The organism is Ruegeria sp. C11, assembly GCF_056537725.1.
In genome coordinates, this window is the sequence record NZ_JBQFSB010000004.1 from 171476 (window position 1) to 279939 (window position 108464).

Annotated in this window: 132 protein-coding genes and 1 pseudogene (1 of these 133 cut by a window edge); 80 read left to right on the top strand and 53 right to left on the bottom strand. The window is 57.7% G+C overall.

The annotated features are described in order from the left end of the window. A protein-coding gene (locus ACR0NA_RS09470; RefSeq protein WP_480728327.1) for a LysR family transcriptional regulator crosses the window boundary here: on the bottom strand, window positions 1–588 show its 5' portion. Its footprint begins 306 nt before the window's first position; the window shows 588 of its 894 coding nt (coding positions 1–588); it begins with the start codon at window positions 586–588; its stop codon lies beyond the left edge, outside the window. A gap of 88 nt (window positions 589–676) precedes the next feature. Here ACR0NA_RS09470 and ACR0NA_RS09475 point away from each other — a divergent pair, with 88 nt between their 5' ends. Continuing rightward, window positions 677–1585, top strand: a complete 909-nt coding sequence (locus ACR0NA_RS09475) for a Rossmann-fold NAD(P)-binding domain-containing protein (RefSeq protein WP_480728328.1) — start codon at window positions 677–679, stop codon at window positions 1583–1585. Here the strand turns inward: ACR0NA_RS09475 and ACR0NA_RS09480 are convergent. The 6 genes from ACR0NA_RS09480 to ACR0NA_RS09505 all read right to left on the bottom strand — a co-directional run bounded on the left by ACR0NA_RS09480 (window position 1538) and on the right by ACR0NA_RS09505 (window position 6491). Continuing rightward, on the bottom strand, window positions 1538–2551 hold the full coding sequence (locus ACR0NA_RS09480; RefSeq protein ID WP_480728330.1) for an endonuclease/exonuclease/phosphatase family protein: 1014 nt from the start codon (window positions 2549–2551) through the stop codon (window positions 1538–1540). The genes ACR0NA_RS09475 and ACR0NA_RS09480 overlap by 48 nt on opposite strands. Continuing rightward, window positions 2548–3378, bottom strand: coding sequence for a hypothetical protein (locus tag ACR0NA_RS09485; protein ID WP_170653703.1), 831 nt, complete (start codon window positions 3376–3378; stop codon window positions 2548–2550). The genes ACR0NA_RS09480 and ACR0NA_RS09485 overlap by 4 nt, the downstream gene beginning before the upstream one ends. A 318-nt stretch (window positions 3379–3696) precedes the next feature. Further along, entirely contained in the window at window positions 3697–4302 is a 606-nt protein-coding gene (leuD, locus tag ACR0NA_RS09490) for a 3-isopropylmalate dehydratase small subunit (protein WP_170653705.1), read from the bottom strand. A gap of 42 nt (window positions 4303–4344) precedes the next feature. Beyond that, window positions 4345–4896: a DUF308 domain-containing protein gene (locus ACR0NA_RS09495; RefSeq protein WP_170653707.1), complete on the bottom strand. Its 552-nt coding sequence runs from the start codon at window positions 4894–4896 to the stop codon at window positions 4345–4347. A gap of 38 nt (window positions 4897–4934) precedes the next feature. Next, the gene (leuC, locus tag ACR0NA_RS09500) at window positions 4935–6338 is read right to left on the bottom strand and encodes a 3-isopropylmalate dehydratase large subunit (protein WP_170653709.1); all 1404 of its coding nucleotides are present in this window, start codon (window positions 6336–6338) and stop codon (window positions 4935–4937) included. A 54-nt stretch (window positions 6339–6392) separates the two neighbouring features. Next, complete coding sequence (locus tag ACR0NA_RS09505) at window positions 6393–6491, bottom strand: isopropylmalate isomerase (protein ID WP_170653711.1); 99 nt, start codon at window positions 6489–6491, stop codon at window positions 6393–6395. Between the two features lie 231 nt (window positions 6492–6722). Between ACR0NA_RS09505 and rsfS the strand changes: the two genes are divergently transcribed. Genes rsfS through ACR0NA_RS09520 form a run of 3 tightly spaced genes read left to right on the top strand, consistent with a single transcriptional unit; the run spans window position 6723 to window position 8084 of the window. Then, entirely contained in the window at window positions 6723–7082 is a 360-nt protein-coding gene (rsfS, locus tag ACR0NA_RS09510; protein ID WP_058276550.1) for a ribosome silencing factor, read from the top strand. 44 nt (window positions 7083–7126) lie between these two features. Continuing rightward, a complete protein-coding gene (gene rlmH / locus ACR0NA_RS09515; protein ID WP_480728333.1) occupies window positions 7127–7597 on the top strand; it encodes a 23S rRNA (pseudouridine(1915)-N(3))-methyltransferase RlmH in 471 nt (156 codons plus the stop codon). Between the two features lies 1 nt (window position 7598). Then, on the top strand, window positions 7599–8084 hold the full coding sequence (locus ACR0NA_RS09520) for a flavodoxin family protein (RefSeq protein ID WP_480728336.1): 486 nt from the start codon (window positions 7599–7601) through the stop codon (window positions 8082–8084). A 6-nt stretch (window positions 8085–8090) separates the two neighbouring features. Here ACR0NA_RS09520 and ACR0NA_RS09525 read toward each other — a convergent pair whose 3' ends face one another. Continuing rightward, on the bottom strand, window positions 8091–8438 hold the full coding sequence (locus ACR0NA_RS09525; protein WP_480728338.1) for a hypothetical protein: 348 nt from the start codon (window positions 8436–8438) through the stop codon (window positions 8091–8093). A gap of 35 nt (window positions 8439–8473) precedes the next feature. Further along, window positions 8474–9184, bottom strand: a complete 711-nt coding sequence (locus ACR0NA_RS09530; RefSeq protein ID WP_480450777.1) for a DUF599 domain-containing protein — start codon at window positions 9182–9184, stop codon at window positions 8474–8476. Between the two features lie 80 nt (window positions 9185–9264). On the opposite strand from ACR0NA_RS09530, the gene ACR0NA_RS09535 reads away from it, so the two are divergent. The 6 genes from ACR0NA_RS09535 to ACR0NA_RS09560 all read left to right on the top strand — a co-directional run bounded on the left by ACR0NA_RS09535 (window position 9265) and on the right by ACR0NA_RS09560 (window position 15520). Further along, window positions 9265–10713, top strand: a complete 1449-nt coding sequence (locus ACR0NA_RS09535) for an FAD-linked oxidase C-terminal domain-containing protein (protein WP_480728340.1) — start codon at window positions 9265–9267, stop codon at window positions 10711–10713. A 42-nt stretch (window positions 10714–10755) separates the two neighbouring features. Continuing rightward, complete coding sequence (locus ACR0NA_RS09540; protein ID WP_480728343.1) at window positions 10756–11856, top strand: FAD-binding protein; 1101 nt, start codon at window positions 10756–10758, stop codon at window positions 11854–11856. 4 nt (window positions 11857–11860) lie between these two features. After that, entirely contained in the window at window positions 11861–13192 is a 1332-nt protein-coding gene (glcF, locus tag ACR0NA_RS09545; RefSeq protein ID WP_480728347.1) for a glycolate oxidase subunit GlcF, read from the top strand. A 108-nt stretch (window positions 13193–13300) separates the two neighbouring features. Beyond that, a complete protein-coding gene (locus tag ACR0NA_RS09550) occupies window positions 13301–14110 on the top strand; it encodes a trypsin-like serine peptidase (RefSeq protein WP_480728349.1) in 810 nt (269 codons plus the stop codon). Continuing rightward, a complete protein-coding gene (locus ACR0NA_RS09555; protein WP_480728353.1) occupies window positions 14107–14925 on the top strand; it encodes a trypsin-like serine peptidase in 819 nt (272 codons plus the stop codon). The genes ACR0NA_RS09550 and ACR0NA_RS09555 overlap by 4 nt, the downstream gene beginning before the upstream one ends. Window positions 14926–15052: 127 nt before the next feature. After that, the gene (locus tag ACR0NA_RS09560) at window positions 15053–15520 is read left to right on the top strand and encodes an Hsp20 family protein (RefSeq protein WP_170653729.1); all 468 of its coding nucleotides are present in this window, start codon (window positions 15053–15055) and stop codon (window positions 15518–15520) included. Between the two features lie 111 nt (window positions 15521–15631). Here ACR0NA_RS09560 and ACR0NA_RS09565 read toward each other — a convergent pair whose 3' ends face one another. After that, window positions 15632–16771, bottom strand: coding sequence for an aromatic ring-hydroxylating oxygenase subunit alpha (locus ACR0NA_RS09565; RefSeq protein WP_480728356.1), 1140 nt, complete (start codon window positions 16769–16771; stop codon window positions 15632–15634). Window positions 16772–16877: 106 nt separating this feature from the next. Between ACR0NA_RS09565 and ACR0NA_RS09570 the strand changes: the two genes are divergently transcribed. After that, complete coding sequence (locus ACR0NA_RS09570; protein WP_480728358.1) at window positions 16878–17483, top strand: TetR/AcrR family transcriptional regulator; 606 nt, start codon at window positions 16878–16880, stop codon at window positions 17481–17483. Window positions 17484–17523: 40 nt separating this feature from the next. Here ACR0NA_RS09570 and ACR0NA_RS09575 read toward each other — a convergent pair whose 3' ends face one another. Then, the gene (locus ACR0NA_RS09575; RefSeq protein WP_480728359.1) at window positions 17524–18999 is read right to left on the bottom strand and encodes an NAD-dependent succinate-semialdehyde dehydrogenase; all 1476 of its coding nucleotides are present in this window, start codon (window positions 18997–18999) and stop codon (window positions 17524–17526) included. 283 nt (window positions 19000–19282) lie between these two features. On the opposite strand from ACR0NA_RS09575, the gene ACR0NA_RS09580 reads away from it, so the two are divergent. From ACR0NA_RS09580 to ACR0NA_RS09615, 8 genes are all read left to right on the top strand, one after another. Continuing rightward, on the top strand, window positions 19283–20362 hold the full coding sequence (locus ACR0NA_RS09580; RefSeq protein ID WP_480728361.1) for a hypothetical protein: 1080 nt from the start codon (window positions 19283–19285) through the stop codon (window positions 20360–20362). After that, entirely contained in the window at window positions 20359–20784 is a 426-nt protein-coding gene (locus ACR0NA_RS09585; protein WP_480728364.1) for a hypothetical protein, read from the top strand. Before ACR0NA_RS09580 ends, ACR0NA_RS09585 begins: the two co-directional genes overlap by 4 nt. Continuing rightward, window positions 20777–21895, top strand: coding sequence for a hypothetical protein (locus ACR0NA_RS09590; RefSeq protein ID WP_480728366.1), 1119 nt, complete (start codon window positions 20777–20779; stop codon window positions 21893–21895). The genes ACR0NA_RS09585 and ACR0NA_RS09590 overlap by 8 nt, the downstream gene beginning before the upstream one ends. An 87-nt stretch (window positions 21896–21982) precedes the next feature. Further along, on the top strand, window positions 21983–23917 hold the full coding sequence (locus ACR0NA_RS09595; RefSeq protein ID WP_480728370.1) for an AAA family ATPase: 1935 nt from the start codon (window positions 21983–21985) through the stop codon (window positions 23915–23917). 3 nt (window positions 23918–23920) lie between these two features. Next, the gene (locus ACR0NA_RS09600; RefSeq protein WP_480728373.1) at window positions 23921–24157 is read left to right on the top strand and encodes a hypothetical protein; all 237 of its coding nucleotides are present in this window, start codon (window positions 23921–23923) and stop codon (window positions 24155–24157) included. 175 nt (window positions 24158–24332) lie between these two features. After that, window positions 24333–25670, top strand: a complete 1338-nt coding sequence (locus ACR0NA_RS09605; protein ID WP_480728378.1) for a DUF6638 family protein — start codon at window positions 24333–24335, stop codon at window positions 25668–25670. Then, window positions 25671–25937 carry a hypothetical protein gene (locus ACR0NA_RS09610; protein ID WP_170653747.1) on the top strand — a complete coding sequence of 89 codons (267 nt, stop codon included), beginning with the start codon at window positions 25671–25673 and terminating at the stop codon, window positions 25935–25937. Between the two features lie 11 nt (window positions 25938–25948). After that, window positions 25949–26593, top strand: coding sequence for a DUF1523 family protein (locus ACR0NA_RS09615; protein ID WP_170653749.1), 645 nt, complete (start codon window positions 25949–25951; stop codon window positions 26591–26593). A 27-nt stretch (window positions 26594–26620) separates the two neighbouring features. On the opposite strand, the gene ACR0NA_RS09620 is transcribed toward ACR0NA_RS09615, so the two are convergent. The 6 genes from ACR0NA_RS09620 to ACR0NA_RS09645 form a co-directional block, all read right to left on the bottom strand. Next, a complete protein-coding gene (locus ACR0NA_RS09620; protein ID WP_480728381.1) occupies window positions 26621–27718 on the bottom strand; it encodes a flagellar basal body P-ring protein FlgI in 1098 nt (365 codons plus the stop codon). Beyond that, the gene (locus ACR0NA_RS09625) at window positions 27715–28722 is read right to left on the bottom strand and encodes a flagellin (protein WP_480728383.1); all 1008 of its coding nucleotides are present in this window, start codon (window positions 28720–28722) and stop codon (window positions 27715–27717) included. The genes ACR0NA_RS09620 and ACR0NA_RS09625 overlap by 4 nt, the downstream gene beginning before the upstream one ends. Before the next feature lie 2 nt (window positions 28723–28724). After that, on the bottom strand, window positions 28725–30176 hold the full coding sequence (flgK, locus tag ACR0NA_RS09630; protein WP_480728385.1) for a flagellar hook-associated protein FlgK: 1452 nt from the start codon (window positions 30174–30176) through the stop codon (window positions 28725–28727). 33 nt (window positions 30177–30209) lie between these two features. After that, window positions 30210–31505, bottom strand: a complete 1296-nt coding sequence (locus tag ACR0NA_RS09635) for a flagellar hook protein FlgE (RefSeq protein ID WP_480728388.1) — start codon at window positions 31503–31505, stop codon at window positions 30210–30212. Between the two features lie 97 nt (window positions 31506–31602). Beyond that, window positions 31603–32442, bottom strand: a complete 840-nt coding sequence (locus ACR0NA_RS09640) for a flagellar motor protein MotB (protein WP_480728390.1) — start codon at window positions 32440–32442, stop codon at window positions 31603–31605. A gap of 106 nt (window positions 32443–32548) precedes the next feature. Continuing rightward, complete coding sequence (locus ACR0NA_RS09645) at window positions 32549–33886, bottom strand: FliI/YscN family ATPase (RefSeq protein ID WP_480728392.1); 1338 nt, start codon at window positions 33884–33886, stop codon at window positions 32549–32551. A gap of 87 nt (window positions 33887–33973) precedes the next feature. Between ACR0NA_RS09645 and ACR0NA_RS09650 the strand changes: the two genes are divergently transcribed. Genes ACR0NA_RS09650 through ACR0NA_RS09690 form a run of 9 tightly spaced genes read left to right on the top strand, consistent with a single transcriptional unit; the run spans window position 33974 to window position 38547 of the window. After that, window positions 33974–34363 (top strand): FlgB family protein, encoded by a 390-nt coding sequence (locus ACR0NA_RS09650; RefSeq protein WP_480728397.1) that lies wholly within the window; start codon window positions 33974–33976, stop codon window positions 34361–34363. 12 nt (window positions 34364–34375) lie between these two features. After that, window positions 34376–34762 (top strand): flagellar basal body rod protein FlgC, encoded by a 387-nt coding sequence (flgC, locus tag ACR0NA_RS09655; RefSeq protein ID WP_480728400.1) that lies wholly within the window; start codon window positions 34376–34378, stop codon window positions 34760–34762. Between the two features lie 14 nt (window positions 34763–34776). Next, window positions 34777–35058 (top strand): flagellar hook-basal body complex protein FliE, encoded by a 282-nt coding sequence (fliE, locus tag ACR0NA_RS09660; protein ID WP_480728403.1) that lies wholly within the window; start codon window positions 34777–34779, stop codon window positions 35056–35058. Window positions 35059–35061: 3 nt separating this feature from the next. Beyond that, window positions 35062–35334, top strand: coding sequence for a flagellar biosynthetic protein FliQ (locus tag ACR0NA_RS09665; protein WP_480728406.1), 273 nt, complete (start codon window positions 35062–35064; stop codon window positions 35332–35334). Then, complete coding sequence (locus tag ACR0NA_RS09670; RefSeq protein WP_480728408.1) at window positions 35334–36044, top strand: flagellar hook-basal body complex protein; 711 nt, start codon at window positions 35334–35336, stop codon at window positions 36042–36044. Before ACR0NA_RS09665 ends, ACR0NA_RS09670 begins: the two co-directional genes overlap by 1 nt. A gap of 24 nt (window positions 36045–36068) precedes the next feature. Continuing rightward, on the top strand, window positions 36069–36854 hold the full coding sequence (gene flgG / locus ACR0NA_RS09675) for a flagellar basal-body rod protein FlgG (protein WP_480728411.1): 786 nt from the start codon (window positions 36069–36071) through the stop codon (window positions 36852–36854). Continuing rightward, window positions 36854–37270 carry a flagellar basal body P-ring formation chaperone FlgA gene (flgA, locus tag ACR0NA_RS09680; protein ID WP_480728413.1) on the top strand — a complete coding sequence of 139 codons (417 nt, stop codon included), beginning with the start codon at window positions 36854–36856 and terminating at the stop codon, window positions 37268–37270. Before flgG ends, flgA begins: the two co-directional genes overlap by 1 nt. Next, window positions 37270–38007, top strand: a complete 738-nt coding sequence (gene flgH / locus ACR0NA_RS09685; protein WP_480450737.1) for a flagellar basal body L-ring protein FlgH — start codon at window positions 37270–37272, stop codon at window positions 38005–38007. Before flgA ends, flgH begins: the two co-directional genes overlap by 1 nt. Before the next feature lie 9 nt (window positions 38008–38016). Then, window positions 38017–38547, top strand: a complete 531-nt coding sequence (locus ACR0NA_RS09690; RefSeq protein ID WP_480728417.1) for a flagellar basal body-associated FliL family protein — start codon at window positions 38017–38019, stop codon at window positions 38545–38547. A 39-nt stretch (window positions 38548–38586) separates the two neighbouring features. Here ACR0NA_RS09690 and ACR0NA_RS09695 read toward each other — a convergent pair whose 3' ends face one another. The 10 genes from ACR0NA_RS09695 to ACR0NA_RS09740 all read right to left on the bottom strand — a co-directional run bounded on the left by ACR0NA_RS09695 (window position 38587) and on the right by ACR0NA_RS09740 (window position 48514). Next, window positions 38587–38940 carry a hypothetical protein gene (locus ACR0NA_RS09695; protein ID WP_480728420.1) on the bottom strand — a complete coding sequence of 118 codons (354 nt, stop codon included), beginning with the start codon at window positions 38938–38940 and terminating at the stop codon, window positions 38587–38589. Further along, window positions 38937–40025, bottom strand: coding sequence for a flagellar type III secretion system protein FlhB (gene flhB / locus ACR0NA_RS09700; RefSeq protein ID WP_480728422.1), 1089 nt, complete (start codon window positions 40023–40025; stop codon window positions 38937–38939). Before flhB ends, ACR0NA_RS09695 begins: the two co-directional genes overlap by 4 nt. Then, window positions 40022–40795, bottom strand: coding sequence for a flagellar biosynthetic protein FliR (locus ACR0NA_RS09705; RefSeq protein WP_480728425.1), 774 nt, complete (start codon window positions 40793–40795; stop codon window positions 40022–40024). Before ACR0NA_RS09705 ends, flhB begins: the two co-directional genes overlap by 4 nt. After that, window positions 40792–42813 carry a flagellar biosynthesis protein FlhA gene (gene flhA, locus ACR0NA_RS09710; RefSeq protein ID WP_480728695.1) on the bottom strand — a complete coding sequence of 674 codons (2022 nt, stop codon included), beginning with the start codon at window positions 42811–42813 and terminating at the stop codon, window positions 40792–40794. Before flhA ends, ACR0NA_RS09705 begins: the two co-directional genes overlap by 4 nt. 69 nt (window positions 42814–42882) lie before the next feature. Then, complete coding sequence (locus tag ACR0NA_RS09715; protein WP_480728426.1) at window positions 42883–43587, bottom strand: transglycosylase SLT domain-containing protein; 705 nt, start codon at window positions 43585–43587, stop codon at window positions 42883–42885. A 122-nt stretch (window positions 43588–43709) separates the two neighbouring features. Next, window positions 43710–45224: an L-piperidine-6-carboxylate dehydrogenase gene (gene amaB / locus ACR0NA_RS09720; protein ID WP_480728428.1), complete on the bottom strand. Its 1515-nt coding sequence runs from the start codon at window positions 45222–45224 to the stop codon at window positions 43710–43712. 3 nt (window positions 45225–45227) lie between these two features. Next, a complete protein-coding gene (locus tag ACR0NA_RS09725; protein ID WP_480728429.1) occupies window positions 45228–46334 on the bottom strand; it encodes a saccharopine dehydrogenase family protein in 1107 nt (368 codons plus the stop codon). Between the two features lie 115 nt (window positions 46335–46449). Continuing rightward, on the bottom strand, window positions 46450–46878 hold the full coding sequence (locus ACR0NA_RS09730) for an Lrp/AsnC family transcriptional regulator (RefSeq protein WP_480450724.1): 429 nt from the start codon (window positions 46876–46878) through the stop codon (window positions 46450–46452). A gap of 55 nt (window positions 46879–46933) precedes the next feature. Further along, a complete protein-coding gene (locus tag ACR0NA_RS09735; protein ID WP_480728432.1) occupies window positions 46934–48253 on the bottom strand; it encodes an MFS transporter in 1320 nt (439 codons plus the stop codon). A gap of 3 nt (window positions 48254–48256) precedes the next feature. Further along, entirely contained in the window at window positions 48257–48514 is a 258-nt protein-coding gene (locus tag ACR0NA_RS09740) for a metal-sensing transcriptional repressor (protein WP_480728435.1), read from the bottom strand. A gap of 134 nt (window positions 48515–48648) precedes the next feature. On the opposite strand from ACR0NA_RS09740, the gene ACR0NA_RS09745 reads away from it, so the two are divergent. The 7 genes from ACR0NA_RS09745 to ACR0NA_RS09775 all read left to right on the top strand — a co-directional run bounded on the left by ACR0NA_RS09745 (window position 48649) and on the right by ACR0NA_RS09775 (window position 53435). Beyond that, the gene (locus tag ACR0NA_RS09745) at window positions 48649–49263 is read left to right on the top strand and encodes a ribonuclease D (RefSeq protein ID WP_480728439.1); all 615 of its coding nucleotides are present in this window, start codon (window positions 48649–48651) and stop codon (window positions 49261–49263) included. Continuing rightward, window positions 49260–50228 (top strand): KpsF/GutQ family sugar-phosphate isomerase, encoded by a 969-nt coding sequence (locus tag ACR0NA_RS09750; RefSeq protein WP_170653819.1) that lies wholly within the window; start codon window positions 49260–49262, stop codon window positions 50226–50228. The genes ACR0NA_RS09745 and ACR0NA_RS09750 overlap by 4 nt, the downstream gene beginning before the upstream one ends. A 12-nt stretch (window positions 50229–50240) precedes the next feature. After that, the gene (gene lptC / locus ACR0NA_RS09755) at window positions 50241–50840 is read left to right on the top strand and encodes an LPS export ABC transporter periplasmic protein LptC (protein ID WP_480728442.1); all 600 of its coding nucleotides are present in this window, start codon (window positions 50241–50243) and stop codon (window positions 50838–50840) included. A 3-nt stretch (window positions 50841–50843) separates the two neighbouring features. Continuing rightward, window positions 50844–51335 carry an LptA/OstA family protein gene (locus ACR0NA_RS09760; protein ID WP_480728444.1) on the top strand — a complete coding sequence of 164 codons (492 nt, stop codon included), beginning with the start codon at window positions 50844–50846 and terminating at the stop codon, window positions 51333–51335. After that, window positions 51335–52093: an LPS export ABC transporter ATP-binding protein gene (gene lptB, locus ACR0NA_RS09765; protein WP_480728446.1), complete on the top strand. Its 759-nt coding sequence runs from the start codon at window positions 51335–51337 to the stop codon at window positions 52091–52093. Before ACR0NA_RS09760 ends, lptB begins: the two co-directional genes overlap by 1 nt. Before the next feature lie 253 nt (window positions 52094–52346). Then, entirely contained in the window at window positions 52347–52910 is a 564-nt protein-coding gene (gene hpf / locus ACR0NA_RS09770; RefSeq protein ID WP_170653827.1) for a ribosome hibernation-promoting factor, HPF/YfiA family, read from the top strand. 60 nt (window positions 52911–52970) lie between these two features. Next, window positions 52971–53435 (top strand): PTS sugar transporter subunit IIA, encoded by a 465-nt coding sequence (locus ACR0NA_RS09775; RefSeq protein ID WP_170653829.1) that lies wholly within the window; start codon window positions 52971–52973, stop codon window positions 53433–53435. A gap of 63 nt (window positions 53436–53498) precedes the next feature. Here the strand turns inward: ACR0NA_RS09775 and dalA are convergent, their stop codons facing one another. After that, window positions 53499–53996 (bottom strand): divisome-associated lipoprotein DalA, encoded by a 498-nt coding sequence (dalA, locus tag ACR0NA_RS09780; protein WP_480728697.1) that lies wholly within the window; start codon window positions 53994–53996, stop codon window positions 53499–53501. Here dalA and ACR0NA_RS09785 point away from each other — a divergent pair. From ACR0NA_RS09785 to ACR0NA_RS09795, 3 genes are all read left to right on the top strand, one after another. Next, a complete protein-coding gene (locus ACR0NA_RS09785) occupies window positions 53911–54114 on the top strand; it encodes a hypothetical protein (RefSeq protein ID WP_480728710.1) in 204 nt (67 codons plus the stop codon). The genes dalA and ACR0NA_RS09785 overlap by 86 nt on opposite strands. 72 nt (window positions 54115–54186) lie before the next feature. Next, entirely contained in the window at window positions 54187–54786 is a 600-nt protein-coding gene (locus tag ACR0NA_RS09790; protein ID WP_480728449.1) for a L,D-transpeptidase, read from the top strand. A 139-nt stretch (window positions 54787–54925) separates the two neighbouring features. Beyond that, window positions 54926–55108, top strand: a complete 183-nt coding sequence (locus ACR0NA_RS09795) for a hypothetical protein (protein WP_170653835.1) — start codon at window positions 54926–54928, stop codon at window positions 55106–55108. A 74-nt stretch (window positions 55109–55182) separates the two neighbouring features. On the opposite strand, the gene hemH is transcribed toward ACR0NA_RS09795, so the two are convergent. Together hemH and ACR0NA_RS09805 are read right to left on the bottom strand one after the other, a co-directional pair. Next, window positions 55183–56232: a ferrochelatase gene (gene hemH / locus ACR0NA_RS09800; protein WP_480728451.1), complete on the bottom strand. Its 1050-nt coding sequence runs from the start codon at window positions 56230–56232 to the stop codon at window positions 55183–55185. Between the two features lie 55 nt (window positions 56233–56287). Further along, window positions 56288–57118 carry a class I SAM-dependent methyltransferase gene (locus ACR0NA_RS09805; protein ID WP_480728454.1) on the bottom strand — a complete coding sequence of 277 codons (831 nt, stop codon included), beginning with the start codon at window positions 57116–57118 and terminating at the stop codon, window positions 56288–56290. Between ACR0NA_RS09805 and ACR0NA_RS09810 the strand changes: the two genes are divergently transcribed. The 4 genes from ACR0NA_RS09810 to ACR0NA_RS09825 are packed head-to-tail and all read left to right on the top strand — an operon-like array spanning window position 57117 to window position 59444. Beyond that, on the top strand, window positions 57117–57863 hold the full coding sequence (locus ACR0NA_RS09810) for a double zinc ribbon domain-containing protein (RefSeq protein ID WP_480728457.1): 747 nt from the start codon (window positions 57117–57119) through the stop codon (window positions 57861–57863). The genes ACR0NA_RS09805 and ACR0NA_RS09810 overlap by 2 nt on opposite strands. Window positions 57864–57901: 38 nt before the next feature. Continuing rightward, the gene (grxC, locus tag ACR0NA_RS09815) at window positions 57902–58159 is read left to right on the top strand and encodes a glutaredoxin 3 (protein WP_480728461.1); all 258 of its coding nucleotides are present in this window, start codon (window positions 57902–57904) and stop codon (window positions 58157–58159) included. Then, a complete protein-coding gene (locus ACR0NA_RS09820; RefSeq protein ID WP_480728462.1) occupies window positions 58159–58989 on the top strand; it encodes a carbon-nitrogen hydrolase family protein in 831 nt (276 codons plus the stop codon). Before grxC ends, ACR0NA_RS09820 begins: the two co-directional genes overlap by 1 nt. 14 nt (window positions 58990–59003) lie before the next feature. Further along, entirely contained in the window at window positions 59004–59444 is a 441-nt protein-coding gene (locus tag ACR0NA_RS09825; RefSeq protein WP_170653845.1) for a MarR family transcriptional regulator, read from the top strand. Window positions 59445–59458: 14 nt separating this feature from the next. On the opposite strand, the gene ubiG is transcribed toward ACR0NA_RS09825, so the two are convergent. Then, the gene (gene ubiG / locus ACR0NA_RS09830) at window positions 59459–60205 is read right to left on the bottom strand and encodes a bifunctional 2-polyprenyl-6-hydroxyphenol methylase/3-demethylubiquinol 3-O-methyltransferase UbiG (protein WP_480728465.1); all 747 of its coding nucleotides are present in this window, start codon (window positions 60203–60205) and stop codon (window positions 59459–59461) included. Window positions 60206–60253: 48 nt separating this feature from the next. Between ubiG and pip the strand changes: the two genes are divergently transcribed. From pip to infB, 7 genes are all read left to right on the top strand, one after another. Further along, on the top strand, window positions 60254–61231 hold the full coding sequence (pip, locus tag ACR0NA_RS09835; RefSeq protein ID WP_480728469.1) for a prolyl aminopeptidase: 978 nt from the start codon (window positions 60254–60256) through the stop codon (window positions 61229–61231). Further along, entirely contained in the window at window positions 61228–62049 is an 822-nt protein-coding gene (locus ACR0NA_RS09840) for an ABC transporter substrate-binding protein (RefSeq protein ID WP_480728471.1), read from the top strand. Before pip ends, ACR0NA_RS09840 begins: the two co-directional genes overlap by 4 nt. A 63-nt stretch (window positions 62050–62112) precedes the next feature. Continuing rightward, the gene (locus ACR0NA_RS09845; RefSeq protein ID WP_480728474.1) at window positions 62113–62739 is read left to right on the top strand and encodes a CDGSH iron-sulfur domain-containing protein; all 627 of its coding nucleotides are present in this window, start codon (window positions 62113–62115) and stop codon (window positions 62737–62739) included. A gap of 170 nt (window positions 62740–62909) precedes the next feature. After that, complete coding sequence (rimP, locus tag ACR0NA_RS09850; protein ID WP_480728476.1) at window positions 62910–63500, top strand: ribosome maturation factor RimP; 591 nt, start codon at window positions 62910–62912, stop codon at window positions 63498–63500. After that, a complete protein-coding gene (gene nusA / locus ACR0NA_RS09855; protein WP_170653857.1) occupies window positions 63500–65119 on the top strand; it encodes a transcription termination factor NusA in 1620 nt (539 codons plus the stop codon). The genes rimP and nusA overlap by 1 nt, the downstream gene beginning before the upstream one ends. A gap of 22 nt (window positions 65120–65141) precedes the next feature. Beyond that, complete coding sequence (locus tag ACR0NA_RS09860) at window positions 65142–65765, top strand: RNA-binding protein (RefSeq protein ID WP_480450697.1); 624 nt, start codon at window positions 65142–65144, stop codon at window positions 65763–65765. 8 nt (window positions 65766–65773) lie between these two features. Next, entirely contained in the window at window positions 65774–68251 is a 2478-nt protein-coding gene (gene infB / locus ACR0NA_RS09865) for a translation initiation factor IF-2 (protein WP_480728480.1), read from the top strand. A 412-nt stretch (window positions 68252–68663) separates the two neighbouring features. On the opposite strand, the gene ACR0NA_RS09870 is transcribed toward infB, so the two are convergent. From ACR0NA_RS09870 to ACR0NA_RS09940, 15 genes are all read right to left on the bottom strand, one after another. After that, on the bottom strand, window positions 68664–71015 hold the full coding sequence (locus ACR0NA_RS09870) for an oxidoreductase (protein ID WP_480728483.1): 2352 nt from the start codon (window positions 71013–71015) through the stop codon (window positions 68664–68666). Window positions 71016–71114: 99 nt separating this feature from the next. Further along, entirely contained in the window at window positions 71115–71939 is an 825-nt protein-coding gene (locus tag ACR0NA_RS09875; RefSeq protein WP_480728485.1) for an alpha/beta hydrolase, read from the bottom strand. Between the two features lie 3 nt (window positions 71940–71942). Further along, window positions 71943–72830 (bottom strand): tryptophan 2,3-dioxygenase, encoded by an 888-nt coding sequence (locus ACR0NA_RS09880; protein ID WP_480728488.1) that lies wholly within the window; start codon window positions 72828–72830, stop codon window positions 71943–71945. A gap of 50 nt (window positions 72831–72880) precedes the next feature. Then, a complete protein-coding gene (locus ACR0NA_RS09885) occupies window positions 72881–73273 on the bottom strand; it encodes a RidA family protein (protein ID WP_480728490.1) in 393 nt (130 codons plus the stop codon). Next, window positions 73270–73677: an acyl-CoA thioesterase gene (locus ACR0NA_RS09890; protein ID WP_480728493.1), complete on the bottom strand. Its 408-nt coding sequence runs from the start codon at window positions 73675–73677 to the stop codon at window positions 73270–73272. Before ACR0NA_RS09890 ends, ACR0NA_RS09885 begins: the two co-directional genes overlap by 4 nt. Window position 73678: 1 nt before the next feature. Beyond that, window positions 73679–74368 carry an ABC transporter ATP-binding protein gene (locus ACR0NA_RS09895; RefSeq protein ID WP_480728497.1) on the bottom strand — a complete coding sequence of 230 codons (690 nt, stop codon included), beginning with the start codon at window positions 74366–74368 and terminating at the stop codon, window positions 73679–73681. Beyond that, window positions 74365–75114 (bottom strand): ABC transporter ATP-binding protein, encoded by a 750-nt coding sequence (locus tag ACR0NA_RS09900; RefSeq protein ID WP_480728499.1) that lies wholly within the window; start codon window positions 75112–75114, stop codon window positions 74365–74367. Before ACR0NA_RS09900 ends, ACR0NA_RS09895 begins: the two co-directional genes overlap by 4 nt. Continuing rightward, on the bottom strand, window positions 75107–76090 hold the full coding sequence (locus ACR0NA_RS09905; RefSeq protein WP_480728501.1) for a branched-chain amino acid ABC transporter permease: 984 nt from the start codon (window positions 76088–76090) through the stop codon (window positions 75107–75109). Before ACR0NA_RS09905 ends, ACR0NA_RS09900 begins: the two co-directional genes overlap by 8 nt. Next, entirely contained in the window at window positions 76087–77007 is a 921-nt protein-coding gene (locus tag ACR0NA_RS09910; RefSeq protein ID WP_480728502.1) for a branched-chain amino acid ABC transporter permease, read from the bottom strand. The genes ACR0NA_RS09905 and ACR0NA_RS09910 overlap by 4 nt, the downstream gene beginning before the upstream one ends. 50 nt (window positions 77008–77057) lie before the next feature. Further along, window positions 77058–78197: an ABC transporter substrate-binding protein gene (locus ACR0NA_RS09915; protein ID WP_480450683.1), complete on the bottom strand. Its 1140-nt coding sequence runs from the start codon at window positions 78195–78197 to the stop codon at window positions 77058–77060. 172 nt (window positions 78198–78369) lie between these two features. Next, window positions 78370–79992 (bottom strand): AMP-binding protein, encoded by a 1623-nt coding sequence (locus tag ACR0NA_RS09920; RefSeq protein ID WP_480728503.1) that lies wholly within the window; start codon window positions 79990–79992, stop codon window positions 78370–78372. Window position 79993: 1 nt separating this feature from the next. Then, complete coding sequence (locus tag ACR0NA_RS09925; RefSeq protein ID WP_480728506.1) at window positions 79994–81154, bottom strand: acyl-CoA dehydrogenase family protein; 1161 nt, start codon at window positions 81152–81154, stop codon at window positions 79994–79996. Window positions 81155–81157: 3 nt separating this feature from the next. Further along, complete coding sequence (locus ACR0NA_RS09930) at window positions 81158–81958, bottom strand: enoyl-CoA hydratase family protein (protein ID WP_480728699.1); 801 nt, start codon at window positions 81956–81958, stop codon at window positions 81158–81160. A 5-nt stretch (window positions 81959–81963) separates the two neighbouring features. Next, window positions 81964–82434, bottom strand: coding sequence for a MarR family winged helix-turn-helix transcriptional regulator (locus ACR0NA_RS09935; protein WP_480728508.1), 471 nt, complete (start codon window positions 82432–82434; stop codon window positions 81964–81966). Next, window positions 82431–83174: an SDR family NAD(P)-dependent oxidoreductase gene (locus ACR0NA_RS09940; RefSeq protein ID WP_480728511.1), complete on the bottom strand. Its 744-nt coding sequence runs from the start codon at window positions 83172–83174 to the stop codon at window positions 82431–82433. Before ACR0NA_RS09940 ends, ACR0NA_RS09935 begins: the two co-directional genes overlap by 4 nt. Window positions 83175–83351: 177 nt before the next feature. On the opposite strand from ACR0NA_RS09940, the gene ACR0NA_RS09945 reads away from it, so the two are divergent. Next, complete coding sequence (locus ACR0NA_RS09945) at window positions 83352–84017, top strand: cyclic nucleotide-binding domain-containing protein (protein WP_480728514.1); 666 nt, start codon at window positions 83352–83354, stop codon at window positions 84015–84017. Window positions 84018–84119: 102 nt separating this feature from the next. Here the strand turns inward: ACR0NA_RS09945 and ACR0NA_RS09950 are convergent, their stop codons facing one another. Then, entirely contained in the window at window positions 84120–84485 is a 366-nt protein-coding gene (locus tag ACR0NA_RS09950; RefSeq protein ID WP_480728516.1) for a hypothetical protein, read from the bottom strand. 316 nt (window positions 84486–84801) lie between these two features. On the opposite strand from ACR0NA_RS09950, the gene rpsJ reads away from it, so the two are divergent. From rpsJ to ACR0NA_RS09970, 4 genes are read left to right on the top strand one after another with little or no spacing between them, the layout of a single operon-like run. Further along, on the top strand, window positions 84802–85116 hold the full coding sequence (gene rpsJ, locus ACR0NA_RS09955; RefSeq protein WP_008756422.1) for a 30S ribosomal protein S10: 315 nt from the start codon (window positions 84802–84804) through the stop codon (window positions 85114–85116). 18 nt (window positions 85117–85134) lie between these two features. After that, window positions 85135–85860, top strand: a complete 726-nt coding sequence (gene rplC / locus ACR0NA_RS09960; RefSeq protein ID WP_155148662.1) for a 50S ribosomal protein L3 — start codon at window positions 85135–85137, stop codon at window positions 85858–85860. Next, window positions 85857–86474, top strand: a complete 618-nt coding sequence (gene rplD / locus ACR0NA_RS09965; protein ID WP_155148664.1) for a 50S ribosomal protein L4 — start codon at window positions 85857–85859, stop codon at window positions 86472–86474. The genes rplC and rplD overlap by 4 nt, the downstream gene beginning before the upstream one ends. Further along, window positions 86471–86767: a 50S ribosomal protein L23 gene (locus tag ACR0NA_RS09970; RefSeq protein ID WP_008757532.1), complete on the top strand. Its 297-nt coding sequence runs from the start codon at window positions 86471–86473 to the stop codon at window positions 86765–86767. The genes rplD and ACR0NA_RS09970 overlap by 4 nt, the downstream gene beginning before the upstream one ends. Before the next feature lie 60 nt (window positions 86768–86827). Here the strand turns inward: ACR0NA_RS09970 and ACR0NA_RS09975 are convergent, their stop codons facing one another. Beyond that, window positions 86828–87256 (bottom strand): MarR family winged helix-turn-helix transcriptional regulator, encoded by a 429-nt coding sequence (locus ACR0NA_RS09975; protein ID WP_480728518.1) that lies wholly within the window; start codon window positions 87254–87256, stop codon window positions 86828–86830. Between the two features lie 101 nt (window positions 87257–87357). Here ACR0NA_RS09975 and ACR0NA_RS09980 point away from each other — a divergent pair, with 101 nt between their 5' ends. From ACR0NA_RS09980 to ACR0NA_RS10085, 22 genes and pseudogenes are all read left to right on the top strand, one after another. Then, a complete protein-coding gene (locus ACR0NA_RS09980; RefSeq protein ID WP_480728520.1) occupies window positions 87358–87939 on the top strand; it encodes a YceI family protein in 582 nt (193 codons plus the stop codon). After that, window positions 87926–88021, top strand: a pseudogene (locus tag ACR0NA_RS09985) (50S ribosomal protein L23); the annotation flags it as partial. The gene ACR0NA_RS09980 and the pseudogene ACR0NA_RS09985, both read left to right, overlap by 14 nt. 132 nt (window positions 88022–88153) lie before the next feature. Continuing rightward, a complete protein-coding gene (locus ACR0NA_RS09990) occupies window positions 88154–89392 on the top strand; it encodes a hypothetical protein (RefSeq protein ID WP_480728521.1) in 1239 nt (412 codons plus the stop codon). Between the two features lie 222 nt (window positions 89393–89614). Beyond that, window positions 89615–90457, top strand: coding sequence for a 50S ribosomal protein L2 (rplB, locus tag ACR0NA_RS09995; protein ID WP_008757664.1), 843 nt, complete (start codon window positions 89615–89617; stop codon window positions 90455–90457). A 3-nt stretch (window positions 90458–90460) separates the two neighbouring features. Beyond that, window positions 90461–90739: a 30S ribosomal protein S19 gene (rpsS, locus tag ACR0NA_RS10000; protein ID WP_010437056.1), complete on the top strand. Its 279-nt coding sequence runs from the start codon at window positions 90461–90463 to the stop codon at window positions 90737–90739. A 3-nt stretch (window positions 90740–90742) separates the two neighbouring features. Beyond that, window positions 90743–91123 (top strand): 50S ribosomal protein L22, encoded by a 381-nt coding sequence (gene rplV, locus ACR0NA_RS10005; protein ID WP_039538267.1) that lies wholly within the window; start codon window positions 90743–90745, stop codon window positions 91121–91123. Beyond that, complete coding sequence (rpsC, locus tag ACR0NA_RS10010; RefSeq protein ID WP_170519126.1) at window positions 91123–91833, top strand: 30S ribosomal protein S3; 711 nt, start codon at window positions 91123–91125, stop codon at window positions 91831–91833. Before rplV ends, rpsC begins: the two co-directional genes overlap by 1 nt. A 12-nt stretch (window positions 91834–91845) precedes the next feature. Further along, entirely contained in the window at window positions 91846–92259 is a 414-nt protein-coding gene (gene rplP / locus ACR0NA_RS10015; RefSeq protein ID WP_170498041.1) for a 50S ribosomal protein L16, read from the top strand. 202 nt (window positions 92260–92461) lie between these two features. Further along, on the top strand, window positions 92462–93082 hold the full coding sequence (locus ACR0NA_RS10020) for a 2OG-Fe(II) oxygenase family protein (RefSeq protein ID WP_480728525.1): 621 nt from the start codon (window positions 92462–92464) through the stop codon (window positions 93080–93082). Window positions 93083–93471: 389 nt separating this feature from the next. Continuing rightward, window positions 93472–93678 carry a 50S ribosomal protein L29 gene (rpmC, locus tag ACR0NA_RS10025; RefSeq protein ID WP_037311745.1) on the top strand — a complete coding sequence of 69 codons (207 nt, stop codon included), beginning with the start codon at window positions 93472–93474 and terminating at the stop codon, window positions 93676–93678. Between the two features lie 4 nt (window positions 93679–93682). Beyond that, window positions 93683–93913, top strand: coding sequence for a 30S ribosomal protein S17 (gene rpsQ / locus ACR0NA_RS10030; RefSeq protein ID WP_008757253.1), 231 nt, complete (start codon window positions 93683–93685; stop codon window positions 93911–93913). Between the two features lie 76 nt (window positions 93914–93989). After that, window positions 93990–94358, top strand: a complete 369-nt coding sequence (rplN, locus tag ACR0NA_RS10035; protein ID WP_155148681.1) for a 50S ribosomal protein L14 — start codon at window positions 93990–93992, stop codon at window positions 94356–94358. A gap of 2 nt (window positions 94359–94360) precedes the next feature. Then, window positions 94361–94672: a 50S ribosomal protein L24 gene (gene rplX, locus ACR0NA_RS10040; protein ID WP_170440482.1), complete on the top strand. Its 312-nt coding sequence runs from the start codon at window positions 94361–94363 to the stop codon at window positions 94670–94672. Next, a complete protein-coding gene (gene rplE, locus ACR0NA_RS10045) occupies window positions 94665–95225 on the top strand; it encodes a 50S ribosomal protein L5 (RefSeq protein WP_170653896.1) in 561 nt (186 codons plus the stop codon). The genes rplX and rplE overlap by 8 nt, the downstream gene beginning before the upstream one ends. Window positions 95226–95243: 18 nt before the next feature. Then, window positions 95244–95549: a 30S ribosomal protein S14 gene (gene rpsN, locus ACR0NA_RS10050; RefSeq protein ID WP_068340744.1), complete on the top strand. Its 306-nt coding sequence runs from the start codon at window positions 95244–95246 to the stop codon at window positions 95547–95549. A gap of 13 nt (window positions 95550–95562) precedes the next feature. Beyond that, window positions 95563–95955 (top strand): 30S ribosomal protein S8, encoded by a 393-nt coding sequence (gene rpsH, locus ACR0NA_RS10055; protein WP_068340741.1) that lies wholly within the window; start codon window positions 95563–95565, stop codon window positions 95953–95955. Window positions 95956–95966: 11 nt separating this feature from the next. After that, window positions 95967–96500 (top strand): 50S ribosomal protein L6, encoded by a 534-nt coding sequence (gene rplF, locus ACR0NA_RS10060; RefSeq protein WP_170653898.1) that lies wholly within the window; start codon window positions 95967–95969, stop codon window positions 96498–96500. Between the two features lie 11 nt (window positions 96501–96511). After that, on the top strand, window positions 96512–96871 hold the full coding sequence (rplR, locus tag ACR0NA_RS10065; RefSeq protein ID WP_058283506.1) for a 50S ribosomal protein L18: 360 nt from the start codon (window positions 96512–96514) through the stop codon (window positions 96869–96871). Window positions 96872–96986: 115 nt separating this feature from the next. Continuing rightward, on the top strand, window positions 96987–97556 hold the full coding sequence (rpsE, locus tag ACR0NA_RS10070) for a 30S ribosomal protein S5 (protein WP_170419378.1): 570 nt from the start codon (window positions 96987–96989) through the stop codon (window positions 97554–97556). Window positions 97557–97568: 12 nt separating this feature from the next. After that, window positions 97569–97757 (top strand): 50S ribosomal protein L30, encoded by a 189-nt coding sequence (gene rpmD, locus ACR0NA_RS10075; RefSeq protein ID WP_170402795.1) that lies wholly within the window; start codon window positions 97569–97571, stop codon window positions 97755–97757. Between the two features lie 114 nt (window positions 97758–97871). After that, entirely contained in the window at window positions 97872–98255 is a 384-nt protein-coding gene (locus ACR0NA_RS10080; protein WP_480728528.1) for a hypothetical protein, read from the top strand. A 323-nt stretch (window positions 98256–98578) separates the two neighbouring features. Next, entirely contained in the window at window positions 98579–99592 is a 1014-nt protein-coding gene (locus tag ACR0NA_RS10085; protein WP_480728530.1) for a sterol desaturase family protein, read from the top strand. A 138-nt stretch (window positions 99593–99730) separates the two neighbouring features. On the opposite strand, the gene ACR0NA_RS10090 is transcribed toward ACR0NA_RS10085, so the two are convergent. Further along, window positions 99731–100573, bottom strand: a complete 843-nt coding sequence (locus tag ACR0NA_RS10090) for an isocitrate lyase/PEP mutase family protein (protein WP_480728532.1) — start codon at window positions 100571–100573, stop codon at window positions 99731–99733. 288 nt (window positions 100574–100861) lie between these two features. Between ACR0NA_RS10090 and ACR0NA_RS10095 the strand changes: the two genes are divergently transcribed. After that, window positions 100862–101071 carry a DUF1127 domain-containing protein gene (locus ACR0NA_RS10095; protein ID WP_480728537.1) on the top strand — a complete coding sequence of 70 codons (210 nt, stop codon included), beginning with the start codon at window positions 100862–100864 and terminating at the stop codon, window positions 101069–101071. Window positions 101072–101141: 70 nt separating this feature from the next. Here the strand turns inward: ACR0NA_RS10095 and ACR0NA_RS10100 are convergent, their stop codons facing one another. The 4 genes from ACR0NA_RS10100 to ACR0NA_RS10115 form a co-directional block, all read right to left on the bottom strand. Further along, window positions 101142–102353 carry a DEAD/DEAH box helicase gene (locus tag ACR0NA_RS10100; protein WP_480728540.1) on the bottom strand — a complete coding sequence of 404 codons (1212 nt, stop codon included), beginning with the start codon at window positions 102351–102353 and terminating at the stop codon, window positions 101142–101144. 283 nt (window positions 102354–102636) lie between these two features. Next, the gene (locus ACR0NA_RS10105; protein ID WP_480728542.1) at window positions 102637–103779 is read right to left on the bottom strand and encodes an adenylate/guanylate cyclase domain-containing protein; all 1143 of its coding nucleotides are present in this window, start codon (window positions 103777–103779) and stop codon (window positions 102637–102639) included. A 97-nt stretch (window positions 103780–103876) separates the two neighbouring features. Then, window positions 103877–104380 (bottom strand): hypothetical protein, encoded by a 504-nt coding sequence (locus tag ACR0NA_RS10110; RefSeq protein ID WP_480728544.1) that lies wholly within the window; start codon window positions 104378–104380, stop codon window positions 103877–103879. Between the two features lie 355 nt (window positions 104381–104735). Next, a complete protein-coding gene (locus tag ACR0NA_RS10115) occupies window positions 104736–105485 on the bottom strand; it encodes a hypothetical protein (RefSeq protein WP_480728546.1) in 750 nt (249 codons plus the stop codon). Between the two features lie 345 nt (window positions 105486–105830). On the opposite strand from ACR0NA_RS10115, the gene rplO reads away from it, so the two are divergent. The 3 genes from rplO to ACR0NA_RS10130 all read left to right on the top strand — a co-directional run bounded on the left by rplO (window position 105831) and on the right by ACR0NA_RS10130 (window position 108419). After that, a complete protein-coding gene (rplO, locus tag ACR0NA_RS10120; RefSeq protein ID WP_170653914.1) occupies window positions 105831–106304 on the top strand; it encodes a 50S ribosomal protein L15 in 474 nt (157 codons plus the stop codon). Between the two features lie 109 nt (window positions 106305–106413). Next, window positions 106414–107778, top strand: coding sequence for a preprotein translocase subunit SecY (secY, locus tag ACR0NA_RS10125; RefSeq protein WP_170653916.1), 1365 nt, complete (start codon window positions 106414–106416; stop codon window positions 107776–107778). Beyond that, on the top strand, window positions 107775–108419 hold the full coding sequence (locus tag ACR0NA_RS10130; RefSeq protein WP_170653918.1) for an adenylate kinase: 645 nt from the start codon (window positions 107775–107777) through the stop codon (window positions 108417–108419). The genes secY and ACR0NA_RS10130 overlap by 4 nt, the downstream gene beginning before the upstream one ends. The last annotated feature ends 45 nt before the right edge of the window (window positions 108420–108464 follow it).

Below are 108464 nucleotides of genomic sequence, written 5' to 3' on the forward strand. Positions count from 1 at the left end.
GACCAGATCGTGCTGCAGCAGATCTTCGGGGGATTGCGGCCTGCCAGCCCGGTCCAGATAGGAAACTGCGGCGCAGGTACAAAGCGGCACGTCGCCAATAAATCGGGTGACGATGTCCATCTGACGGGGGCGATACATCCGAACGGCAATGTCCGCTTCGCGGAACAAAAGGTTTTCACTGGTGTCTGACGGAACAAGCTCCAACTGGATCGCCGGTTCTTCCTGACGGATTTGGGCCAGAATGGGTGGCAACATGTGATGCGACGCAAAGACCGATGCCGTGATGCGAACCGACCCCTCAAGCTGCTGCGACTGTCCGGCAGCCGTCATCTCAAAACTGTTCATTGCCGTGCGCATCTGCTCGGCCATCGGCAATAGCTGAATACCAGTATCGCTCAGCGTCAATCCCCGGGCGTGTCTTTCGAACAGGGTTACTCCCAAATCCGTTTCCAGAGATTGAATCTGACGACCCACCGTCGGCTGACTGCAGTGCAGTCGGCGTGCCGCCGATGACAAAGACCCGGTTTCTGCAACAGCTAAAAAGCTTTGAATCAAGGACCAGTCGGAAAGTTTCAGCGCATTATTCATTCAAAAATGAATACACGATCTACATTTGTGGGCAATATTCATATTTTTTTGAATGGATAAGTTGGGGCCAGACAACAGGAGAATCCCAATGAATCAGACAGTTCTTATTCTGGGCGCCAATGGAAGATTTGGCCGGAACGCAGCGACTCAGTTTGGCAAGGCAGGTTGGACGGTTCGGCGGTTTGACCGCAAGACGGACAACATTATGCAGGCCGCTCAGGGTGCGGATGTCATCGTGAACGCCTGGAACCCTGCTTACCCGGATTGGGCCAGACTGGTTCAGAAACTGCACGCACAGGTCATTGAGGCCGCCAGCGCCGCAGGTTCAACGGTTCTAATACCGGGCAATGTCTATGTCTTTGGGGCCGAAGCGTCCGGTCCGTGGTCCGGCGCGACGCCACACTTGGCGACCAATCCGCTGGGTCGGATCAGGGTCGAAATGGAGGAGTCTTATCGCGCCTCCAACGTGCGCACGATCATTCTGCGCGCGGGCGATTTCATCGACACTCGGGCCTCGGGTAACTGGTTTGACCAGATTCTGGTCAAGTCTTTACATCGCGGGCGGTTTGTCTATCCGGGGAACCCGGACATTCCTCATGCGTGGGCCTTTTTGCCGGATATTGCCCGCGCGGCGGTAATGCTCTGCGAACTGAGGGGAGAGTTGCCCCGGTTCGCGGATGTCCCGTTTGAAGGATACACTTTGACAGGCCATCAGATGGCCGACGCCTTGTCGAGGATTGCCCAGCAGGATGTAACGCTCAGGCCTATGAACTGGCTGCCCGTTCGTTTGTCCCGCCCGTTCTGGCGTCTGGCACCGCATTTGCTGGAGATGCGTTACCTCTGGGATACGCCGCATCAGTTGGATGGATCGTATTTTGCCGATCTGGTCAAAGAGTTCAGGCATACCGCTGTCGACGAGGCGCTCCGCCAGGCAATTCCCGCCGAGTTTTCAAGGCGCGAGGTCGACCCAGACCAGCCGGTGGCGGCTGGCGCCTGAGGCGGCCTGTCGCGCGTCACTACCCGCTTCGGGCCAGTGGACACCGGCATCGACAACGTCCCAGTCCTGCGAGGGCAGCACGTAGTCGACCCGCAACTCGCCCACGTTTCGCCAGGCAACGGTCGGGCCGCTGTCCGATAGCGGGTCCTGCAGCCGGGGGTCGGACAGCAAGCCTCGGATCGCCTGTTTCCGGCCTTCACCAAGCACTGGGTCCTGATTTGCGTCTCCGGAGATTACAAAACGGGTCTGGGGCGCTGGTCCGAACGCGCCCCCGAGGTAATGCGCCCACAATCGGATTTCGTCATGATTTCGCAACCCGTTCCTGTCTTCGTTGCCGTCAAAGACGGGCGGGCTGGCGTGAAAGGTCAGCACGTGAACCCGGCCTCCGGGCGCATCTATCGGAACCACCCAATGCGCGGTTGAAGACAACCGCTGTATCGACAGCGCTTCGCGTGACGGAAAGGTCTGCCCATCCTTTTCAGGGATTTGGGCGCCAGGCAGATCCCGCCACAACAGGGTTGAAAAATCCCGCACTTCTTCGGTGGCAATCGGAAAGCGGGACAGAACGGCCAGTCCGCCCTGACCGGTAAAGCGACCCCAGCCCTGAGCGTCGCCGGGACCGTAGAGCTTTCCGTCGCCGTCCAGATCAAGATCGGTTTCCTGTCCCGAATTGGGTTGCCCGGAAAAACTGTGGGGATAGTCGACCCCGGCCTGCTTCAGCCGGTCCAGTAGGGCGGTAAGCGCCAATCCGTCATGATCCCAGTCGATGCTTTGCAGTGTCAGAACGTCTGGTGAAACGGCTGCGATCACGGCAACGACGCTTTGAACCTGATCCTCCCCCCGCCGGATATCCCGCAGCATGAGGCCCGGACCATCCCGGCTGAGTTCCGTGTTGAAGGTTGCAATCCGCAGCGTTTCTGCCTGTGCCGAAAGCGGCAGCAGAAAAATCAGCAGAAAACGGATCATGCAGTCTGGGCAGCCTCGGACGTCGAATAGGCGCGGCGCTTTTCTACGATCAGCCCCGCGATCCGCAGCATGGCCATTCCGCGCATGATCATGCTGGCTGGAAGAAATGCCCAGGCGCTCATCGTCCAGATTATGGTTTGTGGGTTGCTGAGCGAGATCGGATTGACAAAATCGGTGGTCAGTTTGACCAGCGCAGGGATCACAAACGGAAGCAAGATGCCGACAGAGATGTTGAGGCGGCCATCGCGTTGCAGGCGTGTGACTACATCGCCACCTTTGGTCGGATCAAACAGCGGTAGATTGATCCAGACATTGAATGCGCCGTTTCCGGTCGGCCAACCACGCACACGTACCGCATACGCAAAGCTGGCCACTGTTACCAGTGCGGCAACATAAGCTATACCCGCCGCCATACGCACAAGATCAACCAAGGGCTGAGCGGCCTCCGGCGGCAGCATGAGCACCACTAGGCGTACCGGTGAATAGGGGAAATCCACTACGTTGGCGACCGCCATGCCAATGCCGTAGAACATTTCGGTCATCGGGGTAGGTGTATAGGCGTTTTTGCAGATCAGGGTCAGGAAGGTGACCATCGACATCAGGCCGACGAAACGCAGGCGGTTTACCGGCGGCGCGTCGCGAAATTCGATAAAGCTTGGGAAGGCTGAGTTGTATTCGGCAAAAGTCAGGATGAACGCGAGGATTGCCAGAAAGACAACAATCTCGGTCGCGTTTGACGTCGAAACTGGCAGGTATAACGCAGGTGTCAGCACAAGAAGTGCAACAAGCAATCCACGTAATGCCGCCCCTGTTGTGCGTGCTATCACTATCCGAACCCTTTCAAACCGGAGTGGCCGATTCTATGTCGGTCCCTAATCCAACTTGTGCCCGTCGTTTGTTATTTTGACGGGTGCCCCCACGAAGAACATTTGTGACTTCATTGGGCACTCAGCTCAAGCCAAGGGGCAGAAAACACGGTGTTTCGGGCAAAATGATGGCGAAACTGGTGCGGCTTTGCATCATTGTTGACGCAAATCCGGCGTGTATTACAAGGTAAGCTCTACATGTTGTGGTTGCCGGGGTTTCTACCCCTAAAATGAGAACGGGGCCGCCAAGGCGACCCCGTTAGGTTGCACAGGATGGAATCAGACCCAGGGCCGTGCCTGCGTTGCGTGCGATTCGAACGCGTCGATGTGGTGATCCTTTTCCATCGTCAGGCCGATGTCATCCAGACCGTTCAACAAACAGTGTTTGCGGTGTGCATCGACCTCGAACTTGATGACGACGCCATCTGAGGTAGTGATTTCCTGATCTTCCAGATGCACGGTCATGCGGGCGTTTTCGCCCTTGTGTGCATCGTCCATCAGGATCGCGTGATGCTCTTCTTCCACTACAATTGGCAGGATGCCGTTTTTGAAGCAGTTGTTGAAAAAGATGTCGGCAAAGCTGGTCGAGATCACAACCTTGATGCCGAAATCTTTGATCGCCCAGGGCGCGTGTTCACGCGACGAACCGCAGCCGAAATTGTCGCCCGCCACCAGAATTTCGGTGTTGCGATAGGCGGGTTTGTTCAGGACGAACTCTTCGTTTTCGCCACCATGATCATGATAGCGCATTTCATCAAACAGCACGACGCCAAGTCCGGACCGCTTGATTGTTTTCAGGTGGACCTTGGGGATGATCATATCGGTGTCGATATTGATCAAAGGCATTGGGGCGGCCACCCCGTGGATTTTTTCAAACTTTTCCATGTTCACACTCCTGCGGGAGAGGGCCGCGCCCATGCCCCGCGTTTAAGCTTCTTTCGCTTCTGTCGTTTCGTTAGGCGCGCTTTTGACAAAGAGCGCCATGAAGACCAATCCAAACCCGTTGAACAGCATCTCGATGCCCAGCAGGACTCCCAGCAACCGCAGCAGAACCGATGGTTCCGCGCTGGCATAAGACCAGAGGATACCCGCAAGGATGATCGACAAGATGCCCGAGATGAGCGTTGGCCAGTAGAACTGTGTTCCGCGCATCTGAAATGAGAGGAAAATCCGTGCGATGCCGCCTGCCATGAACAGGATCAACACCACAGTGGCCAACGTCAGCGTACCTTCCAGCGGATTGTCGAGGAACGACCATCCGAGAAACAGCATTACGGCACCCATGATGAAGGACAGGATTTTGTTGCCCGCACCTTCCACGGTAAACCCGCCAACGACCTGTAGGGCGCCGGATACCAGCAGCAATGCGCCTGCAACCAATGTCACGGCAATCGATGCCACATATGGGGCGCCCAGCACAACGATGCCGAACACAATCGACAAAAGCCCCAGAAGAAGCCATTTGACCCAGTCACTCATTTCAGTCTCTCCCTCAAAAATTCAACTATGAGGGCAGCTTACATCAATTCACGCACGTCTGTCAGCCGTCCTGTGATTGCCGCTGCGGCAGCCATCGCGGGGCTCAGCAGATGGGTACGTCCGCCTCGGCCCTGACGGCCTTCGAAGTTGCGGTTCGAGGTTGCGGCGCAGCGTTCGCCCGGTTGCAGCTGGTCGGGGTTCATTGCCAGGCACATCGAACATCCCGCCAGACGCCATTCGAACCCAGCCTCTTTGAAGATGTCTGCCAGACCCTCTTCTTCGGCCTGAGCACGAACCAGACCCGAACCGGGCACGACCATGGCGCGCATACCTTCCTTGATCTTCTTACCCTTCAGAATCTCGGCGGCGGCGCGCAGGTCTTCGATGCGGCCATTGGTGCACGAGCCGATAAAGACGGTATCGACCTCAACATCGCTGAGCTTTTGACCGGCCTTCAGCCCCATGTACTCGATTGAACGGCGGGCCGCGTCGACCTTGCCGCCTTCGAAATCTTCGGGGTTCGGTACGGTTGCTGTGATCGGCAGCACGTCCTCGGGGCTGGTACCCCATGTGACGACCGGAGCGATATCTTCGCCACGCAGGGTGACGACCTTGTCGAAATGTGCGCCTTCGTCGGTGAAAAGCGTTTTCCACCAGTCCATCGCAGCTTCCCACTGGGCACCTTTCGGCGCGTGTGGGCGGCCTTTGACATATTCGAACGTGGTCTCGTCCGGTGCGATCAGACCCGCGCGGGCGCCGCCCTCGATGGCCATGTTGCATACGGTCATGCGGCCTTCCATCGACAGATCACGGATCGCTTCGCCGCAATATTCGATGACATAGCCGGTGCCACCCGCGGTTCCGGTCTCGCCAATCACGGCCAGAGTGATGTCCTTGGCGGTCACACCCGGCTGCAGTTTGCCGGTGATTTCCACCTTCATGTTCTTGGACTTCTTCTGGATCAGAGTCTGAGTGGCCAGAACATGCTCAACTTCGGACGTTCCGATACCATGCGCCAGCGCACCAAACGCGCCGTGGGTGGCGGTGTGGCTGTCGCCGCAGACAACAGTCATGCCGGGCAGGGTCCAGCCCTGTTCCGGGCCGACGATGTGCACAATGCCCTGACGGACGTCGTGCACCGGATAGTAATGAATCCCGAAATCCTTGGCGTTCTTGTCCAACGCTTCGACCTGAATGCGCGATTCGGGATTTTCGATCCCGTTCACACGGTCCGGCGTGGTCGGAACGTTATGGTCCGGCACGGCAATGGTTTTTTCCGGCGCGCGTACCTTGCGGCCTGCCATGCGCAGCCCTTCAAAGGCTTGCGGGCTGGTCACCTCGTGCACCAGATGGCGGTCGATATAGAGCAGGCAGGTGCCATCATCGGCTTCGTGCGCGACGTGGGCATCCCAGATCTTGTCATAGAGCGTTTTGGGGGACATCGGTCCTCTCCCATATGTATTGAGAATAGCTGGCGATCGTTGGCTGGACGCCGCTTATAGGCGGGCCAGAACCGTGCGGGCAGCCCCAAAGAACCGCTCGCGCAGGCGCGTACGGTCTTGCAGGTCGATATTCGGGGCCGTATGGGGTCTCATGCTGCTTCACATAAAGGTGTGAAGTGAGTCTATCAAGGTCTTGTACCACCCATCGGTGCCTTTGGGGCACAATCGCGCGAGGCTGCCCTGTGCTTTCATTGAAATGTCACGGGGTGCTTGTTACCTTTGTAATACCCCGGCGCCGGGGATTTGCGGCGCGCAACCAAGGAGGACCATGTCCTGTCTCTACATACCCAGGCGGGTTTGCCCGCCGATGATCGGGCCAATGTGATGGCCCACTCTCAGTCAATCAGCGACAAGCTGCTTGAGCGCATCCTTTCCTCACTTTCCGATGACAAGGCCGAAGACGTCGTGCAGATCAACCTGCAGGGCAAGTCCTCGGTGGCGGATCACATGGTGATCGCATCGGGCCGGTCGACCCGTCAGGTCTCGGCCATGGCGGAAAAGCTGACGGATCGCATCAAGCAGGAATTCGGTTTCACCTCAAAGGTCGAAGGCAAGGATGCCGGCGATTGGGTGCTGATCGATACGGGCGACGTGATCGTCCATATCTTCCGTCCCGAAGTGCGTGAATTCTACCAGCTGGAAAAGATGTGGCTGCCTCAGGGCGGCAGCGCCTCGGCTAACTGAGGCGCCATCCCGGCCTGTATTGAAGGGCTGGAGGCGAGAGTAATATGCGTATCAGCATAGTTGCGGTCGGGCGATTGCGCGCCGGACCGGAGAAGACCCTGCTTGACGATTATCTGACCCGATTTGACCGGACCGGCCGTGGCTTGGGCCTTGGGCCTGCGCGCGTGATCGAGGTCGAGGACAAGAAAAACGCAGGCATGGGGGCCGAGGGTGCGTTGTTGCGCAAGGCGCTGCCCAAAGGCGCTGTGATCTGCACGTTGGACGAACGCGGGCGGGTGATGTCCTCACCCGATTTTGCCCAAAAGCTGGGCGGCTGGCGCGATGCGGGCCGGCAGGATCTGGGGCTGATCATTGGCGGAGCTGACGGAATAGACCCTAATCTGCGGGCAGAGGCCGATTTTTCCATTTCCTTTGGCTCGATGGTCTGGCCGCATATGCTGGTTCGTGTGATGCTGGCCGAACAACTTTATCGGGCAGCAACGATACTGTCGGGCGGCCCCTATCACCGGGTCTGACATGGCGCAGCTTTTGATCGTCTACCATTCGCGCACCGGCGGTGCCCGCCAGATGGCCGAAGCTGCGGCAGAGGCAGGGCGGGAAGAGGCAGAGGTGGTTCTGAAACCCGCCGATCTGGCCTGCCCCGAAGATTTGCTGAAAGCCGATGGTTACATCTTTTGCGCGCCCGAGAATCTGGCTGCAATTTCGGGTCTGATGAAAGAGTTTTTCGACCGCTGCTATTATCCAGTTCTGGGTCGCATCGAAGGGCGCCCCTATGCACAGATGATCTGCGCCGGGTCGGACGGTGAGAATGCCGCCCGTCAAACCGCACGGATTGCCACCGGCTGGCGGCTAAAAGAGGTGCAGCCCCCCCTGATCATCTGTACCCACGCGCAAACGCCCGATCAAATCCTTGCGGAAAAGGTCATCCCGGACGACCAGCTAGAACAATGCCGCGATATCGGGCTGGCTATGGCCGCCGGTCTGAGCATGGGGCTGTTCTGAGGATTTTCAGGGTAGGTCCACGACATAGGTGGCCTCGGCCCAGCCATCGACATTGCATCTGGCCTGAATCTGCACCTGTTTCATATCCGATGGAATAGAAACGCTGCCAAGGGATCGGGTGAACGGCTGTTCTTGTTCATGCGGGTGGTGAAGGACGCGCAGACCCAATTCATTGCCCTGCATATCCAGAACACGCCAGCCATCGGCATAGTGATCCCAACCGGTATCCGGATGGGAAACGGTGACGTCAAAGCGCCATGTGTTGCCAGAGCGTTGGGCGGCGACGTTTTCAATCACTGGCGAATCGGCGAATGCCGGTGAGGCCAGAAGGGCAAGTAAAGCAACGCATCTCATGCGGCGAGAATAGATGTGATTGTGATCCATTGCGTTCACGACTCCGTGTCAGGGGGCAGGGTCAGTAATACAGACCGCGAGTGTGAGGCGAATTCGCGCCGGTAGAGTACGCCAAATGTGACAAGCGTTCCAAGGATCAGGGCGATCGGACCAATGATCCAGGCCACAGACGCCAGCGCGAAATAGGTGGTTCGCAAGGCCCTGTTAAAGCTGCGTGCGGCGGTGACGCAGATTTCAGCGGCCTGCGCGGCGCGTGGATAGGCTTTGGCGTCTTCGGGGTCATTGGGCACCGCTGCCATCAGCACGGCGCAATATCCAAACAACCGGTGGGCCCAGACGTATTTGAGAAAGGCGTTGGACAGAAACAGCAGGACAACCAGTATTTTGATTTCCCAGACCAGCGCGGGCTCACTGCCGATTGCCAGATCGCTGGCCACGCCTGCAAGGCGCTCGGTATTGCCCAACAGTGCGATCCCGCCGCCGATTGCAATCATCGAGGTGGAGGCGAAGAATGTGCTGCCCTGACGCATGTTTCCAACAAGTTGCGCATCAAACATCCTCGGTTGCCGGGTCACCATTTCCTTCATCCACCCACGCCGGAAGTCGTCCATCATAGTGGCAACAGAGAGCTTTTGCGGTGAGGGATTTTCGATTTTCCAACCGATCAGTTGCCATGCAAGGATCAACAGAAGGATGGCCAGATAATCGAGAGGAGAGAACAAGAGTGCGCGGTCGATCCATGTCATGGGTGAGACACTAAGCCGTGCCGGATGAACTTGCCATATCTTGAAATTGGTAATATTATCTTACCAAAAGGGGATCAGCCATGCAAATGCCAAGCCCGGATCAGCGCGTACTGGCGCGCAAGGTCAGAATCCTTGCGCGATTGCTTCAGGTTCTGCCGCGGGATGCGGTGATCGATGACGAATCCGAAACCCGCGCTTACGAGTGCGACGCGCTAACCGCCTATAAATGCCCGCCAATGCTTGCGGTTCTTCCATCCTCGACGCGGGAAGTTTCCGAGGTTTTGCGCATTTGCCACGAAGAAGGTGTTCCGGTTGTTCCACGCGGCGCAGGTACATCGCTTGCCGGTGGCGCGCTTCCGACGGCGGACTGTGTCATTCTTGGCGTAGCACGGATGAACGACGTTCTTGAGGTCGACTATGACAACCGTTTTGTCCGCGTCCAATCAGGACGCACGAATCTGAGCGTTACCGGCGCGGTGGAAGAGGAAGAGTTCTTTTATGCACCTGACCCATCGTCCCAGCTGGCTTGTGCCATCGCCGGGAACATCGCGATGAACTCTGGCGGGGCGCATTGTCTGAAATATGGCGTAACGACCAACAACCTGCTTGGGGTCACGATGGTCATGATGGACGGAACCGTGGTCGAGATCGGCGGCGCACATTCGGATGCAGGTGGGCTGGATCTGCTGGGTGTTATTTGCGGCTCCGAGGGGCAACTGGGCGTGGTGACCGAAGCCACACTGCGCATTCTGCGTAAACCCGAAGGTGCCCGACCCGTTCTGATGGGGTTCGACGACAATCAGGTTGCGGGTCAATGCGTGTCTGACATCATAAAATCCGGTATCCTGCCAGTGGCGATCGAGTTCATGGACCGGCTGTGCATTCAGGCCTGCGAGAATTTCGCCCATGCGGGCTATCCAGATTGCGAGGCGCTGTTGATTGTCGAGGTCGAAGGGTCCGAGGCCGAAATTGACGGACAGCTAACGAAGATCATCGAAATTGCAAAACGGCATAATCCGGTTGAACTGCGCGAAAGCCAGTCGGCCGAGGAAAGCGCTAAAATCTGGCTGGGGCGCAAATCGGCTTTTGGTGCCATGGGCCAGATCAACGATTACATGTGTCTGGATGGAACCATCCCTGTCTCGTCCCTGCCAGCAGTGCTGAGGCGGATCAGCGAACTGAGCGAGGAGTATGGCCTGCCGGTGGGCAATGTATTCCACGCAGGGGATGGCAATATGCACCCCCTGATCCTGTTCGATGCCAACAAGCCGGGAGATCTTGAGAAATGTGAGGCATTCGGCGCGGACATTCTGAAACTTTGTGTCGACGTTGGCGGTTGCCTGACAGGTGAACACGGCGTTGGTGTCGAAAAGCGCGACCTAATGGAACATCAGTATTCACGTTCTGATCTCGAGGCACAGATGGCTGTCAAGGATGTGTTCGATCCGGCATGGCTGCTGAACCCCGCAAAGGTGTTTCCGCTGGACGCCTCGCAGGCGCGCAGGGTCGCGCGGGTGGCGGCAGAGTAATGACGGCCGACCTCCCTCGGCATCAAAAAAAGATGAGTTCACATGAGACCTGAAACAGAGGCTGAGCTGGCCGAATGTGTGGCCGCATTGAATGGGCCAGTGAGAATTGCGGGGGGTGGTACACGTGGTGTCGCCGGCTCCGAACCGGTGCTTTACGCGTCAGGCTTGCAGGGCGTCACGCTTTATGAGCCGGGTGCACTGACACTTGTTGCAAAGGCCGGGACACCAGTTGCTGAAATCAAGCGCGTATTGGATGCCGAAGGGCAACGGCTGGCGTTTGAACCGATGGATCATCGCGGACTGCTGGGAACGGTCGGTGAACCGACAATCGGTGGTGTGGTTGCCGCCAACGTGTCGGGCCCGCGCCGGGTTCAGGCGGGCGCGTGTCGCGACTTTCTGTTGGGGGTGCGATACGTCGATGGACGTGGGCAGGTCATACGGAACGGTGGCCGGGTGATGAAGAATGTCACCGGTTACGATCTGGCCAGACTGATGGCCGGTTCCTGGGGCACTTTGGGTGTCTTGACCGAAGTTTCCCTGAAGGTCCTGCCGAAAGCCCAGACCGAAGCAACGCTAGCAGTGCAGGTCCCCGATGCCGAAGCCGCAATCAAGGCCATGACCGCTGGGCTGACCTCACCTTTTGAGGTCAGCGGTGCTGCGTACGACCCTCAGAAAGGGCAAACCCTGTTGCGCGTCGAAGGTTTTGCTGACTCGGTAGAATATCGCACCGCCAGACTACGGGACATTCTGGGCACCTTCGGTGCAGTCGACGTTGTGGGAGAGTCCGGGCCGGTCTGGGCGGATATTCGCGACGTTCAGCCATTCGGCGACAGGCAAGGCGATGTTTGGCGCCTGTCGGTCAAACCAACCGAGGCTGCGGCGATTGCCAGCCGGGCCGATGCCGACGGTATGCTTTACGACTGGGGCGGTGGCCTGATCTGGGTGCTGGTGCCCGACGGGACGGATTTGCGGGGGCGCCTTGGGGCTTTTGACGGGCATGCCACCCTGATCCGGGCCAATGACGAGACTTTTAAATCCTTGGGAAGGTTTCAGCCCGAGCCTGTCGCGGTTGCGGCCCTGACCAGTGGCTTGCGCAAAGAGTTTGACCCGCGTGGTATCTTTAATCCAGAGCTGATGGGGTAGGCCGATGCAGACGACGTTTACCGAAGAGCAACTGAAAGACCCGGCCATCCAAAGGTCCAACGAGATTTTGCGGAATTGCGTTCATTGTGGGTTTTGTACAGCGACCTGCCCAACCTATCAGGTTCTGGGGGATGAACTGGATAGCCCCCGAGGGCGTATCTACCTGATCAAGGACATGCTGGAGAATGAACGGGTGCCGGATGAAAAGACGGTCAGGCACATCGATCGCTGTCTGTCCTGTTTGGCCTGCATGACCACCTGTCCGTCCGGAGTGCATTACATGCATCTGGTTGACCACGCGCGCGAGTACATTGAAGCCAATTACAAGCGTCCGTTTTCGGACCGCATGTTGCGCTGGGTGCTGGCCAGAATTCTGCCTTATCCGATGCGGTTTCGCTGGGCCTTGTTGGGGGCCAAAATCGGCCAGCCGTTCCGCTTTCTGATGCCGGATGCGCGATTGCGTGCGATGCTCGACATGGCTCCAAAACGTATCCCGCCCGTCAGCCGAAATGATGACCCGCAGACATTTCCAGCCAGTGTCCCACGTATCAGGCGCGTGGCTTTGATGACTGGATGTGCGCAAAAGGCGCTGAATACGGACATCAACGATGCCACGATACGGTTGCTGACCCGGCTGGGATGCGAAGTTGTCATCGCTGAAGGCGCTGGGTGCTGTGGGGCGTTGACCCATCACATGGGACAGACAGACGCCAGCCACGCGGCGGCGGCAAATAACATTCGCGCTTGGGTGAAGGAAATGGACCGGGACGGATTGGATGCCATCGTCATCAATACGTCCGGCTGCGGGACAACCGTAAAAGATTACGGCCATATGTTCCGCGAAGATACCTTGGCTTCAGATGCCAAACGTGTTGCCGATATCGCGATGGATGTCAGTGAATTGCTGAAGCATCTGGATATTCCCGAAGGTCCGGCAAAGGGGCTGAAAGTTGCTTATCACGCCGCCTGTTCACTGCAACACGGGCAAAAGATTACGGCAGCGCCGAAGGACCTTCTGAAACGGGTTGGCTTTTCCGTTGTGGAACCTGCTGACAGTCACCTGTGCTGCGGCAGCGCAGGAACTTACAACCTGATGCAGCCCGAGATATCCGCAAAGCTCAAGACGCGTAAAGTTCGGGCGCTGGAGGCAAAAACACCTGATGTCATCGCGGCGGGGAACATTGGCTGCATGATGCAGATCGGGTCTGGCACAGACGTACCGATTTTACACACCGTCGAATTGCTGGACTGGGCAACCGGTGGGCCTGTTCCTCCGGTCTTGACGGGTGCAGAGGCTGGCATTCCTGTCCTTAAGCCGCGGGAACGGTCCGACTGATGCAGCAGGGCACCAGTGGTGAGTTGAAAGCCTTAATCCGGGTCTGCCCTATTTTCGCCGCAGCGCCTTCGTAAGAAACTCTGTCGGGAGCGGTCGTCGGAGGCATTCTTGCGCGGGACTATCAAGGCCATCTTGCTGTGCCTAACGCCAATGGCGGTCATGGCGCAGGATACAGGGCTGAAAAGCCTTGAAACGACCGAGGCCGGGCGGGACTGGATGGCCGTCGGACGTCTGGACATCAACGGAACCGGATTTTGCACCGGTGCATTGATTTCACCAACTCTTGTGCTGACGGCCGCGCATTGTCTGTTTGACAAGACGACCCGCCAGCGCATCGACCCGACAAGTATCGAATTTCTGGCAGGCTGGCGTCGCGGCAGTGCGTCTGCCTATCGGGCGGCACGCCAGGCCGTTGTTCACCCGAATTATCGCTATGATGAAAAGGCCTCGGCTGATCGGGTGCGCCACGATGTGGCCCTGATCGAACTGTGGCAGCCGATCCGCAACACAACCGTCACCCCTTTTGAAACCGGGTACCGCCCGATCCGGGGTGAAGATGTGGGTGTGGTGTCCTATGCCCACAATCGGGCCGAGGCCCCGTCTTTGCAGGAGGTTTGTTCCGTCATTGCGCGGCAGTCGGGAATTCTGGTGATGTCCTGCGATATCGACTTCGGGTCATCCGGTGCGCCGGTTTTCTCATTCGAGGGTGAACAGCCGCGCATCGTGTCTGTCGTGTCGGCCAAGGCTGAGCTTGAGGGAAAGCATGTGGCGCTGGGCGCCGCGTTGGAGGAATCGCTTGAGCTGCTACAGGCGGAAATTTTCGCCGGGCGCGGTTTTGGATCATCGGAAACGGGCGTCAACCGGATAACTGTCGGCGGCGCACGGAAAAACATAGGGGCGAGGTTCGTCAAACCATGATCCGTCTGCCTCTTTTGGGTACGCTGCTTGCTCTTTTGTTTGCGACCGTGGCCGACGCCCAGAATAGCGGCATACGACGGTTGACTGACCGGGACGATCTGTACGGCTGGGAAGCGGTCGGGCGGCTTGATATTGCCAAAACAGGGTTTTGCACGGGAACGCTGATCGCACCCGATCTGGTTCTGACCGCAGCCCACTGTGCCTTGGATAAGCGGACCGGGCGGCCATACCCTTCGGGCCATGTCACGTTCCGGGCAGGGCTGAGCGACGGAAAATCCCTGGCGGACCGTAAGGTTATTCAGATCGCCGCACATCCGGATTTTGTGGCTAATGCGCCGGTCTCAGCGGACAGGGTCAAGATCGACGTCGCCCTTATGCGGCTGGATCAGCCGATCCCCTATTCGGTGGCCGACCCGTTTGCCCTGCATAGTGGCCGGGTTTTCAACGCCGAGGTCAGCCTCGCATCCTATGGTCGCGGCCGGGAAGAGGCGATATCGCGACAACGTTCCTGCAGCATCCTGTGGCGGGAACGCGGGCTGATGTCGTTTGATTGCAACGTGACCTTTGGGTCTTCGGGGTCGGCGATTCTGGCAAGGTCCGGGCCGCGCTGGCAAATCCTGTCGGTGGTTTCAGCCGGTGGAAATGACGGCAGCAGGGCCGTTGGATATGGTATGGAGCTGTCCGGTATCGTGTCTGACCTCAAAGCCATATTGCGCCGCGACGCCCCGCAGCCAAAGGCCACAATCCGCCGGTTGCAGGCCGGTACGGACAAATCCAGTTCAGGTGCGAAATTCATCAGCTCTGGCGGGTCTTGAACTCACCTTCTTTGCTACCCATGTGAACTGTATCGGATCGCCGCTGACGGGGTCCGGTATCATTCACCGCCCGTCCGTATCGGAGGGCACATATCGTAAATCGCTCTGAACATGAGGATAACGACACATGCGTAGTTTTGACTTTGCACCCCTGCACCGCGCCACGGTTGGTTTCGACCAGATTGCCGACATGATGGACCGCGTTCTGACCAATGACGTATCTCAACCCAGCTATCCGCCGTACAACATCGAAAAAACCGATGTAGACGCCTATCGGATTTCGATCGCCGTTGCCGGTTTCTCCGAAGCGGATCTGACGGTTGAGGTGAAAGAAAACTCTCTTGTCGTCGCGGGCAAGAAAGCCACCGAAGACAAGGACCGCTCCTATCTGCATCGCGGCATAGCCACCCGCGCGTTCGAGCGTCGCTTTGCACTGGCCGATCATGTTCGCGTCACCGGCGCAAGCCATGAAAATGGCATGCTGCACATCGATCTGAAGCGAGAAGTGCCCGAAGCGCTGAAACCGCGCCGGATCGAGATTACTTCGGCTAAGGCCATCGAAAAAGATGTGGTCGACGCCAAGGCTGTGAACTGAGGTTTGCCCGAGGCTGTGACAAGACAGCCCCGAAAGACCCAGCTGCGATAATCTTTCCCTCCCTCGGTTATCGCAACGCCCCGCGTTCCTCCAGACGCGGGGCGAAGTCTGTCAGGACTTTGCCAGTGCTCGTTCGACGGTTTGGGCAAAACTGTCCAATGCACCTTCGTAGCGGCCAAAGGTCAGATGCGTGTTCGCACCCGAGGCAAGTCCCGCCTGAATCCCTTCGCCAATCGCAAAATCCTCGGCAAGCGTGATGCGGGTGATTTTTTGGTTTTGAGCCCAGTGCGTATCAAGATCCGGCCCGGCATCTGCGGGAACAACAGTGCTGATGCGCAGCTTTGATCGACCGGCGGATAGGGGTTCCAGATTGATCCATGCGATATGGTCCTGCTGCACCAACAGCTGATTTGCCGGAAAGACCGTGTAAAGAAGGTTGGTGTGCTTGCGGATATCCCATTGGTCTTTGGGCACATCGCGCAGATCAGGCATTGTTGCACGAGGCAGAACTGATCGCATGTGCTGTCCGAACATCTGATAGCTTGACAGATTGTCCTGAAAATACGGCCCGATGGTATCGGCATGCGCGACCTTGAAGTGATAGGCCTCGATCCCGCCTTCTACCAGAATCTTCCAATTGGTATTCGATGTGATTTCGTCGGACTGAGCGACGCGCATGTTCTCCATGTTCAGCCACGCCAGATCAGGGGCGATTTCTGCTACGAAACCGTCAAAGTCGAATTCTCCGTCGACTTGAGGCAAAACCCAAATCCAGCCGAAACGCTCCCACGCCGGTAGCCGCTTCAGCCCCATCTTCGTCTTGTCGATATCCGGAAAGCCCTGCCGACCATGGGGGATACCGCGCAATTGGCCGGAATTCGTGAATGTCCATGCATGGTAGGGGCAGGAAAACAGGTGTTTGCACCCGCTTTTTTCTTCGACCAGTCGTGCGCCACGGTGTCGGCAGACGTTGAGAAACGCGTGAACTTCGCCGTCTTTGTCGCGGGTCAACAGCGCAGGCAGGCCGGCAATTTCCCTTCGCATAAAAGATCCCGGTTCTGGCAACTCGCTGGAATGAATCACGATCTGGGGATGGGCGCGAAATACAGCCTGCATCTCGCGTTGGAAATGCGCCTCGTCCAGATAGTGAGCGACGTCCGATGTTGTAACAGTTTCATCCAGATAGGCTGTTTGGCTGGCGTCCAGATCCAGCAGCTCGCTGATTAGCGCCAGTTCGGTTTCCCGTTGCATATTGCGTCTCCACCTGCTGCGTGCTTACCGATTGGTAAGTAACTTGCTTACCAATCGGTAAGCTGTCAAGACTTGCCGTGTGCCCGAGCAAATCCCGGAGCGGAAAATGGCCCAGACCCAAGATCAGATCATCACCGTCGCAACTCGGCTTTTCGCAGAGCGGGGGTTTTATGGTGTGAGCCTCGCCAATATCGCAGATGACCTGAACCTGACCAAACAGGCGCTGATTCATCACTTCGGAACCAAAGAGAAACTGTACGGCGCGGTGCTGCAGCGAATATCGGAACGTTTCATGAAGTCAGTGCAACGGGCGGGTGACACTGCAGGAGCCCCCGAAGACCGCCTGAGAACCTTCTTTGACAGATTTTTGGCCCACGCGCTGGCTCATCCCGGCGACACCCGCCTGATATTGCGGGAACTTCTGGATAACAGGCATAGGGCGGATCAGGTCGAAAAATGGTACCTGAAACCGTTCCTTGAGGTGCTGATTTCGAATGTCCGGGAAACGCGGAAATGGGCTGGCGCACCTGATGCACAGGCGTTGGCGGTCGCCTATCAGTTCTTTGGATCAATCAGCTATTTTGCGGTTTCGCAACCGACACTTTCCAGCATGTTCAGTGAAGAATTTTATCTGCAGCTGAAAGAACAATATGTCCGCGAATTCACCAAAGTCCTGTGCCTGACCTTTGAAAATCCGGCTGATACTAACTGAAGTAGTGCCGCCGCTGCAAAAGAACGGCGGCACCAGCTGATCAGACAGACATGCAGACGTATTTCATTTCAAGATAGTCTTCCATGCCGTGATGGCTGCCTTCGCGGCCAAGTCCGGATTGTTTGACGCCACCAAACGGGCCCAGCTCGGTCGAGATGATACCTGTATTCACGCCAACAATGCCGTATTCAAGCGCTTCGGCCACCTTGTAAACGCGGCTCAGGTCCTTGGCATAGAAATACGAGGCCAGACCAAAGATCGTATCATTGGCCATGGCGATCACGTCATCCTCATCCTCGAATTTGAACAGCGGGGCGAGCGGGCCAAAGGTTTCATCCTGTGCGACCATCATGTCCTGGGTTACGCCTGTCACGATCGTCGGCTGGAAGAAGGTGCCGCCCAAGTCATGCGGCAGACCGCCGGTCAGAATGGCGCCACCCTTGGATGTAACGTCCTCGATATGTTCCTGCACCTTGGCAACCGCTTCGTCGTTGATTAGCGGGCCGGTTGTGGTGCCTTCGGCCAGACCGTCGCCGATTTTCAGCGCCTCGACGGCAGCCTTCAGCTTGGCGGCAAATGCGTCATAAACACCGGCCTGTACATAGATCCGGTTGGCGCAGACGCAGGTCTGGCCGTTGTTGCGGAACTTGCACAGCATCGCGCCTTCGACAGCTGCATCCAGATCGGCGTCGTCGAATACGATGAACGGCGCGTTGCCGCCCAGCTCCATCGAGCATTTCATGACCTGATCGGCAGCCTGTTTCAACAGAATGCGTCCCACCTCGGTCGAACCGGTAAAGGTCAGCTTGCGCACGCCCGGGTTTTCGCAGAACTCTTTGCCAATCTCGCTGGCGCGGGACGAGGGCACCACATTGAACACACCCGCCGGAACACCTGCCTCGTGCGCCAGCACGGCCATGACCAACGCCGACAGAGGCGTTTCCTTGGCCGGGCGGGCGACAAAGGCACAACCGGCAGCCAGTGCAGGCGCGGCCTTGCGGGTGATCATCGCATTGGGGAAGTTCCACGGGGTGATCGAGGCCGCAACCCCAATCGGCTGCTTCAGCACCATGATCCGCTTGTCGCGCTGGTGGCCGGGGATGGTTTCGCCATAGATGCGTTTGGCTTCTTCACCGAAGAATTCGATGAACGAGGCGCCATAGCCAATCTCACCCACGGCTTCGGCCAATGGCTTGCCCTGCTCGGCGGTCAGGATCTTGCCCAGATCCTCGGCGTTTTCCATCATCAGGTCGTACCAGCGGCGCAGGATCACCGCGCGTTCCTTGCCGGTCAGTTTGGCCCATTCTTTTTGCGCCGCCTCAGCCTGCGCAATCGCACCCGCGACCTGCGCCCGGCTGACATCGGCCACTTCGGCCACCACGTCGCCACGTGCGGGGTTGGTTACCTCGAATGTGCCATTGTCGCCATCCACCCACTGACCGCCAATATAGGCCTTGGTTGCCAACAGGTCAGGGTTTTTCAGGATCGATTTCAGATCGGTTGTTGCGTCCAGCATGATAAGCCTCCGGCGGAAATTGGATTGCGCGCACCCAAGCAGGTGGAGACGCAATTGTCTATGGCCACTCTGGATGTGGAATCACTCCAGACTTAATCAAAATACAATTAACATGTTAAATTAATCAAGCGCTCAAACTTAAAGACCCACCAACATGCGTTCCCGTCTATCTTTTTGTCGATGAGTTTGCCAATCTTCGCGGGAATTGTAGGCCCGAGGGGATGTAAATGACCGTAACATTCCCTATCTTATTGGGTAAATAAAGAAAATAGGGATAGAAAAGATGGCGAACCAGCAATTTGACGCGTTGATTCAGGAAACTCAGGCCAAAGTGCGTGAGAGTCAGTCGCAGATCGAAGGGCTGACCTCGCGGATTGAAGCGGCGCGTGCCAAGATCGGTACCGCCGAGGCGGATATCGACATCGAAAACGCCACGCTCGAGGATGTGCATGCCCATACCGAGGTGATGAACGCCAATATCGCCGAGCTGATCATGGGCCTGGACGACGTCACCAACGCTTTTTCCAAGGATTTCGACGAGATGCGTTCGAAAACCGGATGGGAATCGTTTGTCGGCATCTTTTCCAAGGGCAAGTCCGAGTCGCTGCGGCAGGAACGGATGCGCACAGCAAATATCGACGACAAGCTGCAGGATCTGATCGCCAAATCGGATGTGATCGTGAAGCTATTGGAAGGTCAGTTGTCCGTTCTGGAAGAGCAGCGCGTGAAGGTTGAGGACAACCTGACCGCCACGCTGGATGACCGCGAAGCAACCGTGGCCGAGCTGGAGGCGTTGCGCACCGAGATTCAGGGCATGGACCCGACAATCATCACGCTGGAAAACAAGATCAGCGTCGAACAGGATGCCGCCGCGCGGACGCAGCTGGAAACCGAACTGGCCGAGCTGAACAAGCAGTACAACGCCAAGGTTCAGGAAGAGCAGGTCAAGCTGGCCAAGTCGCAAACGCTGGAGCGCTATATCGAAAAGGGCAAGACCTGGGTCGATTCACTGCAGAACCAGGCGGCGACGCAGATGGTGCTGATCAACAAGCTGCAGACAGACACCCAGCAGCGTGTGGTCCTGTATGACGCCCTGACCAAATCGCTGAAAACGGCGCAGCAGCAGGACGTTGCGCACCGCATCAACGAGATCGGCGTGCAGACGGACCAAGAGGCGCAAACTGCCATGGCCGCCATCGGTACCGCCACCAACCAGAAGATGGCCGACATGCTTGAGGCGCATGAAGACCACATGGTCTTTGCCCGCGATGTGCTGGAGAAAAAGGCCAAGGCTGATGAACGGTTTAACCGCCGGTTCGCGTCGATTGTCCAGAAGCATGATAAGAACTTGTATGGGGGTTGAGCTATTTGCGCTACTCAACACGTGATGTCCTGAACACTATTCCCTTGTTGTTACTAACCGCATTTTTAATAACGTTTGTCGTGGGTTTAACCTCGGGAATTTCAAATCTGAGTGCTTTTGCGGTTTGGGCCATGGTCGCCCTTTCTTTGTATATGTCGATCTTCTTAAACCTGAAAATGGAAGGCTTTGTAGATCCTGATCGCCGAATGAGCTTTATGGAAGCAATCCAATCAAGGCGTTTTTGGCGTACGTTCCTGAAAAAATATGCATGGTTGTTCATTGTCATGATGTGGGGGATGTCGCACCTTACTGATTGGGGGCTTTCGGTTACTGCCATAATTGGTCTTTACCTGTTCGCATTCCATCGACAGATAGAAGACTGCAGAATGCGACTAGAACGCCTAGACATTCCCAATGACTAACCCCACCCAAGACCATGTCGGCCTGACTGACACCTTTGCCTCGCGCCGCTATTTCCGCAAATTCGAGGTGATCACAGTCCACCTGTTGCGCGTGGCCGCGACGATGGAGGCTGAGGGTGCGATCTCTAAGCAGGAGGTGCGGATCATTTCGCGCTATCTCTCGGGGTTGCTCTACACCTTCCGCGCGCTTTCGATGAAATACTTGCTGGTCGGGCGCGATACGGGGAGGTTCTTTGGTAGCCTCGCCATGGACAAGCGCGACAGCGGCTTTCCGGTGGCGGCTGAGCTGCTGACCATGGCTAATGACGCGCAGCAGGCGCAGGTGCATCTGGCGAACATGCCCTCGGAAGACGACCTGAAAACCGACATGGTTCGCACCATAATTGGTGATCAGGAAATCCCCACCAAACTGCAATTCGCGCTGTCCCAAAGGCTCTACTACGAGGAATTGCTGAAAGGGCAGCTTTTCTGGGCTCGCAACGATCCCGAATGCCATTGGATCGGGAACGATGGCGAGCGGCGTAAATTCCTGATCCATTGGGCGGTGTATGACAGCCAGATCAATCTGCCCGTGATTTATCTGATGCGGCTTGAGGACAGCGGCAAAACTGCGTTGCCCAAGGATCAGCGCCGCTGGCCAGAGGTACAGGCGCATCTGATGGCGCAAGCGCTGGGTGGGTTGAAGCTGGTGACCATCGCCAAAGGTTTCGATCAGGATTTCGACGACCTGCACCCCAAACACCTGCGCCGCATCCATGTGGGGCCGATGTATTCCTCGGCCTATACCGAGCAATCCGGCCCTTTGCGGCGGGTGTTGGAAGATGCGCAGGCACCCGAAGGGCAGGACTGGGCGCTAGCCTGGACCACTGAGGAGTTGGAAAGCGAAGAGGTGATCGAAGAACGCGCCGGGTGGTTTTCCACCGTCGAGCGTGAGGTATTTGCCCTTGACCCCTTCGGCGGGCAGGGGGCCGAAACCGGGGCCACGCGCACGCAGCGGTCGATCATCCTGCCTCAACGTCCGTTTCAGGTGCTGGCCGAACGTAACCCACCGGGTTTTGCCGATGTGAACAAGTTCGTCGTCAGCAAGACGGGGCAGGTGTTGCGATATTGAAATTTTCGCCCCCTTTCGGACCCTGAAAGGGTCCTGCCGGGCAGCGGGACGACCGTAATTTGAACGAGAAGAAGCAGGGTTGAGCAAATGAGTTTGACGTCAGATCAGATGGAACTGCGCGAGGCGGATATCCTCAAACATTATCCGGCGGCGACCGCTTTGCTGAACGGGTTCGAACATGCGCCCCGGATTGCCAAGGCTGTTCAGGCGTCGACTACGCGGTCTCCGGGGGTATCGACCGGGCGGCGGTTTCGGTCCACCACGCCGGGTCTGGTGACCCGACGCACAGTGCGCGCCGACGGGGTGCATCTGGTCGAGCGGATAGAGGCGTCAGATGATGGCGATACGCTGGTCTCTCCTCCGCAGGCGACTGTGCAGCAGGCGATCCGGCGCGCCATTGCAATCGCTTTGGCCGTGGCCGAGGCCTATGCGGAACAGACCCCGTTGGCCGATCTGAAGCGCGCGAACCTCGCCGGGGATTTGCCAACCGCCCGTAAGACGGAATTCTCGGAACTGTTGACGGCTGAGGCTCTGATCACTTCCCATACGTTCGGCAACGCGCTGGCCTATTTGATGTCCTCTCATCTGGGCGAAACCACGGTTGATATTGGCGAGATCGAAGAGGTTCTGACCGATAACGGCCAACTCGCACTGCACGGCGCGCTGTGGGAACTGGACCAGACCCTTGCCAAACACGCCCCCGACGATGCCCACCTTATCGCGGCTGCCAGCGCCTATGCCGAGCAACTGTTGGAAAAGGTCGCTCTGCGCGCCCAGTCCGCTGGCCAATTGGCCCCATTCCAGAACGCCGCTTGGCACATCGAGGCGGATGATCTGACGATCCGGGGGTTCGAACCAGCCTCCAAGGCCAAATCCACCACTCTGACCATGACGTTCAAGAAACCGAACGAGGTGGTGGGCAACCATATCGCCAAGTATCAGGCGATGAAGCTGGCCAAGATGCTGATGGCCTATGACTTTGACCGCCGCCTGAACCCGTTTGCCGAGCTTGGCGGGTTCATCTTTACCTTCATGGGTGACGGCAAACCGGGCACCGGTAAGACCACTCTGATCCAGATGATGGCCGGGCTGATCAACGACTATTGCCAGAACGCGGGCTATCCGTTCCGCTATCAGAACCTGAGCACCGACAATATCGACAGTTATCAGGGTAAATCCGGTCAGAACGCCAAGGCATTTATCAACACGATCATCGATCCCTCGGTCATCGGTTTCGGCACCATCGACGATATTGACCAACTGGCGGGTAAACGCGGCGACCGGCAGTCCTCGGCCGGGCAACTGGAAATCACTGCTGTACTGATGGAGAGCTTTGCAGGCGCCAACACCGTCGTGCGCGGCAATTGCACCTTTGGCATGTTCTCGAACTACCCTGAGAATGTGGACGACGCCCTGCGCCAGCGGGCGGGCGCGCGGTTTCTGGTGGACGGACCGCAGACGCGCGAGGATTACATCGACATCCTGCACCTGCTGATGGGCCGCAACCACGATATCCCGCTGGGCGTGCACGAGGCTTATGCCGCGCAGGAGATCAAAAAGGCCGTCACCGCCAGTTTCGAAAGTCACTCCCGCCCGCATGAGGATGCTTTGTTGCAGGTCTATGACCGCGTTTCAGACGATATCGGCCAGATGGACACGATCGCCAAACTGGGCACCTACCTCAAGGCGATCCAACAGGCGGACGAGCGTTTCACCGGCCGTGCGATCAAGAACATCACCGATGCGGTCAAGGTCCGCGCGATGGATTTCGAACTGCCTGACGAGTGGATGGAAAACCCCGACCTGTTCCTGTTCCGCGATTACGACACCAAGAAGGCCATGATCGAGGACCTGCGCCAACCGATCACGGTGGAAATGGTGGTGCAGGAGATCAACCGCTACGCCGACAGCGAATTCCGCTATGCCGACAAGAGCGACGAGGTCGCCATCGAAAACGCCGTCCGCGAGATGGGCCGGATGGAAGAGGCCAAGCGGCGGTATCTGGAGGGAAAGGGTGCGTAAGCAATGATCACAATGGTCGCAATAATTGCAACTGTTGGTGCCTCAAGTTTTGCGTTGGGTTGGTATTCGTCACCTAGGCTGGTTCCATTCGCGGCTACTGTTATATTTGCACCATTCATCGGAGGGCTAATTGCTCCGATGGCTTTGACCGAGGCGTGGGGCATTCTGTCTTCTGGCCAATTCGGTGCGGGCAGCGGCTACTTTCTGGTCTATTTGGTCAGTCTGATTAAGTTTCCGTGACTCCTTCTTTGCACAATATTGCTCTCATCCGGGATGTGTCTGTTTGCGTTACATGTGCGCCAATCTCTAGATTCCTCTCTGTCAAATGAGGATACGACTCAGTCTCGAACTAAGGAGCAAAAAAAGCTCATGAATGAAGCAACTTTAGAAACGGATCACAAGCGGGAATGACACAATGATCCGCCTCATCGAAAAAGGCCTGATGTTCGGCAACCTCGTCTACATCTCCAGCCCGGCCCTGGTCGAGCGGTATAACCGCGCGCTGCAGCATCTGGCGGGCAAAACCACTGCGCTGACCGATTTCCATGTCGATATTTCAGGCTATTCGCCGGAGGTGGGGATTGAGCTGGAGGATGAACTCTACCTCAACCCCAACGGGGTCAACCGGCAGTTCATTCTGCTGACGACCGAGCAGAAACGCGCGCCATTGCTGAACGTCAAATTCTCGACCTCGCGCGATATCCTGCGCGACTTCATCGAGATGAACGAAGCGCAGCTGTTCGCCCTGACTGCCACCGATGCGGTAGCCGGTGAGTTGGTGAACTCTGTCATCAAACTCAGCACGCCGCGCGATCTGCTGAACCTGCGCAAGATCGAGATCGAGGCCGACACCGCGGGCGGCACCCTGCGCAAGGCTCAGCAACTGGCGGGTATGGTCGAACGCTTCAAGTCCGAAGAGGACGCCTGGTTCGACGATGTGCTGATTGCAAAGATGATCGAAACCGCGAAGGAAACCGGCGACGTGACGCGCAATCCGGTCCGTCTGGGCCATACCGCGTTTGAACAGCGCAACTTCTGGACGGCGCATTTCGGCGGCCTGTACCTGTTCCCGGATATGGATCACCCGGCGGTGATCTGCATGGGTGACAAACCCGACGATCTGCCAATTAAATATGTCTTTGACCTGTCTCAGCGAAACCAGATCGCAAAGTTCATGGGCTACAACGATCTGGTTGAACCCATCGTCAAGGCGCGCGGTGTTGATGCCGCTGCGATCCTGCAGCAAAAGATGGACTTTCTGACAATCGACGCTGCGGCGGATGCAGGAGTTGATCTGACAGGGCTGGATCGCGGCGACATGCGGCGGCTGGCCCGCAATCACGCCGATCGTCTGCCCGAGGCTTATCACGGTCTGGCGCAACTGTTGCGCTGGGCCAAGGATGGCGGACCGTGGCCGCGCATCACTTCGGATCATTCGGCATACTTCTATACGTTGCGCGCCGCCGATACGCCGAACCGCGATCTGGTGAACATGCTGCTGGCAGAACTTGCGCCTCTGGACCCGCGCCAGATGTTCATCTGCCATAAAGAGCTGTTTTACGGCACTTACGCCACATGGCCAAACGCCAAGAAAGCCTATGTTGCCGACTTCCTCGCGCGCGAGTATCAGGTGGACAAGGCAGGCGCCCGTGCCGCACTGTTCGGGCATGAACCCGACATGAGCGGTGAGGACCAGATAAGTGAAACGATGATTTCGCGTGTCGGGCCGTGGGGTGCCGTTAGGAGTAACTGAATGTTCGTCGCACTGCGATTTCTTATCCCTCTGCTGATCGTTCTGACGATCATCTATGTCGCGGTGTCGCTCTATTCCCGTTGGGTTCGTCGCGGAAAGCTGATTGCGCATTGGGAGAAAAAGGGCATGACGGGCGATCGGGATGCCTTTGTTGAACGCGGATTGAAGAAATACGACAATTCCTTTCGCCGCAAGCTGATCCTAGGGGTCTATATCGTGCCATTGGGGCTGATCGCGATCCTGATCTATGTCACTAATTTCATGTAAGGTTTCTACAAATGCGTTACATCAAATGGGCTATCGTCATCCTGTTCTGGGGCACCATTGCATCGGTATTGAACTACACCCTGCCGCAGCACGATATCGTTCGCATTTCGGACACCTATGAGAAGCGGATTGATCCGGGTGAAAACAGCATCTTCTGGTCGGTTCAAGACGTTGGCAGCGATCCGACCACGCCGAACCGCGACGTGTTTTTCATTCAGACGCGAAAGGCCAATGGTAAGGTCATGGTCTATCGGAACGAAGATACTGGCTGGGGTTGGCCACCTTATTTCAAACTGAACTCTTCAAATCTGCAGGCTGAAGCGGCGGATCTGAAGTCAACGACTGAGGCACCGCGTTGGGTCGCGGTGCGCCATTACGGATGGCGCAGCGAGTTTTTGTCGATCTTCCCAAACGCCGTGAAACTCTGGCAGGTCGAGGATCCCGATGTTCGGATCATCCCCTGGTTCAACATTATTTTCCTGACCATATTTGCCGCAATCGCCTGGGCTATTCATGTTCGCTGGCGCCGTTTTCGGGTGTCGCGGATTGATCCCATGATCGAGAATGTCGAAGACGGCCTGTATGCGGCCGGGGATGCCATCGAGGAACGGCGCGGCAGGTTGCGCAGGTGGTTGGACAGTTGGAAATCGAAGTAACCGTTCGGCGTTTCCTATTAAACGGCCCTACCTAACGACGAACTCGGCATGTAAGGCACCAGCAGCTTTGATCGTTTTCAGAATGTCGATCATGTCACGAGGTGAAACGCCCAGAGCATTCAACCCGGCCACGACCTCGGACAAGGTCGTGCTTTCGGCCAGTTCCGCCAATCCGGTGCCTTCGTCCTCTTCAATTTCGGCAACGGTTCTGGGAACGACAACGGTTTGCCCGTCAGCAAAGGGGTTGGGTTGTATAGCGATTGGCGCTTCTTCGACGCGAAGGGTCAGATTGCCCTGAGAGACCGCAACGCGCGAAATCCTTACATCGTCGCCCATAACGATTGTTCCCGACCTCTGGTCGACGACGACGCGGGCTTTGCGCTCGGGCTCGACCAGAATGTTTTCGATCCGGCCAATCGCATGCGCGGTTGAAAATTCTCTGGTCGCTTCGACGTTCAGCTCGACGGTTCCGGAATCCCGCATGACGGCAACCGCGCGATTGAATTCGCGGTTGATAGCGGTTTCAATGCGGCCCGCCGTCGTGAAATCCGGTTCGCGCAACGCCAATCGCAACTGTGTCAGTGAATCCAGATCAAAGTCGATCTCGCGTTCGACCCGCGCCCCAGCCGGGATCACGCCCGAAGTGGGCACCCCGCGCACGACCGAGGCCGCGTCGCCCTCTGCCACTGCACCACCAGCCAGAACTGTGCCCTGCGCCACCGCATAAATCTGTCCGTCCGCCGCATTGAGAGGGGTCATGATCAACGTGCCGCCCAGCAGGCTTTTTGAATCTCCGATGGCCGAGACGGTGATGTCGATCTGGCCACCAACGCGCGCGAAAGGTGGCAAGCTGGCTGTAACAAGGACGGCGGCCACATTTTTGGGCCGAAAATCCTCGCCATTCACATTGACCCCCAAACGTTCGAGGATATTCGACATGATCTCTTCGGTGAAAGGTGCATTACGCAATCCGTCACCAGTGCCGTTCAGACCAACAACGAGGCCATATCCGACAAGGTCGTTGCCGCGCACGCCGTCAAAATCCACCAGGTCCTTCAGGCGGATTGCCCCGGCGAAAACGATTTCCGGTAACAGGAAAGCCAGCAGGAAACACAGAACTCTCATCTCAGGAAATTCACCAGAGAAAGGTTCGCATTGCGAACGGTGACAGAATACAGGCTTTCTAATTGGAACTGAACGGTTTGTAACCGGGCTGCAGTATCATAGGGGTCGGCGCCAATCAGTTCGTTCCTGGAGATTTCAATGCTGGTCTGAGCCGCGGAGTTATGCGATTGCGCGTTCTCGATGCGGGCTTGGGCAGCACCGACTTCGGCGCGTAGGGTTACATTCCTGTCATTTGAATTCGCCAATCGAACGCCGATATCCTTGAACAATGCGGTTCGCTGATCCGTACTCAACGGCAGTGCTGAATCCGTGGCAAGAGCTGCTACTGCCACATCGCGCAGCGCATCGCGAAATTCCGGATCATCAGCCCTGATTGCCAAGGTAATATCCTCGGTGTCGGAAATCCGCATCGGAGCGAGGTCTGTGTTTGATCCCTGATAGATTACGGCCTCAAATCCGGTTGGATCATTAAACCAGTTGTCAGTGGCTTGCCAGACATCCGCCGCCGTTGTCAGTCCCGTCAGTTCACCTCGCAACGTGTTGAGCAGAGCATCGGCGCTAGCCAATGGGGTCTGATCCGTTGCAGTTCCGGAAAACAGGCTGCGCCCACCGACGCGGGTGTTCAGTGCGGATATCATAGTATCCAGTTCATTGTGGGCCTGAACGCTTGCGTGTTCGTGGGATACGGTCTGGGTTGAAGTGCCAAACGCCAGAAGAGATGTGGACAGAGCGGCCACCGAGTCGCCGAATTTTGTCAGGCTGATCTGCATCCCATCGGTCAACAGTCTGGTTTCGGAATTCGCGACGGAATATGCATCCAGACGGGTTAGACCGCGTTCCAGATCCGCAATGTGCGAATAGTCGCCTTTCAGCCGGGCGGAAATATCCTGCACTCTTCCTGAGGACAACTCGTACGAAAGTGTCTCGATTTCCGTTTTGATTTGATGGCCACGCGCCTGAAGAGTGAGGCCTCGTGCCAGATCGCCAATTGAACTCAATGTCACATCTAAATCCTCAGCAGAGTTTGCATAAGTTCATCGACAACCGAGAGGATCCGGGCGTTGGCCGAATAGGCCTGTTCAATCCGCATCATGTGCTGCAGCTCGGTGTCGGTATCCACGCCCTGTTCAGCCTCAATCCGCTGCATCTCCAGTTGCGTCGATGCGGCCTGTGTTTTTTGTTCTGACGCGTAATGGGCGTTCGTTCCAACCTTGGACATCAGCGATTCAGCGATTTCGGCCGCGCTCATATTGCCGGTTCCGAATGTTGCACCCGGCATCGGACGCGCTTCGGTGAGAGCAGCGCCAAATGCCCTGAGTTGTCTGGCATCTCCGGGATCACCCGGTCCGGCCGCTCCAAGACCGGAGCGAAGTTTCCAGCTATCCCCGCCAGCGTCGGGGTTTATGAGTGAATTGATTTCGATTCGTCCGGCCAGACCGACCGTTGCAGTTGGATCGAGTCTGCTGCCGTGATCAGTGAAAACTCCTGCATCGGTAATCGTAACTGTCGGGTCGAGGCCCAGGTTTTCAAACCGCTCAATCAGGTCGCGCGCGACCGCATCGAGGTCCGACTGAGATTCAACCGCAAGATTGTCACGGATTTCAAACTGGGCGGCCAGTTTACCGCCCCGGATACCGGAATTCTCGCCCGTCGTTCTGACTGGCTGCCCATTGATCTCAAGCCCTGACAGCAGCCCGTTCGAGACCGACATATGCGGCATAGTCTCTCCAGTGACGGAAAACGTGAATTCGGCTGCGGAACCTTCCAGCAGGATCAAACCACCATCGGAATAAAGTGATACGCCATCGTTTTCCCGTGCGATCGCATTGACGGGAATCAATTCGTTAATCTGGTCAATCAGACCTTGTCGCTGATCCAGCAATGCGCCAACGTCACCGCCTGAATTGCGGATCGTCGAAATTTTTGCGTTCAGAGCCTCGATATCAGTGAGCGACCGATTCAGCTTTTCGACTTCGGTGCTGATGGCCCGATCCGCCTGTGAGCGTAACTGGCGAACCCCCTCTGACGCCTCACTGATGTTGGACGCCAGACTCTTTGCCTGCCTTACCACGTCGTCCAGTCGCTGTTTCGATCCCGGCAGGCTGGCGGCAGTGATCAGACTGCTTTCAAACTCTGCCAGTTTGTTGATGATCGAACCGGAGTCATCGGCCGTCCCGACAAGTTTTTCGAGGTTGGTGTAATAACCTGATACAGCAGTCGTATTCGCCGCTTGAGCATCTGCGTTTCGTCGGTTCGCCATCAAAACCGGATCCTGATGCCGGGTGACGCCAACGATTTGCGCGCCGTTTCCCGACACCGGGCTGGTCGCCAGTTCCAGTGAACGCCGTGCGTATCCCGGCGTAAGAGCGTTCGCGATGTTTCCTGAGACAACGGCAGCCCCGCGGCTGGCTGCGGTCAGGCCGCCAATTGCGTTGTTCAGGGCCGTAGACATATTCATTGGCTTAGCTCCAATCCGTGATCATCGGCCGGGTCAACGTTTGATATTGGTTGTTTCCTGCAGCATCTCATCCACGGTCTGGATGACTTTGGCGCTGGAGGAATAAGCCCGTTGGGTTTGAATCATCGCGGTCAATTCCGTCGCGACATCCGTTGTCGATTCTTCGCGCGCGAATGAGACCAGATCGCCGGTTGGTCCATCCCCGGCATTCCACAGGAAAAACGTGCCGCTTTCGCGGGAAGGGGCATAAGTCTGGCTGTCCAGCGCTGTCAGCCCGTTGGGATTGGGAACATCCGCCAGCGGTATCTGAAACATACGGCGGCTGATGCCGGTGTCATAAAAGGCGTATACAAACCCGTTTTCGTCTACTTCAACGCTGGTCATCGTGCCAACGGCGGACCCGTCCCGGGTAATGGAAACAGGGGCAAACGTGTCCGACAATTGGGTAATGCCGTTGGCGTCGCCTATTTGGCCGATATTAACCTCCATGGGGCCGCCCGCCACGCTGACCAGGAAGCTTCCGGTGGCGGGATCATACGCACCTCCGGATACGGTGGTGACACTGGCTAGGGTTCCACCGGCTGTGCGGCTGTCGGTGAAAGTCAGAGTGTACTCTCCGATCACGGCACCGCCCGATGCGGTATCCCGCAGTGTCATGGTCCATTCGTTGCTTGTACCAGTTGCGGGAACTGTGGGCACCAGTTCGATATCGACGTTTTCAGATTTTCCGAGGTTGTCGAAGTATTCGACCGACAGGGGCTGCGTATCGCCGGGAGATCCGGCCTCAGTCGCGGTGGCAGGAAGGTTCATCCGCAGGTTCATGCGGGTCGTTGGCGATCCCGACAGTTGATTGACGCTGAGCTGGACAGGCTGCAGTGCCGCAGGTGTGTCGCGCGGCACACTGGGAATCGATCCGTCTGGCTGCGCAGGCCATCCCAGAAGAACAAGCCCGGATTCAGTGACCAGATACCCCTGTTCGTTAGCCCGGAAAGACCCGGTGGTCGTTAACAACATCTGCGATGAGCCGGAACCAATTTGTGAGCTGGGCCTGACCGGTAGCATCCCACGCCCACGTACCGCCAGATCGGTCGAATTGTTAGTTGTGACCAAAGAACCGCTTTGATCGATCAGGCGCTGGCTTGTCGTGCGAACCCCGCCAGCGGAATATGCGCCACCAGAGCTGGAGGTGACCATGGAGTGAAAATCCGTTTCGACCCGCTTGTACCCGAACGTCGAAGAATTCGCGATATTGTCGGAAATGGTGGCCAGCCTGTTGGCATTGGCCTTCAGCGCCGCCACGCCCGCATTCAGCGAAGAGGAAATGGTCATCTGCACGCCTTTCTGTTGCGTCAATTGTTGCAGCAACAGATACCGCACGTCCCCTTAACAGCCCGCTAACAGATAAAATCCACGCGATTCTCCTAGTTCACGGGCTTCTGAGAAAGATGATTTCTATCCGGTTGTTGCGGGCTGCCATCGGATTGTCGACAGCGAGTTTGCGGTCCGCGTGACCGGTAATCCGTTGCAATCTGCTAGGGGCAACGCCCTTGCTTTCCAACATTTCCCGTACCGCCATCGCCCTGGATGCCGACAAGTCCCAAACCGGATCTTGCAACAGAACTACGGGGTTCGCCCGCACATGTCCTTCGACTGAAATGTTGTTTGTCACCAGATCCGACGATCTTGCCACCAACAGCGCAAGCGCCCGCATCATTCGGGTTGGCCTGTCAGAGCCCCGTTCGAACAGGGCCGATTCGCCCGTGTCAAAAAGTTCGACGATCAATCCTTTGTCCGTCACCCGGGTCACGATGTGCCTGAGCATTTTCTCGGAGACGCTGCTTTCACCGGTTCGGCCGAGCAACCGCGCCTCAAGCGTCGAGAAATCCTCGTTCGCGCCGCGCCCGCCACCATCGGCATCGACACCGGTCGAGCCGCGCGCCCGTTTGGCTTCGGTTGGGTTACGGTTGGTCGCACCCGATCCGTCCATCACCATCGTCTTTTCGGAAAACATGTTTTCACCGCCAAAGGCCCCGTCACCGCCACCCGAAACCGGGTTGACTGGGATGGTTGGCGAAAAGTAGTCCGCCAGTCCCTTGCGTTGTTTTTCCGTCGTTGCGTTCAGCAGCCACATCAGCATGAAGAAGGCCATCATGGCCGTCACGAAGTCCGCATAAGCGACCTTCCACGCGCCGCCGTGATGACCATCACCGCCAACGACCCGTTTCTTCTTGATGATGATTGGCGCCGCATTCGATTGCGCACCCATTTCCACCACCTGTCTTATCACCCGACGATCGGGATAGCAGAGCAGGTCTTAAGGGATATCTAACATCTAAAGTTGTTCGGAATTCCCGGGATGATCCCGAATACCGTTATTGCAACTGCATCGCTCGGGCGCGGCGTAGGATCAGTGACAGCCGGTTGAAACTGTCCGCAACACTTTCCGATTCGGTATTGCCAAAAAACGTATCCAGATCCGCGTGCACGCGCACAGCCTGATCCAGAAGCGGATCAGCGCCCTCGGAATACAACCCCGCCTTTATCATGACCTCGGATTGCTCGTAGCTTCCAACCAGTCTGCGGGTTTGGCTGATCAACTCGTTTTCTTCGGCCGTAGCCGCCTCGGGCAGGCTTCGTGAGACCGACCGGCTCAGGTCGATGGCAGGAAACCGTCCGCGCTCAGCAATTTCACGGCTGAGCACGATATGCCCGTCCAGCACCCCGCGCAGGATATCCGCAACCGGCTCATCCATATCGGAACCGGCGACCAGAACGCTGAATATCGCGGTTATATCCCCCTGTTCCTCTGTGCCTGGTCCCGCTCGTTCGCACAGCCCCGAAATGAGAGGTGTCAGAGAGGCGGGAAAGCTCCGCAACGACGGCGCTTCTCCTGTTGCAACCGCAATTTCCCGATGTGCTTCGGCAAATCTGGTCACCGAATCCGCAAGAAACAAAACGTTCAACCCCTGATCGCGAAGGTGTTCTGCGGCAGCCATCGCCGACCAGGCACAGCGCCGCCGCACAAGGGCGGACTGGTCCGAGGTTGCGGCCACAACGATTGCTCGTTTCATGCCTTCGGCGCCCAGTGCTTTCTCGACAAACTCGTTCACCTCCCGGCCACGCTCTCCGATCAGAGCCACTACGACGGCATCGGCCTGCATGGATCGGGCAAGTGTTGCCAAAAGAGTCGATTTACCAACACCGGACCCTGCAAACAGTCCAACGCGCTGTCCGCGCACGATGGGCAGGACCGTGTTGAGCATGGTCAGTCCCGTGGCCATGCGCGGCCCCAGCGGTTTGCGTCGGACAGCGGGAGGTGGGTCCTGTACTATGTCTCTTGTCGCCTCTCCCCCCAACAGGGGTTTTCCGTCCAGAGGTCGCCCGAACGGGTCAATGACACGGCCCAGCCAGTTCATCGCCGGTGCGAAAGCGGGAGTTTGTTCCAGCACCACCCTGTCGCCAAGAGAAACACCGTCAGGTGCACCTGCAGGCAACATGTGGACTGCCTGATGTGCGACATTCAGCACTTCGCCGGCCAGATGGGGGCCATGTTTTCGTTCCAACCGCAGATGGTCCCCGGTTTTGGCCTGATCTGCCAGACCGGCAATCTTGATAAGCCCGTTTGTGACCTCGGCAACGCGACCGACCTGGCCTAGAGGATTCAGTCGGTCAAAAGCGGCTTTCAGAGACCTTGGTTCGGGCGCGGACATTGTGACTCCTCCGATTGAGTTCTGAAAACGGTTTCTAAAGGAATCGGGGTTAAGCCTTGATTGAAATTGATCGAGGGAGAAGCCCCGATGTTCTCAGACCTGAACGTCTTTAAGATATCGTACGCAATGGCAACACACGCTGGTCAGCGACAAGCTGTCATATCCCGGAACATGGCCAATGCAGACACCCCGGGGTACCGCGCACGCGACCTGGTGGCCTTTCAGACGGCCTATGGAAATCAGGGTGCCGACTCCGATATGACAGCTACGCGTAGCGGCCATCTTCACGGCGCGTCATCCGGTGCCTGGGTGTGGGCAGAGGTTGTGCGGGACGGTGCCACAGATCCCAATGGAAACGGCGTTTCGGTCGAGCAGGAAGTACTCAGGGCGGTTGACGTCAAGCGACAGCACGACCGGGCGCTGGCGATCTACCGCTCGTCGCTGAACATACTGCGCACCGGTTTGGGCAAAGTGTAAGGAGGTTGCGGGATGAGTGATTTTGCAAATGCCCTTGCCGCCTCGTCCAGCGCTCTGCGCGCGCAGGCGACCCGGTTGCGGCACGTATCCGAAAACATCTCGAACGCCGACACGCCGGGCTATCGGCGCAAGTCCGTTCCGTTTGAAATGGTCAGCGAAGCAGGCGCTGATTTGGTTCGCACCGGAAAAGTGCGTCTGGACCAAAGTGAGTTGACGCGGGTTTACGATCCCGGCCACCCATTGGCTGATAATGCAGGATTTTACCACAGCTCGAATGTCGATCTGATGATCGAAATCGCCGACGCGCGTGAGGCGCGCCGCAGTTATGAAGCCAACCTGAAAATGTTCGACCAGACCCGACAGATGTCGGCCAGTCTGATGGATCTTCTCCGCAAATAACGAGGACGACCAGAATGGATATCCGCTCTATCAGCGCAGTACAGAACTATACCTCGGCACGCCCTGCAACGCAGGTCGACCCGAATTCCACAGCGGGGGTTCGTGAGGTATTTCAGGACTTTGCAGCAACATTGCAACAAAGCGAACAGGTGGCCCAGTCAGCAATGGTGGGTCAGGCCGACCCTCATGCGCTGGTGCAAGCGCTGGCTCAAACCGAACTCGCCGTCGAAACGGCTGTGATCGTGCGGAACAAGGTCGTCGAGGCCTATCAGGAAATCCTGCGTATGCCGGTTTGAGCGATGTTGGGTGAAGGTCTCTTTTACGACGTTCTGCGTCAGGCGCTTTGGGTCGCGGTGATAACCTCGATTCCGATTCTGACGGTGGCGTTGGTCGCCGGTCTGGTTGTCGGCCTGTTTCAGGCGCTGACCTCTGTCCAGGAAATGACCCTGACATTCGTGCCAAAACTTTTGGCTATAATCGCGGTTTTCTGGGTCTCGATGGGCTTCATGACCCAAACCCTGGTCACCTTCTTCACCGCCACAATTGTTCCGCTGATTTCAGGAGGCCGCTGATGGATACGGCATATATCACTTTGTCCCGTCAATCGGGTCTGATGAATGAAATACGGGTGGTCGCCAACAATATCGCCAATGCCAACACCACCGGGTACCGGCAGCAGGGGCTCGTGTTTTCTGAGTTTGTCAGGGACATGGGGCATCAGCCATCACTCTCGATGGCGCGGGCACAGACCCGGAGCACATCTCAGCAGCAGGGTGTCCTGACCCAGACCGGCGGACAGTTTGACTTTGCGATCGAAGGCGAGGGGTTCTTTATGCTGGAAACCCCATCCGGTCCCCGCCTGACCCGGGCCGGAAGTTTCACACCGAATGCCGAAGGCGATCTTGTTTCAGTCGACGGGTTTCCCGTTCTGGACGCGAACGGCTCTCCTATCTTCATACCGCCGGACGCCACTTCGATTGATGTTGGAAGTGACGGAACGCTGAGTGTCGAAGGCCGCCTGCTGGGCCAGATCGGGACCTATCGGCCTACGGACCCCCACACTCTTGTCCGGGAGGGCGGCGTTGGATTTCGTATCGAAGGTGACGCGGAACCGCTGGAGGAACCAGTTGTTCTTCGCGGGTTTCTCGAGGGGTCAAACGTCAATGCCATCGAACAGGTTACCCGACTTGTCGAGGTCCAGCGCGCCTATGAACTTGGGCAAAGCTTCCTAGAGGCCGAGGATGAGAGGGTGCGTAGTGCGCTCAAAACTCTGATGCGCTGATCAATAATCAAAGGAGTTTCCGACATGCGTGCCTTGCAAATTGCAGCTACTGGAATGACCGCACAGCAGATGCGGGTCGAGACTATTTCGAACAACCTCGCAAACATGAACACGACGGGTTACAACGCGCGGCGGGCCGAGTTCGCCGATCTGCACTATCAGCAAATGGTCCGGGCGGGCACCGTGAATGCGGCAGACGGCACAGTCTTACCCACCGGCATTCAGCTCGGGCTTGGTGTTCGGCCGGCCGCTGTTACGGTGCAGTTGGCGCAGGGTACTTTGTCCGCAACAGGCAGCGATCTGGATCTTGCGATCGAAGGCCGGGGATATCTGGAAGTCACGCTACCCAACGGGCAATCGGCGTATACCCGTGACGGCAGCCTCAAGAAATCTGCCGAGGGGCTGATCGTGACGGCCGACGGTTTTGTAGTAACGCCCGAGGTCACAATTCCCGACGATGCACGTTCAATCTCGATCAACGCGTCGGGCGAGGTCTATGCCTATTTCGATGACACGGCCGAAGGGCAACTTTTGGGTGAACTAACCCTGGCGAGCTTCTCAAACGCCAAGGGGTTGGAGGCGCTCGGCGGCAATCTGTTCAAGGAAACCGAAGCGTCGGGGAGCCCGGTTGTCGGGACACCCGGCGAGGATGGTCTGGGAACCCTGCGTCAGGGATATCTCGAGGACAGCTCGGTCGATGCGGTCCGTGAGGTAACAGAGCTGATCGAAGCACAGCGTGGTTATGAGATGAACGCCAAGGTCATATCAGCGGTCGATCAGATGATGGGCGCAACGACGCAGGTACGGTGATGAAAACGGTTGCTTTCATACTGGCCCTGACTCACCCGGTGATCGCACAGGCCGAAATCGTCGTGCCCGCGCGGACTATCCGCGCCAAAGAAATCATTCTGGTCGAAGATCTTGCCCGAAAACAGGTCGAGGTGCCGAATGCGGTCACGCAAGCGGATGTTCTGATCGGTATGGAAGCGCGCGTGACCCTTTATGCCGGGCGGCCAATTCGCCTGTCGGATGTCGGCCCCCCGGCTTTGGTCGACCGAAACGATCTGGTCACCATCCTCTTTGATCGCGGCGCCCTTTCCATCGCAACAGACGGCCGGGCACTGGGGCGGGGAGCCGAAGGTGAATTCATTCGGGTCATGAACCTGTCGTCACGCACAACCGTCACCGGCCGGATCCGCCCGGACGGCAATATCGAGGTTAAATAATGCAGAATCTCAAGCTTCTGAAACCGGCTTTGTTTGTCCTTCTCGTCACCTCCGCGTGTGGTCGGTTGGATCATCTGGGTAAGCCGCCGAGTTTTACACCCAATTCGGAATCTCCGGAACATGTCGCGATGCTCTGGCCGGGCCTGCCGCTTCATACCCAACCCCAACGCCAAGTTGATCAGTCGTCCTTGTGGAGCGGTGGGCAGAACTCTCTGCTGGGGGATCAGCGAGCGATGAAAAAGGGGGATATCCTGACCGTCGTTATCGAAATCGACGAAAAGGCCGAAATCTCGAACGACACCAAGCGCTCGCGTACAGGGGCGGAAACGCTGGGCGTGCCGCATCTGTTCGGATATCCACAACGTGCCGGTGAGAAGCTGCCCGAAGGGGCGTCGCTGGCCGAGGCGGTGTCGATCGATTCCAACTCCGAGACAAAGGGAAAGGGGTCGGTCAAGCGCAAGGAGAAGCTTACCCTGCGGGTCGCAGCGACGGTGGTTGACGTTCTGCCCAACGGTGTCCTTTCCATTTCCGGTTCGCAGGAACTTCGGGTCAATTTCGAGCTGCGCGAGTTGTTGGTCGCGGGCTATGTCCGCCCCGAAGACATTTCCCGGCAAAACGAAATCACCTACGACAAGATAGCCTCGGCACGCGTTTCCTATGGCGGGCGCGGGCAGATCACCGATGTCCAGCAGCCCCGATATGGGCAGCAAATCCTTGATACACTGCTTCCGTTCTGAGGCCTCGTCATGATCAAAAAAGCACTGCCAATGCTGTTGCTGATCGGCGGGTTTGGGGCCGGAGTGGCAGCAAGCATAGCCCTGAGTCCCCGGGCCGAGCCGCAGGCGCAGCAAAGCCAGACGAAAGATGACAAGGCCACAGCAAAGGCTGAAACTGACAAGCAGAAGAAGAAAGGCGTGAAGGTCAGTTCGGATACAAAGGATGAAAAGAAAGAACAGCACGAGTACCTGAAGCTGCCCAAACAATTTGTTGTCCCCGTGGTCGAGCAGGATCGGATCGCAGCCTTGGTGACCATGTCTCTCAGCCTGGAAACGCGCGCCGGAGTCAGCGAGGAGATTTATGCAATTGAACCGAACCTGAGGGACGGGTTTCTTCAGGTACTGTTTGATCATGCCAATGTCGGCGGTTTTGACGGGAATTTCACCCACTCGGACAACCTGCAATTACTGCGGCGCACGCTGTTGGAAGAGGCACAAAAACATCTCGGGACCGACGTGTCCCGGGTTCTGATCATGAGCGTGAGCAGACAGGACACCTGAACGGCCTGACGTGTCAAAGACCGATACCGGATCCGAGTGCTATGAATGTTTGGTCAGGTTCTTTACGATTTCCCGAACAGCCTCGCGTTGACCGAATGCGTGCCGCAATTCGTCCATCTGTTGTAGTTTCTGCGCGCGTAGCCGCGCCAGATCCATGTTCACAGTTCTGCGTGTTCCGGCCTCCCAACTGTGCCACAGAATGTCGGCGCCGCAGAGGTGATAGCCCGAAGTTTCACTGCCGCTCCTGCGGACCTCGGCCAACTGTTCGTCAAGACGGCTAATCTGACGGTTGAGAATCGCTTCCTGCTCAAGAACAGGCCGGACTTTTTCCAGTTTTTTAAGAAACAGAACCTCGGTTACTTTCCCTAGGTTCGAGAGGGCCGGCTTTTTCATCCCACCTGACCTTTCGCGCGCTTTCTCATGGCTTCTGCAAAGCGGATTGCGGCAGCAACGGGGCGATAATGTTCTGCTGGGATTTCCTGCCCGATTGCGACGGTCGCATGCAGGGCCCGTGCCGTAGGCGGATCCGGGTGAACGGGCACGCCCGCATCTTCGGCGGCGGCCCGGATGGCGGCGGCAATCTCGTCCACTCCCTTGGCGACGCACACCGGCGCTTCGCCCGGTGCGCGCGACCACTTCAGCGCAACCGCGTAATGGGTCGGGTTCACCACCACAACATCGGCAGTTGGAACATCCGCCATCATCTGGATGGCGGCAATGTCCTGAGCGCGCCTCTGGCGTTGCTGCTTCATGTGCGGATCTCCTTCCGAGTCTTTTGTTTCGTCAAGGATCTCCTTCCGGGACATTCTGTTTTTGCGAATGTGTTCCGAATATTGCCAAAGGTAGTCAACGACACCGATCATCAAGGCCACTGCAATTACGATGGCCAGAAAACGGGTTAGAAAGTTCACCATCAGCAGGATTGACGATCGCGGTTGTACCGCGCTGGAAGTGATGATTTCCGCAAGATTGGCGCGCAAAAACAATGCCAGGCATACCGAGTAAAGGACAAGTTTAACAAAGCTCTTGGCAAATTCGAACAAACCCTGCCGGCCGAACTTGTTTCGCGCGTTGGATATGACCGAAATGCGCGACAGTCGGGGCTTCAGTTTGTTTGGTGCAAGTATAAATGCCCGTTGCGCAACGAGGCTGAGAAGAACGGCCGCCGCCGGTATTGCAAAAAAGGCCAGCACGGTTACGCCGACACGGGTCGAGATTTCAGCCACGAGGCTTTGGGACGGGCCACGGACAAGCTGCAGCGACAGGGGCCCGGATTGCTCGATCAGTATCAGAAACAGCGTACCCAGTTGTTCAACGGCAATTGTCCCGATTGTCAGAACTGCAATTGCCAGGCCGACATAAGCGGCCACAACCGACAGGTCCGAGGATTTCGCGATCTCTCCCTTCTCGCGCGCTTTTCTGAGTTTGTTCGGCGTCGGGTCGAATGGCTTTTCACTGTCGTCGTCCTGCGGGTTCACGGCAATTCTCCGAAGGGATTGGTGAAGAACCCGAAAAGTGCATCTGACCAGACTGAAAGGATCAACGGCGCACCGGTAAAAAGAAGGAACAGCCCCGCCAATGTGATGGCAGGGGCGCCGACGAATGCCACCATCAATTGAGGCATGGCCCGATTGATCACGCCGAGAGCAAGATTATAGACCAGCGACGCAATGACAAAAGGTACAGCCAGAGAGAATGCCAGGGAAAACGCCTGCGATACTTGCCCGACACCCCACTCGGTAAGGGCCGCAGCGCCGAGTTGCGTTCCAATGGGCAACATGTCGTATGTCCGGATCAGGAATTCGGCGGCCCGCACGTGAATTCCCATCAAACAGGCCAATGCGATGCCAGCGATCATCAGCAGATATCCCATCGCCGGAACCGGTTCGGCGGCTGCTCCGCCCAGAATTTGCGACAAAGAGGTTGATTGCGCAGCAATCGAGCCTGCGGTCTGTAGCGCCAAAACAAACAGGCGGACCGCTATCCCCATGGCCAGACCGATTACGACCTCGGTCCCGACGAGGCCCAGAAGGGTGGCCAAGTCGGAATCAACCGACGTGCCCTGAACAGCGGTTGCGATGATCAGCGTAAACGCCAGCGCTGCGCCCAACTTGACCCGGGCGGGAATGGACCGTTCGCCGAAAGCAGGTAACAATGCGACAAAGGCTGAAACACGCAGAAAAACCGTGAACCAATGCCAGAGTTCAAAGCCCAGCATTCCAAGAAGATTGGGCGGCAGCGCAATCATGCCGCAACTGTGCCCACAAGGGCTGGCCGCGCTTCCAGCCCGATTTCCTCGAAGGACAGTACCGGATTGGATACGCCACGGGCATGCATGATCATCCGCAGCAACCTGCGTCGCCTGGACGATGTTGCCAGTGCAGGAAACAGGCCCTGATCGGCGGATGAGGCCATTCGTTCGGCCAAACCATCCGCCAGCTTGTTAAAAAGATCCGGCGGCAATGCGACGTCCAGACCGGACGGGGCCGTGTCGATCTGGTATTGAGCGAACGTATCCTCCCATTCCGGGGCCAACTGAACCAGCGGGATTGACCCATCGTCGCGTTTCAGATCAGCGACCAACTGGAACCCAAGCCTCTGACGTACCTGTTCGCAGATGCCTTCGGGTTGCGTTGTTGTCAGGCGCGCTTCGGCAACGGTTTCCAGAATCAGAGGCATGTTGCGTATGGACACCCTTTCATCCAGCAAAAGGCGTAACACGGCGTGCAGCGTGTCGATGGGCACCCTGTCGGGGATCAGTTCGTCCAGCAGCTTTCTGTTGGCTTCGGCCCGGATAGGATCACTGAGGCGCGTCATCTCTGACAGCAGGCGGCGAAGGGATTTAAGCGTGAGCAGGCGCGCGAAATTCTGCTTGATGATTTCCAGCAGGTGCGTGGCCAGAATTTCCGGTGGTGAAACGATCGTCGCCCCGTTCAGCGCTGCGGTCTCCTGATCCTTTGGTAAAATCCAGCGGGCAGGGGCGCCATACACTGGTTCGGTGACGTCGTTGCCGTCTGGCAGCAGGCCGGATTCATCCTGAACCAGGGCAAGTACCAGATCAGGGTTCAGCACCCCGCGCGCCTGTTCGACGCCGTGAATGCGGACGACATAGGTTCCCTTGGGCAAATCCGCGCGATCCGTCAGGCGGATTTCCGGCATGACCAACCCATAATTTGATGCCACATATGTCCGCATATTTGTGATCCGAGCGTCCAGGCCGGTGCCGGGGTTCAGCACCATGCTGACAAGATCGGGCGCAAATTCCAGATGCACGTCGTCCAGATCCAGAATATCCCCGATGGCTTGCGTGACTGGCACCTGCGCCTCACTATGCTCCGTATCCGGTTCTTCGGGTCCGCTTTTTCGCTTGATTGAATAGGCGGCAAAACCAAGAACGCCAGCCCCCAAAATAAAGGGCAGAAACGGCAGGCCCGGGACCAATGCAAACAGAACCATCAGGCCGGCAACGGTTCCCAGCGCCGCCGGGTGGCTGCCCAGCTGTGAGAAGATCGCAGTGTCGGTGGCACCCTGCGTACCGCCACGCGCCAGCAACAAAGCGGAAGCAATCGAGATGATCACAGCCGGGATTTGTGACACCAGCCCGTCGCCAACGGTCAGGATGGCGTAGGTTTCAAAGGCTGCAGCAATAGGCATGCCATGCACGACGATGCCCATGATCAGGCCCATCACCAGATTGAGCAATGTTATCAATAACCCGGCAATCGCATCGCCCTTGACGAATTTTGAGGCGCCATCCAATGAGCCGAAGAAGGTAGTTTCCTGCTGCTCCAGCTCGCGCCTTTCCTTGGCCTGCTGGTGGTCGATCGCGCCTGCGGACATGTCGCTGTCGATGGCAAGCTGCTTGCCCGGCATCCCGTCCAGCGCGAAGCGCGCGCCGACCTCGGCCATGCGGGCCGCGCCCTTTGTGATGACCATGAAATTGACGATCAGCAAGACGCCGAACACGACAAGGCCCAGAAAAATACTGCCGCCCATGATGAATTGCGCGAACCCCTCGATCACGTCGCCCGCTGCGTTAGGGCCAGTGTGACCCTGACCAATAATCAGTTTGGTGGATGAGACATTCAGCGACAGCCGCAGCATCAGCGAGGCGAGGAGGATCGTGGGAAAAGACGAGAACTCCAGTGGCCGTTCGATGAATAGGGTCAGTGTAAAAATCAGGATGGCCAGAGCGAAAGACGCGGCCAATCCGACATCCAGCACCCAAGCGGGCATGGGCAGGATCATCATGACGATGACCGCCATGAGGGCCAGCGCCAACAATACGGTGGGTGAAAACAGTGACCGGGCGTCGAATTGGGGCACGCGAGCCTCCTAGTTGAGCGCGATAAAGGGTCCATTGTTGGCTGAAACCGGAACGAGGGAGCCGAGCGTCTTGGCCTGCTGCGGCCGCTGAGGTGTGGCTGGCGATATCAGAGGAATCGCTGCCGTGTGGAATGGGGCTGTTGGCGTGTTTTCATCTTGGAGCAATTGGGTGTCGCCAAGCTGCGCCAAAGCATCCTCGAAACGTTTGGAATACTTTGCTGCCAAAGATTGCGTGCGCGAATGATAGGCGCCAGCGGCAGCAGACCATGTCCCGAGTTCATCATGCAGTCCCTTCAAAAACCGGGCTGCTTGGGTTGCGTTTTCCGCAGGGTCGAACATTGCATCAATGGATCGGAACCGGTGGCCGTGCCATCGGTAATTGATCTGAAAGCATCCCACATCAAAACTGCGCGCACCTGCTTTGAACACCTTGAATACAAACGACTTCGCCTCAACCTCGCTGTTGAACCAGAAACTCTTGCCTTCCAGATTTATGGCCCAAGGCCAGGGCATCACCTCACCATCTTGGTGTCGACCGGTTTCCACGCGGGTGATCGCGCGCAACACGTCAAGAGGCACGCCCTCGGACAAGGATGCCTGCCGAGCGGCCCGGTCGCAAATCCCGGCCGTGCGAGCATCCGTAGCCGCACCCGCTGTGGAAACCGACAGGGCGATAAAGACCGGTATAAAAATCAGGGCTGGGTATTTGGGCATTCTGCCTGTCCGGGATTCTCTGAGTCCAGGACAGGCTATTCAGTCACCGGTTTACAGACGGTTATCGGAAACCGCCAACAGGTGAAAAACCCGCCCCGGTTTCAGGGCGGGCAAAATTGTTCTCAGATGTCGAATTTGACACCCTGCGCTAGCGGCAGTTCCGCCGAATAGTTTACGGTGTTGGTCTGACGGCGCATGTAAGCTTTCCACGCGTCCGATCCGCTTTCGCGACCGCCACCGGTTTCCTTTTCGCCACCAAACGCACCACCGATTTCTGCGCCCGAAGGCCCGATGTTGACGTTGGCGATGCCGCAATCTGAACCGGCCGCCGACAGGAATTGCTCTGCCTCACGCATATTCAGCGTGAAGACGCACGAGGACAGCCCCTGCGGAACGTCATTCTGGATATCCAACGCATCCGCAAAATCGTCATACCCCATCACATAAAGAATGGGTGCGAAGGTTTCGGTCTTTACGACGTCAGACTGCCCGGGCATCTCGACAATAGCCGGTTCCATATAGACGCCGCCTTCGGGCACGCCCTTTGTGACCCGGGCGCCGCCGTGGACCGTTCCGCCTTCGGCCTTGGCCGCTTCAAGGGCCGCAGTCATGGCTGCACCGGATGCTTCATCGATCAACGGACCGACAAGCGTTCCATCGGACAGAGGGTTGCCGATTGGCAGGCCCGAATAGGCTTTGCTGAGCCGTGCCACCAGATCGTCCTTGATCGAGTTGTGCACGATCAGTCGCCGTAGGGTGGTGCAGCGTTGACCAGCGGTGCCGACAGCGGAAAATACGATGGCGCGCACTGCCATTTCCAGATCGGCGGACGGACCGACGATCATGGCGTTGTTGCCGCCCAGTTCCAGAATGGATTTGCCAAAGCGTTGGGCGACAATGGGTGCGACGGCCCTGCCCATGCGAGTGGAGCCGGTGGCCGAAATGATCGGAACATCCTCACTTTCAACCAGAGCCTTGCCCAGATCCGCGCCTCCGATCAGGGTTTGCAGCAGATGATCCGGCGCATCGCCAAAGCGGTCGATGGCACGTTCAAATATCTTCTGGCACGCCAGCGCGGTCAGAGGCGTCTTTTCGGACGGCTTCCAGATCACCGGGTCACCGCAAACCAACGCCAGCGCCGTGTTCCACGACCAGACCGCGACTGGAAAGTTGAACGCGGTAATCACACCAACCGGCCCGGCGGGGTGCCATGTCTCCATCATCCGGTGGCCGGGGCGTTCGCTGGCGATGGTCAGGCCATATAGCTGGCGCGACAGGCCAACGGCGAAATCGCAAATGTCGATCATCTCCTGCACTTCGCCCAGCCCTTCGGACGTGATCTTGCCTGCCTCCCAGCTGACAAGGGCGCCCAGTTCATCTTTGGCGGCGCGCAGCTCTTCGCCCAGCAGGCGGATCAACTCGCCGCGGCGGGGTGCCGGGACCGTGCGCCATGCCTTGAACGCAGTTTTGGAATTGGCAAAGATCTGGTCCATATCCGACGCGGGTGTTTCGTGCACTTCGGCCAAAAGGCCGCCGTCAATCGGTGAGTTCACCCGCAACGTACCGCCGCTCAGCTCGGCGGCGCTCAGGCCCAGTTTCGAAAGGGTAGTTTCAGCGGTCATGACAATATCTTTCATGTCTCAGGCTGCCTTGTTCTGTTCAGTTACGTCCCCCGCCCGGTACAGGCGGCCAAATTCGGTGTTCAGGAAATCTGCAAGCTTCACCTGCTCTTGCCGTACAAAACCCTTTGACGGCAGCGCACCGGTCCGCATCAGGTCGACGACACCCAGTACGCCTGCAGCGGTAGTGATCTGGATGGCGCTCCAGACCTGCCCGTCGATCACGCGGCTGAAGGATTTATTGATCAGCGACTTCTCACGAAGCTCGCCATTGATCAGGCCTTTGGCGGTGCAATAGACCAGCACCACGTCCTGATCGGTGCGGGGCAGGGCGGCTTCAAAAATTTCCTTCAGCAGATCGCGGCGGCGTTCCAGTCCCAGATCCGACAACAGCAGCTTGAGGATATCGCGGTGACCCGGGTACCTGATCGAGCGATAGGATACCGCCCGTGCCTTGCCATCCAGCGTTTCGGGCAGGGTGCCAAGACCACCGGAGGTGTTGAAACATTCGTATTCTACGCCGTCGTGGCCCAGAATTTCGTAATCTTCCAGCGGCGCGGTTTTGACGCGTTCGCCGTTTACGATGGCGTCGCAGGGATTGCAGTATTCGTTGATCAGACCGTCGGTCGACCAGGTGAGATTGTATTTCAGCGCGTTGGTCGGATACAGCGGCAGCGCGCCCACCCGCATGTGCAGGCTGTCCAGTTCGTCGAAATCGTGAGCCAGCGCCGAACCCGCGATGCCAACAAATCCCGGTGCCAAACCACATTGGGGCATAAACGCGGTCTGGCTGTCCGCAGCCAGTTCGCGTACCGCATTTGTCGCGGCCACGTCCTCGGTCAGGTCGAAATAATGGGCACCTGCCTCTTTCGCCGCCTGTGCGATAGCTGGGGTCAGAAAAAAGGGTGCTGCGGAAATGACGGCATCAAAGCCGCGCAAACCCTCAGCCAGACCCGATGCATCGCCAGCGTCGATCTGTTTGGTTGCAACGCCCATTTTCTTGAGCACCGCCAGTGCCGCAAGATCGTTATCGGCAACGGTTACCGAATAATTCGGCGAGGTTTTCAGTAGTGTCGCTATCATCTGGCCGATTTTTCCGGCTCCGATAACGCATATGTTCCAGCGCATTGCTCGTTTCCTTCCTTTTTCAGAAAGTTTGACGAATGCGCTGTTCGGTTTGTAGGGATCAGAGTGACGATATGAGTCTTGATGCTGTCATTTTGACGACATTATCGTCAATTTGCTATCTACGATCAATGCGGCGTCCAAAAACCACGCTGGTATTGGTGCGCAGGACGCCGGGAATTGCAGCCAGTTCATCGACGAGGATATCCAGATCCTCGATCCTGGGCGCCTCGGCTGACAGCAAAAGATCATAATCGCCATTGATCGACAGACACAGCTTGATCTCGGGATACGCTTCGAGCCGCTTGATGATGCGCGAGGTTTCCTTTTGTTGCACTTCCAGCATGACCACCACGTTCACTCTGGGTTCGTCCTGAGGGTCGCGCAGCACGACCGAATATCCGGCAATCACGCCGCGATCTTCCATTCGGCTGATGCGTTCGTGCACGGTTGTGCGGGCGACACCAAGCTTGGCCGCGATCCCGGTTGTCGAGGCCCGCGCATTGTGTTGCAGGGCCGCTATGATGAGGCGGTCGAGTTGATCCATGAGGACTCCGCGTCAGAGTGTCTTTTCCCGACTTGGCACCAATTCAGCGGTACGCTCAAGGTTCTTTCGGATAGCTTGGGTGTAGATCGTCAATAATAACAGGATGGCGGTGTACCCCACTCCCGCTCAGATGCGGGTGATCTGAAGGCAGCCCTTCGTGCGTGTGTTCAACGGGGCCTGCATCTTTGCGGGGCCAGACCAGAAAGGCGGCAACGATCCCGAAGATCGACGTCGTTGCCAGAACCGCCAGTGCAACGGTTGCGCCACTAACAGTCATCAGCCAGCCGGACAGCGGATACAGAACCAGCCAGCAAGCGTGTGATAGAGTGAATTGAGCCGCAAATACCGCGGGCCTGTCTTCGGGATGCGCAGAGCGTGTCAGCAAACGGCCCGATGGCGTTAAGGTCATTGAATAACCGAAACCGACCGCGACCCAGGCCACCGTCAGCAGAGACAAGGTCATCGGAAACGTTGCGGTTACGATTGCCGTGGCCGCCATTGCCCCGGTTCCCAGCGCTGCACCTGCCAGCATGACACGCCGATCCTCAATCCGTTCCAGCAGGCGCGGCAGGGCAAAGGCTGCCAGCATGGAACCGCCGCCAAATCCGGCCAGCGCGATTGCGACCGCACTTTCGGCCAGGCCCATGTCTGCGCGGACCAGAACAACGGTGTTCACGATCACCATCGAACTGAGCGCGGCAGCTGACCAGCTCAGTCCCAGCAAGCCCCGCAATCTGGGGGTTTTCAGATATATCCGGATGCCGCGTGTCGTACGCTCGTATATCCCTCGCCGTTCGGACGGTTTGGGGGACGGCAGCGCAACTGAAACGACCAGCAGCGCCGAGGCGGCAAAGCCAAGTCCCGTGCCCCAGAACAAGCTGTCAAAGCTGACAAACAGCAGCAGCATCGCCGCCAGCATGGGGCTGAGCAGGCTTTCCATGTCCATGGCCAGACGCGACAGCGACAGCGCCCTTGTGTAATCTTTTTCGTCGGTCAGCACATCCGGAATCGTGGCCTGAAACGCCGGGGTAAACCCGGCCGAGGCGGATTGTAGGGCGAAGATCAGCACATAGACCTGCCAGACCTCGGTCACGAACGGCAGGCAAACCGCCACGGCTGCGCGCACCAGATCCAGCGCCACCAACATCCGTCGGCGGTCGAGTCTTTCGGCAAAGGCCGCAGCGATCGGCGCGACAGTCACATAGGCGGCCATCTTGATGGTCAGGGCTGTGCCCAACACCATGCCAGCCGCGTCACCGGCCAGCTCAAAGGCAAGCAGCCCCAGTGCGATCGTTGCCAGACCCGTACCGGTCAACGCAACGATCTGTGCTGCGAAGAGGTGCCGATAGGTTCTGTTTCGCAATATGTTCAGCATTGGTCACAGGTACTTTGTGATGGCCTTGAAATCCTCCACCCCGCCTTCGTCTTTATCGGCGGACAGGCAGTGGTCGATATGGTCGTGAATCAGCGCACGTTTGGCATTGGTTATTGCCTTCTCCACCGCAAAGAGTTGCTGCGCGATATTGGTGCAGGGTGCCTGGTCATCCAACATGGCAATCACCTTTGCCAGATGACCCTGAGCCCGCTTGAGGCGTGCCGAGATTTGCGGATGGGATTCGTGAATATGAGTGGTCATGTTAATATCCCTATCCTCCCCATGGGGATATTGTCAACTTTTGACGACGGGTCAGGCCGGCTATGTGTGTGTGACGTTGAGTTTGCCGGGCAAACCTCCTATCTCGGTGTCGACAAGGCACAAAGGACGACTCCGTGGCGAACAATCTGTATAAAAACGACCTGCCCGACGGGTTGGACCTTGGCCCGATTGTGGCCATCGACTGTGAGACAATGGGTCTGAACCCCCATCGCGACCGGTTGTGCGTGATCCAGATGTCGGGCGGCGATGGCAACAGTCATATCGTTCAGGTCGAAAAGGGTCAGACTTCGGCGCCAAACCTGTGCGCCATGCTGGAAAATCCGGACATTCTGAAACTGTTCCATTTCGGACGTTTCGATATCGCCGCGATGTACAACACTTTTGGCGCACTGGCCGCACCGGTCTACTGCACAAAAATCGCCAGCCGTCTTGTACGCACTTACACCGACCGCCATGGGCTCAAGAACCTGTGTCAGGAGTTGTTGGGGATCGACATCTCAAAGCAACAGCAGATGAGCGATTGGGGGGCGGAGCAGCTGACCGACGCTCAGCTGGAATATGCAGCTTCGGATGTGCTGTACCTGCACCGCCTGCGGGATGCGCTGAACAAGCGGTTGGCCCGCGAGGACCGGGTTGAAATGGCACAGGCCTGTTTCGACTTTCTGCCCATGCGCGCCCGGCTTGATCTGGCTGGCTGGCCCGAAACGGATATATTTGCACACTCATGACTGATACCGACTCATTCCTCAGAACCGCACGACAGGTCATCGCCGACGAGGCACGGGCGCTGGATGCTCTGGCCGATGGTCTTGATGATCATTTCGCCGAAGCGGTTGATCTGATCCTGCAAGCACAGGGCCGCATCATCGTCAGCGGCATCGGCAAGTCCGGCCATATCGGTCACAAGATCGCGGCAACGCTGGCCAGCACAGGAACGCCCGCCTATTTTGTGCATCCAGCTGAGGCCAGTCATGGCGATCTGGGCATGTTGTCCAAAGGCGACGTTGTTCTGGCGATCTCGAATTCCGGCGAAGCACCCGAGCTGGCAAACCTGCTGGCCTTTACCCGCCGGTTCGACATCCCGCTGATCGGACTGTCCAGCAAGCCCGAAAGCACACTGATGAAACAGGCCGACGTGCATCTGCTGATACCGTCGATGGGTGAGGCCTGCGGCTTCGGCATGGTGCCTTCGATCTCCACCACGCTGACGCTGGCGATGGGGGACGCGTTGGCAATTGCGCTGATGAAATACCGCGACTTCCAGCCCGAGGATTTCCGCGCTTTCCACCCCGGCGGCAAACTGGGCGCGCGGCTGAGCACTGTGCGCGATCTGATGCACACTGACACGCCACTGGTGGCGTCGGGCACTCTCATGAGCGAAGCCTTGCTTGTTATGACCCAGAAAGGCTTTGGTGTTGTTGGTGTGACCGACGCTCAGGGCAGACTATTGGGAATTGTCACTGATGGTGACCTGCGTCGCCATATGCAGGGTCTGCTGGAATTGACGGTGGATCAGGTCATGACCACTGATCCGCGAACCATAGGTCCGGACGAGCTCGCCGAAAAAGCAGTGGCACTGATGACCATGCAAAAGCCCAAGATCACCTGCCTGTTCGTCGTGGATCCACAGGGCAATGGCTCGACGCAAGGTATTCTGCACATCCACGACTGCCTGCGCGTCGGTCTGGGCTAGGAGGGTACGGCGGTGGACGGCTATTCCCGCATGGTGCAGTTCCTCAAGGTTCTGCTGCCGCTGGCGGCGATTGTGCTGCTGTCCACGGTTTTCCTGCTGTCGCGCAGTATCGATACGGATGTGTCCAGCCCATTCAGCCAGCAGGACATTGACGAGCGGCTTGAGGGTCAGTTGGTCACCCGGCCTCATTATCGGGGTACGACCCGAAAAGGCGAAGAAGTTGAGGTGGAAGCGGTTCGGGCCAGTCCGGGAGATAACACCTCAACCGTCGATGCATCGGTTTTGCGCGGCCACTACCGCCTGTTGAATGGCAGGGAAATCGTTCTGGATTCCAACGCCGGTACGGTCCGGCCGGATGAGGGAACAGCCACCTTTGTCGGCGATGTCATTATCACGACAACCGACGGGATGCAGTTGACAACCGATTTGCTCAACACATCTCTGGACGAGATCAGGGGCGATACACCGGGCGAAGTTCGGGGAACAGGCCCTATCGGCAACTTTACCGCAGGCCGTATGACATTCGGGACTGAAAAAAAGGATGGGCCGGTCCATATTCTTTTTACAGACGGTGTGAAATTGATATATGAGCCTCCAAAAGCAGAAAGATAACCTGTGTTCGATTTTCGTGTAGTTTCGCTGTCTGTTGCCCTGGCGTTTGGTGCGGTGTCTGCATCCGCTCAGGAAACCCAGGTTGCGTTCGGATCCGTGAACAACGACCCGACCCTGCCGGTCGAAGTGACTTCGAAAACGCTGAACGTGAATCAGGAAGACGGTTCGGCTGAATTTCTGGGCGACGTGATCGTGATTCAGGGAGAGATGCGCCTGACGGCCGAACGTGTGCTGGTCATCTATAACGAAGAGCAATCCGCGATCGAACGGATGGAAGCGACCGAGAATGTTGTTCTGGTCAGCCCGCCTGATGCGGCCGAAGGCGATTGGGCTGAATATACGATCGAGTCGGGCGTCATAGTGATGAAAGGCAACGTGTTGTTGTCGCAGGGCCCCAGCACCATCAGCGGCGATCAGATGAACGCGAATCTGACAACCGGACTGGCGACCGTGACCGGCAGAGTGAAAACAATCCTGCATACGGAGCAGAATTGATGTCAGCGCCGAAACTATCCGTTGCCAACGGTTTATCAGGGCTCAGGATCGAAAAGCTGCGGAAATCCTACCGCAAGAAAACGGTCATCCGGGACGTTTCCATGACGCTCGACCGGTCCGAAGTGGTGGCGCTGCTGGGACCGAACGGATCCGGCAAGACAACAACTTTCTATTCGGTTGCGGGGCTGGTTTTCCCCGAAGCGGGAACCGTGACCATCGATGGCCAGAACGCCACGACACTTCCGATGTACCGGCGCGCGCGCATGGGAATTGGCTATCTGCCGCAGGAGATGTCGATTTTTCGCGGGCTGAGCGTTGAAGACAACATCGCCGCCGTTCTCGACATCACGGTGGATCATGCCCACAGGCGGAAGGAACGCCTTGAGGAGCTGCTTTCCGATTTCTCCATCGAGCATCTGCGCCGCGCGCCTGCGCTGGCCTTGTCGGGCGGTGAACGGCGCCGGGTCGAGATTGCGCGCTGTCTGGCGGCGGACCCGAAATACCTGCTGCTGGACGAACCATTTGCCGGGGTGGATCCGATCAGTGTCGGCGATATCCGACATCTGGTTGCTGATCTGAAAAAGCGTGGAATCGGCGTTCTGATCACTGATCATAACGTGCGGGAAACGCTGGAAATTGTCGATCGCGCCTACATATTGCACGACGGCCAGGTTCTGATGTCCGGAACGCCGGATGAAGTTGTCGAAAACGAGAACGTACGCCGGGTGTATCTGGGCGAAAACTTCAAGATTTCATGAGCTTGAGCGGAATTGCGCTGGGCGCATGGCGGAAATCGCGTATATACACGACTGTTTTGATTGACTCTGCCGCCGTCTCTTGCCTCAATTGCCACATGGTATTTCTTCGGTTCCAGTCTGGATCGCGATATCCCTTCTCGGAAGGGTTCAATAACAGACAACCGCGGAACATGCCCCGTCCCACCACCCGATAAAAAAACGGATCGCTGCGATTTGCGGCGTCAGAATGGGTGTGAATTGTGAAGGAGATCACATGCGTTACCAAATCAGCGGAAAACAGATCGACATCGGCGCAGCACTGCAGACACACGTGCAGACCGAGCTGGGTGAGGTCGTGGGCAAATATGCCCAGAGACCGACCGACGCCAACGTCATCTTTTCCCGTTCGGCGCATGAATATGTATGCGAAACCACCGTCCATCTGTCGACCGGCCTGACGGCACAGGCCAAGGCGCATGCCACTGAAATCTACGCTGCATTCGAAGGTTGTTGCGACAAGATGGAAACGCAGCTGCGCCGATACAAGCGTCGCCTCAAGGACCATCACCGGGACCGCTCCGAGCCGGTTGAACTCTTTGGTGCGTCGTCCTATATCCTCGCGTCGGACGATTCGGGAGCTACGGGTGAGCCGGACTCTCTGCAGCCGATCATCGTGGCCGAAATGGAAACCAAGATCCCGTCGCTCAGCGTGGGTGAGGCTGTAATGCAAATGGAACTTGCGGGCGCTCCGGTGCTTGTGTTCCGGAATGAGAACAAAGACGGATTGAATGTCGTTTACCGTCGGGAAGACGGAAATATCGGCTGGATCGATCCGTAACAGGCAAGTTTAACTTGGGCGAACCTCTGCTGATGCGGGGGTTTGCCATGGAGCGTGATCATGGAGCTTTCGAGTATCCTAAGACCTGAGGCGGTTCGCGTGCTGTCGGCTGCGTCGAGCAAGAAAAGGCTGTTTCAGGAAATTGGCGACGTCGCTGCCAGTGCCCTGAAACTTGAAGCGCCGATGGTCGTCGAATCCCTGCTTGAGCGTGAAAGCCTTGGGCCAACCGGTGTTGGCCACGGGGTCGCACTTCCGCATGCCCGTTTGCCGCAACTGGATTGTGTCGCCGGTGTGTTTGTGATGCTGGAAAAGCCGATCGATTTCGGCGCGGTGGACCGCCAGCCGGTCGACATCGCCTTTTCGCTCTTTGCGCCAGAAGACGCCGGTGTTGAACATCTCAAGGCGCTGGCACTTGTGTCGCGCACGCTGAGGGATTCGGCAGTCTGTACCAAACTGCGGGCCAACCCCGATCCGGTAAAGCTCTATGCGATTCTGACCGAAGCACAATCCGTGCAAGCGGCCTGAGAATCAGGAACAAAAAAAGCCCCCGGATTTCGGGGGCTTTTTCTTTGGGCTTGGTAATTCGGGTTATCCGCCAGCACCCATTTCCAGCGTCCACCAAATCTTGCCGCCGCCTTCCTGATGCCAGGAGAATCCCATCTGTGTGGCTTTGGGGTCCATGATGACTGAACGCGGGCCCGGTTCTTCCATCCAGGCGGCCAGTGTTTCTGTCTCGGTTTCGTAGGTCTCGGAAATGGCTTCGCCCAGAAATGTTCCGAAATACCCAACACGTGCTGCGCGATCAATAGGCGAAGACCCATCCGAACCAAAGTGCCAGGGCCTGTTTTGCCGCGCCATGTCTTTGGAATGGGTTGCCGCAGCGGCGTTCAACTGTGCGTTCAGCTGCACCGGCTGAATGCCCGAAGCCTGACGCAGCGCATTGACCGAATCGAGCATGCGAAACTGGACTTTTTCCGGGTTGCCGCGAATCTTGTAGACAGTGGGCAAAGGCCTGCCGTCCGAACCAAGAGCGGATGTGTTGGAAGAATCGGTACATGCCGCCAATGCGACCAAGCAAATTGCCAAAATGGAAAAGATACGCGTCATGATCGGCCTTGTCATTGTGATGCAAAGCGAAATAGCCTGCTATGCGCCCCGTAGCAAATGCGCAGTGGCGGAACATTGCATGATTCTGCCGGTTTGATTTGCGACTGAGGCTTTCTGGCAATAAACTGCCGAGAGATTTCAAGTGCCAACGTGATAAAGGACCGTATCCATGGTCAAGAAACACATTCAATCTTCGACACGGCGCGGCTTTCTGGCCAGCGCGACTGCTGCATTGGCAACACCTGCGATTGCCCAGTACATTCCCGGTGATCCTTTGCGACCTGCGCCCGAGCCTGAACCTGCCGTCCGGCGCAACGTATCGGGCTTCCGCGCGCTGGACTGGCAGCCGTATTTTTCGAACACACGGAATGGCGCGATACTGGTCGATACGGTATCGCGGGCGCTGCACTACTGGTCCGACGACCAGTCGGTCTACAAGCTTTACCCATCTTCGGTACCACTGACCGAGGAACTGACACGTCGCGGTCGTACAAGTGTGATCCGCAAGGTTGAGGGGCCAAGCTGGTCGCCAACGCCTTCGATGAAGAAAAGAAACCCGGAATGGCCTGACCATATCCCGCCGGGGCCGGATAACCCCCTGGGAACGCACGCTTTGTATCTGAGCTGGAAATATTACCGTATCCACGGCACGCATGACACACGCAAGATCGGGCGTCGATCATCGAACGGTTGTATAGGGCTGTACAACGAACACATTTCCGAGCTGTTCTCAATGACGAAGGTCGGGACGCAAGTGTTGCTAATTTGACGACATTTTCCGGTGCCAAGCCGCTTGGCGCGCAAGTTGCAATTGCAATCCAGCCGCATTGCTGATTAGAAAAAACCACGAGGTAAGTCTTGGGTGCGCGGTTCAAATATGTAGAATCGCGCAAATTCTGGAGGTTAATATGAAGAAACTCGTTCTCGCTGCTGCTCTGACTGCTGCTGCTTCGACCGCTTATGCCGGTAACCTGGAAGAGCCGATTGTTGAAGCACCGGTTGTCGTCGAAGAGACACAGGGCACTTCGAGCGGCATCGTTCTGCCGCTGGTTCTGCTGGTTCTGGTCGGCATCGCTGTTGCAGCAAGCTAAGACGACGCAAGTCATCAAAGAAAAGGCGGTGGAATTTTCCACCGCCTTTTTTTGTGCCGTGTGACCGCCGTAGATCAGTCAAGCCAGCCGCTGAGGTTGTCCCGGGCAACCTTGCTCAATGCGGCGATGTGCGAATCGTCATCGTTCAGGCATGGGATGTAGGTGAAGTTATTGCCGCCTGCCTCTTCAAAGCTTTCCCGAATCTCTTCGTTGATTTCCTCAAGGGTTTCGATGCAGTCGGCGGAAAAGGCCGGAGCAATGACGGCGATGTTCTTCTTGCCCTGTCTGGCCAATTCGGCCACGTGATCCACTGTATAGGGTTTCAGCCACTCTTCCGGACCAAACCGGGACTGAAATGTTGAAACGAGTTGATCATCGCTCCAGCCCAGCCGCTCCTGCAGCAGTCTGGTCGTCTTGACGCATTGGCAGTGATACGGATCGCCCTGCTGCAAATACCGTTCCGGCATGCCGTGATAGGAACAGACCAGAATATCCGGTTTGGAGTCCATCGCTGCATAAGCACGCTCCACCGATCGCGCCAACGCTTCGATATAGTCGGGTTGGTTGAAATAGGCCGGAACCGTGCGTGCAGCCGGTTGCCATGCTTCCTCCATCAGCGCGCGGAAAAACTGGTCGTTTGCGGTTGCTGACGTTGCACCAGCATATTGCGGGTACAGCGGGAAAAACAGGATGCGCTCGCAGCCTGCGGCGACCATTTCCCGAACCTTTGATTTGGTTGACGGGTTGCCGTAGCGCATGCAGAAATCCACCATCACCCGGTCACCATAATGGGCCTCCATCATGTGGCGGAATTTCGCGGTCTGGCTTTTGGTGATGCTCATCAGCGGGCTTTCGCCCTTGTCGTGATTCCAGATCGATTTGTACGCCGCGCCCGAGCTGAACGGGCGTTTGGTCAGGATGATCGCCTGCAGGATCGGCTGCCATTTCCATGCGGGATAGTCGATCACCCGCTTGTCCGACAGAAACTCGTTCAGGTATCGGCGCATCGGCCAATAGGAATAGTCGTCGGGTGTTCCCAGATTGGCCAGCAGAATTCCGACGCGGCCCATCTTTACCTTCGGATGATCGGCTGGCGCATGAGAGGGGCGGGTGGCGTCAAACATTGAGGCTTCCAGATTTCATTCGTTCCGACCTCAGATAAAGGGAATTGCGCGCACGTCAATCGGACAGATTGTTCTCATCCGTACCCAGCGCATCGGCCAGCCGAGCCGTGGCCGATCCGGGACGCAACGGTTTGGGCTGACTTGCATCCGGCGACCATCCGGTCAGGCAGATCAGGTCGAACGTCGCGGTCAGCCGGCCTTGGGGTGTGGCAAAGTTCTGCGCGTATATTGATTGTGCCCGGTCGAACACAGCTCGTCGCGTGGGGTGTCTGAGGCGTCCGGACAGGGTGTTCGTTTCCCCCATGGCCCGCAGATCGTGCATCAGGTGCCAGATATCCCGGTATTCGGCTTTCAGCGCCACGTTGTCCGCGACCGGCAGGGCCAGCCCTGCGCGCTGCAGCAGGGCACCCAGTTCCCTCAGTTCTCCCATTGGGGCGATTCGCGGGCTGAGGCCACCGGTCACCTCCACTTCGGCCTGACCAAGCGCCACGCGCATTTCTTGCAATGTTTCGCCGCCCAGACAGATCGCCAGCATCAGGCCGTCGGGCGACAGGGCGCGGTTGCACTGGATCAACTGGCCAACCGGGTCGTTGGACCAGTGCAGCGCCATGGCATGGACAACAAGATCATGTCGACCGGGTTCCAGCGCAAGCACATCGTCATCCGAAACGATCACCGCCCCGGGCAGAACGTCTTGCCACAGGTGTGGAAACGGGGTCACGACGGCGGGTGCCGTAAACGACCTGTTAACCATGGGCAGACGATCCTGCACCTCGGTCACAGCGGCGTGATGCAGAAACAACGCTTCATCGCTGGCGCGGGAGCGGCGCACCGCAAGGGCGGTCCGATCGAAAAGAGAGGGTGCATTTGGTGCTGGCATTTTCATGACCCGCAGTTATCGCATGTGGCGCGGATTTCAAACCGCCGTTGAACTTGTCTATCCCCCGCGCTGTCTGGCCTGCGGTGATTTGGTGACGACCGACTTCGGCCTCTGCGGCCCGTGCTGGTGCCAGACACCCTTTATCGCCGGGGTGGTCTGCGAAAGCTGCGGCACACCGCTGCCGGGTGAGGTCGACGGGTATCGGGCCGAATGCGATGACTGCATGGCTTCTCCGCGGTTGTGGCGCGACGGCCGCGCCGCCATGCTGTATCAGGGGCAGGCGCGAAAGTTGATCCTGTCCCTCAAACATGGCGACAGGCCGGAACTGGCGCGCCCCGCCGCGCGTTGGATGGTGCAGAGCGGCAGAGAGATGTTCCACGACAACATGCTGATCGCCCCGGTTCCATTGCATTGGTCGCGTCTAGTCCGTCGACGTTACAATCAATCGGCGCTGCTTGCGCAGCATCTTGGCCGAGAATGCCGGCTGCCGATCTGTCCCGATCTGCTCAGGCGCCGCAAACGCACACCGGTTCTGGATGGGAAAACTGCCACCGAGCGCTCTACAGCACTCTCAAATGCTATCGTCGCGCACCCCAGGCGGCACCGCCTGATTGCCGGGCGCGATGTGCTGTTGATCGACGATGTCATGACGTCGGGGGCGACATTGACCGCCTGCGCGCGAGCCTGTCTTGAAGCCGGCGCAAATCATATTTTCGTGTTGGTACTGGCGCGCGTTGCCAAGGATGCCTAATTCCCCCAAGATCACGCGGAACTCCAAGGGGACGGATCATGAAAACGGTTGAAATCTATACTTCGCCGCTATGCGGCTTTTGCCACGCGGCCAAGCGGTTGCTGAAACAGAAAGGCGTTGAATTCAGGGAAATCGACGTTCTGATGCATCCCAAGCGTAAACCCGAGATGATCCAGCGCGCCGGTGGTCGTCGTACGGTACCGCAAATTTTCATCGGTGAAACCCATGTGGGCGGATGCGACGATCTGTATGACCTTGAACAGAGCGGTAAGCTTGATCCGCTTCTGGCAGCCTGATGAAGTCCGCCCTGCTGCAGATCACGTCCTCTGACGACCCTTCGGAAAATCTGGCCATGGTGCAGGCCATGATGGCCGAGGCGGCGGGGCAGGGCGCCCGGTTCATTCTGACGCCCGAGGTGACGAACTGCGTCTCGACCAGCACCACGCGGCAGCGCGAGGTTTTGCAGCACGAAGAGGATGACCAGACGCTGTCGGGGCTGCGCGAACAGGCGGCAAAGCTGGGCGTTTGGCTGCTGATCGGGTCGCTGGGTATCAAGACCCACGACGCGGACGGCCGCTTTGCCAACCGGTCCTTCATGGTCGACCCGCAGGGGCAGATCGTGGCCCGGTACGACAAGATTCACATGTTCGACGTACAGGTCACCGAATCGGAAACGTTCCGCGAATCTGCCAACTATCGCCCCGGTGCCCGGGCAGTAATTGCGGAAACCGGGTTCGGGAAGGTGGGAATGACCATCTGCTATGACGTGCGTTTTCCGCACCTTTATGCGGTGCTGGCGCAGTCTGGCGCGCGCATTCTGACCGTGCCAGCGGCGTTTTCGCCGGTGACGGGGGCAGCGCATTGGCAATCGCTGCTACGTGCGCGGGCTATTGAAACGGGATGCTGGGTGATCGCGCCCGCACAGACCGGAGAACATCCGAAAACGCGCGGAAAGACGCGATACACCCATGGTCACAGCATGGTCGTCGCCCCGTGGGGAGAGGTGCTGATCGACGCAGGGACCGATCCTGGCATTCACTTTTTCGATTTGGATGATAAGTCTGTTGCAGAAGCACGCCGACGCGTGCCCTCTCTGACTCACGTCCGTCCCTTTGACGGCCCCTGACCCAGACACGGAAGATGGCAGACGATACAAATGCCCTGGCTGCGGCGCTGTTCAGTGAAATCCTGACCGCCGATCAGTTGTTGCGGAACCGGCTCAGCCGCGTGCTGCCAAAAGGTATGGAAATTTCGCACTTTTCCGTTCTGAACCATCTGATCTTTGTTGGGGGAGAGCGGAGCCCGGCCCAGCTAGCAAGTACCTTTCATGTCACACGCGGGGCGATGACCAATACCTTGGCCAAGCTGGAATGGGCCGGGTACATCCACGTGCGCCCCGATTGGGACGATGCCCGCCGCAAGATGGTGGCGATCAGCCCAGCTGGGCGACAGGCGCGGGAACAGGCGATTTCGGCGATTGTGCCGCTCATCAACCGTGTGGTCGGAGAACTGGGGCCGGAACGCGTCCGCACCGCCCTGCCGGTTCTGCGTGACCTGCGGCTGCAGCTGGAAGACGAATAAGGCGCAAAACCCGGTCAGCCGGGTTTCACGCTTGCCGTGACGTAATTCACGCTCAGATCCCGGTCGGAAATCGACCAGTTCCAGGATACCGGATTGAATACGAACCCCTTGCGGTCCACGGGGTCCAGCCCGGCCCGGCGCAGCAGATCGAACAGCTCGTCCGGGGTGATGAATTTGGACCAGTCATGTGTGCCGCGCGGTAGCCAACGCATAACCACTTCGGCCCCAAAAATCGCCATGGCATAGGATTTCGGATTTCGATTGATGGTCGAACAGATCTCCAGCCCGCCGGATTTCAGCAACTGCTGCGTGGCGGTCAGATATTCAAGCGGGTCCGCGACATGTTCGACGACTTCCATGTTCAGAACCACATCGAATCGCTCGCCTTTTTCGGCCAGCGCTTCGGCGGTCGTATGGCGGTAGTCGATCTCCAGCCCGGATTGTTCGGCGTGAATGCGTGCAACGGGCAAGTTGCCTTCTGCGGCATCTGCGCCCACCACCTCGGCACCCAGCCGCGCCATTGGTTCGCTCAACAATCCACCGCCACAGCCGATATCCAACAATCGCAGCCCTTCAAAAGGCCTTGAGGACGTCAGATCCCTATCGAATTCGCCCGCGATCTGTTGCGTGATATAATCCAGCCGGCACGGGTTGAGCATGTGTAGCGGTTTGAACTTGCCATGCGGGTCCCACCATTCCGCGGCCATCGCCTCGAATTTTGCGATCTCGGACGGGTCCACCGTGTTCGGATGCGCTTGCATTCCTGTCTCCGTATGCTCTTTTACGCTTAAGGACTATATAGGCCCATAATGGACAAGTACCCGGACCAAAAGCGCGCAGTTCAATATCTGTATCCGCCGATCGACCCTTTCGATCAGCGAATCGTCGATGTGGGCGATGGGCATCGTATCTACGTGGAACAATGCGGTAATCCCGACGGGATTCCGGTTGTTGTGCTGCACGGTGGCCCGGGCGGCGGATGCAGCCCCGCGATGCGCCGTTATTTTGATCCACGTGCGTATCGGGTGATTCTGTTTGATCAGCGCGGCTGCGGTCGTTCACGTCCCCATGCGTCGGTCGAGAACAACACGACCTGGCATCTGGTCGATGACATCGAACGTATTCGCAAACTTCTGGAAATCGACGAGTGGATCGTGTTTGGCGGCAGCTGGGGGGCAACTCTGGCGCTGATTTATGCTCAGGCGCAGCCCGATCATGTCAGCCGTCTGGTGCTTCGCGGTGTTTTCCTGATGACGCAGGCCGAACTGGACTGGTTCTATGGCGGCGGGGCCGGAAAGTTCTGGCCTGAACATTGGGCAAAATTCACATCTCTGCTGCCCGAGGCCGAGCAATCCAACACGATCCCCGCCTATCACAAACGCCTGTTTTCGGGCGACCACGCAACCGAGGTTCTGTATGCGCGAGCTTGGTCAAACTGGGAAAACGCACTAGCGTCGATCCACAACAGCGGCGCCATGGGCGAAAGTCCCGGCGAATATGCCCGCGCGTTTGCTCGGCTGGAGAATCACTATTTCACGAACAGCGGTTTTCTGGACGAGGATGGTCAGATTCTAAAGCAGATGGACCGGATAACCCACATTCCCGGGCATATCGTTCAGGGCCGCTATGACATGATCTGCCCGCCCACTGCCGCATGGAAGCTGGCCGAGCTTTGGCCGAATGCAGAACTGAAAATGATACGTCAGGCAGGACACGCCCTGTCCGAACCCGGTATCAGCGCCGAACTGGTTCGAATCATGGACCGCGTGGCCGAGGGGGTGGCATGACACGTCTCGACCGCCGTGCCCTTTTTGCCTCTGGTGCTGCGGCTGCCTTGCTGGCGGCGACGGGTGCTTCGCTTGCGGATACTCCAAAATCGGGCGGCGTGTTGCGACTGGCCGTACCCCGCGACGACAGTCTGGAACGGGTCGCGCGCGGCGCTGTGTTCGATACACTGACGGAAATCGCACCGGACGGAACGTTGCGTGGCGAATTGGCAACGAGCTGGCAAACAGATGCCGGTGCCCGGACCTGGACATTTGATCTGCGCGATGACGTCGTATTCCACGATGGTGAACCACTTACGGTTCAGGACGTGCTGGCGACCCTTGAAGAGGTCGGGCGGGCCGAAGCCTTGGCGCCAGGGCGGGTTCTTCTTGAACTGATGGAACCCAATCCCGGTTTGCCGTTTTATCTGGCCGACAGCCGGTTTGTCATAACCCGCGACGGTCAGAGCGTGACGCCGCTGAAAGCCGCAAACGGAACCGGGTGTTACCGGGTCGAGCGGGCAGAAGATGACCGGCATTTTCTGGGTCGCCGGGTCTCCGGCCACTACAAGGACGGTCAGGCTGGTTGGGCGGATACGTTTGAAATCATCGTCATTCCCGATGCAGCCGTTCGGGCCGAGGCATTGCACGACGGATATGTCGATATTGCCGCCTTGCCGTTGCCGGACACCCTTCGCGAACGCCGGTCCTTCCGCTTTCATCCGTCACAGTCGGACATGGCGCTGGCCGTCGCCGCACCAGTCGGTATGCCACGGCACATAGGTGCACAGGGACCCTTGGACGACGGGCGTATCGCCGAAAGATGGTGGCGCGCCTGATCCGCAAAATTTGACAAGCGGGCCATACCCGTTACCCTTTTCATGTATTGGGAGGGTGTGTGCATGTCCGATACAACCATCATCGAAGAACGTGAAAACGGCCCATTGATCGTCAAGCATCTGCACTCCATGCGTGATGCGGACGGCAATCAGGTCGAAGTGAAGCAGGTCACGGCGCTGTGCCGCTGTGGGCATTCGCAAAACAAGCCTTTCTGTGACGGGACGCACCAAAAGGTCGGTTTTCAAAGCCGGGGCGGCACTCCGGCAGGACGGGACAGGATCATCGGCTATCAGGGTCAGGATGTGACGGTCAGCTTCAACCCGTTGCTTTGCTCTCATGCGGCGGAATGTGGTCGTCTGGCCTCGAATATCTTCAACCCCTCTCAAAAACCGTGGGTTCAGCCGGACAACGGGACCATCGAAGATGTGGAAGAGGTTGTTGCAGCCTGTCCGTCCGGTGCCCTGGCGCTGGGCGAGGACGCGCCGCGCACGCATCTTTATGCATCCCGCGCGCAGATTGAAATTCAGAAAGATGGCCCATACTGGATACTGGGAATCGATCCACCGACGGAACTGAAGGCCGAAGGGGCGTGTCGGGACAAGTATGTCCTGTGCCGGTGCGGCAAATCGGGGAACAAGCCGTTTTGTGACGGAACGCATCGCGATCAGGGATGGTCGGATCAGGAATAGGCGGCCGCGGAAACAATATCGGACATTCGGCTTGCAGACTCGTCAATCCGTCTCTATATGGCTTGACAACAGCGGCGCGTCGGGTCCTTGAGAACCGGGGTACCACCGGGAAAGTTCGACGGGCCGCGCGCCCGTTTTTTTGTACCCGATTGATAGGGTAAGTGAGCCGTATGACCAACGACCTTATAGCAAAGGCAGCCATAGACCGGCGTCTGGCCGAGATCATTACGCCCGTGATCGAAGATCTGGGGTATGAGCTGGTCCGCATTCGCCTGATGAGCGGCAAGCAGACCACATTGCAGATCATGGCCGACAAGCCTGATGGCGGGATCGAAGTGGACGATTGCGCGGAAATCTCGAACGCAATCAGTGCCACTCTGGATGTCGAAGACCCGATTCTCGATGCCTACACGCTTGAGGTGTCCAGCCCCGGTATCGACCGGCCCCTGACCCGCCTCAAGGATTTCGAGATGTTCGAAGGGTATGAGGCCCGGCTGGAAACCGACGAACTGATCGATGGCCGCCGTCGTTTCAAGGGCGAACTGGCGGGTACCGAAGGGGATGAGGTTCTGATCAACATCCCGCAAGGCGATGAGACGATAACAATCGGTCTGCAATTCGACTGGCTGAGTGACGCCAAGCTGGTGCTGACGGATGATCTGATCAAGGAAATGCTGCGCCAGCGTAAAGACGCGGGTGCCCTGAACGAAGACCAATTCGACGAGATTGAGACCGAAGGGTCCGAAGAGGAGACGAACTGATGGCAATCACCTCTGCAAACCAGCTGGAGCTGCTGCAAACCGCCGAGGCCGTGGCCCGCGAAAAGATGATCGACCCCGGTCTGGTCGTCGAGGCGATGGAAGAATCGCTCGCCCGCGCTGCCAAAAGCCGCTACGGCGCCGAAATGGACATTCGTGTCTCGATCGATCGCAAGACCGGCAAGGCGACCTTTACCCGCGTCCGCACCGTGGTCGAGGATGAAGAGCTTGAGAACTATCAGGCCGAGTTCACCGTCGAACAGGCAAAGCAGTACATGGAAAGCCCGGCCGTCGGCGACGTGTTCGTTGAAGAGGTTCCGCCGGTCGAAATGGGCCGCATCGCCGCGCAATCGGCCAAGCAGGTGATCCTGCAAAAGGTCCGCGAGGCCGAGCGTGACCGTCAGTACGAAGAATTCAAGGACCGCGCAGGCAGCATCATCAACGGTGTCGTCAAGCGCGAGGAATATGGCAACGTCATCGTCGATGTGGGCGCGGGTGAAGCGATTCTGCGCCGCAACGAAAAGATCGGTCGCGAAAGCTATCGCCCGAACGACCGCGTACGTTGCTACATTAAGGATGTCCGCCGCGAGGTACGTGGCCCGCAGATATTCCTGTCGCGCACTGCGCCGGAATTCATGGCCGAGTTGTTCAAGATGGAAGTGCCGGAAATCTATGACGGCATCATCGAGGTCAAGGCCGTCGCTCGCGATCCCGGATCGCGCGCCAAGATCGCCGTAATCTCGTATGACGGTTCGATCGACCCCGTCGGTGCCTGCGTTGGTATGCGCGGCAGCCGTGTGCAGGCCGTTGTGAACGAGCTGCAGGGTGAAAAGATCGACATCATCCCGTGGAACGAAGATCAGCCGACTTTCCTGGTGAATGCGCTACAGCCCGCCGAGGTCTCCAAGGTCGTTCTGGATGAAGAGGCAGGCAAGATCGAGGTTGTTGTTCCCGAAGAGCAGCTGTCTCTGGCCATCGGCCGTCGCGGCCAGAACGTGCGTCTGGCCAGCCAGCTAACCAATCTGGACATCGATATCATGACCGAAGCCGAGGAATCGGCCCGCCGTCAGAAAGAATTCGAAGCCCGCACCGGCCTGTTCATGGAAAGCCTGGATCTGGACGAGTTCTTTGCGCAGTTGCTGGTCTCCGAAGGCTTCACCAACCTCGAAGAGGTTGCTTATGTGGAACTGGACGAACTGCTGGTCATAGACGGCGTCGATGAAGGTACCGCGACCGAATTGCAAGCTCGTGCCCGTGATTACCTTGAGGCGCAGGCCAAGGCAGCATTGGACAATGCACGTGCACTGGGCGTCGAGGACAGCCTTATTGAATTCGAGGGGCTCACACCCCAGATGGTTGAGGCGCTGGCCAAGGACGATGTCAAAAATCTGGAAGACTTTGCAACCTGTGCCGACTGGGAGCTCGCCGGCGGCTGGACCACTGTTGATGGCGAGCGGGTAAAGGACGACGGCATCCTTGAACCTTTCGGCGTTACGCTGGAAGAGGCGCAGGATATGGTCATGACGGCCCGCGTATTGCTTGGCTGGGTTGATCCGACCGAGCTGGAGGAAGCAGCGGAAGAAGTCGAAGAAGAAGTATCTGACGAGGAGGCTGGGGCCTGATCTCAGGCCCCGGGTGGTGCAGATGGGTCGCGGCGGCGTCTCAAAGGACAAATCGGGTGGGCCCGAGCGGAAATGTATCGCCACTGGCGAGGTTCAGCCTAGATATGGTTTAATCCGCTTTGTGGCCGGGCCGGACGGTCAGGTGTATCCTGATGTTGCAGCTAAGCTGCCGGGCCGTGGCGTCTATGTGGCTGCTGATCGCACCGCCTTGCAGCGGGCCATCAGCAAAAAGCTGTTTGCCCGGGGTCTGAAGACGCAGATCACTGCACCCGAGGGGCTGGTGGATGACGTCGAACGTCAGCTTTCGCGCCGGGTCGTCGATCTGATCAGCCTTGCTCGCAAGTCGGGTGATGCGGTTGCGGGCTATGAAAAGGTCAAGACCTGGCTCGACAAGGAAGAAGCCCAGGTGTTGCTGCAGGCGGTTGACGGTTCGGGGCGCGGCAAGTCGAAACTGAGTACGCCGCACCTTGGAAAATACATCGGCTGGCTGACCGCGGATGAATTGGGCATGGCATTTGGACGCCAAACAGTGATACATGCGGCGCTGGCCTCTGGCGGACTCGCTAAACGTGTTGTAGAGGAAGCGCAGCGCCTGCGTGGCTTGCGCGAAACGGATGACGGCGGCAAGGGCCGCTCGAAAGGGTAAGAAGCTTTATGAGCGATAGTGACGGCAAAAAGACATTGGGTCTGCGTGGCGGGGCACGCCCCGGGAATGTGAAACAGAGTTTCAGCCACGGACGGACCAAGAATGTCGTGGTGGAAACCAAGCGTAAACGCGTGGTGGTCCCCAAGCCGGGGGCGGCCAAGCCGGGTGGCAGCGGATCTGCCCCGGGCGGCGATCCCTCACGCCGTCCTGCCGGGATATCCGATGCCGAAATGGCGCGCCGGTTAAAGGCGCTGCAGGCTGCCAAGGCGCGTGAGGCCGAAGAAGCCGCGCAGCGCGAGGCGGAGGAAAAGGCCCGCGAGGAAGAGCGCGCCCGTCGTCGTGCCGAGCAGGAAGCGAAAGAACGCGAGCAGCGCGAAGCTGAAGAGCGTGCACGCCAGAAGGCCGAAGAGGAAGAGCGCAAGCGCAAAGAGGCGGAAGAAGCTGCCAAACGCGCTGCTGCAGCCCCGGCGCCTGAAGAGCCCAAGGCGGCACGTGCCCCGGCCAGCAAACCTGCGCCTGCTGCTACACCGCGCAAGCAGGAGCGTGAACGCGAACAGCGTGGCCGTGGCAAAGGTCGTGATGACAACCGTCGTTCCGGCAAGCTGACACTGGGTCAGGCAACCGGTGGCGAAGGCGGTCGCCAGCGCTCGATGGCGTCGATGAAGCGCAAGCAGGAGCGTGCGCGCCAGAAAGCCATGGGTGGTCCGGTCGAGCGGGAAAAGGTTATCCGCGACGTTCAGCTCCCCGAGGCGATCATGGTGTCCGAGCTGGCCAACCGTATGGCCGAGCGTGTGGCCGATGTGGTCAAGTCGCTGATGCAGATGGGCATGATGGTCACGCAGAACCAGACTATCGACGCCGATACGGCTGAGCTGATCATCGAAGAATTCGGCCACAAAGTGACCCGCGTATCCGATTCGGATGTTGAGGACGTCATCAAAGAGGTCGAAGACAGCGAAGAAGATCTGCAGGCGCGTCCGCCGGTCATCACCATCATGGGCCACGTTGACCACGGCAAAACCTCGCTGCTGGATGCAATCCGCGATGCGCGGGTTGTTGCGGGCGAGGCCGGTGGTATCACCCAGCATATCGGCGCCTATCAGGTGAAAACCGATGGCGGCACCACGCTGACCTTCCTGGATACACCGGGTCACGCGGCCTTTACGTCGATGCGCTCGCGCGGTGCTCAGGTCACGGATATCGTGGTTCTGGTGGTTGCCGCCGATGACGCGGTGATGCCGCAGACGATCGAGGCGATCAACCACGCCAAAGCGGCTGAGGTCCCGATGATCGTGGCGATCAACAAGATCGACAAGCCTGATGCGAACCCGGACAAGGTACGCACCGATCTGCTTCAGCATGAAGTGATCGTCGAGAAAATGTCGGGTGAGGTTCAGGACGTCGAAGTGTCCGCCGTCACCGGTCAGGGTCTGGACGAGTTGCTGGAAGCCATCGCGCTGCAGGCTGAAATTCTTGAACTGAAAGCCAATCCGAACCGCGCCGCCCAAGGTGCCGTGATCGAGGCGCAGTTGGATGTGGGCCGCGGTCCCGTGGCGACCGTTCTGGTTCAGAACGGCACGCTGCATCAGGGCGATATCTTTGTTGTGGGTGAGCAGTACGGTAAGGTCCGTGCGCTGATCAACGACAAGGGCGAACGCGTAAAGGAGGCCGGTCCTTCGGTTCCGGTCGAGGTTCTGGGTCTCAACGGCACGCCCGAGGCGGGTGACGTTCTGAACGTTACTGAAACAGAAGCGCAGGCGCGTGAGATCGCGGCTTACCGCGAACAGGCGGCCAAGGACAAACGTGCCGCTGCCGGTGCTGCGACAACTCTTGAGCAACTGATGCAGAAGGCCAAGGAAGACGAAAACGTCACCGAGCTGCCGATTCTGATGAAGGCCGACGTTCAGGGTTCTGCCGAAGCGATCGTTCAGGCGATGGAGAAGATTGGCAACGACGAAGTGCGCGTACGCGTGCTGCATTCGGGCGTTGGCGCAATCACCGAGACGGATGTCGGCCTGGCCGAGGCCTCGGGTGCACCGATCTTTGGCTTCAATGTTCGTGCCAACGCATCGGCGCGGAACACCGCGAACCAGAAGGGTGTTGAGATCCGCTATTACTCGGTGATCTATGACCTCGTGGACGACGTGAAAGCCGCGGCCTCAGGCCTTCTCAGCGCCGAGATTCGCGAAAAATTCATCGGCTATGCCGAAATTCGCGAAGTCTTTAAGGTCACTGGTGTCGGCAAGGTGGCCGGCTGTCTGGTGACCGAGGGTGTTGCCCGTCGTTCGGCTGGCGTCCGCCTGCTGCGCGACAACGTGGTGATCCACGAAGGTACGCTGAAGACGCTGAAACGCTTCAAGGACGAAGTGACCGAAGTTCAGTCGGGTCAGGAATGCGGTATGGCGTTCGAGAACTACGACGATATCCGCGCAGGCGACGTGATCGAAATCTTCGAGCGTGAGGAAGTCACGCGTACGCTGGACTGATCTGCGGATAACTGGCAATAATAAAAACAGCGGCCCTTTGTGGCCGCTGTTTTTGTAAGAAAAAGGGGGATGAAAATTCATCCCCAACTTGTTCGTGAGTGGGGGTGTAACCGCTGGTTAAGCGGTTTGCTCAGAAAAGTGCAGAACATACCGGCCCATTGGCATGAGAAACCCAAGTCAATCGTCCGGAGAATTCTGAACAAAGTCCATCAGAATCGATGACACCCAACAGGTGTCGAGATTCTTCAGTGCATCACTCCTCTTTCGGGAGTTTGCATAAGACAAATATACGCCAAAACCTGAACATTTCACTTCACAATTCAGCCAAATCCAAAAAAGTGATCGTGTCTATAGGGGATATCACGCGCATAAACTCCTGTTCTGTTCACCCAGACGGTAAGTTGCATGCGGGTTACAACCCTCTGCTATGTCGACCGGGTGCGGCTTTGCGCTGCAATTCCTGTAACTTTTCACGCGTTTTTTCGGTTTCACGAAAGGCCTGTTCGCCACCACTCAGGTATTGTTTGGGCCAGAACGCATCGTTGCGCGCACCGTACCATGCGGCAGCCTGATGCGTGAAATATGGGTTCCACAGATGCGGACGCCCGATGGCCACCAGATCGGCGCGGCGGGTGTGCAGAATGGTGTTGACCTGCGCTGGTTCAGTGATCGCACCAACTGCCATGGTGGCGATTTTGGGCAGGTTTCGAACTGCTTCAGCCAGATGGGCCTGAAACATGCGGCCATATACGGGCTGCTGATCCGGGACCGTTTGCCCGGCAGAGACATCAATCAGATCACATCCTGCATCGCGGAAGGCTTCGGCAATTCCGATCAACTCAGCTTCGGTCACCCCTCCCTCTTTCCAATCGCTGCCGGACAGGCGCACGGACATCGGACGTTCGAGGGGCCAGACCTCACGCATGGCCGCAAAAACTTCCAGCGGGAAACGCAGACGGTTTTCCAGACTGCCGCCATATTCGTCCTTACGATGATTGGTCAGGGGCGACAGAAATGACGCGAGCAGATATCCGTGCGCGCAATGAAGCTCCAGCATATCGAACCCAGCACGGGCAGCACGTTGGGTGGCCTGCACAAATTCTTCCTGAATCTTCGTCATTCCAGCCCGATCCAGTTGTTCCGGCACCTGACTCTCGCCGTCAAACCACGGGATCGGTGACGCCGACACCAGCGGCCAGTTTGCGGCCGGGTCAGCTATTGGGTGGTCCATCCGTTCCCATCCCAGCTGGGTCGACCCCTTGCGCCCAGAATGGCCCAGTTGCATTGCAACCTTTGCTGCAGAATTGGCGTGGATGAAATCGACAATCTCTTTCCACCTCGCCTCATGTTCATCGGTCCACATGCCCGGGCAACCTTCGGTAATGCGCGCAGTCGGCGACGTGCAGGTCATTTCTGTGTAGATCAGCCCCATGCCTCCGGCCGCGTGGCTGCAGTAATGGACCTTGTGCCACTCGGTCGGATTGCCGTCCTTGTCCGCCGAATATTGCGCCATCGGCGACATAACCACCCGGTTACCCAATTCCATGCCCCGCAGGGTAAATTTGGAAAACATCGGGGTAGGGCGGGAAACGCGCAAATCCTCTCCGGTCTCGCGCAAGTGGCGCGCGTACCATTCATCATCCGCCTTTCGCACAAACTCGGCGTCGCGGATCAGCAGGTTGTCGTAGGTGATCGACTTGGCCCTGCACATCACCACCATGGCGAACTGATAAGGTTCCATGTCCCATGACCGGTTCATATGTTCGAACCACGCAAGCGAAACATCGGCATTGTGCTGGATAATCTGGCAGGGCGTGCGCCTCGCATCGTCATAGGCCTGAAAGGCCCTTTGTGCATCGGATTCGGCGTGTTCAATCAGCGCATCGGACAAAGCGATGGCGCATTCCATCGCCAGCTTGGTGCCCGAGCCGATCGAAAAATGTGCGCTGGCCTTGGCGTCGCCCAGAATGACGATATTGTCCACGAACCAGTTCTCGCAGAATATCCGCGGAAAGTTGCGCCAGTTCGACCGGTTCAGCAACAGGGGATGCCCCTGCAGTTCCTCGGCGAAAATCTTCTCCAGCTTGGCTTTGGACCCTTCTTCGTCAAACTCCTCAAACCCGTGGCCTTGCCACGTAGCCTCGTCCATCTCGAACACCCAGGTCGAATGGTCCTTGTCGTATTGATAACAGTGGGCGACCATCTGCCCATGTTCCGTTTCGCGGAAGAAGTAGTTGAATTCATCCATCGGACGGGTCGAGCCCATCCAGCAGAAGCGGTTCGACTTCCAGACTGTCGTCGGTTGAAAACCGTCCTCATGGTGGTTTCGGATCGCTGAATTGATGCCGTCACTGGCAACGATCACATCCGAATCCGGAAATTGAGACTTCAGGTTTCCAGCATCTATATCGGCGCCAAAGGTCATATCGACACCCAGCTCTGTGCACCGATCCTGTAAAACGCGCAGCAGGGTATGGCGTGACGTGCCGCAAAAGCCGTTTCCGGCGCATCGCATTTCCTGACCCTTGAAATGGATCGCCACGTCGTCCCAATAGGCGAACTGATCACGCATCCGGTCGAAAACCGGTTTGTCCCGGCTCAGAAACTCATCCAGCGTTTCATCCGAGAAAACGACGCCGAACCCGAACGTATCGTCGGCCTGATTGCGTTCGAATACCTCGACCTGCCAGTCCGGGCGCGCTTTTTTGGTCAAAAGCGCAGTGTAGAGTCCACCCGGACCGCCTCCGATCACCGTGATTTTCATTGCTGCCCTCCCCTGATCTCTGGCTGATGTCTACCACGTTCAGGTGATTAATTTAAGTATAAAATATTTAAGCATGCATCAACGATGCATGAATCCGGATTACCGCGCGCTCGTAAAGCTCGTGGAATGCAGGATAATGTCAAAGTGATGCAGTCCCTTTTGCAGATCGAAACTGACGGAATGGCCTGCCTTGCGCAAAAGTTCGGCGTATTCACGGCTTTGGCGGACAAACTCGGGCGTGTCTCGTTCGGCCACGGTCACCCGATAGTGCGGTCCGTGGGCTGGAAGGTTAAGAACCGGGGATAGCTCCAGAATCTCCTGTGCAGTAAGCTGTATCGGATCGTTTACCGGTGTCTGGGCAACAGGCTCCAGATCGAAGACTCCGCTGATCAGGATCACCTCCCGAACTGTCAAACCCGCTTTGTTCAACTCATCTGCAGCGGTGGCCATGACCATCGCAGCCAGATGGCCACCTGCGCTGTGACCGGAAATCGTGATGTTTGACGGATCAAATCCCAACTCGTCGGCCCTCGACGCCAGCCAGAGCAAAGCCTGACGGCATTCGGCTATCATCTCACCCAGCCGTGCATCGGGTGCGATCGTGTAGTTCAGTGTGGCAAAGGCATGCCCGCTTTCCACAATCGCCTGTGCCATCATTGCCGAGTCGCGTTGGCTCAGTGCCTGCCAGTAGCCGCCGTGAATAAACACGTGCAGTGGCGCGTCGGAATTACGGCCCGGGAAAAAATCCAGAACGTGCGTCGGTGCACTGCCATACTGCAGGTTCTCATTTACGGTCAGGCTTGCGCGGGCCTCGACGCTGAGCGCCGCATAGCTGGAAAGGTACGGGGAGATGTCACCGCCCACCATCGAACTGGGCGAATATTCCTGTACCAGTTCCTCTTGGGAAAATCCGCGATACAGCACGCCTCAGCTCTCCTGATTGTACATTAGTTCGGTTCGCATGTCGTATAAGTCGTGAAAGAACTTCAGCTCCAACGCCTTTTTCAGGAACGCCACACCGCTGGATCCGCCGGTACCAGGCTGCATTCCGATGACGCGTTCCACCGCGGTGGCATGATCGAAACGCCACCGCTGAAATAGCGATTCCACGTCCATCAGTTTCTCTGCCAGTGCATACAAATCCCAGTACTTGTCGGTGTTGCGGAACACTTCGACCCAGATCTTCACGATGCGCGGGTCGCCAGAATAGGGCTGCGCATAATCGCGATCCAAAAGGTCCGCCGGAACATCGAACCCTTGGCGGGACAACATGTGCAACACTTCGTCATACAGGGACGGTTTTGTCAGCGCCGCGTTCAGCATCTCCATGACCTCTGCATCATGTTCGTGCACTTTCAGCGTCGAGATATCCTTGTTGCCCAGAATGAACTCGATCTGCCGGTAACCGTAGCTTTGAAACCCCGACGAGTTGCCCAAGGCCGAGCGGAACGTCAGATAATCGGCGGGGGTCATCGTCAGCAGCGTTTCCCAGGCTGTAATCAGCTGTCGCTGGATCGCCTTGATCCGGTCGAGGTTCTTCATCGCCGGGCCAAAATCGTCCTGCTTAAGAAAATGACGCACCTCGACCAATTGGTGGTGCATCAGTTTCAGCCACAGCTCACTGACCTGATGGATGATGATGAACAGCATCTCATCCGGCTGGGCCGGGTCCTGAAACGTCTTTTGCAGGTTCAGCAGTGTTTTGAGCTGCAGGAAATCGCCATAGCTTTTGCGGTGCGTATCCGCGAAATCTGTGACCAACGTGTCCTCTATCCCGCGCTTGAGAAGTTTTTCTTTCTTGTCCTGATCCGCCATTTTCGTTCTCCGGTTCGCGGGCCTGTACCAGCGATGCTTTGCCTCGGGGCTTAAAGTTTCGCGGTGGCTTCGATTTCGACCACCGCCTCATCCTCGACCAGCCCCGCAACGACAACCATGGTCATCGCAGGAAAGTGCCGGCCCATAACCTTGCGGTAAACCTCGCCCACCTCGCGCTGCCGGGCCAGATATTCACGCTTGTCGGTCACGTACCAGGTCAGGCGCGTGATGTTTTCTACCGAGCCACCTGCGGCCCGGACAACCTCAACGATGTTTGACAGCGCCTGTTCCATCTGACCGATGAAATCGTGGGTTTCGAACTTCTGTTCCGCAGTCCATCCGATCTGACCGCCCACATACAGTGTGCCGTCCTCGCTGAGGATACCGTTGGCATAGCCTTTGGCGGGCACCCAGCCTTCGGGGTGGATCACCTTGTTGCTCATTGCGGGTCTCCGATCATCTTAGATATTTTTTCGTGCACGTCTTTGGGCCAGGCCTCGGACGCGAAATTCCTGATATGCACCAGTGTTGCCCGTGCGCTCAGCCGCTTTTCGCCCTCACAGGTTGCAACGATGATGAACTCGAAACTGCTGCGCCCGATCCGGTTGGGTGTCAGTGTGAAGTCCAGCCAATCCCCGTGTCGGCTGATCGCGTGAAAGGTGGTGTCGATCTGAACCGTCGGTGCGCCGGCTTCGGATTTGTGAAAATCTTCGAATGGATAGTGCAAGGCGTCAAAGAAAAATGCCTCGACACAATCGTTGATCATCTCGAAATAGCGCGGGTAGAACACGATGCCTGCGGGATCGCAGTGCTTGAACAGAACTTTCTGACGCCAGTGATAGGCCATCTCAAACCCCCAGATACCGGTCGGTTATATCAGCCGTCAGTGCGGACATCGCGCCGTGCCAGACGGTTTCGCCACGTTGCAATACCACGGCTTCATCTGCGACTTCGGCCAATTCCCGCAGTGATTTGTCCACGACCAAAATGGCCAGACCGGTTTCCCGTTTCAGCGTTGCAATGGCCGCCCAAATCTCTTGCCGAACGATCGGGGCCAGTCCTTCGGTGGCCTCGTCAAGGATCAACAGGCGCGGGTTGGTCATCAGGGCACGCCCGATCGCCAGCATTTGCTGTTCTCCGCCAGACAGTGATGCCGCAGATTGTGTGCGACGTTCTTCAAGCCGCGGGAACAGTTGCGCGATGCGTTTCAGGTCCCAATGACCCGGGCGCGCGGCAGCTGTCAGGTTTTCCTCGACGCTAAGGTTTGGGAAACACCGGCGGCCTTCCGGCACAAGCCCCAGCCCCAGACGGGCTGCTTTGTGGCTGGGCAGGCGGCGCAGGTCCTGACCGTCGAACATCAGTTCACCGCCTGCCGTGGGCAACATTCGCAGGATGGTTTTGATAGTCGTCGTCTTGCCCATCCCATTGCGCCCCATCAGGGCGACAACTGCGCCTTCGTCCACGCGCAGGCTGACCTTGAACAGGGCCTGTGACGCGCCATAGAAGGCTGAGATATTGGTCAGGTTCAGCAGGCTCATGCGTCTTCCCCCAGATAGGCGCGGCGAACTTCGGGGTGGTTTCTGATTTCGTCCACCGTTCCCGTCGCTATGACCTTGCCATAGACCAGAACGCTGATCCGGTCGGCCAAAGCAAAGACCGCATCCATGTCGTGCTCGACCAGCAGGATCGGGGCCTCATGCCGCAACTCATCCAGAAAGGTAGTCAACCGCTTCGACCCGCTGGCGCCAAGCCCGGCCATCGGTTCATCCATCACGAATGCGCGTGGGTTCAGCGTCAGCGCCACGGCGACCTCCAGCTGACGGCGCTGCCCGTGTGACAGGTCCGAGGTGCGGATGGCCGCATGTTCCAGCAACCCCACCCGCTCAAGGGCTGCCTCAGCGACATGCCGCAGGGTCTGATCACCCAGAACCGACCGGAAAAAACGAAACGGGCGGCCACTGGCCCCCAGCGCGCCCAGCATGGCGTTCTGAAGTACCGTGTCCTCCATCGCCAGTGCCGATATCTGAAAGGTGCGGCCCAGCCCCATCTGCGCGCGTTTCACCGTACCAAGTCCGGTTACGTCCTGCCCGAGGAAATGAATCGTGCCACTGTCCGGCTGCAATCCACCTGCGATCTGCTGGATCAGCGTCGACTTGCCCGCGCCATTCGGCCCGATCAGGGCATGGATTTCCCCCGGATGCAGATCCAGACTGACGTCGTTTGATGCCTTAAGCGCGCCAAAGCTTTTTGAGATGTTCCGAACTGCAAGGACAGAATCAGCCATGCTTGACCTCCTGACCAGCAAGCGTGCCGATGATGCCACCGCGTGCAAACAGGACTACGGCGAGCAGCAGAAGACCGAGATAAATGTGCCAGAACTCGGACAGATCGCCCAGAATATGCTCAAGCGCAATGAACAGGGCTGCACCGGCAACCGGACCGAACAGCCGTGCCGTACCCCCCAGAATGATAAAGATCATGATCTCACCCGAGGTTTGCCAACTGAACATCGTCGGGCTGACAAAGCGGTTCAGATCGGCGAACAGTGCACCCGCAAGGCCGGTCATCATGCCCGAAATGACAAAGGCCGTCAGGCGCAGGCGATAAGGGGTAATGCCAATGGTTTCGACCCGTTCGGGGGTCTGCCGCGCTGCGTTCAGGGCCAGACCGAAAGGCGATCTGGCCAACCGGGATGAGAACAGCAGCGCGAGCATCAGGATCACATAGGCGATCAGGAAAAACTGGATCGGGTCCAGAGTGTTGAGCCCGGGAAAGCTGTTGCGCACATAGATCGACAGCCCGTCCTCACCCCCATATGCGGGCCAGCTGATGGCGAAGTAGTAGAGCATCTGGCCAAAGGCGAGGGTGATCATGATGAAATAGACCCCCGAGGTGCGCAGCGACAGTGCACCGATCACAAGTGCGGCCAGTGCCGACGCAACGATGGCCGTCAGCCAGATCATCGGCATGGATTTTGTACCTTCGATCAGAAACGGCGATTCCATCAGGGGTGCATAGCTTTGTGCGTGGCTGGCCAGAATGCCCATCGCATAACCGCCGATGCCAAAAAACGCGGCATGGCCCAGGCTGACAAGCCCGCCAAGACCAAGCGCGATGTTCAGGCCGACACCGGCCAGCGCCAGAATTGCCACGCGCGTTGCCAGTGTGATCATGAACGGTTCGTCCGTGATATAGGCCCACAACGGAAACAGCAGCAGCCCGAGGCCCAGGGCGGTGTTGAATGTTCTCTCGCGGCTCATGCGCGTGCTCCGTAAAGGCCAGTGGGTTTCACGATCAGTACCGCAGCCATGAGGATATAGATCAGCATGGAGGCCAGCGCCGAACCGACCGCCGTGGCCGAGGCAGGATCCATGAACAGTTTGAAGGTTTCCGGCAGCAGAACGCCGCCCAACGTGTCCGTCAGCCCGACAAGTATCGATCCGACCAGCGCGCCCTTGATCGATCCGATGCCGCCGATCACGATCACGACAAAGGCTAGGATCAGCACTGGTTCCCCCATCCCGACCTGTACCGACTGAATGGCACCGACCAGGGCACCGGCCAGCCCGGCAAGTGCTGCGCCCAGAGCGAATACGATCGTGTAAAGCCGGTTGATGTCGATCCCAAGGGCCGCGATCATTTCCCTGTCACTTTCGCCCGCCCGTATCTGCACGCCCAGTCGGGTTCGGGAAATCAGCAGGAACAGCCCCAACGCGATCAACAACCCGACGGCAATGATGGTCAGACGATAGATCGGATATTCGATGCCGCCGGGCAGGGTGACGGGGCCGGAAAGCGCAGGTGGAATATTCAGATACAGCGGGAACGACCCGAACACCCATCGCGTGCCTTCGGAAAAGATCAGGATCAGTGCAAATGTCGCCAGCACCTGATCCAGATGATCGCGATTATAGAGGCGCCGGATCACCAGAACCTCAACCAGTGCCCCGGCCGCAGCGGCTGCGGCAAGGCTGGCTGCCAGCGCCAGAACGAAACTGCCGGTTGCGGCTGCGGTTGCGGCGGCCGCAAACGCGCCAATCATGAACAATGAGCCATGCGCGAGGTTGATCAACCCCATGACGCCGAACACAAGCGTCAGGCCGGCAGCCGTCAGAAACAGCATGACCCCGAATTGCAGACCGTTCAGGATCTGTTCGATCAATAGAATGAAGGACATTTCTCTACCCTGAAGGATGGCGCAGGATCAGACCCTGCGCCACCGGGTTCTTACATGCTGCACTCGCCCGCATAGGCGTCGGCGTGATCTTCCAATGCGACACCAAGAATCTTGTTGGTGAACACATCGCCTTCCTGAACCACTTCACGGACATAAATGTCCTGAATGGGGTGATGGTTCGGACCGAACTTGAAATCGCCGCGGACCGAGTCGAACTCGGCTGCTTCCAGCGCCGCGCGGAATGCGTCCTGATCCTTGACGTCGGCCTTGGCCATCGCGGACAGGATCAGGTTCGCGGTGTCAAAGCCCTGGCTCGCATAAAGCGACGGCAGGCGGCCATATTCGGCCTGAAACGCCTCGACAAAGGCCTTGTTTGCGGCATTGTCGATATCCTTGTTCCACTGGCTGGTGTTCTTCACGCCCATTGCAGCGGCACCGACGGCCTGCAGAATGCCCTGATCAAAGGAAAACGCGGGTCCGACCACTGGCAGGTCAACGCCGCTGTCGGCATATTGTTTGAGGAAGGATATCCCCATACCGCCGGGCAGGAAAAAGAACACGCTATCCGCGTCCGATGCACGGATCTGCGCGATCTCGCTGGCATAATCCTTCTGACCCAGCTTGGTATAAATCTCTCCGGCCAGATCGCCCTGATACATCCGCTTGAATCCGGCCAGCGCATCCTGCCCGGCTGGGTAGTTGGGGGCCAGGATGAAACTGTTCTTCAGTTCGGCGGAATTGGCATAGGCGCCCGCCGCCTCATGCAGGTTGTCATTCTGCCAAGCCACGTTGAAATAGTTCGGATGGCATCCCTTTCCTGCCAGCGCCGACGGGCCGGCGTTGGGCGACAGATAGAATTTGCCCTGCGCGGTGGCCGAAGGCACCACGGCCATCGCCAGATTGGACCAGATGATGCCGGTCAGGATATCCACCTTGTCGGACTGGATCATCTGATCGGCCAGTTGCACGGCGATGTCCGGTTTGCGCTGGTCGTCTTCGATGACCACTTCGATATCCGGATTGCCCGCTTGTTTCACGGCCAGCATGAACCCGTCGCGCACGTCGATGCCTAGGCCGGCCCCGCCGCCGGAAAGGGTGGTGATCATTCCGACCTTGACCGGTTCGGCCAGTGCCATACCGGCGGTCATCAGGGCGGTCGTTGCCGCCAGCAGCAAGGATTTGGTTTTCATCATTGTCTTCCCCTGTTGAAGGTCAAATGCGAAGGTTTTACGCAGCACTCTTCCAAGCGCCGTCCGGGATATCCCGCCGATCCCTTCAAATCGGACAGGTTGATTTCAAAGCACGCGAAGGTGCCTGCATCCGGCAAGCTAAAGGGTTTCTCGCAGGGTGCAACCGTTTGGATCATCTCGCATTCTCGCGCAGCTGGAACCGCTGGATCTTGCCCGTGGCTGTCTTGGGCAGCGTATCCGTAAAGACGACACTTCGCGGATACTTGTACGGTGCGATGGTTGCCTTGACGTGATCCTGCAGGGTTTTGATCGTATCTGCATCGGGGTGATGGCCCTCGGTCAAAACCACATGGGCCTCAACGACATTGCTGCGCGCCTCATCCGGCTTCGCCACCACAGCGCATTCCGCAACCGCGGGATGTGACAGCAGTGCCGCTTCGACTTCGGGGCCCGAGATGTTGTAGCCCGAGCTTTGGATCATGTCGTCGTTACGGGCGGCAAAGTGCAGGTATCCGTCGGGGTCCATGGTGAAGCTGTCGCCGGTGATGTTCCAGCCGTTCAGAACATAATCCCTCTGGCGTTCGTCGTTCAGGTATCTGCATCCTGTTGGGCCGCGAACCGCCAGACGGCCGACCGATCCCCTTGGCACTTCTTCTCCATCGTCACCTATGACTTTCGCCTGATACCCCATGACGGGCCTGCCGGTGCAGGCTGGTCGGTGGTCGGAAAAGCGGTTGGTGACAAATATATGCAGAAGTTCTGTCGCGCCGATCCCATCCAGCATCGGTTTGCCGGTCTTGGCCATCCAGTCGTCGTAGATCGGGGCGGGCAGGGTCTCACCTGCTGAAACGGCGGCGCGCAAACTGGACAGGTCGGCACCTTCCTCCATCGCGGCCAACATGGTGCGATACGCGGTGGGCGCGGTAAAACACACCGTGGCCTTATAGCTCTGAATGATTTCGATCAGGTTCGGCGGTGAAGCGTTTTCCAGCAAGGCGGCGGCTGCGCCGAACCGCAATGGAAAAATGGCCAGCCCGCCAAGACCAAAGGTGAAGGCAAGCGGGGGCGAGCCCACGAAAACGTCCTCGGGGGTCACCTTCAGCACCTCTTTGGCATATCCGTCCGCGATGATCAGCAGGTCGCGGTGAAAATGCATGGTCGCCTTTGGCGATCCGGTGGTGCCCGAGGTGAAACCCAGCAGCGCCACGTCGTCCTGACTGGTTTCCACCGCGTCGAACTGCACGGGTTTTTCCAACGCCAGCCGGTCAAGTTCGGCATCGTGGTTGGCCGTGCCGTCGAACCCGACCACGGTTTTGAGGTATCCGGAGGCTTTGGCGCAGGCGACCAGTTCATCCTTGAGACGCGTATCACACAGCGCATGGCTGATTTCTGCTTTGTCCACGATGGCAGTCAATTCGCCCGCCCGCAGCATCGGCATCGTGTTCACCACCACCGCGCCGGCCTTGGTCGCGGCCAGCCAGCAGGCCACCATCGCCGGGTTGTTGGCCGAACGGATCAGGACGCGATTACCGGGTTTGACGCCAAGGTTTTCGACCAGAACGTGCGCGATCCGGTTGCTCCAATCCGCCAGCTCTTTGTAGGTGCGTCGCCGCCCGTTGCCGATCAGCGCGGTGTGATCGCCAAAGCCCTTCTCGACCATCCTGTCGGTCAGTTCGACCGCTGCGTTCAGTTTGTCGGGATAGTCGAACCCATCCAGCAGTAGGTCGGGCCATTGATCCGCAGGTGGCAGGTTGTCCCGTGCGAATGTGTCGGTATGGGCCGAAGGTCCGAGCATGTCATCCTCCCTGATGTGCTCCAAGCGTCTGCCGTGCAATCACAACGCGCTGAACGTCCGAGGCGCCTTCGTAAATGCGCAGCGCACGAATTTCCCGATACAGTTTCTCGACGGTTTCACCGGACTTCACGCCTTCGCCGCCGAACAGCTGTACCGCCTTGTCGATGATCTGCTGGGCGTGGTCCGTGGCAAACAGCTTTGCCATCGCCGCTTCGCGCGTCACGCGGGGTGCACCTGTATCTTTGGCCCATGCCGCGCGATAAACCAGCAGCGCGGCCGCATCCACGTCCAGCGCCATGTCCGCGATATGTCCCTGCACCATTTGCAGATCAAACAGCGGCGCCCCACCGATCTGGCGAGTCGTCACCCGGCTCAGCGCCTCATCCAATGCCCGGCGCGCAAATCCCAGCGCGGCAGCGGCCACTGTAGACCGGAACACATCCAGCACCGACATGGCGATTTTGAAACCTGCGCCCGGCGCACCGATCATCGCAGTTGCGGGTATCCGGCAATCGGTAAACCGCAATGTCGCAAGCGGGTGCGGTGCGATCGTGTCCAGCCGTTCGACAACCTCGAAACCAGGCAAACCGGCAGGAACGACAAATGCGGACAGACCTTTTGCACCCGGCGCCTCGCCGGTACGGCCGAACAGGGTATAGACATCCGCAATGCCGCCATTCGAAATCCAGGTCTTTTCACCGTTGAGTACAAAATCGTTGCCGTCCCGTGTCGCTGTCATCGACGAATTCGCTACGTCGGACCCCGATTGAGGTTCAGTAAGCGCAAAGGCCGAAATCGCTTGCCCTGCACGGGTCAGCGGCAGCCATTCGGATTTCTGCCCGTCTGACCCGAAGAGCGAGATCGCCCCGGTACCCAGACCCTGCATGGCAAAGGCAAAATCCGCCAGCCCGTCATATCGCGCAAGCGTTTCGCGGATCAGACACAGGCTGCGCACATCCAGCGGGCCGCCATCAGGCGTCACCGCCGTATGCGTCAGCCAGCCATCGCGCCCAAGCGACGCGACCAGATCGCGGCACGCCTGATCCGTATCCGAATGATCGATCCCGCCCAGTTCAGCATCGGCCCACTGATCCAGCATGTCCGCCAGTTCGCGATGTCTGTCGTCAAAGAAGGGCCAATTCAGAAAGGACCGATCGGGCATGGCTCAATCCCCCTCGAATACCGGCTTTTCGCGAGCCACAAAGGCGTTAAACGCTCGCTCGAAATCGCCAGTTTGCATGCAGATCGCCTGTGCTTGCGCTTCGGCCTCGATGGCCTGTTCGATCGACATGGACCATTCCTGCACCAGCATGGTCTTGGTCATCATGTGTCCAAAGTTCGGACCTTCGACCAGATGTGTCGCCATTGCGCGCGCCTCACCCTCCAGATCACTCGCAGGCACAAGGCGGTTGAAGAATCCCCAGCGCTCGCCTTCTTCGGCGCTCATCGAACGCCCGGTATACAGCAGTTCAGCAGCGCGGCCCTGTCCGATGATCCGGGGCAGGATGGCGCAGGCCCCCATATCGCAACCCGCAAGGCCGACCCGTGTGAACAGAAAGGCCGTTTTGGCCTCAGACGTTGCGATCCTCAGATCACTGGCCATGGCGATGATCGCGCCCGCGCCGACACAGATTCCATCTATCGCTGCAATGATGGGTTTGCCGCAATTCACCATCGCTTTGACCAGATCGCCGGTCATGCGGGTAAAGGCCAGCAACTCTTTCATATTCATCCGCGTCAGCGGCCCGATGATGTCGTGAACATCGCCGCCGGAACTGAAATTGCCCCCGTTCGAGGTGAAAATCACCGCCTTCACATCGTCCGAATACACCAGATCGCGGAACCAGTCGCGCAACTCGGCGTAGCTGTCGAATGTCAGCGGGTTCTTCCGTTCGGGCCGGTTCAGCGAGATCGTCGCGATACCATCCTCGATATGGCATAGGAAATGAGTGGTATCGCTGCGCATATCGGTCATGTGTCCTGCTCCGCTGCCGTCAATAGGTCCTCCAGCCGCGCGCCCATCGCGCTGGCTTCGTCCGCGCTCAGTGCGCCCAGCATGTCATCGATCCAGCCCTCATGCGCCGCTGCCTGCGTTGCGAATTCAGCCTCTCCCTTTCGGGTCAGTCGCACCAGTGACGCCCGCCGGTCCCCCTCGACCGCAACACGCATGACCAGCCCTTCCTCGACCAGCCGATCCACGATCCCGGTCACGTTGCCGTTCGATACCCGCAACACGCCTGACAACTGGCTCATCTTCAGGCCGTCTTTGTGCCGCGACAGGGCCGCCATCACATCGAACCGTGGCAGGGTCGAACTGAACTCGTCCCGCAATCTGGCACGCAACTGTGCCTCGATCCCGCGTGAGGTTTTCAGCAGTCGCAGCCACAGGCGCAGACGCTCCTTACTGGGGGATTCAGTGGGAATGGGGTCGGGCCGGGTCATATCTCGCCTCCGGACAAGGTAAGGGTGTGGCCATTGACACTGCGTGCCGCGTCCGAACACAGCCACAGCGCCGAGGCCGCCACTTCGTCAGTTTCAATGAACCGTTTTTGCGGGTTACCCTGTTTCAAGGCCCCTTCGGCTTGCTCACGGGTCGCCCCGGTTTTGGCCATGATCGTTTCAACGGACCGTTCCAACAGGGGCGTCGCAACAAACCCCGGACAGACCGCGTTCACGGTAATGCCCGTCTGCGCCAGTTCCACCGCCAGCGACCGCACCAGCCCGACAACGCCATGTTTGGCAGCGCAATAGCCGGACACATAGGGATAGCCCTTCAGACCAGCGGTCGAGGCAATGGCGATCATCCGACCCTTACCCGCATCACGCATGTCACCCAGAACGGCCTGAAAGCAATGAAACACACCGCGCAGATTGACTGCCAGAGCGTCCGAGAAATCCCCGGGCGACATCGCTGCAAAAGGCTTGCTGGGAGCGGCTCCGGCATTTGCGATTACCGCTGAAATAGGCCCATTTTCCGACCGGGCGGCCTGAAACGCCGCCTCAACCTGCTCGGGCTCTGTAACATCGCAGATCTGAAATGGCAGGTTTTGCGCGGCCAGTGCATCCCGGCTGCGCCCCATGATGGTGACGCGCGCCCCGGCACCCGAGAGCTGTCGGGCGCATTCCGCCCCAACCCCGGACCCGCCGCCGGTCACAACCACATGAGCATCGGAAAGAACCATTCTGCACCTCGCTTGAAGGAAGCGTAGCAAAGTGAAAGTATTTCAACAATAGAAATTTTGAGTTTAAAATAAATGTTGGAATCTGCCACTAATTGAGAAGGCCGCAAATCCGGCTTTGCGCCTTGCGTGAACGAATTTACGGTAAGTCCCACGCGCAGGCCAATGTGGGGGAACGGAATGCTGGGGCTGGATATTCTGGTGAACGCCGCGAACATCTTCTACCTTTTGTCTTATTCCGCAAAAGACATTTTCTGGTTGAGGGTACTGTCGGTTATCGGCGCGGTTTTGCTGTTGCCTTACTATTACTTTCAAAACGCTCCCCTTTGGGCGCCGATCGGGTGGAACCTGTTTTTCATGGCCATCAACCTCTACTGGATCACACGGCTGTTGCTGGAACGCAGGCCCGTGCCGTTCAGTGACGAGGAGAGGCACCTCTACGAAATCGCCCTTCGCAACTTTACCGAGAGAGAGGCGTTCAACCTGCTGCATATGGGCAATCGGACATCTGTTCCCGCCCAAACCAAACTGCTTACACAGGGTGCGCCGGTAAACGGCCTGTCGCTGATCATCGACGGCGAGGTCAGCGTCGAAATGAATGGTGAGGTCGTGGACACGCTGGGCGAGGGCCGCTTTCTGGGTGGAACAGCGTTTCTGAGCAACGACAAGACATTCGCCGCGCCGGTGACGGTCACGACCACCACACCATCGCACGTCATTGTCTGGGAGTTTGCCGCGCTGGAGCCCGAACTGCAAAAAAGCACGGATCTGAGGATTTCGATTGAAGCCAGCCTCGGCCTCGAGATTTCGCGTTTCCTGCAGACGGCGAGGGCGCAGATTCCCTAGAGTTCATGGGCAGCATTCTCTCCCGAGAAACAACGAGGGGTTGCTTTGTCGATTATGGAAGTCCGTTCGAAATCGGGACAGCCCTTTGCGGCTAGCCACAGATCAACTTAGACTTTGCCACACGATAATCAGCCGAATGGTTGTTGGGAATACGATCCAAAATATGGCCGCGGCTGAAAGGGATGGTGCAAACAGTACAATAACTATCATCCAAATGGGTGCTTGTATCAGGCCAAACCACGCGCCGCTGAGCGCAAAGAAAAGTATAGTCAACACAAAGACCGATAATCCTATTCCCATCGCGCAATTCACGATTTCTCGGCCAATTGCAGCTCGGTTGTTGCGCCAAAAGTAGAACGTCGCTGTTGTGGATGTTCCGATAATAAACGGCAGTAACAGCAATGAAATCTGGGCAATTGCCCCAGCTGTACCAAAGCGCCCGAAACGTACTCCACGCGGTATACCCATATGATCGTGGGAAAATATTGAAATGAGATAAGGCACGATAATGCCGGGTATCAAAAATAGCTAAAATTCCCAAAAGGTCCTTTTCACCTACTCGCCTCGTGTTCACCACACCACCTGCTTGCACACTGAGTTTGCTTCTGCTTTGAGGAAAGACAGGTAATTCCCCCTTGCCAAACCCCTCCCGCCCCTGTAGATCGCGCGAGTTCTCAACAAGAACATCAAGGCGGGGTGATTCCCGCCTTTTGGGTTCGAAGAGGGTTGGCGATGCGCGCTTGTCCTCCTCTCAACCCCAACGCCTGAATAAAAGGCTGTTAATATGCAAAGCCAAAATATCCGTATTCGGCTGAAGGCATTTGACTATCGCGTTCTGGATGCCAGCACGCAAGAGATCGTCAACACTGCCAAGCGGACCGGCGCGAACGTGCGCGGCCCGATCCCACTGCCGAACAAGATCGAGAAGTTCACGGTTCTCCGTGGCCCTCACGTTGACAAGAAATCCCGCGACCAGTTCGAGATCCGCACCCACAAGCGTCTCTTGGACATCGTTGATCCGACCCCCCAGACCGTTGACGCGCTGATGAAGCTCGACCTCGCTGCTGGTGTGGACGTCGAGATCAAGCTGCAGTCGTAAGATCGGAGGGTATAGATTATGCGCTCTGGTATTATCGCAAAAAAAGTTGGCATGACCCGCCTGTTCATGGAAGACGGCAAGCAGATCCCTGTGACCGTTCTTCACCTGGACAACCTGCAGGTTGTTGCACAGCGTACCGCTGACAAAGACGGCTACACCGCCGTTCAGCTGGGCGCCGGTGCTGCCAAGGCAAAACGCACCTCGAAAGCCATGCGCGGTCACTACGCCGCTGCAAAGGTTGAGCCCAAGCGTAAGCTGGCCGAGTTCCGCGTCTCCGAAGATGGTCTGATCGAAGTGGGTGCCGAGATTTCGGCAGAACACTTCCTGGAAGGTCAAAAGGTTGACGTTTCGGGTACCTCGATCGGTAAAGGCTTTGCCGGTGCTATGAAGCGTTGGAACTTTGGTGGTCTGCGCGCCTCGCACGGTGTTTCGATCAGCCACCGTTCGCACGGTTCGACCGGTCAGTGTCAGGATCCGGGCAAGGTTTTCAAAGGCAAGAAGATGGCCGGTCACATGGGTGCTGCCCGTGTAACCACCCAGAACCTGGAAGTCGTCAAAACCGACGCCGACCGTGGTCTGGTCTTCATCAAAGGCGCCGTTCCCGGACCGAAATCGGGCTGGGTCACCGTCAAGGACGCCGTCAAGAAGAAAGCACCGGAAGGCCTGCCTTTCCCGGCTGCTGTGAAATCGGCTGCAACCGAAGCACCTGCGGAAGAAGCTCCCGCGGAAGGTGGTGAAGCATGAAACTTGATGTAATCAAACTGGACGGCGGCAAAGCCGGCGACATCGAGCTGAACGCCGATCTGTTCGGTCTCGAGCCGCGTGCGGACATCCTGCACCGTGTGGTCCGTTGGCAGCGCAACAACGCGCAGGCCGGCACCCACAAGGTAAAGACCCGCTCGGAAACCAGCTACTCGACCAAGAAGATCTATCGCCAGAAGGGCACCGGTGGCGCACGCCATGGTGACCGTAACGCGCCGATCTTCCGCAAGGGTGGTATCTACAAGGGCCCGACCCCTCGTTCGCACGGCCACGACCTGCCGAAAAAGTTCCGCAAGCTTGGCCTGCGCCACGCTCTGTCGGCCAAAGCCAAGGCAGGCGAACTGGTTGTGATCGAGAACGCCGAAGCCGAAGGCAAGACCGCCGCACTGGCCAAACAGGTTGCAAACCTGGGCTGGAAACGCGCTCTGGTCATCGACGGTGCGACCGTGAACGAAGGTTTCCTGAAGGCGTCGCGCAACATCGAAGGTCTGGATATCCTGCCGTCGATGGGTGCAAACGTTTATGACATCCTCAAGCGTGACACCCTGGTGCTCACCAAAGCGGCTGTCGAAGCACTGGAGGCTCGTCTGAAATGAGCGCGAAGGCAGAACACTACGACGTGATCCGCAAGCCGATCATCACCGAAAAGTCGACCATGGCGTCCGAAAACGGCGCGGTTGTTTTTGAAGTGGCGATCGACAGCAACAAGCCGCAGATCAAAGAGGCCGTTGAGGCGCTGTTTGGTGTGAAGGTCAAAGCGGTGAACACCACCGTGACCAAAGGCAAGGTCAAGCGGTTCCGCGGTCAGCTGGGCCGTCGGAAAGACGTCAAAAAAGCATATGTGACCTTGGAAGAGGGTAACACCATCGACGTGTCCACCGGTCTCTGATCGAACCCGTCATTGGAAGAACACAAAACCCCCGCGAAAGCGGGGGTTTTTTTGTTGGTATCAGCCGCGTGCCGTCTCAAGAAACGAGTGCCACCCATCAGCACTGCCGAAGCCACGCATCATTTCGTGCAGCAGGGGGCCATAAATCGCCCACATACGTTTTCGGATGTCTTTTCCCTTGTCCGTGATCTGCAGGACTTTACCGCGCCGGTCGCTGTCAAATGAAACAAATTCAATCAACCCCTCTGCCGCCAACCGTCTGCTCAAATGAGACAGGTTCGATTGTTCAAAAATTGTGTCCTGGGCAAGCTCAAAAGGGCGCAGTCGACCTCCATGTCGTTCGAGGGACCACAGCAGATCGTACCACTTAAGTGGCGGCAGGCCCGCGTCCTTCAGGGCCGCACTGACTTCCGTCTGGATAAGCCGGGTGGTCCGGTTCATTGCGACCCAGATGTCTGTCTCCAGCGGTGTTGGCAGATCGTTCTTCACAACTTCGTGTTCACTTTAAATCTGATTGCGGTATTTCCTCGGTTCCAATAGATGAAAATTCATCTAAAATCCAGTACCTGTCGGATGAAAGGAATACCGCTATGACCTTTAAGTCTATGATTGCCGCCGCTGCCCTGACCGTCGCCATGACGCCGGCCTTTGCGCAGACCTACAAGACTGATCAGGGGCATACCGAAGTTCGGTTCGGCTGGAGCCATGCAGGCGTGTCGAACCAGCATGGCGAGTTCACCAAGGCCGAAGGGGTGCTGGACCTGAACGCGGATGATGTTGAAGCTTCGACTCTGACCGTGACCATTGACACCAGCAGCCTGTCTTCGGGCTTTGGGCCGCTGGACGATCACCTGAAGTCAGCGGACTTTCTGGAGGTCGAAACCTACCCCGAGATCACTTTCGTCAGCACCGGGATTGAGCGGACTGGCGACACCACGGCGGACGTGACCGGCGATCTGACGATCCATGGCGTGACCAAACCCGTGACGCTGAAAACCACGCTGACCCATCAGGGTGAGCATCCGCTGGGCAGCGCCATCGAATATTACGCGGGCGATTGGCTGGCCTTCACGGCAGAAGGCGAGATTGACCATACGGAGTTCGGAGTTGGGCCATTTTCGACCGGACCGATCACCCTCCTCATCACGACCGAGATGAAGGCAGACGGGTAAGCTGGGCCGTCGGAAAGACGTCAAAAAAGCATATGTGACCCTGGAGGAGGGTAACACCATCGACGTGTCCACCGGTCTCTGATCGAACCTGTCTTTGGAGAGAGATAAAGGCCCCCGCGAAAGCGGGGGTTTCTTTGTTCTGAATGTTCTAGCCGACGCGATATCCATGCCATAGTGTTGTTGTTGAATGTTTTTTTGAGTGGAGATTGGCAAAGTGAAGTTTCATACCTTTGGGCTAGCAATCGCGTGTAGCATGATTTTTTCCTCTGACAGTCAGGCGCAACCTTATAGCGGCGGTTTTTTTGTTGGCACAAAAGGATCAAATGCGAACGACTTATCGAGCGTTGAAATAGCAATCGGGGAAAATGCAGGCCGTTTTACCTTTCAGAACAAACAGGGGCGTTGTGAAGGGTACTTAGTTAGGGGCAACGAGGAGCTTAAATGGGTTTCAACTCTTGAAACTGGCGATTGTGATTCAGTTGGCTTCGAAGTGCAGGATGTGGGCGGTTTGGTGGATGTGTCTGTCAGTGGCGATCACGTGCGCATTCCGGTTGACCGAGTGCTCCCACTTTCACCCGACACCGACGTCGTGGTCCCTCAAGGTATTGATGTACTCGGCGTGGAGCTTGGGATGAGTAAGGAGGAAGTTGAACGCATTCTTGTCGATGAGCGAGGGTTCAAAAAGCATGTTCCGCGCAAACTCAAGGATAGCAGGTTGGTGCAAGCGCGCTCAGCCTTTAATTGGTACCGAACTGATGGTCACATCCACAAGTTTCCAGGCTTTTCTATCGGATTTGACCACAAGCTTAGTATTCCAAAGTCCAAAGATACGTTTGCCAAAATTGATGGGCTTCAGTTCATGATCGATGCTGAAGACCCAAACAAGGGCGCGATCACCGTCGGATTTATTGACAACGAAGCCTATTTTGTTTTCCGAATGCTAGCAGTGGATAAGAACTCTCTAGAGGCTTCCGCAATTGCTCTCAATGAAAAATATGGTTCTTTCAGCTTGGCTTCCTCATGGGGTGAAGTAGAAGCTTTTTTTGATAGGCCGATTAGCGATAGTCGTTATATTTATGCACTTAACTTTTACAGGGCTGGTAGGTCTGGGGCATCAAGTTACCGATCTGACGGCACGAAATTAGATGTGTCAGCAACTAAGAGCGAGCACCGGAAAAACTATGTACCATCCGGTTGTATAATGTCTTCAAGGCTACGTGACACAGCCGTTAAATTTCCAGGTGTTGAAGATCTGGAGACGCCCTCCAACTGTACGACCGACGCCTTTTGGGGCATCGATGAAAGGTCTTCCCTCGCATACATCGCTGTTTATCAAGCATATAGGATTTTTAATGCACAATGGGAGTTTGGGCTTCGCCTAAATGAGCGACAATGGGTCAACAACCTCAAAGATGCTGGAGCGCCGGTCAAAACGATTGTGCCGGAACTTTAGGTCTGAGAAGAAATTTGGCGTTGTGCCTTAAGAGTTCCTCACACCCTATAGACACCCACCCCCAACCCTGTTAGATGCTCCCAATCTTGCGGCCTCGGATTCGTTCCGGGGCCTCTGATATTTGTAACCGGGGACCTTCGGGGCCCTATACCCTTGGCACCTACGGGGGCCTATCACATAGCGGGGAAACTCCTCGCACTTGCTAAACGGAAGACAGAAAGCATGGCACTTAAGTCGTACAAGCCGACGACGCCGGGCCAGCGCGGGCTGGTGCTGATCGACCGTTCGGAGCTTTGGAAAGGACGTCCGGTCAAGTCTCTCACTGAGGGTTTGACCAAATCGGGCGGCCGGAACAACACCGGACGGATCACTTCACGCCGCCGCGGCGGTGGCGCAAAGCGTCTCTACCGGATCGTTGACTTCAAACGGAACAAATTTGATGTGGCGGCAACCGTCGAGCGGATCGAATACGACCCGAACCGGACCGCATTCATCGCACTGGTAAAATACGAAGACGGCGAGCAGGCATATATCCTGGCTCCGCAGCGTCTGGCTGTTGGTGACAAAGTCGTGGCATCCGCCAAGGCCGACATCAAGCCGGGCAACGCAATGCCGTTCTCGGGCATGCCGATCGGTACCATCGTCCACAACATCGAGATGAAGCCCGGCAAGGGCGGTCAGATCGCACGTGCGGCCGGTACATACGCTCAGTTCGTTGGTCGCGATGGCGGCTACGCTCAGATCCGTCTGAGCTCGGGCGAGCTGCGCATGGTCCGTCAGGAATGCATGGCCACCGTTGGTGCCGTGTCCAACCCCGACAACTCGAACCAGAACCTCGGTAAAGCCGGTCGTATGCGCCACAAGGGCGTTCGTCCGTCGGTTCGTGGTGTTGCTATGAACCCGATCGATCACCCCCACGGTGGTGGTGAAGGTCGTACCTCGGGTGGCCGTACTCCGGTTACGCCTTGGGGTAAGGACACCAAGGGTAAGCGTACCCGCAACAAAAACAAAGCGTCCCAGAAGCTGATCATCCGCTCGCGGCACGCCAAGAAGAAGGGACGTTAATCCATGTCTCGCTCTGTTTGGAAGGGTCCTTTCGTCGATGCTTACGTGCTGAAAAAAGCCGAAGCAGCGCGCGAGTCAGGCCGCAACGAAGTCATCAAGATCTGGTCGCGTCGTTCCACCATTCTGCCCCAGTTCGTGGGTCTGACCTTTGGTGTGTACAACGGCCACAAGCACATTCCCGTCAACGTCTCGGAAGACATGATCGGTCAGAAGTTCGGTGAATACTCGCCGACTCGTACCTATTACGGTCACGCCGCAGACAAAAAAGCGAAGCGGAAGTAAGTCATGGGCAAGGAAAAGAACCCCCGCCGCGTGGCTGAAAACGAAGCAATGGCGAAAACGCGCATGCTTCGCACCAGCCCGCAGAAACTGAACCTGGTTGCGCAGATGATCCGCGGCAAGAAAGTTGAGAAGGCTCTGACCGACCTGACTTTCTCGAACAAGCGTGTCGCGCAGGACGTCAAAAAGTGCCTGCAGTCCGCAATCGCGAATGCCGAAAACAACCACAACCTGGACGTTGACGAGCTGATCGTCGCCGAAGCATGGGTTGGCAAGAACCTGGTCATGAAGCGTGGACGCCCGCGTGCCCGTGGCCGTTTCGGCAAGATCATGAAGCCGTTCTCGGAGATCACCATCAAGGTGCGTCAAGTTGAGGAGCAAGCCTAATGGGTCATAAAGTAAATCCGATCGGCATGCGCCTGCAGGTCAACCGCACCTGGGACAGCCGCTGGTACGCCGACACCAAGGACTACGGTGATCTTCTGCTGGAAGACCTCAAGATCCGTGAGTTCATCAACAAAGAGTGCAAGCAGGCCGGTGTTGCCCGTGTGATCATCGAACGTCCGCACAAGAAGTGCCGCGTTACGATCCACACAGCACGACCCGGTGTCATCATCGGCAAGAAAGGTGCAGACATCGAAGTTCTGCGCAAAAAGCTTGCTCGCATGACCGACAGCGAACTGCACCTGAACATCGTCGAAGTGCGCAAGCCCGAGCTTGACGCGCAGCTGGTTGCCGAGTCCATCGCTCAGCAGCTGGAGCGCCGTGTCTCGTTCCGCCGCGCGATGAAGCGGTCGGTTCAGAACGCCATGCGCATGGGTTCGCTGGGTATCCGGGTGAACGTCGCTGGCCGTCTGGGCGGTGCCGAAATCGCACGGACCGAGTGGTACCGCGAAGGCCGCGTGCCTCTGCACACCCTGCGTGCCGACATCGATTACGCACATGCCGAAGCGATGACTCCTTATGGGATCATCGGGATCAAGGTCTGGATCTTCAAAGGTGAGATCATGGAGCACGATCCGCAGGCACGTGACCGTAAAGCACAGGAACTCCAGGACGGCCCTGCACCTCGTGGTGCTGGTGGCGGTCGTCGCTAAGGAGGGAAAGATATGCTTCAACCAAAGCGTACTAAATTCCGCAAGATGCACAAAGGCCGGATCAAGGGCGAAGCCAAGGGCGGCTCTGATCTGAACTTTGGCACCTACGGTCTGAAAGCACTGCAGCCCGAGCGCGTCACCGCGCGTCAGATCGAAGCTGCACGTCGTGCCATGACCCGTCACATGAAACGTCAGGGCCGCGTCTGGATCCGGATCTTCCCGGATACTCCCGTGACCTCGAAGCCGACCGAAGTCCGTATGGGTAAAGGTAAAGGCTCCGTTGACTTCTGGGCAGCGAAAGTAAAGCCCGGTCGTGTGATGTTTGAGATCGACGGCGTCAATGACGACATCGCCCGCGAGGCCCTGCGCCTGGCCGCGATGAAGCTGCCGATCAAGACCCGCGTCGTGGTCCGCGAAGACTGGTAAGCGATTGGGGGAAACCCCGTCGTGACAAGATTGACCCCCGTCGGGAAACCGGCGGGGGTTTTTCATTCTGGGGTGCTGTCCCCGCCCCGGTAAACCGCGTCTTCCCAGGAGTATTGTTCGGCCAGATGAATGAAGGTCCCAATCGTCATCTGGCTCAAAATCTTCTGTCGCATTGGCTGCGAAGCTGATCTAAGACGCTGTCATGCCACAGATTGAATCACTCTTCGCCACCCGCCTGTATCGCGCCGCCCTGTCCGAGTTCGATCCAAGGATCGACCAGGAGGAATTGGAAAGTTCTTGTCTTGTCATCGCCGAAGATGACGAAGCCGGGCAGGAGTGGTGCGAACAGAACGGCTATCCCGGATATACCAGTTACGCATCGCTGACCGATCTGCCCTGGCGGTTTCCGATCTTTGCTGATCTGGTCAAGGTGCTGGACCAGCATGTCGCTGCGTTTGCAACGGATCTGGAGTTCGATCTGGACGACCGGGAACTGAAGCTTGAGGATCTGTGGATCAATATCCTGCCCGAAGGCGGGATGCATGCCAGCCACATCCACCCGCACAGCGTAATCTCTGGCACGACCTACGTGGCGATGCCCAAAGGCGCCAGCGCGCTCAAGCTCGAGGATCCGCGCTCAGCCCGGATGATGGCGTCTCCGGTGCGCCGGAAAGAGGCGCGGCGTGAATTGCAGCCTTTCATCTACATGAAGCCCGAAGTGGGTGACGTGTTGCTGTGGGAAAGCTGGTTGCGCCACGAGGTGCCGATGAACATGGCTGAAGAGGAACGCATCAGCGTCAGTTTCAATTACAGTTGGGGATGATTTCAGAACTTGGCCGCCCCTGTAGCAGCAGTGGCGGGGACAGGTTGGCGATCAGGCCGGTTCACCGGGTCTTCTACGGCGTCCGTATCTTTTGGGACGTCGAACCCGGCTGAATGACGGTATAGACATTGGTCACAGGTCCGTCAGGCCAGAGCGGCGATTTTGGTGCTCTGGCGGATCGTACAATTCATGGGCTAACACCCTTGAAAAGCGGGTATCGGCCGGACAGTCAAACTTTCCCTTGCCACCCACAACCGTACACCTTATAGAGCGGCATCTTGCGGTCCCCCGGCTGAGTCGGGGGATTCGTATGTCTATCATTCATCCACCAGGTCCAGGGTGACCCGAGCTACGGGGCCTTCTGGTGTTTTGAGCAAAGGAAAAAGGCGATGAACGCCCAAGAATTGCGTGACAAGACCCCGGACCAGCTCCGCGAGGAACTGGCCAACCTGAAGAAAGAAAGCTTTAACCTGCGCTTTCAACAGGCAACCGGTCAGCTGGAAAGCACCGCCGGCATCAAAGCGGCCCGCCGCAACGCTGCCCGCGTCAAAACCATTCTGAACGAAAAGGCCGCTGCTGCGGCATCGGAGGAGTAATCCTATGCCCAAGCGTATCCTGTCCGGTACCGTAACCAGCGATGCCAACGAACAGACCGTAACCGTTTCCGTCGAGCGTCGCTTTACGCATCCGGTTCTGAAGAAAACCATCCGTAAGTCCAAGAAATACCGGGCTCACGATGAAAAGAACGCCTTCAAGGTCGGCGACACCGTACGCATCATCGAATGCGCGCCGAAATCGAAGACGAAACGTTGGGAAGTTCTGGAAGCGTAAGCTTCCAGGATTTTTCCATTTGTCGAAACCCTGGGGGATCTAACCAGACCAGCCCCCACAGGTCGGGAGAAACCACATGATCCAGATGCAGACCAATCTGGATGTCGCTGACAACTCCGGCGCACGCCGAGTTCAGTGCATCAAGGTCCTGGGTGGTTCCAAGCGTAAATACGCCTCCGTCGGCGACATCATTGTCGTCTCGGTGAAGGAAGCCATCCCGCGCGGCCGCGTGAAAAAAGGTGACGTCCGTAAGGCCGTCGTCGTACGCACCGCCAAAGAAGTCCGCCGCGCGGACGGCACCGCGATCCGCTTTGATCGCAACGCCGCCGTCATCCTGAACAACAACAACGAGCCGGTCGGTACCCGTATCTTTGGCCCGGTTGTTCGCGAACTGCGCAGCAAGAACTTCATGAAAATCATCTCGCTGGCTCCGGAGGTGCTGTAATCATGGCTGCTAAACTCCGCAAAGGCGACAAGGTCGTCGTGCTGGCCGGCAAGGACAAGGGCAAAGAGGGAACGATCACCTCGGTTGACCCGAAAGCCGGTAAAGCTGTTGTCGATGGCATCAACATCGCCATCCGCCACACCCGCCAGACCCAGAACAGCCAGGGTGGCCGCCTGCCTCAGGCAAACCCGATCGAGCTGTCGAACCTGGCACTGCTGGACAAGAACGGCAAGGCAACCCGCGTCGGCTTCCGCATGGAAGGTGACAAGAAGGTTCGCTTCGCCAAGACCACGGGGGACGTGATCGATGCTTGATGCTGCTACCTATACCCCGCGTCTGAAAGCTCAGTACGCTGAAACCATCCGCGCCGCTCTGAAAGAAGAGTTCGGCTACAAGAACGACATGCAGCTGCCCAAGCTGGACAAGATCGTTCTGAACATCGGCTGTGGCGCCGAGGCGGTTAAAGACTCCAAGAAAGCCAAAGCGGCTGTCGAGGATCTGTCTGCAATCGCCGGTCAGAAAGCCATTGCAACCATGGCGAAGAAATCGATCGCGGGTTTCCGCGTCCGTGAAGAAATGCCGCTGGGTGCCAAGGTAACCCTGCGCGGCGACCGGATGTACGAATTCCTGGATCGTCTGATCACCATCGCGCTGCCGCGCGTGCGTGACTTCCGCGGTGTAAAGCCGTCTTTCGATGGTCGTGGCAACTTTGCCATGGGCATGAAAGAGCACATCGTGTTCCCGGAAATCGACTTCGACAAGGTCGACGAGGTCTGGGGCATGGACATCGTAATTGCCACCACAGCGAATACCGACGCTGAAGCAAAAGCATTGTTGAAAGCATTCAACATGCCTTTCACAAGCTAAGCGCGGAAGGGAAAAGACATGGCTAAAAAAGCAATGATCGAGCGCGAGAAGAAGCGCGAGCGCCTGGTGGCAAAATACGCCGCAAAGCGTGCCGAGCTGAAAGAAATCGCGAATGACGAAAGCCGCCCGATGGAAGAGCGCTTCAAGGCGCGTCTGAAACTGGCGAAACTGCCGCGCAACAGCTCGGCTACCCGTCTGCACAACCGCTGTCAGCTGACCGGTCGTCCCCACGCTTACTACCGTAAGCTGAAGGTCAGCCGTATCGCGCTGCGCGAGCTGGGTTCTGCTGGTCAGATCCCCGGCATGGTGAAATCGAGCTGGTAAGGGAGAGACAGATATGAACGATCCTATCGGCGATATGCTCACCCGTATCCGCAACGCGCAAATGCGCGGCAAGTCCACCGTTTCAACCCCGGCTTCCAAGCTGCGCGGTTGGGTTCTGGACGTGCTGGCGGACGAGGGCTACATCCGTGGCTATGAAAAGACGACCGGTGAAAACGGTCATCCGGCCATCGAAATCAGCCTGAAATACTACGAAGGCACCCCTGTCATTCGCGAACTGAAGCGGGTCTCGAAACCCGGTCGTCGCGTATACATGGGCGTCAATGACATCCCGCAGGTCCGTCAGGGTCTGGGCGTGTCGATTGTCAGCACTCCGAAAGGTGTGATGTCGGACGCAAACGCTCGCTCCAACAATGTTGGCGGCGAAGTGCTCTGCACCGTCTTCTAAGGAGGTCTGCAATGTCTCGTATTGGTAAAAAACCGGTCGAGCTGCCCAGCGGCGTTTCCGCCTCTGTGTCGGGTCAGACCATCGAAGTCAAAGGTCCGAAAGGCACCCGCAGCTTCACCGCCACCGACGACGTGACGCTGTCGGTTGAAGACAACGTGGTCAAGATCGACCCCCGTGGCATGTCCAAGCGTGCCCGCCAGCAGTGGGGCATGAGCCGCACCATGGTTGCCAATCTGGTGACCGGTGTGACCGAAGGCTTCAAAAAAGAGCTGGAGATCCAGGGTGTTGGTTACCGGGCTCAGATGCAGGGCAACACCCTGAAGCTGAACCTGGGCTACAGCCACGACGTTGATTTCGTTGCTCCGGAAGGTGTTACCATCACCGCACCGAAGCAGACTGTGATCATTGTGGAAGGTAACGACCAGCAGCAGGTGGGCGAAGTCGCGGCGAAAATCCGCGAATGGCGCCGTCCCGAGCCCTACAAGGGCAAAGGCATCCGCTACAAGGACGAGTTCATCTTCCGCAAGGAAGGCAAGAAGAAGTAAGGACGCAAACAATGGCAAACAGCAAAAGAACCCTGTTTCTGAAGCGCCGCCTGCGCGTTCGGAACAAACTTCGCAAGGTCAACGCGGGTCGTCCGCGTCTGTCCGTACACCGTTCGAACAAGAACATCTCTGTTCAGCTGATCGACGACGTGCGTGGCGTGACACTGGCCTCGGCCTCGACCCTGGAAAAGGATCTGGGTGTTGTTGGCAAGAACAACGTCGAAGCGGCCACCAAAGTGGGCGCGGCCATCGCCGAGCGTGCCAAGAAGGCAGGCGTCGAAGAGGCCTATTTCGATCGTGGCGGCTTCCTGTTTCACGGCAAGGTGAAGGCTCTGGCCGACGCTGCGCGTGAAGGTGGTCTGAAGATCTAAGACTTGCGGGCAGCTTTGCGGCTGCCCCGATGATCCGGGAGCCTCGGCAACAGTTGGGGCTCACTTGGATTGAAACAAACGGCGCTGATGCGCCACATGAGAAAAGGGATGCCAAATGGCAGAACGTGAAAACCGTCGGGGCCGTGGCCGCGACCGTGAAGAAGCACCGGAATTTGCAGATCGTCTGGTCGCAATCAATCGTGTGTCGAAAACCGTAAAAGGTGGTAAGCGCTTTGGCTTCGCCGCTCTGGTGGTTGTCGGCGATCAGAAAGGCCGCGTCGGCTTTGGTAAGGGTAAAGCGAAAGAAGTACCCGAGGCCATCCGCAAAGCGACCGAGCAAGCCAAGCGTCAGATGATCCGCGTGCAGCTGCGCGAAGGCCGGACCCTGCACCACGACATCGAGGGCCGTCACGGCGCCGGTAAAGTGGTCATGCGCACCGCGCCTGAAGGTACCGGTATCATCGCCGGTGGTCCGATGCGTGCCGTGTTCGAAATGCTGGGCGTCAAGGACGTTGTGTCCAAGTCGCTGGGCTCGCAGAACCCGTACAACATGATCCGCGCCACCATCAACGGCCTGCAGAAAGAGCAGAGCCCGCGTTCGGTCGCACAGCGTCGTGGCAAAAAGGTTGCCGATATCCTGCCCAAGCGGGACGAAGCACCGGCCGCTGCTGAAGCAGAAGCATAAGGAGAGCGACCCATGGCAAAAACCATCGTCGTCAAGCAGATCGGCTCGCCGATCCGCCGCCCCGCCGAACAGCGCGCAACCCTGATCGGCCTGGGCCTGAACAAGATGAACAAGACCCGCGAGCTGGAGGACACTCCTTCGGTCCGCGGCATGGTCAACAAGATCCCGCATCTTGTCGAGATCATCGAAGAGCGCGGCTAAGCGCGGCATCTTCGTAGGATTGGGAACGCCCCCGACTTTAGTCGGGGGCGTTTTTTGTTGTCATTTGTTCAAACCGGGGTAACTTTGAGGTCGTTTATTGAGTGGATGTGTACGATGAGACTTATTTTGACCGCGCTCTGCGCGACCTTGATTGGAACAATCGCTTCTGCCGAATGTCCGGCCAAAGCGCCAAAACTCTCCAAAAGTTACCTTTCGGATGGTGATCAAAGGGTGAATGCAGCGTGGCTGCAAAAGAACCTGTCAGGGCGCAAGGTCGTCTATTCCGGGAAAGAAGTTGAGACCTATTCAGCAAACGGCTCATATTCTTACAAGGCAAACGGGCAGACATGGAAAGCCAATGCCTACAAATTTTATGACAATGGAATGCGCTGTATCGACTTCGATAAGCCTCGTTTTGATCTATATGTCGTGAACCAAGGCAGACTGATTCTGGTGAACGAGCAAAAGCAACGCTACGTTGGCCAAATCCGAAAGTAGGATCGCCACAGGCATGCGGCGAAGCACCTTTCCAGGGCCAAATTTCTAAAACGCCTCCGGGATTTCGGAGGCGTTTGTTGTTTCACCGAACCCCGGACGGTTCTGGCGTCACTGCAGAGGCTGTCCACAGAAAGCCCGGCTAACAGGACCATATGCGACCAGTTCCATGTCGTTAAGAGAGGTGCAAATTCCCGACACCTGTAAAGGATGGAGGAACAGAGTTGGCAGGTGTGGCATGTATCACTTCAATCGCTGGTTCCCATTTGCTCCTCCGGTCGTCCGCTGATCCAGATCAGGAACAATGACGAATGAAGGACATACCGATGACCGAGACATCTGCAAAAACCCGGCCCGAACCGGCCCCGATGAGCCGTGAATGGCACTGGCACCCTGAACTGCCCGTGGGCTTTGCCCCTTACTGGAATTGGCCGCCAAAGCCCGGAATGACGCTAAAGTGGCTGTGGCAGAACTATCTGCAGGTTTCTGACCGCTCGCTTTATCTGGCCTTTGCGTTTCTGGTGGCTTTCTGGTTGCAGCCGGTTGGCCCCAACCAGACCCAGTTCGCACCGGGATGGATGGCGGCCGTCCTGATCCGAAACTGGATTGTCTTATTTCTAGTCGCCGGAGGATTGCATCTGTGGTTCTACGGGATCGATGGTCAGGGCAAACTGCTGAAATACGATCCCCGCCCCTACATGAAGCGCAAAAACGCGCTTTATAAGTTCGGTTATCAGACCTGGGACAACATGTTCTATTCGCTGGTATCCGGGGTGCCGATTTATTCCGCCTATGAAATCGGCCTTCGATGGATGTACGCGAACGGGACACTTGCCACGCTTGAGTTTTCTGCCCACCCGATCTGGTTTGTCGTCCTTTTCCCGCTGCTTGCCGTCTGGCAGAGTTTTCACTTCTACGTCATTCACATCGCCCTGCATCAGCCCCGGATTTACAAATACGTTCACGCTGTGCATCACCGGAACGTCAATACCGGTCCATGGTCGGGAACATCCATGCATCCTGTCGAGCATGTGTTCTACTTCAGCGCCATGCTGATCCTGCTGGTGCTGCCCAGCCATCCGGTTCACATGTTGTTTCTGGGCTATTGGCTGATGCTCGGTGCGGCGTCCTCACACTCGGGGTACGAGGCGATCTGGGTCAGGGATCGGCAACGCCTTCTGATCGGCGCATTTTTCCACCAGCTGCATCACAGATACTACGAATGCAACTATGGAAACTCGGAAATGCCGTGGGACAAATGGTTCGGCACCTACCACGACGGATCCGAAGAGGCGACGCGAACCACGCGAGACCGAAAGCGCCGAATGCACAATCCGTGATACCAACGGGGTAAGCTGCATATAGGCAAGGGGTTAGGTACTCCAACGCGTGCCCAGACAAAAAACGAGGGCGCCTGGGAATTTCCCAGGCTTCTCAGGCGTGCGGTTGCATCAGTGGTTTATGTGGGCGCCATATTGTCAGTGTCTGTTTGCGCACTTGCTCTGCGCCATAAGCCTGCTCACGTCCTCCCCTGAAATCGCGTCAGTGGCATAGTTGAATGTGCCAAAGGACTTTACCTCTTGCGCGGCTTTCATCACCGCGCCAAGTGCTGCCCGCGCGAATGAGCCGCCAACACTGACACGGCGCACCCCGGCCTCTGCAAGCTGAGCGACAGAATAGCTGGGCCCCTGAAGCCCCATCACCACGTTGACGGGTTTGTCGACAGACTGGCAGACGGTTCTGATCGCCTCTATATCCGGAAGCCCCGGGGCATAGAGGACGTCCGCACCGGCATCTGAAAACGCCTGCAGGCGGGCGATAGTGTCATCCAGATCACTTCTTCCCCAAAGATAGTTTTCCGCCCGCGCCGTCAAAAGAAAACCGAGATCGGTGGCAACCTCGGCAGCGGCACCAATGCGCTCAACGGCCTGACCGAATTCGTAAATAGGCTTATCCGGATCTCCGGTTGCATCTTCGATGGAACCGCCGGCCAAACCCACGTCACAGGCAAGGCGGATGGTTTCTGCGCAACTTTCGGGTGACGCTCCAAAGCCATCTTCCAGATCAGCGGAAACCGGCAGGTCCGTTGCCGCAACGATTTCAGCTGCGTTATCGAGAATTTCTGCCCGGTTCAGGCTTGCGAAAGAATCCCTTTTGCCCCGTGAGAACGCATAGCCGGCACTTGTTGTTGCAAGGGCATCGAAACCAAGACTGGTCAACAGGCGCGCCGAACCTGCGTCCCATGGGTTTGGTATCACAAAGGTCACGTCACGCTCATGAAGCGTCCTCAGCCGTTCATACTTGGTCTTTCTTTCAGACATTGTGCCCTCCCTGATGGTCTTGTTGTGGTGTACCACATCTGGAACAAATGGCGAACAGATATCTGAATGATGGAAGGTTGATGATCCCCATGGTCTTGCGGAATCCGATCACGTTCTTCGGTCGGGTGTGCACAGGACCGCAAGCCCAGCCATTCAATTCCCGCATAGCGGCTAGACCAAAACATGCATTGTTGGCGCTAAACACTGTGCCTATCTCGGCCCTGTCCCAAACAGGAACAGAACTCGATCACCGGGGAATGCGCCCCGGCCGCAGAAAGGAACAAAGACATGGCACACGCAATCACTGCATCGCACACCGGCATCGGCACCCGCTTCTGGGCATTTGTTGACCAGATCAGACAGGCCCGCGCCAAGGCGGCGGAATACAACCGCACCTATACCGAGCTGCAAAGCCTGACCAATCGTGAACTGGACGACATCGGCGTCCGCCGTTGCGACATCTCGGATATCGCGCACAAGCACGTCTATTGTGTATAAGCGCCGCTTCCGCAAACTCTGCCGAAGCAAAGTAAAAAAGCGCCCCGCGTTGTCGGGGCGCTTTTTTGTTTTACGCAGCCTTGGAGCGTGGACGGCCCCTGTTTGGCCTGCGCCGCCGGTTCTGCGGCTTTTTCCGCTCCTTGGGTTCTTCTGTAACCCATGGGCGCCCGCCAAGCACGGGAATGTCACGCCCCATTGTCTTCTGGATGGCGCGAAACTCTGACATTTCCGCAGGTGCGCAGAATGCAACTGCACGTCCGTCGCGGCCTGCCCGGGCGGTCCGGCCGATACGGTGCACATAGTTGTCGGGCACATTGGGTAGATCAAAGTTATAGACGTGGCGCACGTCCGGAATGTCGATGCCGCGCGCGGCCACATCGGTTGCCACCAGAATCCGCAGTGTACCTGCGCGGAACTCGCGCAAAGCCCGGTCGCGCTGGCCCTGCGATTTGTTGCCATGCACCGATCCTGCGGCATATCCCGCTTTGTCCAGCGTTTTCGACAGCCGCTCGGCCCCGTGCTTGGTCCGGGCAAATACCAGCGCCAGTTCCTCGCGATGGGTATCCAGCAATTCGATCAGCAGCGATGTCTTTTCCGCCTGGGCAACGAAATGAACGCCCTGATCGATCTTGTCCGCCGGACGGCCCGGAGGCGCGGTTTCAACGCGCACAGGGTTATTCAGGTAGGCTGCGGCGATCTCGGCCATCTGTTTCGGCATAGTGGCGGAGAACAGCATCGTCTGCCGGTCTGCAGGCAGCAGTTGCGCAATTTTGCGCAGGGCATGGATGAACCCCAAATCCAGCATCTGGTCGGCTTCGTCCAGAACCAGAAACCCGGTCTGGTCGAGCCGCACCGCTTTGCGCTCCAACAGGTCGATCAGACGTCCGGGCGTCGCCACCAGCAGGTGGCTGCCCCGTTTCAGCCGGTCGATCTGCGGCCCCATGGAAACGCCACCGACGATCAGATCGACCCGGATCGACGTGCCTTCACAATAAGAGCGCAGGTTTTCGGTGATCTGTTTTGCCAGTTCCCGCGTGGGCGCCAGTACAAGGCTGCGCGCGGTCTTGGGCGCCGGGCGGCCTTCCTGACGGATCATCGACATCAGAATGGGCAGGCCAAAGGCCAGCGTTTTGCCCGTTCCCGTTTGCGCCAGCCCCATCACGTCACGCCCGTTCATGGCGTGGGGGATGGCCTGTTTCTGGATCGGCGTGGGTTCGGAAATTCCCAGCGTTTCGAGGTTGGTGATCAGGCGGGGCGTCAGCCCCAGCATATTGAAGTCCAAAGACCGTATTCCTTTTGAATGTGACGGCCTTGCCAGCCGCACGGATGTCGTGGCGCGCCCCGAATGGTGACACGCTTTGGTTCCGCAACAAAACAACAGGGACAACGAAGGCCCTTGCCGCTTTATCACGCCGACCCCCGCGTGATCTGGGTATCAGTAGTGTTCAGATTGAGGTGTTGCGCCGTACAGCCCGCCTTGGGGCGTCGCGCGATCCGCTCACGCCGCGGATATTGCACTGGCCGCATATGATCGTTGAAATGCCGGTTGTCAATAGTTCTTTGGCTCAGCCCTCTGCGCCCAGCGGCGCGAATATCTCCGCAGGCCTGTCCAGACCCTTGAGCGAATACTGACCCAGCGGAACGTGATCCGCATCGACCATCCCGGCAAACTCGCCGGAATACAACGCGGGCTGGCCGGTTTCCCCGCACAGTGCCTCGATCCGCGCAGCGATATTGACAGCTTGGCCCAGAACGGTGAAATCCAGTCGCGCCTCGGATCCGATATTGCCGTATAGGACACTGCCGCAATGCAGACCGACCCCGTATTGCAGATCGGTCGCCGGGGCAGCGTTCAATGCACTTCTGGCGGCAGACAGCGCACGGCGGCAGGCGGCGCGCATATCCGGTTCCGCCGGGAAGATGGCCAGAACCCCGTCGCCCAGAAACTTGAGAATCTCACCGCCATTGTCGGAGACGGCCTTGTCGATGACCTCGAAATACCGGTTCGCCAGTTCCACCGTCTCGGCGACCGGCAGGCGGGCGTTCAGGCCGGTCCAGTCACGGATGTCGCTGATCAGGATGGCCGCTTCGATGCTGTCGATATTACCCCGCGTGATCTGCCCGCCAACCACGCGCCGACCGGTGCGTGGCCCCAGATAGGCTTCGGCCACAGCCATCGACAAGTTCCTCAGACGGTGTACCTCGACAATGGCGGTGATCGCGGCGCCGATCGTGTCGAACCCCGCGATATCCTCGTTGCTGAACCCTTCGGGCCGGTCCGAGACAAACACCAGTATGCCACCGCCTTCGCCGACGAACCTCAGAGGTATGCCATAGTAATCCGTCGCCCCCCGCTCGCTTAATTCATGAAACGCGACATGATCCTCCGGGGATAAATCCACCAGCGATTGCCTCAGCGGGGCACCTGTTTCGGCAATCCGCGCCAGCGGGCTGCCAACATATTCCTGACGCTGTTCCAGCCCGTGCGTAGCCGCGACGCTGTCAAGCTGATCGCTGTCCCGCTCCCAAACCACGCTCAGTGCGGTGACCAGCGGATGAACCGTTCGAATGGCTAACCGAATACGCCAGATTGGCGCGTCCGCCTCCAGCATGGCCGATCCCAGCGCCTCAACGATGTGATCAAGATCGGGCAGCATCCGGCCTTCGGACAGCAACCAGTCGATGACTTTGTTCAGCTTCCAGTCCATGGAAGCAAAGGTAACACGGATTCCAACGGCATTACCTGTAATAGTTTGGCTGCCTGGTTGCAGTACCGGCGGTCGTGACCTGTTCGCGTGTCTATCGTCAGCGCAAAAGCACATCTCGGCGTTGTTCGGAAATTCCCTTCAAATCCAAAAGCTCTTCCACCGCGCGATAGTCATCAGAAAGAAATTGACGCAGGTTACGGCGCGCACAATCGCTCAGATGTTTTTTTTCCAAATCAACGGAAGGCCGGTTTTGATGTTCCCGCTTCACGTCTTCAACATTCAATTCTCGGGCGACTTCGCTGTCCAGAAACTCGGTCGTCAGCACCGAAAAAATCTGATCGGAACGAACGCTCGGTAGCATTTTGGACAGATAGAACGAGATATCCATTCTCAGATGGCCAATAGAGCGGAGATCTTCGACGACCAGGTCATTCAGCGATCCATCGACATAAAGTGCTTCAGCCAGCGCATTCAATGTGCCGTACTTGGCAAGCACCTGATATTCTTGCGATGCCCTGTCCTTTTTGACTTCATCCTCAACAACCAGCTTGTAGCGCCAGTTAAAGGCAGAAATGGCGCGGGATATCGGGTTGCGCACCACGATTAGGTACTTTGATCTTGCCAGAACCGGCGGTTCAGCAACGTGCACGCGAATAACCGAAGAAAATTGCTGGTTTACAACCGGGCTGCGCTGAATCGCATCCCACAATGACTGACCGCCGCATTTGCCGATATGAACATAGATCAGCTCGTCCTCCTGATCCCGGAACCTTTTGATGCTTGTATTTGGGCCCAGCGATTCAAAGACGGGGGATCTGCCGGGGTTTTCGCTTTTTTGCACTACCATTCTGCCTGCCAGTCCTTTTGTCTGATGGGGGTTCAGGCCGCCAATTCGATCATTCCAAACGCATCCGCACGGTCATTGGGGGTTTTGCAAACCCAGATCTGGCTGCATGTCAGCGCAGAACAATATCGCGCTTCGCCCCGGTAATACCTTTCATGTCAAACAACATTTGTACTGCCGCGTAGTCGTCGTCGAGAAACCGGCGCAAATTTTTCCGGGCAAGGTCACTCAGATACAGCTTTTCCTTGTTCACAGAGTTACGATTCTGATGCTCTTTCCTGACGCGATCAACGCCAAGGTCGCGAGCGATTTCGGCGTCCAGGAATTCGGTCGCCAAAACCAGAGAGATTTGGGTCGCACTTACTTTTGGCAGAAGCTCAGACAGGTAAAATGATATGTTCTCGCGGAGGTGGTGGATCGCGCGGAACGCGTCTGCTGCGTCGTTGTCCAAGGCTCCATTTGTATAGAGCTCCTCGGCCAAAGCATTCAGCGTCTTGTATTTGGCAAGTACCGCGTACTCGGTTGATGTTCGGCTGCTCTTGACCTCATCCTCAACCACCAGCTTGTAACGCCAGTTAAATGCCGAGATCGCGCGATCTATCGGATTACGGACGACGACAAGATACTTTGTCCTGGAACGCACAGGTGGTTTCACAACGTGCATTCTCAGAACCGAAGAAAACGCTTCGTTCAAAACCGGGCTGCGAACCATTGCATCCCACAAGGATTCACCACCGCATTTGCCAATATGGATGTAAATCAGCACATCTTCGCGATCGGGAATTCCCTGGCGATCAATCGGGGGCCGTAAAGTTTCAAAGTGGGCCGTGGGGCGGACCGCTTCGGTTTGGTTCTCTTCCATTTTGATACCAGTCTGTTTTTGGGCGAGATCGCCATGCGTGTATCGTGATGTGCATTTCGGTGCCTAGAGGGTGGCGGCACTCATTACAAGAACCGCCTGCGTTGTGTGCCCCAATGTGAAACTCCAAAAGGCTGATGTGCAGTCGTGAAGTCGTTTTCGACCTGAGGCTTACGTTCGGTGCAGTCAGATATCTGCGACAGCCTGATAAACAAGACCCTCTTGAACCGTTCGGCATCCGGGTTTATACGCCTCCGGTGGCCCTGTGGGTCCACGAGAATCAACAGCAAGAAACGCCGTGTCTGGCCCATCACGCTTCGGGGTCATGTCCGGCAATGGAGAAGCGATATGAAACTGAACGAACTGCGCGACAATCCCGGCGCCAACCCGAAACGCACCCGCGTTGGTCGTGGCCCCGGTTCCGGCAAAGGTAAAATGGGTGGCCGTGGTATCAAAGGCCAGAAATCCCGTTCGGGTGTGGCCATCAATGGCTACGAAGGCGGCCAGATGCCGTTGTACCAGCGCCTGCCCAAGCGTGGCTTCAACAAGCCGAACCGCAAGGAATTCGCCGTTATCAACCTGGGCCTGATCCAGAAATTCGTCGATGCCGGCAAGCTGGACGCATCCGCTGCGATCACCGAGGACGCACTGGTTGCCTCCGGTCTGGTTCGTCGCAAGCTGGACGGTGTTCGCATCCTGGCCAAGGGCGAAATCAGCGCCAAGGTGAACCTGGAAGTGACCGGTGCCTCGAAAGCCGCTGTTGAAGCGGTCGAGAAAGCGGGCGGTTCACTTACGGTCACAAAAGCCGCTGCGGCAGAGTAAGCGCTTGTGAGCGGGCGAAGACCCGCTTACATAGACCTCAGAGTTTTCCAAGACGCCGCCCGAGCCGGAAAACGGTTCCGGGCGGTGTTTTCATAAGAGAGACCGATTTATGGTATCAGCAGCAGAACAAATGGCAGCCAACACTAGCTGGGCTGCTTTGGGCAAGGCCACCGATCTGCGCAACCGCATCCTGTTCACGCTGGGTTTGCTGATCGTCTATCGTCTGGGCACCTTCATTCCGGTGCCGGGGATCGATGGTCAGGCACTGCGCGAGTTCATGGAACAGGCGGGGCAGGGCATCGGCGGCATGGTTTCGATGTTCACCGGCGGGGCGCTGGGGCGGATGGGTATCTTTGCCCTCGGCATCATGCCCTATATCTCGGCCTCGATCATCGTACAGCTGCTGACCTCGATGGTTCCCGCGCTCGAACAACTCAAGAAAGAGGGCGAGCAGGGACGCAAGAAGATCAACCAATACACCCGTTTCGGCACCGTGGCTCTGGCTACCGTTCAGGCCTATGGTCTGGCCGTTTCGCTGGAATCGGGCGATCTGGCCACCGATCCCGGTCTCTATTTCCGTATGTCGACCATGATCACGCTGGTTGGCGGCACCATGTTCCTGATGTGGCTGGGTGAACAAATCACTGCACGCGGCATTGGTAACGGCATCTCGCTGATCATCTTCGTCGGCATCATCGCCGAAGTTCCAGCGGCACTGGCGCAATTCTTCGCCAGCGGACGTTCGGGCGCCATCAGCCCTGCCGTGATCGTTGGTGTGATCGTCATGGTCATCGCGGTCATCACCTTCGTGGTGTTCATGGAACGCGCCCTGCGCAAGATCCATATCCAGTACCCGCGCCGCAACGTGGGTATGAAAGTCTATGAGGGCGGCTCCAGCCACCTGCCGGTCAAGGTGAACCCGGCAGGCGTGATTCCGGCGATCTTTGCCAGCTCGTTGCTGTTGCTGCCGGTCACAATCTCGACTTTCTCGTCGGGGGCTGCAAACGGTCCGATCATGTCGTGGCTGCTGGCCAACTTTGGCCCCGGTCAGCCGCTCTATCTGTTGTTCTTCGCGTCGATGATCGTGTTCTTCGCCTATTTCTACACATTCAACGTGTCGTTCAAACCGGACGATGTGGCGGATAACCTGAAAAAGCAGAACGGCTTTGTTCCAGGCATCCGCCCTGGCAAGAAAACCTCTGAATATCTGGAATACGTGGTCAACCGCGTGCTGGTACTGGGCTCGGCCTACCTGACGGCGGTTTGTCTGCTGCCGGAAATCCTGCGCGGACAGTTCGCCATCCCGTTCTATTTTGGCGGCACCTCGGTTCTGATCATCGTCTCTGTGACCATGGATACCATCCAGCAGGTCCAGAGCCATCTGCTGGCGCATCAATACGAAGGGCTTATCGAAAAGTCCCAGCTGCGCGGCAAGGGTAAGAAACGCAGCAGGAAGGGACCCGCTCGTCGATGAACATCATTCTTCTGGGCCCCCCGGGGGCAGGTAAGGGCACGCAGGCGCGCCATCTGGTCGACACCCGCGGCATGATCCAGCTGAGCACCGGCGACATGCTGCGCGAGGCGCGTACCAGTGGCACGGAGATGGGCAACAAGGTCGCGGCGATCATGGACGCGGGCAAACTGGTCACCGACGAGATCGTGATTGGCCTGATCGAAGAGAAGCTGACCACCGAGAAAGGTGCCGGTTTTATCTTTGATGGCTTCCCGCGCACACTTGCGCAGGCTGACGCCCTGGCAGCGCTGCTGACCAAACTGGGTCAGTCGCTGCACACCGTGATCGAGATGCGCGTCGATGACGAAGCGCTTGTTGACCGCATCACCGCGCGCTCGACCTGCTCCGGTTGCGGCGAGGTCTATAACGACCACACCAAGCCGATTCCGGCCGATGGCGTCTGCACCAATTGCGGCCAGAAGAAAGAGTTCACCCGCCGCGCAGACGACAACGAAGACAGTCTGCGTACCCGCCTGATGGAATACTACAAAAAGACCTCACCGCTGATCGGCTATTACTACGCCAAGGGCGATCTGCGCCCAGTCAACGGGCTGGCCGATATCAGGGAAGTGACTGCCTCGATCGAGGCTATCCTGGGGTGAGTCCGGTAAGGGCTTGACGCCACCGCCAAAAGCCCATATCGACCC

Coding starts and splice junctions, on each gene's coding strand:
- ACR0NA_RS09475 (WP_480728328.1), top strand. CDS start 677: ATGAATCAGACAGTTCTTATTCTGGGCGCCAATGGAAGATTTGGCCGG.
- ACR0NA_RS09480 (WP_480728330.1), bottom strand. CDS start 2,551: ATGATCCGTTTTCTGCTGATTTTTCTGCTGCCGCTTTCGGCACAGGCA.
- leuD (WP_170653705.1), bottom strand. CDS start 4,302: ATGGAAAAGTTTGAAAAAATCCACGGGGTGGCCGCCCCAATGCCTTTG.
- ACR0NA_RS09495 (WP_170653707.1), bottom strand. CDS start 4,896: ATGAGTGACTGGGTCAAATGGCTTCTTCTGGGGCTTTTGTCGATTGTG.
- leuC (WP_170653709.1), bottom strand. CDS start 6,338: ATGTCCCCCAAAACGCTCTATGACAAGATCTGGGATGCCCACGTCGCG.
- ACR0NA_RS09505 (WP_170653711.1), bottom strand. CDS start 6,491: ATGAGACCCCATACGGCCCCGAATATCGACCTGCAAGACCGTACGCGC.
- rsfS (WP_058276550.1), top strand. CDS start 6,723: ATGGCCCACTCTCAGTCAATCAGCGACAAGCTGCTTGAGCGCATCCTT.
- rlmH (WP_480728333.1), top strand. CDS start 7,127: ATGCGTATCAGCATAGTTGCGGTCGGGCGATTGCGCGCCGGACCGGAG.
- ACR0NA_RS09520 (WP_480728336.1), top strand. CDS start 7,599: ATGGCGCAGCTTTTGATCGTCTACCATTCGCGCACCGGCGGTGCCCGC.
- ACR0NA_RS09525 (WP_480728338.1), bottom strand. CDS start 8,438: ATGAGATGCGTTGCTTTACTTGCCCTTCTGGCCTCACCGGCATTCGCC.
- ACR0NA_RS09530 (WP_480450777.1), bottom strand. CDS start 9,184: ATGACATGGATCGACCGCGCACTCTTGTTCTCTCCTCTCGATTATCTG.
- ACR0NA_RS09535 (WP_480728340.1), top strand. CDS start 9,265: ATGCAAATGCCAAGCCCGGATCAGCGCGTACTGGCGCGCAAGGTCAGA.
- ACR0NA_RS09540 (WP_480728343.1), top strand. CDS start 10,756: ATGAGACCTGAAACAGAGGCTGAGCTGGCCGAATGTGTGGCCGCATTG.
- glcF (WP_480728347.1), top strand. CDS start 11,861: ATGCAGACGACGTTTACCGAAGAGCAACTGAAAGACCCGGCCATCCAA.
- ACR0NA_RS09555 (WP_480728353.1), top strand. CDS start 14,107: ATGATCCGTCTGCCTCTTTTGGGTACGCTGCTTGCTCTTTTGTTTGCG.
- ACR0NA_RS09560 (WP_170653729.1), top strand. CDS start 15,053: ATGCGTAGTTTTGACTTTGCACCCCTGCACCGCGCCACGGTTGGTTTC.
- ACR0NA_RS09565 (WP_480728356.1), bottom strand. CDS start 16,771: ATGCAACGGGAAACCGAACTGGCGCTAATCAGCGAGCTGCTGGATCTG.
- ACR0NA_RS09570 (WP_480728358.1), top strand. CDS start 16,878: ATGGCCCAGACCCAAGATCAGATCATCACCGTCGCAACTCGGCTTTTC.
- ACR0NA_RS09575 (WP_480728359.1), bottom strand. CDS start 18,999: ATGCTGGACGCAACAACCGATCTGAAATCGATCCTGAAAAACCCTGAC.
- ACR0NA_RS09580 (WP_480728361.1), top strand. CDS start 19,283: ATGGCGAACCAGCAATTTGACGCGTTGATTCAGGAAACTCAGGCCAAA.
- ACR0NA_RS09590 (WP_480728366.1), top strand. CDS start 20,777: ATGACTAACCCCACCCAAGACCATGTCGGCCTGACTGACACCTTTGCC.
- ACR0NA_RS09595 (WP_480728370.1), top strand. CDS start 21,983: ATGAGTTTGACGTCAGATCAGATGGAACTGCGCGAGGCGGATATCCTC.
- ACR0NA_RS09600 (WP_480728373.1), top strand. CDS start 23,921: ATGATCACAATGGTCGCAATAATTGCAACTGTTGGTGCCTCAAGTTTT.
- ACR0NA_RS09605 (WP_480728378.1), top strand. CDS start 24,333: ATGATCCGCCTCATCGAAAAAGGCCTGATGTTCGGCAACCTCGTCTAC.
- ACR0NA_RS09610 (WP_170653747.1), top strand. CDS start 25,671: ATGTTCGTCGCACTGCGATTTCTTATCCCTCTGCTGATCGTTCTGACG.
- ACR0NA_RS09615 (WP_170653749.1), top strand. CDS start 25,949: ATGCGTTACATCAAATGGGCTATCGTCATCCTGTTCTGGGGCACCATT.
- ACR0NA_RS09620 (WP_480728381.1), bottom strand. CDS start 27,718: ATGAGAGTTCTGTGTTTCCTGCTGGCTTTCCTGTTACCGGAAATCGTT.
- flgK (WP_480728385.1), bottom strand. CDS start 30,176: ATGAATATGTCTACGGCCCTGAACAACGCAATTGGCGGCCTGACCGCA.
- ACR0NA_RS09635 (WP_480728388.1), bottom strand. CDS start 31,505: ATGACCATTTCCTCTTCGCTGAATGCGGGCGTGGCGGCGCTGAAGGCC.
- ACR0NA_RS09640 (WP_480728390.1), bottom strand. CDS start 32,442: ATGGGTGCGCAATCGAATGCGGCGCCAATCATCATCAAGAAGAAACGG.
- ACR0NA_RS09645 (WP_480728392.1), bottom strand. CDS start 33,886: ATGTCCGCGCCCGAACCAAGGTCTCTGAAAGCCGCTTTTGACCGACTG.
- ACR0NA_RS09650 (WP_480728397.1), top strand. CDS start 33,974: ATGTTCTCAGACCTGAACGTCTTTAAGATATCGTACGCAATGGCAACA.
- flgC (WP_480728400.1), top strand. CDS start 34,376: ATGAGTGATTTTGCAAATGCCCTTGCCGCCTCGTCCAGCGCTCTGCGC.
- fliE (WP_480728403.1), top strand. CDS start 34,777: ATGGATATCCGCTCTATCAGCGCAGTACAGAACTATACCTCGGCACGC.
- ACR0NA_RS09665 (WP_480728406.1), top strand. CDS start 35,062: ATGTTGGGTGAAGGTCTCTTTTACGACGTTCTGCGTCAGGCGCTTTGG.
- ACR0NA_RS09670 (WP_480728408.1), top strand. CDS start 35,334: ATGGATACGGCATATATCACTTTGTCCCGTCAATCGGGTCTGATGAAT.
- flgG (WP_480728411.1), top strand. CDS start 36,069: ATGCGTGCCTTGCAAATTGCAGCTACTGGAATGACCGCACAGCAGATG.
- flgA (WP_480728413.1), top strand. CDS start 36,854: ATGAAAACGGTTGCTTTCATACTGGCCCTGACTCACCCGGTGATCGCA.
- flgH (WP_480450737.1), top strand. CDS start 37,270: ATGCAGAATCTCAAGCTTCTGAAACCGGCTTTGTTTGTCCTTCTCGTC.
- ACR0NA_RS09690 (WP_480728417.1), top strand. CDS start 38,017: ATGATCAAAAAAGCACTGCCAATGCTGTTGCTGATCGGCGGGTTTGGG.
- ACR0NA_RS09695 (WP_480728420.1), bottom strand. CDS start 38,940: ATGAAAAAGCCGGCCCTCTCGAACCTAGGGAAAGTAACCGAGGTTCTG.
- ACR0NA_RS09705 (WP_480728425.1), bottom strand. CDS start 40,795: ATGATTGCGCTGCCGCCCAATCTTCTTGGAATGCTGGGCTTTGAACTC.
- flhA (WP_480728695.1), bottom strand. CDS start 42,813: ATGGCGGTCATCGTCATGATGATCCTGCCCATGCCCGCTTGGGTGCTG.
- ACR0NA_RS09715 (WP_480728426.1), bottom strand. CDS start 43,587: ATGCCCAAATACCCAGCCCTGATTTTTATACCGGTCTTTATCGCCCTG.
- amaB (WP_480728428.1), bottom strand. CDS start 45,224: ATGAAAGATATTGTCATGACCGCTGAAACTACCCTTTCGAAACTGGGC.
- ACR0NA_RS09725 (WP_480728429.1), bottom strand. CDS start 46,334: ATGCGCTGGAACATATGCGTTATCGGAGCCGGAAAAATCGGCCAGATG.
- ACR0NA_RS09730 (WP_480450724.1), bottom strand. CDS start 46,878: ATGGATCAACTCGACCGCCTCATCATAGCGGCCCTGCAACACAATGCG.
- ACR0NA_RS09735 (WP_480728432.1), bottom strand. CDS start 48,253: ATGCTGAACATATTGCGAAACAGAACCTATCGGCACCTCTTCGCAGCA.
- ACR0NA_RS09740 (WP_480728435.1), bottom strand. CDS start 48,514: ATGACCACTCATATTCACGAATCCCATCCGCAAATCTCGGCACGCCTC.
- ACR0NA_RS09750 (WP_170653819.1), top strand. CDS start 49,260: ATGACTGATACCGACTCATTCCTCAGAACCGCACGACAGGTCATCGCC.
- lptB (WP_480728446.1), top strand. CDS start 51,335: ATGTCAGCGCCGAAACTATCCGTTGCCAACGGTTTATCAGGGCTCAGG.
- hpf (WP_170653827.1), top strand. CDS start 52,347: ATGCGTTACCAAATCAGCGGAAAACAGATCGACATCGGCGCAGCACTG.
- ACR0NA_RS09775 (WP_170653829.1), top strand. CDS start 52,971: ATGGAGCTTTCGAGTATCCTAAGACCTGAGGCGGTTCGCGTGCTGTCG.
- ACR0NA_RS09790 (WP_480728449.1), top strand. CDS start 54,187: ATGGTCAAGAAACACATTCAATCTTCGACACGGCGCGGCTTTCTGGCC.
- ACR0NA_RS09795 (WP_170653835.1), top strand. CDS start 54,926: ATGAAGAAACTCGTTCTCGCTGCTGCTCTGACTGCTGCTGCTTCGACC.
- hemH (WP_480728451.1), bottom strand. CDS start 56,232: ATGTTTGACGCCACCCGCCCCTCTCATGCGCCAGCCGATCATCCGAAG.
- ACR0NA_RS09810 (WP_480728457.1), top strand. CDS start 57,117: ATGACCCGCAGTTATCGCATGTGGCGCGGATTTCAAACCGCCGTTGAA.
- ACR0NA_RS09805 (WP_480728454.1), bottom strand. CDS start 57,118: ATGAAAATGCCAGCACCAAATGCACCCTCTCTTTTCGATCGGACCGCC.
- grxC (WP_480728461.1), top strand. CDS start 57,902: ATGAAAACGGTTGAAATCTATACTTCGCCGCTATGCGGCTTTTGCCAC.
- ACR0NA_RS09820 (WP_480728462.1), top strand. CDS start 58,159: ATGAAGTCCGCCCTGCTGCAGATCACGTCCTCTGACGACCCTTCGGAA.
- ACR0NA_RS09825 (WP_170653845.1), top strand. CDS start 59,004: ATGGCAGACGATACAAATGCCCTGGCTGCGGCGCTGTTCAGTGAAATC.
- ubiG (WP_480728465.1), bottom strand. CDS start 60,205: ATGCAAGCGCATCCGAACACGGTGGACCCGTCCGAGATCGCAAAATTC.
- pip (WP_480728469.1), top strand. CDS start 60,254: ATGGACAAGTACCCGGACCAAAAGCGCGCAGTTCAATATCTGTATCCG.
- ACR0NA_RS09840 (WP_480728471.1), top strand. CDS start 61,228: ATGACACGTCTCGACCGCCGTGCCCTTTTTGCCTCTGGTGCTGCGGCT.
- ACR0NA_RS09845 (WP_480728474.1), top strand. CDS start 62,113: ATGTCCGATACAACCATCATCGAAGAACGTGAAAACGGCCCATTGATC.
- rimP (WP_480728476.1), top strand. CDS start 62,910: ATGACCAACGACCTTATAGCAAAGGCAGCCATAGACCGGCGTCTGGCC.
- nusA (WP_170653857.1), top strand. CDS start 63,500: ATGGCAATCACCTCTGCAAACCAGCTGGAGCTGCTGCAAACCGCCGAG.
- ACR0NA_RS09860 (WP_480450697.1), top strand. CDS start 65,142: ATGGGTCGCGGCGGCGTCTCAAAGGACAAATCGGGTGGGCCCGAGCGG.
- infB (WP_480728480.1), top strand. CDS start 65,774: ATGAGCGATAGTGACGGCAAAAAGACATTGGGTCTGCGTGGCGGGGCA.
- ACR0NA_RS09870 (WP_480728483.1), bottom strand. CDS start 71,015: ATGAAAATCACGGTGATCGGAGGCGGTCCGGGTGGACTCTACACTGCG.
- ACR0NA_RS09880 (WP_480728488.1), bottom strand. CDS start 72,830: ATGGCGGATCAGGACAAGAAAGAAAAACTTCTCAAGCGCGGGATAGAG.
- ACR0NA_RS09885 (WP_480728490.1), bottom strand. CDS start 73,273: ATGAGCAACAAGGTGATCCACCCCGAAGGCTGGGTGCCCGCCAAAGGC.
- ACR0NA_RS09890 (WP_480728493.1), bottom strand. CDS start 73,677: ATGGCCTATCACTGGCGTCAGAAAGTTCTGTTCAAGCACTGCGATCCC.
- ACR0NA_RS09895 (WP_480728497.1), bottom strand. CDS start 74,368: ATGAGCCTGCTGAACCTGACCAATATCTCAGCCTTCTATGGCGCGTCA.
- ACR0NA_RS09900 (WP_480728499.1), bottom strand. CDS start 75,114: ATGGCTGATTCTGTCCTTGCAGTTCGGAACATCTCAAAAAGCTTTGGC.
- ACR0NA_RS09905 (WP_480728501.1), bottom strand. CDS start 76,090: ATGAGCCGCGAGAGAACATTCAACACCGCCCTGGGCCTCGGGCTGCTG.
- ACR0NA_RS09910 (WP_480728502.1), bottom strand. CDS start 77,007: ATGTCCTTCATTCTATTGATCGAACAGATCCTGAACGGTCTGCAATTC.
- ACR0NA_RS09915 (WP_480450683.1), bottom strand. CDS start 78,197: ATGAAAACCAAATCCTTGCTGCTGGCGGCAACGACCGCCCTGATGACC.
- ACR0NA_RS09920 (WP_480728503.1), bottom strand. CDS start 79,992: ATGCTCGGACCTTCGGCCCATACCGACACATTCGCACGGGACAACCTG.
- ACR0NA_RS09925 (WP_480728506.1), bottom strand. CDS start 81,154: ATGCCCGATCGGTCCTTTCTGAATTGGCCCTTCTTTGACGACAGACAT.
- ACR0NA_RS09930 (WP_480728699.1), bottom strand. CDS start 81,958: ATGCGCAGCGATACCACTCATTTCCTATGCCATATCGAGGATGGTATC.
- ACR0NA_RS09935 (WP_480728508.1), bottom strand. CDS start 82,434: ATGACCCGGCCCGACCCCATTCCCACTGAATCCCCCAGTAAGGAGCGT.
- ACR0NA_RS09940 (WP_480728511.1), bottom strand. CDS start 83,174: ATGGTTCTTTCCGATGCTCATGTGGTTGTGACCGGCGGCGGGTCCGGG.
- ACR0NA_RS09945 (WP_480728514.1), top strand. CDS start 83,352: ATGCTGGGGCTGGATATTCTGGTGAACGCCGCGAACATCTTCTACCTT.
- ACR0NA_RS09950 (WP_480728516.1), bottom strand. CDS start 84,485: ATGGGTATACCGCGTGGAGTACGTTTCGGGCGCTTTGGTACAGCTGGG.
- rpsJ (WP_008756422.1), top strand. CDS start 84,802: ATGCAAAGCCAAAATATCCGTATTCGGCTGAAGGCATTTGACTATCGC.
- rplC (WP_155148662.1), top strand. CDS start 85,135: ATGCGCTCTGGTATTATCGCAAAAAAAGTTGGCATGACCCGCCTGTTC.
- rplD (WP_155148664.1), top strand. CDS start 85,857: ATGAAACTTGATGTAATCAAACTGGACGGCGGCAAAGCCGGCGACATC.
- ACR0NA_RS09970 (WP_008757532.1), top strand. CDS start 86,471: ATGAGCGCGAAGGCAGAACACTACGACGTGATCCGCAAGCCGATCATC.
- ACR0NA_RS09980 (WP_480728520.1), top strand. CDS start 87,358: ATGACCTTTAAGTCTATGATTGCCGCCGCTGCCCTGACCGTCGCCATG.
- rplB (WP_008757664.1), top strand. CDS start 89,615: ATGGCACTTAAGTCGTACAAGCCGACGACGCCGGGCCAGCGCGGGCTG.
- rpsS (WP_010437056.1), top strand. CDS start 90,461: ATGTCTCGCTCTGTTTGGAAGGGTCCTTTCGTCGATGCTTACGTGCTG.
- rplV (WP_039538267.1), top strand. CDS start 90,743: ATGGGCAAGGAAAAGAACCCCCGCCGCGTGGCTGAAAACGAAGCAATG.
- rpsC (WP_170519126.1), top strand. CDS start 91,123: ATGGGTCATAAAGTAAATCCGATCGGCATGCGCCTGCAGGTCAACCGC.
- rplP (WP_170498041.1), top strand. CDS start 91,846: ATGCTTCAACCAAAGCGTACTAAATTCCGCAAGATGCACAAAGGCCGG.
- ACR0NA_RS10020 (WP_480728525.1), top strand. CDS start 92,462: ATGCCACAGATTGAATCACTCTTCGCCACCCGCCTGTATCGCGCCGCC.
- rpmC (WP_037311745.1), top strand. CDS start 93,472: ATGAACGCCCAAGAATTGCGTGACAAGACCCCGGACCAGCTCCGCGAG.
- rpsQ (WP_008757253.1), top strand. CDS start 93,683: ATGCCCAAGCGTATCCTGTCCGGTACCGTAACCAGCGATGCCAACGAA.
- rplN (WP_155148681.1), top strand. CDS start 93,990: ATGATCCAGATGCAGACCAATCTGGATGTCGCTGACAACTCCGGCGCA.
- rplX (WP_170440482.1), top strand. CDS start 94,361: ATGGCTGCTAAACTCCGCAAAGGCGACAAGGTCGTCGTGCTGGCCGGC.
- rplE (WP_170653896.1), top strand. CDS start 94,665: ATGCTTGATGCTGCTACCTATACCCCGCGTCTGAAAGCTCAGTACGCT.
- rpsN (WP_068340744.1), top strand. CDS start 95,244: ATGGCTAAAAAAGCAATGATCGAGCGCGAGAAGAAGCGCGAGCGCCTG.
- rpsH (WP_068340741.1), top strand. CDS start 95,563: ATGAACGATCCTATCGGCGATATGCTCACCCGTATCCGCAACGCGCAA.
- rplF (WP_170653898.1), top strand. CDS start 95,967: ATGTCTCGTATTGGTAAAAAACCGGTCGAGCTGCCCAGCGGCGTTTCC.
- rplR (WP_058283506.1), top strand. CDS start 96,512: ATGGCAAACAGCAAAAGAACCCTGTTTCTGAAGCGCCGCCTGCGCGTT.
- rpsE (WP_170419378.1), top strand. CDS start 96,987: ATGGCAGAACGTGAAAACCGTCGGGGCCGTGGCCGCGACCGTGAAGAA.
- rpmD (WP_170402795.1), top strand. CDS start 97,569: ATGGCAAAAACCATCGTCGTCAAGCAGATCGGCTCGCCGATCCGCCGC.
- ACR0NA_RS10080 (WP_480728528.1), top strand. CDS start 97,872: ATGAGACTTATTTTGACCGCGCTCTGCGCGACCTTGATTGGAACAATC.
- ACR0NA_RS10085 (WP_480728530.1), top strand. CDS start 98,579: ATGACCGAGACATCTGCAAAAACCCGGCCCGAACCGGCCCCGATGAGC.
- ACR0NA_RS10090 (WP_480728532.1), bottom strand. CDS start 100,573: ATGTCTGAAAGAAAGACCAAGTATGAACGGCTGAGGACGCTTCATGAG.
- ACR0NA_RS10095 (WP_480728537.1), top strand. CDS start 100,862: ATGGCACACGCAATCACTGCATCGCACACCGGCATCGGCACCCGCTTC.
- ACR0NA_RS10105 (WP_480728542.1), bottom strand. CDS start 103,779: ATGGACTGGAAGCTGAACAAAGTCATCGACTGGTTGCTGTCCGAAGGC.
- ACR0NA_RS10115 (WP_480728546.1), bottom strand. CDS start 105,485: ATGGAAGAGAACCAAACCGAAGCGGTCCGCCCCACGGCCCACTTTGAA.
- rplO (WP_170653914.1), top strand. CDS start 105,831: ATGAAACTGAACGAACTGCGCGACAATCCCGGCGCCAACCCGAAACGC.
- secY (WP_170653916.1), top strand. CDS start 106,414: ATGGTATCAGCAGCAGAACAAATGGCAGCCAACACTAGCTGGGCTGCT.
- ACR0NA_RS10130 (WP_170653918.1), top strand. CDS start 107,775: ATGAACATCATTCTTCTGGGCCCCCCGGGGGCAGGTAAGGGCACGCAG.